We start from the raw sequence: 115,343 nt of genomic DNA on the forward strand, positions 1-115,343 counted from the left end.
TTCGGCACCATCTACGGCGGCGACGGACGCACCACGTTCGCCTTGCCGGACCTGCGCGGCCGCCTGCCGATCCATGCCGGCAGCGGTCCCGGCCTGTCGCCGCGCCAGATCGGCGCACGTGCAGGCGCCGAGCAGGTCACGCTGACGACCAACCAGCTGCCGTCCCATTCGCATACGTTGCAGGCCAGCCCGGACGCCGCCACCGACACGTCGCCGGCCGGGAAGACCTTCGCCCAGGTCGCCGGCGGCGACCTGTACGGGTCGATCAACCCGACCGCATCGTTCGATGCATCTGCCGTCGGCGCGGTGGGCGGCAGTCAGTCCCACACCAATCTGATGCCCTTCCTGTGCGTGAATTTCATCGTCGCGCTGGTCGGCATCTATCCGTCGCGCACCTGACCGAGGTCCGATCATGTCCGAACCCTTCATTGCCGAAATCCGGATCTTCGCCGGCAACTTCGCGCCGCGCAGCTGGGCGTTCTGCGACGGTCAACTGCTGCCGATTGCCCAGAACACCGCGCTGTTCTCGTTGATCGGAACGATCTACGGCGGCGACGGCCGCACGACCACGGCCCTGCCGAACCTCCAGGGCCGCGCACCGATGCACCCGGGGACCGGCCCCGGGCTCACGCCGCGCAGCATCGGCCAGAACGGCGGGGTCGAGCAGGTCACGATCACCGAGCAGCAGATGCCGAACCACCGGCACACGCTGACCGGATCGAATACCTTCGCCGGCGACGACGACCCGGCCGGACAGTATCCGAGCCGGCCGCGCGGCTTCGGCATCTACACCGCGCCGGGGGCCCCGGTGGCGATGGCGGCGACGGCGGCCACCGGCACCGGCGGCGGCCAGCCGCACAACAACATGCAGCCCTACCTGGCAATGAGCTTCATCATCGCCCTGCAGGGCCTGTACCCGTCCCGTTCGTGAGGAATTCGACGATGAACCGACGCCAGTTCGCTTCCCGACTCGCTGCCGGCGCTGCGCTCTGCGCGCTCGGACCCGTCACCGCCTCGGCGGCTACGCGCAGAACCGTCGGCGATTGCCGCGCGCCCGGCGGCTGGGCCTGCGCCGAGGACTGCGCCCGCGACCGGGGCATGCGCTTCACCGGCGACGGCCCGGTCGTCGCGTCGTTCGAACTGACCGAGGTGATCGACCGGGGACGAGCGGGGCACGGCGCCCAGTTCATCGCGCGCTTCGCCGGCCCGACCGACGCGCCCGAGGGCGTCTACCGGCTGACCGCCGCCGATCGCGACCTCGCGCTGCACCTCCTTCCGGCCGGCGACGGGCGGATGGACGCGGTGTTCAACCTGCTCGACTGATTCCGTGACCCGGGCCTGGATCGCGCGCCTGGCGCAGCCGGGCGTCGGCCTGAGCGCGCGCGAGATCGTCGACGGCGACCGCGAGTTCCTCCGCGACCTCTACGCCAGCACACGCGCCGAAGAACTGGCCCCCGTGCCGTGGCCGGAGGCCGAGAAGCAGCAGTTCCTGACCCGGCAGTTCGAGGCCCAGCACGCGCACTACCGGGAGAACCTGCCCGACGCGGACTACCTGCTGCTGGAGATCGCCGGGGAGCCGGCCGGCCGCATCTACCTCGACGAACGCCACGACGAGATCCGCCTGGTCGACATGGCGTTGCTGCCCGAGCACCGCGGCGCGGGCATCGGCAGCGGGCTCCTGCGAACGGTGATCGAGGCTGCGGTGGAGTCCGGCCGCACCGTGCGTCTGCACGTCGAACGGCACAACCCCGCCTGGCGGCTGTACGACCGGTTCGGCTTCGTCGAGCTGGAAGACCGCGGGGTCTACCGCTTCATGGAGTGGCGCCCCCGCCAGGCCGAGCGTTCGCCCTAGGTAAAGACCGCCTCGTAGGCGACGCCGCCATCGCGCGGCCCGACCGGCACGAGGAACAGCTGCAGTTCGCCGAGCGCTTCGTGCTCGAGGGTCAGCGTCTGTTGCGGCAGCGCGTCCCCCTCGGCGACGACCACCAGCGAGAACGGCTGGCGCTCCTGCCCGGGCTGCCGGTTCAGCGCGTCCACCTCGGCGATCCGTCCATCGCGGTGGACATCGCCGGCGACCAGGCGGACGCGATCGCCCGCGTGGCGGGCGAAGGTCTCGTAGTCCGGCAACGGATCATCGGGCGCGGTCATCTCAGAACAGTCCCAGGATGCCGCCGAGCACGACCAGGATGGCCAGCGGCGCGAACAAGCGGGTCAGCCACAGCCACAGCTGGAACGCCCAGGTCGGCATCTTGTCGTCCAGTTCCTCGCGGGTGATCGTGGTCGACAGCACCCAGCCTGCGAACAGGGCGATCAACAGGCCGCCGACGGGCAGCATGATGTCGGCGGCGACGAATTCGATCGCGGACATGATGTCGCGACCGCCGATCGTGTACTCGGACCAGACGTTCAGCGAGAACACCGAGGCCAGGCCCATCACCCAGGTCAGCAGCGCGACGAACAGCGCGATCTGCTTGCGCGAGAAGTTCGTCGCCTCGACGAAGTACGCCGTCGGCGGCTCGAGCAGCGAAATCGAGCTGGTCCAGGCCGCCACCGACAGCAGCAGGAAGAACGCCATGCCGTAGGCGATACCGTAGGGCATCTCGTTGAAGGCCAGCGGCAGCGAGGTGAAGATGAAGCCGGCGCCGCCGCCTTCGGGATCCAGACCGAAGGACAGCACGATCGGGAAGATCGCCAGGCCTGCGACGAGCGCGACCAGCGTATCGGCGAAGGCAACGGTGACGCCGGTCGCCGGCACGTTGACGTGCGACGGCAGGTAGGCGCCGTAGGTCATGATCGCGCACATCCCCAGGCTGAGCGTGAAGAAGGCCTGGCCCATGGCGGTCACGATCATCGAACCGTCGACGCGCGACCAGTCCGGCGAGAACAGGAAGCCCACGGCCTCCTGGAAGTGCCCGGTGCTCATGCCGTAGCCGAGCAGGATCAGCAGCAGCACGAACAGCATCGGCATCAGGATCGAGACGGCGCGCTCCAGGCCCTTCTCCACGCCCAGCGCGACCACGCCCATGGTCAGGATCATGAACACGCCGTGCCAGAAGATCAGCTTGCCGGGGCTGGCCAGCAGCCCGCCGAATTCCTCACCCGGATCGCTGATCGCCGGCGCACCGAGGAACAGCTGCTGCAGGTAGTCGAAGCCGTAGGACAGGGTCCAGCCGGCGACCACCGAGTAGAAGGACAGCACCAGGAAGCCGGCGAGGATGCCGACCCAGCCGATCAGGGACCAGGCCTTCGACGCGCCGGCTGCCGTGGCCAGTTCCTTCAGCGAGTTGACCGGGCTCATCCGGCCGCGCCGGCCGATCACGATCTCGGCGAACAGCACGGGCAGACCGATCAGCGCGATGCAGGCCAGGTAGACCAGGACGAACGCACCGCCGCCGTTCTCGGAGGTGATGTACGGAAAGCGCCAGATGTTGCCGAGACCGACCGCCGAGCCGGTCGCGGCCATGACGAACATGAGCCGGGACGACCACATGCCGTGGATGGACGTGGTTTTCATGATTCGCGGAACCCCGTTGGATTGTTGTTTTCGTATCCGGGGGATTGTCCGCGAACTCGACCGCCGGAGCAAATCGGAGCCCCTGCGCCCCGGGGCTCGACCCGAGGCCGGCGACTTCCGCGCGATCGTTCGGATCACCGGGCCCCGGCTCGCGGCCGGGATGAGAGGAAATGAGCGTACGCCTCCCCGGATCGTCACCGCGGTCCGCATCCGGCAACGCGTACACGGCGTCCAACGCCATCGGCGCTAGACTTTCCGATGTTCCGGGCTCGACGACCATTTCGAACAAGCATCACATGACCGACCCACTGCTCGAACTCGACGACGTGACCTACGCCTGGCCGGGCGACGACGCGCCGGTCCTGGCGTCCGTGTCGCTCGCGCTCGAAGCGGGCGAGCGCGTCTTCCTGGCCGGGGCGAGCGGTTCGGGAAAGTCGACCCTGCTGGCGCTGATCGGCGGCCTGGTGGCGCCGGCGAAGGGCGCCATCCGCTTCGGCGGCACGCGGGTCGACACGCTGAAGCGCGCCGACCGCGACCGGTTCCGGGCCGACCACCTCGGCGTCATCTTCCAGCAGTTCAACCTGCTCCCCTGGCTCGACGCGATCGACAACGTCCGCCTCGGCTGCCGCTTCTCGACCGCCCGCGCCCGCCGCACCTCGGTCGATGAACCCGGCCGCCTGCTCGGCGCGATGGGGCTGCCCGAAGCCGCCTGGTCGCGACGCGCCGACCGGCTCAGCGTCGGCCAGCAGCAGCGCGTGGCCGCGGCGCGCGCGCTGATCGGCCGCCCCGGGCTGATCCTCGCCGACGAACCGACCTCGGCGCTCGACGACGACCGCCGCGACGACTTCCTCGACCTGCTGTTCGACGAAGTGCGCAACGCTGGCTCGGCGCTGCTGTTCGTCAGCCACGATCGACGCCTCGCCGATCGCTTCGATCGCGCGCTGTCGATGGACTCGCTCGCCTCGGACGCGGGGAGGACGACATGCTGATGCGCCTGGCCCGCGGATCGCTGGCCAACCGTCGCTTCGCGGTCGGCCTGACGATCTTCACGATCGCGATCTCGATCGCGCTGCTGGTGCTGGTCGAACAGATGCGCGGCCAGGTGCGCGAGAACTTCCAGCGTTCCGTGTCGGGCGTGGACCTGATCGTCGGCGCGCCGACCGCGCCCGTCCAGCTGCTGCTGGTCTCGGTCTTCGGCCTCGGCGACCCCACCGCGAACGTGTCCTGGTCGACCTACGAGGAACTGGCCGAGGCCGAAGTCGTCGACTGGGCCGTGCCGATCGCCCTCGGCGACAGCTACGAGGGCTTTCGCGTGGTCGGTACCACGCCGGAGTTCTTCGAACGCTTCCGCTACGCCGGCAGCACGGCGCTGGTCATCGAGCGCGGTACCGCCTGGCGCGATCGCTTCGACGCCGTCGTCGGCGCACGGGTCGCGCGTGCGGTCGACCTCGAGGTCGGCGACACGATCGAGCTCGGACACGGCGGCGGCAACGTCACGCTGGTGACCCATGCCGCCCATCCGTTCCGGATCAGCGGCGTGCTCGCCCCGACCGGCACGCCGGTCGACCAGTCGGTCTACGTCGACCTGGCCGCGCACCACGTCGTGCACGAGGAGTTCATGGCCGGCCGGCCGCTCTCGGGGTTCCGGCCGCCGCCGGGCGAGGGTCCGGCGTCGAGCGCGCCGCAGCACGGCACGGCCGGCGTTGCACCCGATCACGGCCATGCCCACCACGGCGGCCCGAACCAGGGCCACGCACACGACGAGGGCGCGCACGAAGACGGAACACACGATGATGGAACACACGATTCGGACCCGCACGGCGACGTGGACGACACGGTCACGCCCGACAGCGTCAGCGCGATCTTCCTCGGCCTGAAGGCGCGCGCCGCGGCCTTCGGCCTGCAGCGCCGGGTCAACGAGTATCCGGACGAAGCCCTGCTGGCCATCCTGCCCGGCATCGCGCTGCAGCAACTGTGGCGGATCACCGGCACCGTCGAACAGGTGCTGCGCGTGGTCGCGGGCCTGGTCGTGCTGGCCGGCCTGCTCGGCATGCTGACCGCGATGCTGACCACGCTGAACGAGCGGCGCCGGGAAATGGCCATCCTGCGCGCCTGCGGCGCCCGGCCGTGGCAGGTCGCCGGCCTGCTGGTGCTCGAGGCCGCCGTGATCGTGATGGCAGGCGTCGTGCTCGGCGTGCTGCTGGCCTGGGGCCTGCAGGTGCTGCTCGCCCCGTGGTTGCTGGCCCGCTTCGGCATCGCGATCGCACCCGCCCTGCCGGCCGCGGAACTGGTCGGAGTCCTCGCCGGGATCGGCGCGGCCGGTGTGCTGATCGCGCTCGTCCCCGCCCTGCTGGCCTATCGCCGAACGCTCGCCGACGGCATGCAGGTCCGCCAATGACCCCCCGCAGATCGAACTTGCGCGCCGAATGCGGTCCAAGCCTGTTCCGGAGCCCGTCCGGACTTCGAACCCACGATTCCGACTGCCCGATGACCATGACGAACCTGTTCTCCCGACTGCTGCTTGCCGCGGCCCTGATGCTGCCCGCCCTGGCCGTTGCCGAGGCGCGCACGCTGGAGTGGCTGGAGCTGATGCCCGAAGACGAGGCGCAGGCCTGGATCGACGACCAGACCAACATCGACCATTCCGGCTTCGACGCGCCTGAAGAGCCCTTCCAGTCGTTCCGCACCGTCGGCGAGCTCGACGGCCAGCACGTGCGCCTGCCCGGCTTCGTCGTGCCCATCGAGACGAACGAGGACGGCGACCTGGTCGAGTTCTTCCTGGTCCCCTACTTCGGCGCCTGCATCCACCTGCCGCCTCCGCCGGCCAACCAGATCGTCTACGGTCGCCTCGACGAGCCGGTGGAAATGATCGACATCTGGGACGCGTTCTGGATGGAAGGCACGCTGAACATCGAGGACGTCAGCAACGAGACCGCCGCCTCGGCCTACACCATGGACGTGGAGTCGCTGACGCTGTACGAGTGACGGCACCCGTCATTTGGCTGGAAGGTCCTGCTCCGCCCGCCCGAGAGAGAAACCCGTCGCCCGCGAGCGGCCTCCACCAGGAATGCCGGCGATCGAAGGCTTCTGCCTGTTGGACGGCGCTTGCGCGCGAGCCCCACGCGCGGCCCTGACGTTCGCGAGCGAGGCTCGCTCCTACAGGCGATGGGCCTGCCGTTCGACGCTTGATCGCAGCCCTCGCCCATCCCCGGAGACCTGTAGGAGCCTGCCTGCAGGCGCAGGGTTAGCGGCCGAATCGAGCGGACGGATTCACAGCCCGCATCCGCCGGTCAGCGTTCGACCGATCGAACGCCCTCGAGGAGATCCTCCGCGCACGCATCGCCGTGCAGCACGGAAATGTCGCCGGTGGTCTCGAGTACCGCGGCGCGCACCTCGGTGAGGTCCAGCACGTTCGATTCGCGCAGCTTGGCGACCAGGTCGCCCTTCGATACGCGCGTTTCGGCCAGCGCGCGCTCGAAGATCACCCCGTCGCGCATCAGCAGAACGGGCCGGTTCTGGACCAGGTCCCGGAATCGGCCGGAGCGGAACCGGAAACGCGCGACGACGTGCTGGAAGACGAACAGGGCGAGCATCGCCAGCAGCGGCTGCAGGAACCCGGCCACCTCGGTGGCCTGACCGGCACCGGCCAGCAGCGAGCCGATCGCCACGGTCATCACGAAATCGAAGCTGGTCATCTTCGAAAACGACCGCAGCCCGTTGATGCGGACCAGGATCACCACCCAGGTGATCGCGGCCGAGGCCAGGATCAGGCCCCGAAGAACGGCGTCGAACAAGGGGTCGGATACGAACATGGGTGCTCCTCGGTGGCGGGCGCCTAGGGGTCTCGCAAGACGTTGTGAAACCAAGGGTGGTCCGAACGCCATCCGGAAGTCAATGCACCCTTCCGGGGCCGGACCGCCGGGCCTTCGCTCGCAAGCTCACTCCCACAGGCGCCAGCCGATCGGGCGACGCCCGGCTTCTGTGGACCTGTGGACCTGTGGACCTGTGGACCTGTGGACCTGTGGACCTGTGGACCTGTGGACCTGTGGACCTGTGGATCTGTGGATCTGTGGATCTGTGGATCTGTGGATCTGTGGATCTGTGGATCTGTGGATCTGTGGATCTGTGGATCTGGGGGTCTGGGGGTCTGGGGGTCTGGGGGTCTGGGGGTCTGGGGGTCTGGGGGTCTGGGGGTCTGGGGGTCTGGGGGTCTGGGTGTCTGGGGGTCTGGGGGTCTGGGTGCCTGTGGGAGTGAGCTTGCGAGCGAAGGGTCTGGTAAGTCATCGAGCGGCAGGACTTCGGCCTTTTGCGCCCGGACCATGCCGAACCCGTATCATCCGTGGACCCCAATCCCCCGAGAAGCAAGCCATGGCTCCAACCAAGATTCTGCTGCTCTGCGTCCTGACGCTGACGCTCGTCGTTCCTGCCTTCGCCCAGGAAGAAACCGACGCCGAACGCACGCGCCTGACCGCCGAGGTGCTGTGGACGATGGATCGCGTGGGCGCGCCGGTGATTTCGCCCGACGGGTCGCAGGTGGTGGTGCCGGTGACGTCCTGGGACGTCGAAACCGATGAATCCGAGACCCGCCTGTACCTGCTGTCGGCGGAAGGTGGCGTCCAGCGACCGCTGACCGCCGAGGGGTCGAGTGCCGGCAGCCCGGTCTTCTCCCCCGACGGCTCGCGACTGGCCTTCACGGCCAAACGCGGCGAGGACGAGGCCGCCCAGATCCACGTGCTGCCGATGGACGCGCCCGGCGAAGCGATCCGGGTCGGCGACGTGCCGACCGGCGCCTCCGGCCTGAAGTGGGTCGGCGAGCACATCTATTTCGTGTCTACGGTCTGGCCGGAGAAGTCCTTCGACGAGATGGCCGAGCAGCTCGAGGCCGACAAGGACGACCACGTCTCGGCGCACGAATGGACCTCGATGCCCTACTCCTACTTCGACCGCTACCTCGACGAGGCGCGCGAGACCCATGTGTACCGGATTCCCGCCGACGGCGGCGAGATCGATGCGCTGACCGTCGCCACGGGGCTGGAACTGCCGCGCGGCTCGGGCGGCGGATCGGACTACGACGTCTCGCCGAACGGTTCCCTGCTGGCCTTCGTCGCCGATGCCGCCACCGAAGGCGTGGTCGAGAACAACGACGTGTTCCTGCTCGAGATCGGCAGCGACCGGCCCCGCAACCTGACGCAGGGTAATGCGGCCGCCGACTTCAATCCGATGTTCTCGCCCGACGGCGCGATGCTGGCCTACAACCGGCAGCACATCGTCGGGTTCTACGGCGACACCCGCTCGCTGATGATCCACGAGCTGGCCAACGACCGCACCCGGGTCATCCACGCCGACTGGGACCGCTCCGCCGACGGCCTGGTCTGGGCGCCGGACTCGGCCGGCCTGTTCGGTGCGATCGACGACGCCGGCACCCGGCGCGTGTATTTCCTGCCGCTGTCGGGCTCGGCCCCGGTGGCGCTGACCGACGCCACCGACTACGGCGACCTTGACATCGCCGCCGACGGCACACTGGTCGGCACCAACGTGAGCTTCCTCTACCCGCCGCGGGTGGTCCGCATCGACCTGGACGCCGACGAGATCGTCCGCCTCGATTCCTTCAACGACGAGATCCTGGCCGACGTCGACCTCGGCACCTACGAGTCCGTGACCTACGAGGGCGCCGACGGTGCCGAGATCCAGATGTGGGTCCACTACCCGCCCGGCTTCGACCCTTCGCAGCAGTACCCGCTGTTCCTGCTGATCCACGGCGGGCCGCACGGCGCGATCACCGACACCTTCCACTTCCGCTGGAACGCCCAGACCTTCGCGTCCTGGGGCTACGTCACCGCGTGGCACAACTTCCACGGCTCGAGCGGCTTCGGCCAGGACTTCACCGACGCGATCAACCCCGACTGGATCAGCAAGCCCTACGAGGACACGATCGCCGCGGCCGAGTGGTTCATGGACAAGGACTGGATCGACACGGACCGCATGGTCGCCGGCGGCGGCAGCTACGGCGGCTACCTGTCGTCGATCCTGCTCGGGAAGGAGCACCCGTTCAACGCGCTGGTGATCCACGCCGCGGTCTACGACCTCTACGCCCAGACCTCGGCGGACTTCGCGGTGCATTCCGATCGCTTCGGACCCTATTGGGAAAACCCGGAGATGTACTCGATCCTCTCCCCGCACATGTACGCCGACCGCTTCGACACGCCCAGCCTGGTCATCCACGGCCAGAACGACCTGCGCGTGCCGGTCGGCCAGGGTTTCTCGCTGTTCCGGGCGCTGCAGACCCGGGGGGTGGAATCGAAGCTGATCTACTACCCCGACGAGAACCACTGGATCCTCAAGCCGAACAACTCGCTGCACTGGTACGAGGCGGTGCGCGACTGGGTGACGCGCTTCGCCGCGCCCGGCCCGCGGCCGGCCGCCCGGCGGGATGCGGAGGCGAACGACTCGACACAGGACTGAGCCCGGTCCCGGGCGTCGGATCGCAGGGAGGCCGCCGGACCCTTCCGGCGGCCGCAAGGACCGGCGGATCAGACCAGCGCGACTTCGGGGTCCAGGGCCTCTTCGGCCGCCGGGATCGGCGCTGCGCGACCGCGGATCAGGTCCGAGGCCTTCTCGGCGATCATGATGGTCGGCGCGTTGGTGTTGCCGCCGATCAGGGTGGGCATGATCGAGGCGTCGACCACGCGCAGCCCCTCCACGCCCTTGACCCGGAGCTCGGCATCGACGACGGCCCCGTCGTCCGCTCCCATCCGGCAGGTGCCGACCGGGTGGTAGATCGACTCGGCCTTGTTGCGGACGAACTCCAGCAGGCCGGAGCGCGTGTCGACATCCCCGCCGGGATGGATCTCGTGAGCGCGGAACGGCCGGAACGCGGGCTGGGCCAGGATTTCTCTCGAGACGCGGACGCACTCCAGCATCATCTCCACGTCCTCGGGCTCGGACAGGTAGTTGGCGTGGATGACGATCGCCGCGCGGGGATCGTCGGATTTCAGGGCCAGGTGCCCGCGGCTTTCCGGCCGCAGGTTGCACGCGTGCAGCGTGTAGCCGTCGCCCGGCAGGCGGTTGCGGCCGTGGTCGTCGAGCAGCGCCGGCACGAAGTGCATCTGGATATCCGGACGGGGCCGGTCGCCGCGGCCGCTGGCCAGGAAGCCGCCGGCCTCGGCGATGTTCGAGGTGCCGATGCCTTCGCGGTAGAGGAAATAGCGCAGGCCGACCATCAGCTCGTTCAGGTGGTCGTAGGTGACCGGCTGCGAGCAGCGGGTCAGGGTCATCACGTCGAGGTGGTCCTGCAGGTTGCGGCCGACCTCCGAGCGGTCGAGTTCGACCCCGACGCCGGCACGCTCGAGCATGGCCGCCGGACCGATGCCGGACAGCATCAGCAGCTGCGGCGAGTTGATCGCGCCGCCGCATAGCAGCACTTCGCGCTCGGCGCGGGCCGACCGCGTCCTGCCGAGCTTGCTGTAGACCACGCCGTCGGCGCGGCCGCCGTCAATCCGCACGCGATGGGTCAGCGCGCCGGTGCGCACGGTCAGGTTCGGGCGCGATCTCACCGGCCGCAGGTAACCGCGGGCGGTCGAGCAGCGGCGCCCGTCGCGCTGGGTGACCTGGTACAGGCCGAAGCCGCGCTGGACCGGTCCGTTGAAATCGACGTTGCGGAAGTACTCGGCCTGTTCGGCGGCCTGGATGAACACCGGACTCAGGTCGTTGACGTGGCTGAGGTCGGACACGCCCAGGGGGCCGCCGACGCCGTGGAACTCGCTGGCGCCGCGCTGCTGGTCCTCGCTTCGGCGGAAGTACGGCAGCACGTCGGTGAAGCCCCAGCCCGGGTTGCCGAGGTCGCGCCAGTCGTCGTAGTCGGTCCGGTGACCGCGCACGTAGCACATGGCGTTGATCGAGCTGGACCCGCCGAGCACCTTGCCGCGCGGCCAGTACAGGCGCCGGTTGTTCAGGTTCGGCTCGGGCTCGGTCTCGTAGCCCCAGTTCACGGACTTGAAGCGAACCAGCTGGGCCAGCCCGGCCGGCATGTGGATGAACGGATTCCAGTCGCGCGGACCGGCCTCGAGCAGCAGCACCCGGCAGTCGGGGTCTTCGGTCAGCCGATTGGCCAGCACGCAACCGGCCGACCCGGCGCCGACGATGATGTAGTCGTAGCGTTCGGACATCTTCAGGTTTCTCCGGCACGACGGGACTTCGAGTCCTGTCGCGCGGTCGAATCGGGCCCGGCTTCCGTTGCTTGTGATTATGTCCGGAAGGCCGGGAGCGGCGTCTACCCCGAAGCACCGATATGCAAAGATACCGCAGACCGCGCCACGGCGGGCGCCGGACGCCCGGTGACTTTCGGCACTCCTTCACATTCGTGATGTCCAATATGCTGGCTGATCGGGCGCGCCGTGCTTGCCCGGCGCTGCCTGCCCCGTGTACATGCGTTCCAGGAGAATCCCGTGCCGCTGACCCGCCTTGGCCTGAGCAACCCGGTCGCCGTCGCCGTCGGCTGCATCCTGCTGGTCATCTTCGGCCTGATCAGCCTGGACCGCCTGCCGGTGCAGATGACGCCGAGCATCGACCGGCCCAGCATCTCGGTCAACACGGGCTGGCGCGCGGCCGCGCCGGAAGAGGTCGAGTCGGAGATCGTGGAGCCGCAGGAAGAGCAGCTGCGCGACGTTCCGGGCCTGGTGCGCATGAGCTCCGAGGCGTCCCAGGGCCGTGGCCGGGTCAGCCTGGAGTTCGGCGTCGGCGCGGACATGAACCGGGCGCTGATCGACGTGATCAACCGCCTGAACCAGGTCCAGCGCTACCCGACCGATGTCTCCGAGCCGACCGTGAACGTCGGCACGTCGCAGTACGAGGAGGCCGTGGCCTGGTTCGCGATCCTGCCGGTCGAGGGCAATACGCGCCCGATCGTCGAGTACCAGGACTTCGTCGCCGACGTGATCCAGGAACGGATCGAGCGCATTCCCGGCGTGTCCTCCGCCGCGCCGGTCGGCGGCCGGGCGTTCGAGATCCGGATCACCTTCGACCCCTACCGGGCAGCGGCGATCGGCGTCGATCTGACCCGGATCGGCCAGCAACTGGGCCAGAACAGCGACGTTTCCGGTGGCTTCGAGGAAATCGGCCGACGCCAGTACACGGTGCGCTTCGCCGGCCAGTACGAGGTCGCCGACCTGCAGAACCTGGTGCTCGAATGGCGCGACGGGCGTCCCGTGTATCTCGGCGACGTCGCCACCGTCGAGCGCACGATGACCGACTTCCGCGGCGGCGTGACCCAGAACGCCAGCCCGTCGATCGCGATGAACGTGGCCGCCGAGCCGGGCGCCAACGTGGTGCGCGTGCTCAACGACGTCAAGCAGGTGGTCGCGGAGCTTCAGCGCAGCCACCTGACCCCGGCCGGCCTGAACATGGTCCAGGTCTCCGACGACACGGTCTACATCAACCAATCGGTGCGGATGGTGGTGACCAACCTGCTGCTCGGCATGCTGCTGGCCACGAGCGTGCTGTGGTGGTTCTTCCGCAGGGTCCGGGCGACCCTGATGGTCGCGGTCGCCATCCCCCTGTGCCTGTGCTTCGCCTTTCTGGTGCTCGACGTGGCCGGGCGCTCGCTGAACGTGATCTCGCTGGCCGGCCTGGCCTTCGCGACCGGCATGGTGCTCGACGCCGCGATCGTCGTCCTCGAGAACATCGTGCGCCAGCGCGAGCAGGGCCGGGAGGCCAGGGAAGCCTCCGACCGCGGCGCGACCCAGGTCTGGGGCGCGCTGCTGGCCTCGACGGCCACCACCGTCGCCATCTTTCTCCCCGTGCTCTGGCTGCAGGACGAGGCCGGCCAGCTGTTCGCCGACCTCGCGGTGGTGATCTCGGCGGCGGTGATCGCGTCGCTGGTGGTCGCCGTGGTGGTCATCCCCGCGGCCAGCTACCGGCTGCTCGGCGACCGGGAGATGAAGGACCGGCACCTCTCCTGGTGGCGCAACGCGGCCGACTTCGTGATGAGGCTGACCGACACGCCGCGCCGGCGCTGGTCGTGGATCGCCGGCCTGACCCTGGTGCCGCTGCTGATCGGCGCGCTGCTGATCCCGCCGGCCGACTACCTGCCCGAAGGCAACCAGAATTCGCTGTTCGGCTTCGTCCAGTCGCCGCCCGGCATGGGGCCGGAAACGGTCCAGTCCGAGATCATCGATCCGATCAACGACCGGGTCCGGCCGTACCTTACCGGCGAGAAGGAACCCGCGATCTCCGACATCTTCGTCGGCCAGTTCGGCAGCGGCGTGTTCATGGGCCTGAGCGCGGCCGACCCCGATGACATCGACGAAGTGCTCGAGGTCGTCAACCGCGAGATCCTGGCCGGCTTCCCCGACACCTTCGGCCGCGCGGGCCGCCGCGCGATCTTCGGCGGCCGCGGCGGACGCAACATCGAGGTGGACCTCCAGGCCGGCGACTTCAGCGACCTGATCGAGGCCGGCCAGATCGGCTTCGGCGTGATCTCGCAGGCCCTGCCGGGCGCGAACATCCGCCCAGACCCGGGCCTCGAGCTGGCCGAGCCGGAGCTCCGCCTGATTCCCGACGACCGGCGGATCGCCGAGCTGGGCTTCACGCGCGGCGACGTCGCCACGATCATCCGGGCCTTCGGCAGCGGCGCGTTCCTCGGCGAATACTTCGACGGCGATCAGCGACTCAACGTCATCCTGCGCGGCGAACGCTGGGCGACCCCGGAGGAACTGATGTCGATGCCGATCGCCACACCGTCCGGTCGCCTGGCGACGCTGGGCGAGCTGGCCCGCCTGGAGCGCACCGCCGGGCCGAACCAGATTCGCCGCGTCGACCGCAAGCGAACCCTGACGCTGCGGGTGACGCCGCCGAGCGGCATGCCGATGGAAACCGCGCTGGAGGTGCTCCGCACCGAGGCGGAACCGGCGATCCGCGCCGCCCTGCCCCCGGACGGCGTGATCACCTATCGCGGTACCGCCGAGGCGCTCGGCGAGACCCTGCGCAACCTGGCCGGCAGCTTCCTCCTGGCCGTGGTGATCCTGTACCTGCTGATCACCGCGCTGTTCCGCTCCTTCAAGGATTCGCTGCTGGTGCTGATGACCATTCCGATGGCCACGATCGGCGGGATCGTCGCGCTGCGCCTGGTCGACCTGGTGTTCGGCCAGGCGATGGACATGCTGACGATGATCGGCTTCGTGATCCTGCTCGGACTGGTGGTCAACAACGCGATCCTGCTGGTCTACCGGGCCCGCGACGGTGAACGCGAGGGCCTGGACCGGCGCGAGGCGGTGCGCCAGGCGGTCGGCCTGCGCCTGCGGCCGATCCTGATGTCGACGTTCACCAGCCTGTTCGGCATGCTCCCCCTGCTGCTGCTGCCCGGCGCCGGCACCGAGCTGTATCGCGGCCTGGCCGCGGTCATCGTTGGCGGACTGGCGGTCAGCACCCTGTTCACGCTGGTGCTCCTGCCCAGCCTGCTTCGAATCAACGAGGAGCCCGCGTCGCGCCCGATCGGCACGCGCGAGCCCGTTACCGCATGAGGTTTTCCGTGATGTCCCGATCCCCGATCACGCTGCTGATCGTACTGCTGCTGGCGGCCCAGGCCGGATCGGCCCTGGCCCAGTTCGGCGGCCCCGCCCTGGTCCAGGTCGACAGCGCCCGCATCGTCACCATGGCCCCGACCATGCAGGTCGCCGGCACCGTGATCTCGCGCTCCGACGCCGTGCTGTCGGCCGAGGTCCAGGGCCGCTTGATCGAAGTCGCGGAAGTCGGCACCCGGGTCGAGGCCGGCGACGCGATCGCCCGCATCGAGGACACGGCACTGGAACTCCGCGCCCGCGAGCTCCGCGCCGAGATCTCGCGCGTCGAGGCTCGCCTGTCGTTCCTGGACGCGGAACTGGCGCGCATCCAGAGACTGGCCGAGAGCAACCTGGCCGCGGTCACCCAGATCGAGCAGACCCGCTCGGATCGCGACGTGGCCTCCAGCGACCTGGAAATCGCACGCGCCCGCCTGGCCCAGGTCCAGGACGAGCTCGACCGCACCCGCGTCACCGCGCCGTTTCCCGGCGTGGTCGTCGAGCGGCGTGTCCAGGCCGGCGAACGGGTTTCTCCGGGCACTGCCGTCGTTCGCCTGGTCGATCCGGATCGGCTCGAAGTCGTGGCCCGGGCTCCGCTGGCCTACTACCGCTACGTGCAACCCGGCGACGAGCTGGCGATCGTGCTCGGCGAGGACGAGACCCTGCCCGCCCCGGTGCGCACCGTGGTCAGCATCGGCGACGAGTTCAATCACGTGTTCGAGATGCGGCTGGACGTGAACGAGCCGCTGCCGATCGGCCAGACCGTGCGCGTGACGATCCCCACGGCCGACGTGCGGGAAGTGCTGGCGGTGCCGCGCGACGCGCTGGTCCTGCGTGGCGACGGCACCTCCGTGTTCGTCGTGGATGCTGGCAACAAGGCCCGTCGCATCCGCGTCGTCACCGGCATCGGCTCCGGCGACCTGATCGAGGTCCGTGGACCCGTCAGCGACGGCGACCGCGTGGTGATCCGCGGCAACGAGCGCCTTCGTGCCGACCAGGACGTGCGGATCATGGACGAGGGCGGCGGCACCCCGACCGGGGCGCCGACCTAGGTCCGGCGCCGGCTCGCGCAGGGCCCTCCCCGCACTCCGGGCGCTTGCCCGGAATCGAGCAGACCGGCACGTGCGATCTCGCGGTCCTCCGGCATTGTCTCGGAGGAACCCACCCCGAGCTTCGCAGATGACCGCTTCCGTAGCGACGGCAACGAACATCGATCGACCGGTCCCCGCCAACCGGTCCTCGCTGGAGGACTACCGAACGCTCTGGGCGTGGATGCTCGTCCCGATGGTCCTGATGCAGGCGGGCATCTTTCTGGACTACTGGGGCGACTTCCGAGACAACGACTGGTCGATCCACGTCCACTACTGGACCGCCACCCTCTGGTATCTGTACCTGATCCTTCAGCCGTACTGGGCCACCCACGGGCGGATGGACCTGCACCGCACCAACGGCATCCTCGGTATGTTCCTGGCCGGCGGCGTCGGCATCACGTCACTGAGCATGCTCGGCCGGGACCTGCGACTGGTCCGGCTGGCCACCGAGAACCCCGAGCGCTTCGGCCCGTTCACGCCCGAGTTCTTCTACGGGGTCGCCGCCGTCGAACTGCCGATGGTGCTGATCTTCTGCCTGGCCGTGGTGATGGCGATCCTGCGCAGGAAGTCGCTCGAAGACCACGCCTGGTGGCTGGTGTCGACCGTGTTCGTCATCATGATGCCCGCAGTGGGGCGCGGCATGCAGGCCCTCTATCTGATCGCCCAGGCCGACCGGTGGCCGAACGTCGACGGGGTCACTCCGATCATCCTCGGACAGGTCTTCGTTGTCGCGCTGACGCTTGCCGCGGCGTGGAAGTACGGCAAGCTGAAGCATCCTGCGACCTGGTGGGCGCTCGGCATCAACGTGTACGCGGGGTTCGCCTGGGAGATCGGCCAGGTCGGCTGGGTCCAGCGCCTGCTCGACACGCTGATCCACGTGTCCTGAGGATTCGGGGACGGATCGGTCGGCGCCGGGCTCAGGAATCGGACAGCCTGCGTGCCTTGTCCGTATCGGGATGATCGCCGCCCAATGCCGCTTCGTGGCGGCGCACCAGCCGTTCGATGGCATCGGGCTCGATTCGCTCGGGCGCGACGTCCTGCAGCGTGGCCAACCGGTGGCGCTCGACAAGCAGCGCGAAGGGATGCTCGCTTCCGAGCTGTTCGGCCAGCAGCGCCAGCGCCCGGTCGTGCAGTTCGAGGGCTTCTTCCCCGCGGTCGAGGCCGGCCAGCGCCACCGCGAGGTTGTCCATGGTCAGCAGCGTCAGCGGGTGGCTCTCGCCGAAGGCTGACTGCTTGGTGGCCAGTGTCCGCTCCGCCAGGGCGCGGGCCTCGTCGTGGCGGCCCTGCTGGCTGAGCAGTTCGGCCAGGTTGTACTCCAGCGTGACGACGTGCTGATGCGATGCCCCCCAGAGCCCCACAGCCTGCCGGTGCGCCTGCCGCATGATGGCCTCCGCGCGCTCGGATCGATCGGTTGCGTTGAAGACGTTGGCCAGGTTCATCTGCACCACCAGCTTCTGCTCGTCCGGCACGAGATCCGGCTCGGCCTCGATCAGCGCCAGTGCCTGCTGCAGGATCTCGCCGGACGCATCGACATCCCCGGACTCCCGCTTCAGGGCGGCCAGGTTGATCAGGGTTGCGACGTAGTCTGCCGAACTACGGCCGAACATCCGTTCCTCGAGCGGGAGCAACGCCTCGAGGACCTCGATCGCACGGTCGGTCCGGTTGATCCGGCCCAGGCTCAGGGCGAGATTGGTCATGGCGCTGCTGCGGTTGATCGGGCGGGCCAGCGGATAGCGCTCCAACCAGTCCAACGCGCGCTCGGCCGTTTCCGCGGCAGCCTCGTACTGGCCAAGGCCGGCCTGCAGGTTGGCCCGGGACTGGAGGATCTCGTAGCCGAAATGGTCCTCGGCGGTCTCGGGGTCCGGAATGTCGGTGAAGTGCGTATCCATCAGAACCCGCGCTTCCTCGTACTCGCTCAGGGCGAATCGATTCGTGACCTGGTACATCCGGGCCCAGCGGATGTCCTGGTGTTCATCGCCGAGCGCGTCCAGGTGTTCGGTAATGAACGCATCGGCCAGGGCAATGCTGTCTTCGTGGCGGTCTTCGATTTCCAGCGCCCGCATCGACTGCAGGGCCAGTCCGCGCTCGATCGCAGGCATCGACAGTCCTGCGTCGGCGATCACCTTCCGAGCGATCTCGATCTGGTCCCGGGCTTGCGCCGGCAGCCGAAGCGTGTTGAAGGACTCGGCCAGGACGCGGTGGACGACCGCGCGCGCCGCCGCCTGCTCCAGCAACGCCGGACCGACGTCCGCGGCGGCCTGCAGCAGCATCTGCTCGACGGTCATGTCACGCACCCGACCGGTGGTCGACGGCGTCGCCAGCACACGCTGCAGGAAACGATTGACGCCGGCCGTGTTCCGCTGCTCGAGCTCTGCCGCCTCGCGCGCCCGGTCGGCCCGATAGAACCCGATGCTGGTTGCAACCAGTCCGACCACCAGGACCGCGGCAATGCCGCCCAGCGCGAGCCGGCGAAAGCGCTTGTGGGGCGCTTCGCGAATGGCCTGCACCTCGGCCAGCACATCGGCTGGACCCGGCCGCTGATCGGGATCGAACGCCATCAAGCGGTCGATCAGTCGCCCGATCCGTCCGCCGGCGTCGCGGGACACGCGGGCGGGCCGTGGGCGACGGCCCTGTTGATGGAGGCTCCGCAGATCGGCCCATTCCTTGACGTCGAAGGGTGGCGCACCGTCCAGCACGCGATACAGCGTGGCCCCGACGGAGTAGAGGTCGGCCCGCTGATCGGGCGCATTGCCGAGCACGACCTCGGGCGCCATGTACAGCGGCGTTCCCGAGGTCAGCGACGGACCTTCGCCGCCGCTTCGCGCCGCCCGGCTGGCACCGAAGTCCATCAGCACCCAGTCGCCGTCCGCGTCGCGCATCAGGTTCGACGGCTTGATGTCGCCATGGACCAGGCCGGCGTTGTGGACCGCCTGCACCGCCCGCGCCAGCGATTCGACCAGGTCGAGCACCTCTGCGGGATCGGAGAACAAGGGCTGGAGCGACGCGTCCTGCGCCGTCGCACCGTCGATCAGGTCGGTCCAGAGCCCGGGCCGTCCCGCGTGGACGGCGGCACCGTGCACGGCCAGCACGTGACGATGGCGCACCATCGCGAGCTGGCGTGCTTCGTGCAGGAACAGCTGCGACTGGAACGGCCGGGCCTGGTCGGTCTTCAGCAGCTTCAGGGCCACGTCGCGGTCCAGCGTCCGGTCGTAGGCGCGAAACACTTCGCCGAAGCTGCCCTGGCCCAGCGATTCGAGCGCCTGGAGATGGCCCCACTCGAACAGGACCTCGTCCTTCGACGGCCCGAGGGCGCGGTCCCGCTCACCGCCGTGCATCAGGAACAGGCGCTCGATATCGGCGAGGTGCTCGACGAGTTCGGACGCTTCGAGGTCCGCGCCTGCAGACGACAGCGATTCGTCGAGCGAGCGACTCGACCCGGTCAGCCGCTCCAGGATGCGCCGTGCCCGGCCCTGCGAGCGATCCCGGTCGCGCTCGCTCACTTCATCGCCTCGGCCAGTTGCACCAGGGAGCGGGACACCAGCATGCGCGCGCTGTTGGCCGACGGCGTATCGGTCGCCATCGCGATCTCGGGAAAGGAATAGCCGAATTCGACTCTGAGCATCACGGCCTCGCGTGCCTTGTCCGTCAGGGTCATCAATGCCGCTTCGTAGCGTTCCAGCACATCGACGCCGATCACCTCGCTGACGATCGACGCCTCGGGGTCGGTCGGCTCGAGCTCGGAATCGGCGAAGCCGTGCGCGTTGCGGCGCGTTACCCGGCGGATTTCCATCCGGATGTTGTTCAACAGGATCTTGCGCAGGTAGGCCAGGAAGGCCCCTTCGCGGAGGGCGTCGAAGTCGTCGACCTTGTCCAGCGCACTGATCAGCGCGGCCTGGACCAGGTCCTGGGTCTCGGACAGGTCGCGCGCGTAGTGCGGGAGCCGGCCGTGCGCCCAGCGCGTCAGGATCGGCAGGAAATGGCTGCAGAGCCGCTCGCGCGCCTGCGCATCACCCTCCGAGACCTGCCGAAGCAGGGATGCCGTCGACTCCAGGGGCTGGCCCATGACCATCCGTCCGCGCGAAACGCCAGGAGCCGAGTATAGAGGTCGGCCGAAACCGGGGCAAAGCCCGCCCCGGCGGGCGATCAGAAGCGCTGCGTGTAGCGCAGGTAGCCCAGCCGACCGTAGCCATCGTAGAGGGCAAAGTTGAAGCCACCCGGCTCGCCGCGGTCGAGCACCGGGTCGCGATCGGCCAGGTTGTCGACGCCGACCGCGACGTCTGCATTCCATGGTGCCGACCAGCGCAGCTGGACGTCATGCGTCGTCCAGCTCGGCAGCGGGCCGGAACCATCGAGGGCGTCGTCCTGGTCAGCGATGTGGTTGACGATCCAGGTCAGCGCGAAGTCATGCCAATCCAGGACCGTCCGCCATTGGCCGCGCCAGTCGGGACGTCCATTGTCATCGGCGAGGTTCGTCCCCCCATCCACGCGATATCGATCGACCCAGGTGGCATCGATCGTGCTGTTCAGCCCGAATTCGCCGAATCGCCAACGACCGGACAGGCGAACGTCGATGCCGCGGGTCTCGATCCGCCCGATCGACGCGAAACCGGTCTGGATATACAGGATCCGACCCTCGGCGTCACGGGCCACGCCGAGTCCGCCAGTTTCATCGGGCGGCAGATCGACGGGGTCCAGTTGCCGAAGTCCGCCCGGACAGTTGTTCGAAATGCCCTCGACACAATTCGCGATCTGTTGCGCCCCGATCAGCGTCGTGCGCTCCTTTATCCGCAGATCGAAAGCATTGAGCATGACTTCGATCGACTCGACCGGGGCGTAGCGGAACCCGAGATCGACCTGATCCGCGACTTCGGGGTCCAGCGCGGGATTGCGCACTCGATAGAGCGGAAAGGCGGGCCGTCCGCCTGGAAAGGTGCCGAAGCACCCCGGCGGCCCGCTCGGATCGATGCACCGCGGGTCGATGAAACCGGACGTGAAGGCGGGAACCGACGAGTCCGGCTGCCGTAAAGGCTCGGCGCTCAGGCTGCGGCTCCAGCCTGCGTGAAGGTGGAGCCGATCGAGGGGATGCCAGTGCAGCGCCAACCGTCCAGACGCACCTGCGACGGCGAAGTCGTAGTCGTCCCAGCGCACCGCCGCAATCGCGTCGAGCCGCCCGGTGATCGGCAACGCGAGTTCACCGAACGCCGCCCATAGCTCGCGGTTTCCGCTCCCGCCAACGACGCGGGATCCGGTGACCCGCTCCGCGGCGCGCAACGCGTCCGGTCGGTCCTCGAACGTCTCGTCGCGAAGCTCGACGCCGAGCAGCAGGCGAGCCGATCCACCGGGGAGGTCGAAGATATCGGTGGCCACTATGCCCCGCAACGAACGAAGAAGGAAGTTCGCGTCGCGCGAGCCGGTCGTCTCGAAAGCCTCAAGCACGTCCGAGGGCGAGCCGAACGGATCGTAGAGGTTGTAGGCGCCGGAGTCGATCGCCGGCTGCGCGAGCTGCGGGAGCACGAAGTTGTCGATGATTTCGTCATGTTGAATTTCGGCGCGCTGCGCGGCCAGCGAGACATCGAAGCGTCCGATGCGACCCTGTAGATCGAGCGCCACGTTGTAGCTGACCGCTTCGGTATCGCTCCGAAGCGGACCGTTGGCCGCGAATCGATGGACGTTGAGCAGCAGGTCGTCGCGAACGCCTGAATAGTTTTCCCAGAGCGGGTTCAGCCCTCCTTCGGACGGCGGAGTTGCCGGATGATTCGGTGTGCCGGGCTCCAGCCGGATCGTGCCGAAGCCGCCGACCAACCAGGGCACCGATGCGACCGGCGCGCCGGGCCGAAACGTCATCGATCGACCCACACGGGCATCGACGCTCAGAGACCAGTCTTCGTCGATTCGATAACGAGCATTCGCGAACAGTGATTCGTTCCGGGTGGAGACTTCTTCGGCGGACAGCAGGGCCGCATCGTATCGGCAAAGATCATCGTCGATCGTAAAGCCCGGACCCCGGCAGCCTGCTAGGTTGGCGGCACCGTCGTCCAGGAAGGAGAAGCCCGACGTGAGGAAGTTGTTGGCGAAGACCGAAGAATCATCCCGCGACCAGCGCCGATTGCGCGCGAACACGATGTCGCGCTCGTCATAGCTGGCCCCGACCACGATCGAGCCCCGCTCGTCGCCGATTCCCGCCAGCACCGAGGCGCCCTCGACCTCCCCGCCGGCCCGCTCGGTCCACGAGGTTCCGACGCTGGCCTCCACGCCGCGGAAGTCGTCCCGCGTGATGATGTTGATCACCCCGCCGATTGCGTTCATTCCGTGGATCGCACCGGCACCCGACGGCAGGATCTCGATCCGCTCGACCATGGCCAATGGAATGAAATTCAGGTTGCTGCCGGTTGCGGTCGCGGGATCGATGGCTTCGCGACGGCCGTTCACCAGGACCAGCGTGCGCTCCGTATCCAGCCCGCGCAGGTTCGCGCCCGCGTAGGCCTGGGAGTCGAAGCCGGGTCCCGGCCTCGGCGAGCCCGCGCTGTTCAACGGCAGGTCGCGAAGCACCTCGGCCAGCGAGTACTTGCCCGAGCGCTCGATCATCTCGCGGTCGATGATCTGCAGCGTGGTCGTCGCGGCCGGGCTGTCGAGGCGCGACGCGGTGTCGGCGGCGTGGACGGGCAAGAGAACGAGGGCAGCAAGACCGGCTGCCGCGAGATTGCAGAATTGTTTCATTCGAACGATGCTCCCCGGATTCGATTCGAAACGGGAGCGCCCCGCGACCCGGCCAACGCGATTTCGAGCCTACCCGACAGAACCCTGCTTGCCAAGCGCGAACGAGGGTCCGCAAGGCCCCGATCCGCTTCATCACGGACCATCTGCGACACTCGGGAAATGGAACTCTGGATTGCAGCCAGCGCCTGCGCGCTGACGATGTTCGCCCTCTGGCTCTGGCAGCGCGGATCGGGGCGCGCCGACTGGGTCGACGTGGCCTGGGCGGCGCTGATCGGTGTGCAGGTGCTGTTCTTCGCGATCGTCGGCGACGGGTCCGTGGAAAAGCGGATCCTCGTGGTGCTGATCGCCTGCAGCTGGTCGTTCCGGCTGACGTACCACCTGTCGGTGCGGCTGGCCGGGCACGACGAGGAGGACGGCCGCTATCAGTCGATGCGAGAGGCGTTCAACGAAAAGGCGAATTTCGGCTTCCTGCTGTTCTACGCCGCCCAGGCGCTGGTGGCCTGGCTGTTCGCCCTGCCGGGCTGGGTGGTGGCCAACGATCCGGCGAGCGACTGGACGGTCCTGGTGTTCGCCGGAATCGCGTTCTGGGTCGTGTCGCTGGTCGGCGAATCGATCGCCGATCGTCAGCTCGCCGCCTTCAAGGCCGACCCGGACAACAAGGGCGAGGTCTGCGACGTCGGCTTGTGGAAGTACTCGCGCCACCCGAACTACTTCTTCGAGTGGCTGCACTGGTTCGCCTACCCGCTGATCGCCTGGGGCGCGCCGAACCACTGGGTCGCCTGGCTGGGTCCGATCGTGATGCTGCTGTTCCTGTACCGTGTCAGCGGCATCCCCTACACCGAGAAGCAGTCGATCAAGTCCAGGGGCGACGCCTATCGCGAGTACCAGGAGCGTGTCTCGGCCTTCTTTCCCTGGCCGCCGAAGTCGTCCGACACGACCTCGTCGAACTGAATTTCCCTCGGGTCAGCGCTCACCCACGACCCGCTGGACGGCCCGCACCAGGGATTCGCGCACCTGCACCGCGTCCGGCCCGGACGCGAAGCGCTGATTGAGTTCGATCTCCAGCGTGGTCAGGCGACCGTCGTCGAACCGCTTGCGGTGCCAGGAGCCGAGTCCGTCGCTGGTGCCCTTGTACGGGCGGTTGCGGTGCACCGCCAGCTCGGGCAGTTCGGCCCGGATCGCCTTCTGGAGCCGCTTGCAGAATGCATCTTCCTTCAGCCGCGACGGATCGTGCAGCAGGCCGATGTCGGTCGGCCGCGTCGTGCCGTCGAGAACCGGCGTGAAACTGTGACAGGCCAGGTGGATGACCCGCCCGGGCGCGTTGCACACGAACTCCGCGTAGGCCGCCCAGTGCGGCCGCCAGATCGATTCGGTCAATTCGGCGCGCTCGTCAGGGCTCAGCCCTCGCGAGAACTCGGAGAAGCGCCGCGGGTGGTGTTCCGATCGGTTCAGGTCGACCAGCAGGCGCGACCACTTCCCCTTCATCAGGGGGGCTGCCAGCCGTCCGGCCAGGGCGCGCGCCAGCGCCAGGCTGCCCGGGTCCCAGGCCCGGTGCGTGTCCAGCACGTCGAGGTCCTCGTCGAACAGGCCAAGCCAGCGCGACGGAATCGCGTTGGACGCGTGCTCGGCGGTGATCAGGAGCGAAACGGGCGGTTCTCGGCCAGGCATGCACACAGCTCCCGACAGCATTCGACGAGCGCATCTTCGCTCGGGCGCTCGCCGAGCCGGCGGACCAGGCGCGCGGCCAGCGGACCGTGCTCGAGCAGACCCGCCACGTGACCGGACGGGTCGGCGCCCAGCCAGCCGCGATCCAGTAGCGTCGACAGGGTGGCACCGACCGACGTGCCCGGATCGACGCCGAACAGCGCCGCGATGCCCGCATCGTCGATCGAGGCCACCGCGCCGCGCTCGGCGACCGCGAACAGCTGATCGGCGAGCGCCGCGGTGGCGACTTCCTGCTGGGTCGCGAAGTCCACGGCGCCGTCGTACAGCGTGCGGACCAGCGCGACGACGCCCTCGGCGATCGCCAGGTCGACGGTCGGGCATTCCTGCAGGTCGATGATGCGGATCTCGATGGTCTGGCGCTCGAAGCGCGCGATCGCGCCCCGGGAGTTCAACCAGTCGTCGTTCAGCACGCCGTCGGGATCCTTCGGCTTCACCGCGTCGTACATCGGCTGGAGGACGGTCGCGTGGTAGTCGTCGATCGAGGTCACCGCCTCGGGCACCACGAGGCCCGAGATCTCCGGCACCGCCTTCTGGTTGTCGCGGTAATAGCGCAGCCGGTTGTCCAGCCAGCCGCCGTAGCGGCCGTCGAGGTAGGGCGACGCCGCCGACAGCGCCGGGATCAGCGGCAGGACCACGCGGATCGCCGCGTGCAGGCGGGTGAACTCCTCGTCGTTCGCGAACGGCAGGTTGATGTGCATCGACTGCAGGTTCGACCAGCCGTGCCCCCGGCAGTCGAAGATCCGGTTGTAGGCGGCGTAGATCTCGTTCTGCCCGAACGGCCACAACGAGGTCTCGCGGTCCGGGTCGAAGAGCGGGTGCGCCGCGCCCGGAAGCAGGCAGGCGCCGTGCGCTTCGAGCATGCGGTTGATCTGCACCAGGTCGCGGTGGAAGCGCTCGCCCAGGCCGTCCAGCGTGGCCGCCGGGCCGTTGGTCTTCAGCTCGACCACGTGCCGGACCAGCTCGTTCGACCACGCGATGTCGCCGTGGCCGACCTCGTTGACGACCTCGCCGGCCTCGTCGTGCAGCAGCTCGTCGGCGATCGGCCGCACGCGCATCGTCTCGCGGTCGACGATCATGTACTCGAGTTCGATGCCGTAACCGTCGAAGGCGTGCAGGAACTCGATCGGGTACGGGGGATCCAGGGTCGGCATGTCAGTCTCCGGTGCGTGGCGCGACGACACCGCGCTTGCGGGCTTCGATCCGTCGCAGCATGGTGCCGAGGATCTCGCGGTACAGGGCGCCCTTCAGCACCGCGTCCTCGCAGCCGGCGTCGATCGACGGGTTGTCGTTGACTTCGATCACCAGCACCCGACCGTCGACTTCCTTCAGGTCGACGCCGTACAGCCCGTCGCCGATCAGCGACGCGGCTTTCAGGGCGGTACGAACCACGCGCTCCGGCGCCTCGCCGACCGCCATCGTATCGGCCCGCCCTTCGTCCATGCCGGCGGTTTCGTCGTGCTTGATGATCTGCCAGTGCCCGCGGGCCATGTGGTAGCGGCAGACGTAGAGCGGTCGACCGTCGAGGACGCCGACCCGCCAGTCGAAGTCGGTCGGCAGGTACTCCTGGGCGACCACCAGCTCGGAGTGCTTCAGCAGCTTGCGGACCGTGGCCTTGAGATCGGCGGAATCGCGCACCTTCACGACGCCGGCGGAAAACGCGCTGTCGGGCTGCTTGAGGACCACCGGCAGGCCCAGGGTGGACTCGATGGCGTCGATGTTGTCGCGGTGGACCAGCAGCGTCCGGGGCGCGGCCACCTGGTGGCGGGCCAGCAGCTCGGCCAGGTAGACCTTGTTGGTGCACTTGAGGATCGAGTCGGGGTCGTCGATCACCACGAGGCCCTCGGCCGCCGCCTTGCGCGCGAAGCGGAACGTGTGGTGGTTGACCGCGGTGGTCTCGCGGATGAACAGCGCATCGAACTCGGCGAGGCGACCGATATCGTCGGGCCCGATGCGCTCGACCGCCAGGCCGAGCTCGGCACCGGCCTTCTCGAAGCGCACCAGCGCCTTCTCGTCGGACGGCGGATGCGCTTCTTCCGGGTTGACCAGCATCGCCAGATCGAAGCGGGTCGGCTTGCTCCGCGTGGCCCGCGGCCGCTCGCCGGCAAAGTAGCGACGCGCGGCCTCCTGGAGGAACGCGCGATGGCTTTCCGGCACGTCGGCGAAATCCAGCGGCGCCAGCCGCCGCAACAGCCATTCGTCGTTGATCCGGGCGAACTCGGCGCGTAGCAGGGGCGCCGGGAACAACTTGAACAGGGCGCGGCTCAGCGCATCGTGGCGCTCGGCCAGGTTGCGCCCGAAGTAGATCGACAGCACGAAGCGATCCGACTGCAGGGCCTTGAGGCTTCGCTGGGTCGCCGCTTGCAGCTCGGACGACACCAGGCGGACGACGGCCGGGCTCTTCAGGTCCTGGAGCGTGCCGACCGACGGCAGCGGCCGGTGCCCTCGCGCCGCGGCCAGCAGCGACACGTAGTACCCGGTGGCCTGGTAGCGCAGGCTGCGACAGAGGTTGTAGACCCGCACGCCGCGCTCGCTGGACCAGGCGGGGTCGGCGAGGTAATCGCGCGCCGAGACGAACTCGACGCCGGGCAGTTCCTTCAGCCAGGGCTCGATGGCCTCGGCCACGACCAGGTGTTTCATGGGGCGCGTCCTTCGTGTTCGTGGCCGGGCCGAAGCACGACCAGGTTGGCGTCGTAGGTCAGGGACCCGAGCAGGATCGCGCCGATCACGCGGTCGATGTGCACCCGGTAGCGCTGCGCACCGTGCGGGTTCTCGGCCATCGGATCGGCGATCCCCACTTCGAGCGTCGACCGGTCATAGTCGGTCAGCAGCACGAAATGGCCGACCGGCAGGCCGCGGATGTCATCGTCCGCATCGTCCGGACCCCATTCGCGCATGCTCCGATAGAGGTAGGTGGCGCTGAGGCCGGTCAGCACCGGGTGGCCGTCGCGCAGCAGGCGCCGGATCAGCGTTCGGGTCAGGTCGGCGAAGCGCAGCCGTCCGCCGGCGGCGAGGAACTCGAGATAGCCCGCGGTGGCGATCGAGAGCTTGTCGTCGTCCTTGGCCGCCTCCTGGGCTTCGAGCTTCGCGGCCAGGTCCACCTTGCCCTCGAACCAGGTCGGATCGAAGACGCCGAGGTTGTAGGTGTAGATCTCCGCGCTGTAGCCGCGACCCAGCGCGTGGTTGGCCAGGAACACGTCGAGCGTACCGCCGTGGTCGAGTCGCCGGATCGTGTCGATGACCTCGTCCAGGTCGACGTCCTCGCCGAAGTGCCGATACAGCGCGTGCAGGCAGGTCGGTCCGCAGGTCGTCGTGTCGGGCTGGGCCTCGATGCGCGTGCCCTCGTCCTCGACGGAGCGCGTCATGTCGAGGCCTTGCCTGTCGATGCCTCGACGGCCCGAGCGAGGTCCGTGTAGAGGTCGTCGGAGTCCTCGATGCCGACCGACAGGCGCATCAGGCGGTCATCGATGCCCAGGCGCTCGCGCACGCGGCTCGAAACGCGAGCGTGGCTGGTCCGGGACGGCTGGCAGATCGTCGTCTCGACGCCGCCGAGGCTGACCGCCGGCGCCACCAGCGAGAGTGCGGCGAGAAACCGGCCGGGGTGGCGGTCCGCGTCCAGCCGGAACGCCATCATCCCGCCGTAGGCGTCCATCTGGCGCTTGGCCAGGTCGTGGTCGGGACTCTCGTCGAGGCCGGGGTAGTGAACGGCCTCGATCCCGTCGTGGGACGACAGCCGCTCGGCCAGGCGGAGGGCATTGGCGCTCTGGCGCTCGACACGAAGCGCCAGGGTCTTCAGCGAGCGGTCCAGCAGCGCGAGGTCCTGGCCATTGAGGCTGGACCCGAGCCGGATCGCGGCCGGACGGATCCGGTCGATCAATTCCGCCGACCCGGCCAGCGCGCCGCACAACAGGTCCGAATGACCGCCGAGGTACTTGGTCGCCGAGTGCATGACCAGGTCGAAGCCGAATTCCAGCGGCCGCTGCAGGACGGGCGTGGCGAAGGTGTTGTCGATCGCCGCCAGCACGTCGTGGTCCTTCAGGATGGAGGCGGTCGCCTTCAGGTCGACGACCTTGAGCAGCGGATTGGTCGGCGACTCGACCCAGGCCAGGCGCGTGCGATCCTCGATCAACCCGGCCAGCGATTCGCGCCGGCCGTCCCAGGTCGAGTGCCGGAGCCCCCAGGGCTGCAGCAGGCCGTCGACCAGGTCCGACGTCCCGCCGTAGACCCCGTCGAGCACGATGACATGGTCGCCGGGCTCGAGCAACCCGAACAGCAGGGCGCTGATCGCGCCGAGTCCGGAGGCGGTGACCAGCGCGGCCTCGGCCGATTCCAGCGACGCGATGCGGTCGGCAACGACGCCGTGGTTGGGCGTGTTGAGGTAGCGCGGATAGCGCACACCTTCGCCATCGGTATAGTCGTAGGCCGTCGAGGTGACGATCGGCGTGTTCAGGCCAAGCTCGGCCGGCCCGCGTCGGGCGCCGGCATGCACGCAGCGGGTGGACAATCGTGGGCGGTCGGGCATTCCGGCCTCCTGGCAACTTCACGGTGGTCATAGGATGCGCCATCGGCGCGCTGCACACGCGGTTTTCGCGCGCTTCGGGCAACATTTCGGCAGAAAACTATACTCCTGTCCAACGCCGCCGGATGCCCGTGCCATGTCGCGCGAACTCACGCTCAAGCAGCTTCGTTACTTTTCGGCGCTGGCCGACTGCGGCAACTACCGCAAGGCCGCGGAACAGTGCGGCATCAGTCAGCCGTCGCTCAGCGCGCAGATCGATGCGCTGGAAGCCCGACTGGGCGTGCAGCTCGCCGAGCGTGGGCGCCGGGGCGCCCAGCTCACGCCGGTGGGCCGCGAAGTCCTGGACCGCTCGCGAAAAGTGCTGCGGGAGATCCGGATCCTCGAGGACTTCGCCTCCGACGCGATGAAGACCTTGAGCGGCACGCTGCAGTTCGGGGTCAAGACCAGCGTGGGTCCGTACCTGATGCCCCCGGTGGTGCGACGCCTGCACCGCGACTACCCGCAGCTGCGCCTCGCGATCCGGGAGGACTTCTCGGACCCGCTGGCCGACCAGCTGCTGGCCGGCACCCACGACCTGATCCTGACCGAGATGCCGACCGGCAGGGGCGACCTGGACAGCCGGCCGCTGTTCGAGGAACCGCTGATGCTGGTCTGCGCCACCGATCATCCGCTGGCCGGCGCGGATGCGGTCGATCCGGCTGCACTCCGCGGCGTCGACGCCCTGTCGTTCAGCGCCCGGTCGCAGTACCACCGGCAGATCGGCGAGTTCTGCGCGCACCACGGTGCGGAGGTCCACGAGCGCTACGATTCGGCCAGCCTCGACGCGCTGCGCCTGATGGCGGGCATGGGCTCCGGCGTGTGCTTCCTGCCCTATCTCTACGTGGCCTCCGAAATCGACGGCCGGGACGACGTGGTCGCTCGGCCGCTGGCCGGCGAGCCGCTGAAGCGCACGATCGGCCTGGCCTGGCGGAAACGTTCCGGGGTGCAGACCGCGATCCGCCGGATCGGTGAGGCGATCCTGCGCGAGCTCGAGCAGCATCACGGCGAGCTGGTCCGCTTCGACCGCCGCGACTCCGCCTGAACGCACCGCGGTATCCTCGAGGCGGACCCTCCGGGAGATCCCAGATGACCGATTTCACCCGCCTGGTTCGCGACGTCCCCGACTGGCCGACGCCGGGCATCGTGTACAAGGACATCACGCCGCTGCTGGCCAGTCCCGAAGGCTTGGCCTGGGCGGTCGACCGGATGTACGAGCCGTTCGTCGGCCAGCACGTCGACCGCGTGGTCGGTATCGAGTCGCGCGGCTTCATCTTCGGCAGCGCGATCGCCCGCGCCCTGGGCGCGGGGTTCGTGCCGGTGCGAAAGCCCGGCAAGCTGCCGCGCGCCACCCGGCGCTGCGACTACCGGCTGGAGTACGGGACCGACGCGCTGGAGATGCATGTCGACGCGCTGGTCGAGGGCGAGCGGGTGCTGGTCGTCGACGACGTTCTGGCCACCGGCGGAACGATGGCCGCGGCGTGTGGCCTGGTCGCCGAGCTGGGGGCCGAAGCGATCGGCGCAACCGTGCTCATCCGCCTCGCCGCGCTCGACGGTGCGGAGCGAGTGCCGGTCGCCGTCCACGCCGTGCTCGACGCCTGACGATTCAGGCTGTCGCAAGCGTCCCGGGCTCGGTTCCAACGATTCTCATTCCGGGAACCCCGGCCGGATTGGGGTATCCTGACGGGCGAATTCACCACGCGAGTCGATCGGACATGAAGGGCGACGCCACCGTCATCGAGTTCCTCAACAAGGTGCTCAAGAACGAACTCACCGCGATCAACCAGTACTTCCTGCATGCCCGCATGCTGGACAACTGGGGCCTCGAAATTCTCGGCAAGAAGGAGTACCACGAGTCGATCGAGGAGATGGAGCATGCCGACGACCTGATCAACCGCATCCTGTTCCTCGACGGCTTGCCGAACCTCCAGGACCTCGGCAAGCTCCGGATCGGCGAGACCGTGCGCGAGCTGCTCGAATGCGACCTGAAGCTGGAGCACCAGGCGATTCCGGACCTGCGCGACGCCATCGAGTACTGCGAAAAGGTCCGCGACTACGTATCGCGCGAGCTGTTCGAGAAGATCCTGAGCGACGAGGAAGAGCACGTCGACTGGCTGGAAACGCAGCTCGAACTGATCGAGAAGATGGGCGAGAAGAACTACATCCAGTCGCAGATGAAGCCGGCCAGCGACGACTGACACCCGGACCCGTACCCGTCGGCCGGGCACGCCGCCCGGCCCCCACCCTCGAGACACGACCCATGACCCCGAACCGACTCCTGATCGGCGGGCTTCTGGCCCTCTGCGCCGCCTGCTCGCCCGCTCCCGACGTCACGCCCGCGCCGATCCCGACCGGGCCGGACCCGCACAGCTTCGCCAACCACGACCGGATCGTCATCGACCACCTGGTGCTGGACCTCGAGGTCGACCTCCGACGTCGCGTGCTCGACGGCCACGTCGTGCTCGACCTGGCCCCGGCCGACGGGGCCGCGGAGGGCGGTGTCCCGGCCGAACGCATCGTGCTCGATACGCGGCAGATCGACATTCGGGACGTCAACCGCGTCGACGAGGACGGCACGCTGGAACCGCTTTCCTGGCGCCTCGATGAAGGCGACCCGGACCAGCCCTGGCTCGGCCGGCCGCTGGCCATCGCCCTGCCGTCGGGGGTCGACCGGGTCCGGATCGACTACACGACCTCGCCCGACGCCTACGGCCTGCAGTGGCTCGACGGCCAGCAGACGCTGTCGGGCCAGCCGTTCCTGTTCTCGCAGTCGCAGCCGATCTTCGCCCGCACCTGGGTGCCGCTGCAGGACACGCCCGGCGTTCGCTACACCTTCGACGCCACGATCCGCGTGCCGCGCGGGCTGATGGCGGTGATGGGCGCCGGCGGCAACCCCACCGGGCCGTCGGCCGACGGCACCTACGAATTCTCCATGCCGCAGCCGATCCCGTCGTACCTGATGGCGATTGCCGTGGGCGAGCTCGAGTTCGAGGCCACCGGCCCGCGCTCGGGCGTCTATGCGGAACCCTCGCTGCTGGATGCCGCGGTCGCGGAGTTCGGTGAACTCGAAGCGATGATCGACGTCGGCGAAGCGCTCTACGGCGACTACCGCTGGGACCGCTACGACCTGCTGATCCTGCCGCCGAGCTTCCCCTTCGGCGGCATGGAGAATCCGCGCCTGTCGTTCATCACGCCGACGGTGATCGCCGGCGACCGATCGCTGACCGCGCTGATCGCCCACGAACTGGCCCACTCCTGGTCCGGCAACCTGGTCACCAACGCGGCGTGGCGGGACCTGTGGCTGAACGAAGGATTCACGACCTACTTCGAGTCGCGCATCGTCGAGAACCTCTACAGCGAGCGCCGGAAGAACATGGAAGGCACGCTGGACTACCGGAACCTGGAGGCGGAGCTGGCCGAGCTGTCGGACGCAGAACAGGTCCTGGCGCGCGACCTGGTCGGCCAGGACCCGGAGGCCTCGTTCACCGGCATCCCCTATGACAAGGGCCGGTTGTTCCTGCAGTGGCTCGAGGCGCGGGTCGGCCGGGAGGCCTTCGACGCCTTCCTGCGCGACTACTTCGACCACTTCGCATTCGAGTCGATCACCACCGAGGACTTCCTGGCCTACCTCGAACGGACCCTGCTGGCCAAACACGGCGACGCGGTTTCGATGGAAGAGATCGAGGCCTGGATCTATGAACCCGGCCTGCCGAGCGACGCCGTCATCCCGGAATCGGATGCCTTCGAGATCGTCGACGACTACCGCCGGCAGTGGCTGGCCGGGGACATCGACCTGGCCGGGATTCCGACCGAGGACTGGACCGTCAGCGAGTGGCGCCAGTTCCTGCTCGGCCTCGGCGACCGCCTGGACCGCGAGCAGATGGCCGAGCTGGACGCGGCCTTCGACCTGACCGGCACCGGCAACGTCGAGATTCTCTACCTCTGGCTGGTCCGCGCGATCGAGACCCGCTACGAGCCCGGCATCGAGCGCCTGGAGGACTTCCTCATCGAGGTCGGCCGCAACAAGTTCACCCGGCCGCTCTACGAGGAACTGGCCGCCACCGACTGGGGCCGCGACTGGGCCATCGAGGTCTACGAACGCGCCCGCCCCGGCTACCACCCCATGACCCGCGCCGCCGCCGAACGCGCGCTGGGGCTGGACGAGCCGCCGAGCGACTGAGTCCCAGGCCTTCGCGCACTTTGCGGCTTGCTCCTGAGGAGATGGGCGCAAAGGCGCGAAGGGGCAAAGAAACGCAAAGAGAAGCATGTTTTCTGTGGCGGGCGGCTCGGGTTTCCGGGCCTTGCCACGATGGGACAGCTTCTCCTTCCGGGGCGCCGCTCCCTAGATGACGGGCGCGAAGTGAAATGCAAGAACCATCTTGGAAAAACGCGCACTCCGCTGCGTGGTCTCGCTCAGCAATTCGATTCGTCACGCCTTTGACTTTCTTCCAGCTTAGTTCGCTTTTTCATCGCGCCTTCGCGTCTTCGCGTCTTCGCGTCTTCGCGCCCATCTTCTAAAGGCCGAAGCCTCGATCTGCGGACGCTCGCCAACTCGAGCTCGGGCACGCACCAGGGCAGGAGTTTCTTCCCCAAAGAGAATCTCTTCGCGTTTCTTCGCTCCTTCGCGCCTTTGCGTCCATCCTCTAGAGAACCGCCCCGAACACCAGACGAATCCCGGGAACGCAACGCCGAGGGCCGAATGCGTACAATATTGGTCCTGAATCGAATTCCGAGTCTCGACGATGTTCTCGCAGTCCTATGCCCCGGTGAAGTTCGAACGCGATGCCGACGTGGTGCTGATCCCCGACGGGCAGGTCCTCGAGCTGCCGGCCGGCACCACGGGCTACCTGACCCAGTCGCTGGGCGGCAGCTTCACGATCTACGTCGACGGTCGGCTGTTCCGGCTCGGCGGCGACGATGCCGACGCGATCGGCCGCGAGCCGCCGCCGCGGCCGGACCTGCCGGAAGGCGCGTCCGACGAGGATTTCGAGGCACTGGTCGTCAAGCAGCTCAAGACCTGCTACGACCCCGAGATCCCGATCAACATCGTCGACCTGGGCCTGGTCTACGAGGTCGACATCCAGCGCAATGCGGCCGGCAATCGCGAAATCTCCATCGCGATGACACTGACCGCCCCTGGCTGCGGCATGGGCGACTTCCTGGTCGATGACGTCCGCTCACGGCTGCTGATCATCCCGACCGTGGACAAGGTCGACGTCGAACTGACCTTCGACCCGCCGTGGAACCAGGAGATGATGAGCGAGTCGGCCCGGCTCGACACCGGCATGTTCTGACCGGCGTGGTCCGCACCCCCCGCCCCCGCCCCCGCCCCCGCCCAGAATCCACTTCCGATCGCCTGCGGGTCGTCGACGCCTTCCAGTTCCTCGGCTCGCCGGAGGGTATCCGTTGGGTTGCCGGCTTCTGGTTCGCCATCGTGTTCATCGAGGCGCTGGACCACGCGCCGATTCCGCTCGGCAGCCTCGCTGCCTTCCTGCTGCAGTTCGTCACCTGGTTCGTGCTGTACCGGGTCGCCAGCGAGGTCCTGCTCGACGCCGCGGCGGATACGCCGGGCCTGACCCGCAGCACCTTCGAGGGGGCCGACGGCCTGGCGTTCAAGCACGTTGCCCTCTGGCTGCTGGGTACGCTGGCGGTGGTCGCACTGATCCTGCGCTTCGGCACCGCCGGCGCCGTGCTCGGCGCCGCTGCGATGACCCTGATCCTGCCGGCCGCGACCATCCTGCTCACGCTGGGCCGCCAGCTGCTGATGGCGCTCTGGCCACCGGCCTGGCTACGATTGATCGACCGGATCGGCGTCCGCGACTACGCCCTGCTGTGCGGCGTCCTGGTCGGCACCGGCGCGCTCTACGCGGCCGTCAGTACGCTCGCGCAATCGATCCAGCCGGACGGCTGGCTGGTGCCGATCGCCCAGTTCACCGTCTGGAGCTCCGGCGTGCTGGGCTGGTTCCACCTGGCCGGACGGGCCGTTGCGCTTCACCGCCACGAGCTCAACCTGGTCGAACCGGACGACGAACCCATTCCCCGGCCGGAGGCCTTCACCCGCGACCCCGAAGTCCTGTGGGACGAAATCCGGAATCGCGGCGGCTCGCGCGCGATGCACGCCGAGCTGGCCCGGCACCTTGCGCGCGACCCGGATCCATCGGCCGTGCGCGACCGCCGCATCGCGCATGGGCGGATGCATGTCGAGGCCCTGCTGCTGGCGTTCGAGGATCCGGTCGAAGCGGTCGACCGCGCGGCGGCGATGCTCGAGGTCGACCCGGGCTTCTGCCTGTCCGACGCGCCGAACCAGTTCGCGCTGTTCGAGGCGGCGTGCGAGCAACGGGTCAAGGGACCGGCGCTCCGCCTGGCCGAGAACTTTCTTGCGCGCTTTCCGAACTCGCCCCGCGCGCCGAAGGTCAAGCTGCGGGCCTGCGAGCTGATGGCCGACGACGAGTCCTCGCGGCGCGCGATCGCCGAGGCCTGGTACCGCGAACTCATGGTCGCCGACCTCGCCGAACCCGAAGCCGAACGCCTCCGGGCGCTCAAGAGTGCCTACTGACAGGAGGCTTCGTCAGGATTCGGCGCCCGACTCTCCAGATGAACAGCGCGCAGACGCGAAGGCGCGAAGAGAAAGCCAATCTGTTCGAGGAAAACCGGGAACGTAATCGAAAGGCGGGGCTCGTCCGGACATCCCGACGATGCTCAGGGTGTTTCAAACCGCTTCTGCTTTTCCCTTCGCGCCTTTGCGTCTTCGCGCCCATCTTCCAAGGACCGGCGCCTGGGACGGTCACTCGTCCTCGCCGTCAGCAGAGCCCAGGTTCTTGAACCGCCCGCCACCGAAAAACGCTTCTCTTTGCGTTTCTTTGCTCCGCTGCGCCTTTGCGCCCATCATCTATAGGTCGCTGCCCCGAAAGGCCGATCGAAGCTCTATCGGCCGAACAGTCTGCCGGCCATGCCGAGGGCGCCGGAGAGCCCGCCGATGGCGTCGAGGCTGCCGCCGCTGGAGGCCTGGTCGACCATCTTCGGCACGGCGTGCTGCAGGCCCGACAGCGCGGTCCCCTCGTCCAGGCCGAGCTTGCCGGCGAAGCTGCGGATCGAATTCCGGCCGAACACCTCGACCAGCTGATCGGCATCGATGCCGTCGTTATCGCCATCGCCGAGCCAGGTCGTTGCCATCGCGGCAAGGCCGCTGCCCTTCATGCGCTCCAGCAGTGCGCCCAGGTCCACGTTGCGTCCCTCGCCCGGCAGCAGGCCGGCCAGGGCATCCATGATCGTGTCCAGCGACAGCGAACTGGTCACGCTGTCGGCGATGCCGGATTGAAACGCCTTGGCTCCCACCTTCAACAGTTCTTCGACATTCATCGGTCGTCCCTCGTTGGGTGCGTACCGTCAGCCGGCACGACTTCATTCTACGGCGAGCGGGTCTCCGCCGTGATGGCCTCGGTGGCGTGCACGCGACCCTCCGCGTCGACCACCAACGCGCGCTCCAGCGACATCGAATCGGCGACCATGCGCCATGCGCCGATCCCGGCGACGACCAGCGCCGTCGCACCCGCGTCGGCGCGAAGGGGATCGGCGTGGATCACCGTGGCCTGGATGACCTCATCGACCGGCCGGCCGGTGAAGGGATCGAGGATGTGCGCGTACCGCTCGCCGTCGAACTCGCCGTAGCGGTAGTCGTTGCCCGACGTGAACACCGCCACCGGCTCACGCACCTCCAGCGTGGTCAGCACGCCGCCGGCGGGGTTGCGGACACCGACGCGCCAGGGTCGGTCGGTCGCGCCGCAGACCATCACGTCGCCCCCGGCATCGATCAGCGCGTCGGTGATCTCGACGCTCGCCAGCAGTTCGCAGGCGCGCTTGACCGCCAGCCCCTTGGCAATGCCGCTGAAATCCAGGCGCACGCCCCGCTTGAGCGAGCGAACACTGCGCCCGTCGACGGCCAGGGAGCGCATGCCGGGCTGCCAGGCCAGCGCGTCGGCGATCGCCTCATCGGAGGGCGGCGGCTCGGTCAGCGGATACTCGGAGGTGTGGAAGCCCCACAGGCGGACCAGCTCGCCGATGGCCGGGTTGAACCGGCCCATCGATTCGGCTTCCAGCTGCACGCTGACCCGGACCAGCTCGGCCAGGTCGGGGGTGGTGACCTTTCGGCCGCCGCGCAGCAGGGCGTCGTTGAGTTCCGCCAGCGCGCCCGGCTCCCAGGGGTGCCATTCGCGGTGCATGCGCTGGAACTCGGGGCCGAGAAGCCGGAAGGCGCTGGCCGCATGCTCGTCGCTGACGCCCCGCACCTGGACCCGGACCTCGGTGCCGAACACGAAGTAGGTCGCATCGTGGTCACCGATCGGCGCGCAGCCCGCAAGCAGCACGCCGACCAGCGTCAGCAGCCGCGGCAGCGCCCCGGGCCGGCCGGACGACCCGGCCCGCCGGGTTCCCGGCACCGTCTCAACGGCGCCAGGCGAGCGCGACGAACACGCGCCGATCCGGCGCGTTGAAGCCGAGCAGCGGCTCGTAGTCTTCGTCGGCCAGGTTGTCAATTCGCACCTCCGCGCGCCAGTCGGTTCCGAGCGCGATCGATCCGCGCAGGTTGACCAGCGTATACGAATCGAGCGTCACGCCGCCGACGTCGAGCCGCTCACCCACGTGGACCAGTTCGGCGCCGAGCCGGTGGCCGGTCGCCGACCGCCAGCCACCGGACCAGGCGTACTTGCTTTCCGCCCGGCGCAGCAGATCGCGGCCGGCATCGAGGTCTTCCGGGTCCTGCCAGGTGGCGCTGGCTTCGCTCCAGAACCGGTCGCCGCTGAATCGATGGGTCAGCTCGACGCCCCGGATTCGGGCTTCCTTGATGTTGATCGCGCGGAAATCCTCGCCGGAGAAATCGATCAGGTCGTCGATGCGGTTCCGATACGCGCTCAGGGTGACGAGCTGGCGCGCGGTCGGGCGCCAGTCGGCTCCGGCTTCGACGGACCAGGATCGCTCCGGATCGAGATCCGGGTTGCCGGCGAACAGGCCGCCGAAACCCGGCGAATAGAGCTGGCTGAAGGTCGGCGCCCGGAAGCCGCGTCCGGTCGAGGCGAACACTCGCCAGGCGTCGGAAACCCGCCAATCGACGGCCGCATTGCCGGTCAGCTCGGTGCCGAACTCGCTGTCGTGGTCGGCGCGCAGCGCCGCTTCCCAGCCCAGGCGTGCGCCGCCTTCGATGCCCGTGAACAGGCCGACGTTGGTGCGCGTCTCTTCCCATTGCCCGCCGGACTCGCCGTCCTCGCGCCAGGCATCGGCACCGACGCGCCACGTCGCGGCGCCGATCGCGCGCTCGCCGCGGGCATCGAACTGGACCCGATCGGTCGCGACCTCGCTGCCGCCGAACGGGTTCTCGGTATCCAGGTCGTCGCTCAGCGCGCCGGCACCGATCCGCGCCGTCCAGTCGCCGAGCGCCAGCTCGCGGACGTCCAGCCGCAGAGATGCATTCGTGAATTCGCTCACGCCCTGGTCGAACTCGACCTCGCCGTCGGCGACCCGGCCCCGCCATTCCACCCGGCTCGCGCCCAGGGCGTGGCGTCCGCCCAGCGCGGCCGATCGATTCTCGAAGCCGTCGTCGTCGGGATCGAAGCCGAAGCCGTTCTCGTTCTGGGCGGAAAAGCCGTCGACGTCCCGCCACGACGCGGTCAGATCGAAGGCGTTGCGCGCATCTCCGACGCCGAGCGCCACGCTGGCGGAACGATCGTCGTCGCTGCCGTAGACGACCCGGGCAGACGGTCCGTCCGGCCGCCGCGTAAAGATCTGGATCACCCCGCCGATCGCGTCGGAGCCCCACTGTGCCGCCCGCGGGCCACGGACGATCTCGATCCGCTCGATCAGGGCGGGATCCAGGATCTCCCAGGTGAACGCGCCGGTCCCGCTGGCCGCGACGCGCACGCCATCGATCAGCACCAGCACGTGATTCGAATTCGCACCGCGCAGGAACACGCTGGTCTGGCCGCCCGCGCCGCCGTTACGAGCCAGGTCGATCCCTGCTTCGAGGCGCAGCAGCTCGACCAGGTCCGGGGCCTGGGCGGCCTCGATGCGCTCGCGCGTGATGACGCTGACCCGGGCCGGCACGTCGGTCGTGCGCTGCTCGGTGCGGTTGGCCGTCACGACCACGGGATCGATCTCGATCGCGGTCTCGGCAACCGACGAGAAGGGTGCCGCGATGGAGGCGGCCGTGAGGAACAGGGCCGCGCGGGCCCGGCAAGGGGTTCTCGGATTCATGCGTTGGTCTCCTGGCGCACGCCCGCGCCGATCGGGCCGCGGCAGCGCTGGGAGACCTCGGGTGCCGCCCGGTCGATCGATCACCGGCCGGCGCACCTGCGTCCCCCGGCCACCCTCCGCGGCGGGTCCACAATCGTTCCGAGGCCGGTCTCCTGGCTTCCAGCGGGCCTTGCGGCCGCGGCTCGACCCCTTCCCGGCGTCGGACGCCAGTGGTTTGCCGATCGACTCGCCCGCGCGATCCGAAGATCGTGCGGCGCCGGTTCACAGTTGCGGGGGCAGCGCCGGACTTGCACCGGCTTCCCGTTTCACCCCACGGGGTCTGGACGACCCCGCGGGACACCTGGAACCTACGATTGCCCTGATTCCCTCCAGGACGGCGACGAGTATAGCGCCGCGATCCGGGCCTCGCTCGATTTCGGGGCCGGTTCCGTAGAGGATGGACGCAAAGGCGCCAAGGAGCGAAGGAACGCCAAGAGAAACTTCATAAGAAGACCAACGGTCGAAGGCCGTGCCCGAGTTCGCTGCTGCTCGCGTCCGGAGTTCGAGGCCCCGGCCTTGAGATGATTGGCGCGAAGACGCCAAGAGGCCAAGAGGCCAAGAGGCCAAGAGGCCAAGAGGCCAAGAGAAAGGCTAAAGCAGAACGATGAATGGAAAAGAAGTCTCGGCTCCTGAATTCAGCAAGCGAGTTTCAATGCTGGAAATTCTTTTCCCAAAGCAGCCTTTTCTCTTTGCGCCTTCGCGTCTTCGCGCCCGTCTTCTGGTGAACGGCTTGAACAGCGCTTCGGCCTTTAGAGGATGGACGCAATGGCGCGAAGGGGCGAAGGAACGCCAAGAGAAACTGAAGAAAAACCAACGGCCAAACGCCGTGCCCGAGTTCGCTGCTGCTTGCGCCCGGAGTTCGAGGCCTCGGCCCTTAGATGATTTGCGCGAAGACGCGAAGGCGCGAAGAGAAAAGCGGTTTGAAGGAAAGAAGGAACCTGGGCAGGGCTCCAAGCTGGTCCTTGCAACTCAAGAGCCGAGGCACGCTTTTTCTGTTCTCCTTTCGATTCTGTTTTTCTCTTTGCGCCTTCGCGTCTTCGCGCCAATCATCTAGGGGCCGCACCCCAAGCCATCTGTCAGACCAAAATCAAACGGCAGGCCGGACAACCCGACCTGCCGTTTCTTTCCAACCGCCTTCTTCGCGTTTCTTCGCCCCTTCGCGCCATTGCGTCCATCCTCTAAGGACGTCAGCGAGGCACAAGAACGAAGCCTATGCCGCGTCGCGGACCGCTTCGCCCTTGTCGGACAACCCCGCCTGCAGCTCGCGGATATCGAAGTCGTCGACCGCGATGATCTCGAGCACGCGCTCGCGCACGTCGAGCAGGAACTTCTTCTCATCGGCGGTCAGGACCTTGGCCTCGACCGCGGAATCGACCTGCTCTTCGAAGGTCAGGCCCGCGATCTTGCCGGCGCGCAGGGCCTTGAGCATGCGACGCTCGAGCGGCTCGGCGGTGATCACGTCGGGCAGCAGCGCTTCCATGTTGCCGATGACGTAGCCTGGCCGGTCCTTGTTGTAGCAGCCGCGGGTCAGCCGGTCGCGGGTCTCGGAGGGCGAAAGCATCAGCGCGGCGACCTTGTGACCGAGACGGTCGTTCGGCCGGATTTCGTTCGCACCGAGCGGGAACACGATGCGCCGGAGAATCGGCCGGGCGAAGGCGATGGGGTAGTTGTCGATCACGCCCTTCAGCGCTTCCTGGATGCGGTAGATCGCATCGTGGAACGCCCAGGCCATGATCGGCTGGTCGGCGGCCGGGCGGCCTTCGTGTTCGAAGCGACGCAGCATCGACGCGCTGATGTACAGCCAGCTCAACGCATCGCCGAGGCGGCCGGAAATCTTCTCCTTCATCTTCAGCTTGCCGCCGTAGGTCAGCATGGCGACGTCGGCCATCAGCGCGAAGGACGCGGCATAGCGGCTGAGCTTGCGGTAGTACTTCTTCGTCTGGCGATCGCCGGGCACCGCCGCGAAGCGGGCCAGGCTCAAGCCCAGCACGAAGGAACGCGAGGCGCAGGACATGCTGTGACCGATGTGCCGGAATAGAAGCTTGTCGAACTCCACCAGCTGCTTTTCCTCGTCCTCGATCGACAAGGCCTCGAGCTCCTTGAGAACGAAGGGATGACAGCGGATCGCGCCCTGGCCGAAGATCATCATCGAGCGGGTCAGGATGTTCGCACCCTCGACCGTGATCCAGATCGGCGCGCCCTGCCAGCCGCGGCCGAGGTAGTTGCGCGGACCGAGAATGATGCCCTTTCCGCCGTGGATGTCCATGGCGTCCTTGAGCACCTCGCGCGACAGCTCGGTGGCGTGGTACTTGGCGATCGCACCGGGTACCGCAGGCTTCTCCCCGGCGTCGACCGCCGAGGCGGTCTGGCGGGACAGCGCGCTGATCGCATAGGTGTAGGAGCCGATCCGGGCCAGCGCTTCCTCGACGCCCTCGAAGCGGCCGATCGGCAGGTTGAACTGCTTGCGAATCCGCGCATAGGCGCCGGTGGCCAGGCAGGCCAGCTTCGCGCCGCCGGTGGTCGACGACGGCAGCGAGATCGCCCGACCCACGGACAAGGACTCGACCAGCATCTTCCAGCCCTTGCCGGCGTACTCCTGGCCGCCGAGCAGGAAGTCCAGCGGCACGAACACGTCCTTGCCGCGCACGGGCCCGTTCGGAAACGGATTGTTCAGCGGGAAGTGGCGACGGCCAATGTCCAGGCCGGGCGTCGAACGCGGCAGGAGGGCGACCGAGATACCGATATCCTCCGTGTCGCCGATCAGCCCGTCGGGGTCGTAGAGCCGGAAGGCCAGACCGACGACGGTCGCGACCGGTGCCAGCGTGATGTAGCGCTTCTCGAAATTCAGCTTGATGCCAAGCGTCTTCTTGCCTTCCCACTCGCCTTCGCAGATCACGCCGTGGTCGGCGATCGACGTTGCATCGGAACCGGCGGTGGTCGAGGTCAGAGCGAAGCAGGGAATGTCCTCGCCCCTGGCCAGTCGAGGCAGGTAGTGGTTCTTCTGCTCGTCGGTGCCGTAGTGCAGGAGCAGCTCGGCCGGGCCGAGGGAGTTCGGAACGGCAACCACGGAGCCGACCGTCGAACTCATGCCGCCGACCTTTTCGAGCACGGCGCGGTGCGCGATCGCGGAGAAGCCGAGGCCGCCGTAGTCCTTCGGAATGATCATGCCGAAGAACTTGTGCTTCTTGAGGTGCTCCCAGACTTCCGGCGACAGATCGGCCCGGTAGTGGGTGAATTCCCACTCGTCGATCATGTCGCAGAGCTCTTCGCAGGGCCCGTCGATGAAGGCCTGCTCTTCCATGCTCAACTCGGGCAGCGGCCGGTCGATCAGTTTTCGCCAGTCCGGTCGGCCCGTGAACAGTTCACCCTCGAAACCCACCGTGCCGGCGTCGAGCGCGGCCTGTTCGGTTTCCGAGATCTGCGGGACCATGTTGCGGAACGACTTGAGGATCGGAAGCGTGATGAACGTGCGCCGCCAGGGCAGGTAGTTCAACAACGCCGCGACCGGCGCGAAGACCAGCCAGGTCAGGGTCAGGGCGATCCAGCCCGGCTCACCGGCCAGCGTGAACGCCAGCAGGGTCGCGCCGAACGCAGCGGTTCCAACAGCCAGCGAAGTCTTGAGGAAACTGCACGCCATGGTCACGGCGGCCAGCGCCAGCAGGAACAGCAGCAACATGATCATTTCGACTCTCCTTCGACGGTGTGCTTCCTCAGGAACGGCACGGTGGCCTGCAGGAAGCGATCGTTGACGTCCCCGGCGACCATGTGCGAGGCGTCGGGCACCTCGACATGCTCGGCGTCCGGCGCCAGCTTCAGGAACTCCTGGACATGCTCTTCGGAGATCAGCTCACTCTTGCCGCCCGACACGAGCAGGGTCGGTTTCTTCAGCTTGCGGGCCGCGGATTTCAGCCGGCTCTGGAGATTCCGGCTCTTCTCGGCGAGCGCCAGCATCGCCGGATCCCAGTGCCAGTACCAGCGTCCGTCCTCGCCCTCCCGCAGGTTGCGGCGCAGGCCCTCGGCGGTCGCGCCGGAGCGGCGGTGGGGAAGGAAATTGCGAACCGCTTCGCGCGCGTCATCGAGCGACTCGAAGCCCTTCGGATGCTGGCGCATGAACGCCAGCATCGCCTCGACGCCCTTGTCGTCCCAGCGCGGCGCGATATCGACCAGCACCAGCGCCCGGAGGTCGGCGATCGGCTTCTCCGAATGGGCCAACAGCGCGGTCAGGCCGCCCATCGACGCACCGATCAGCAGCGGCGGATGCGGCAGGGACGAGCACACGCGCCGGAAATCCTCGACGAACTGCTCGAAGTCATAGCGATTGTGCGGTGCGCGGTCGGAGTTGCCGTGGCCGCGGGCATCGTAGCTGACCGCCTGCCAGCCGCTTGCGGCGAGGTAGCGTGCGGTGGTTTCCCAGGCGTGCTGGGTCTGGCCGAATCCGTGGGCCAGCAGCACGCACGGCGCGCGATCGTGGCCGAGATAGCGGACGTCCAGGCGCACGCCGTCGTCGGTCCAGATCTGGCGCCGGCGAATTTCGTGCGTATTGAGGCTTCTGATTGCTTCCATACGGTACAGTATGGGGGCTTGAATCCCCCGCGTCAATGCGGCCTCCGGGCGGTTTCTACCCGTTTTCGAGGTTGCCCGAAGGCGGTGAATCAGGCGTCCAGATCGGGGATCAGTTTCGACTCCCAGTAGGTGATCTGGTCTTTGAGTCGCAGCTTCCTCTTCTTCAAGCGGGTCAGCTGCAGCTGGTCCGGCGCGGGTGAGTCGGCCAGGCGATGGATCGCGTCGTCCAGGTCCCGGTGCTGGAGCTGGAGTTCGGCGATGATTTCGGCGATGTCGGACGGGCTTTCGGTCATGATCGGGTCCGGGTCCGGCCGACCCTCCCAGGGGCCGCCCAGTGTAGCGCAGGGCCCACGCACCGGAAAGCCCAACGGGTATCCTGTCCCCCTTGATCGAAACCGGCCGGAGACCGCCAGATGAAGGTCCACACCCACGTCCAGAGCCCCCAGGACCGGGCGCAGAAATTCAATGGCGACAAGCTGTTCAAGCGGCTGCGCAAGAACGTCGGCAAGGCGATCGGCGACTACGGGATGATCCGGGACGGCGACCGGGTGATGGTCTGCCTGTCCGGCGGCAAGGACAGCTATGCGATGCTGGACCTGCTGCTGAGCCTCCAGCGCCGCGCGCCGGTCGACTTCGAGCTGTTCGCGGTCAATCTCGACCAGAAGCAACCCGGCTTCCCCGAGCACGTGCTGCCCGAGTACCTCGACTCGATCGGGGTCGACTACCACGTGATCGAGCGGGACACCTACTCGGTGGTCAAGGAGATCGTCCCCGAAGGAAAGACGACTTGCGGCCTGTGCTCGAGACTGCGGCGCGGCAACCTGTACACCTATGCGAAGGACAACGGGTTCACGAAGATCGCCCTCGGCCACCACCTCGACGACATCGTCGAGACCTTCTTCCTGAACCTGCTGTACGGCGGAACGCTCAAGGCCATGCCGCCCAAGCTGAAGAGCGACGACGGGGAAAACATCGTGATCCGGCCGCTGGCCTACTGCCGGGAAGCCGACCTGGAGAAGCTGGCGGCCGTCCGCGATTACCCGATCATTCCCTGCAACCTGTGCGGCTCCCAGCCCAATCTCCAGCGCCAGGTCATCAAGGCGATGCTGGGCGAGTGGGACCGGCGTCAGCCGGGCCGCACGGAAACCATCTTCCGCGCGCTAGGCAACGTCGCACCGTCGCAACTCTGCGACGCCGCCCTGTTCGACTTTCGTGCGCTCGACGCCGGCGGGCCGGAATCCCTGGACTGGTTGATGCCCGGCCGCGCGGCGAACAACGACTGACGATCAGCGCAGGCCGGCATGACCTCTGGCGGTGGCGGCGAGGGGTCGGCTGAGCGAAAATCGGGAGCCTATCCAGGCACCGGGAGTTAAGGATGAAATACGTAACGGCACTGCTCGCAGCCCTGACGCTGGCGAGCTGCATTTCGATCAATAGCGACGTCGTGGTCCCCGACGGGGAGACGGTCAACAGCATTTCCTCGGTCAACGGCTCTGTCGATGTCGGCGTGGGGTCCACCGTGAACGGCGACATCAGTACCGTCAACGGCTCGATCTCGATGGACGAGCGCAGCCAGGCGGACGACGTCGAGACGGTCAACGGCAAGATCGAACTCGGACCGGGAGCGGTGGCCGGCTCGCTGGGCACCGTCAACGGTTCGATCGAGGTCGGTGAAAACGCGTCGGTCAGCGGGTCCGTCGAGTCCGTGAACGGACGCGTGACCGTCGGCGCAGGGTCCATCGTCGCAGGCGAGGTCGGGGCGGTGAACGGTCAGCTCCTCATCCGTGGCGCCGAGGTAGGCAGCCTCGTCAACGTCAACGGTGGGATGGTGCTCGAGTCCGGAACCGTCGTGAACGGCGAACTGCGGGTTCGCAAGCCGCGCGGAAGCGATGACGACCCGGTGACCGTGGAGATTCACGCGAACGTTCGCGTCGCCGGACCCCTGGTGTTCGAGCGGGAAGTGACGCTCCGGGTTCACGAGAGCGCGGAGCTCGGGGAAATCCGGGGTGCAGAACCGGAATACTTCAGCGACTGATCGGGGCTCCGGGCCTTGCGGGCTGGAAGCCGGAACGGCCGCCGCTCGACGCGGCGGCCTCTTCTGCCGGCTCAGGCGATCGGACGCCTCCGGCGAGGCGCGCCAATCCAAGGCGCCGGATCAGTCGTAGCGCTGCCCGTCGTGCTCGACCCAGCCTCCGCTTCCCGGCTGGGACTCGTCGTTGTAGGTTCGTGAAATGAACCCGCCGCGGGCTTCCCACTCGTAATAGCCCTGGAACCGAACCTCGTCGCCACGCTCGACCGGAATCCGCTCGGCGTTTTCGAGCGAGTGCCGAATCTGGATCTGGATCTGGTCGTTCGGCTTGACGATGAAACGCTGCGTCCGACCACCGATGTTCTCGTCGCCGAGTATCTGCGTGACTTCCCCGTGACCGCTGACCCAGATTCCGGTCCTGCCGGACTCGAAGGTCTCGACCAGTCGGTCGTTCGTGATTGGTGCTTCCCCACTGCCACAACCCCCAAGCACAAAGCAGAACAGAACGATCAAAGCCTGCGAAACAATCCGCATGGTGTGTCACCCCGTTACTTTGTCTTTTGTGGCGCTAGGTTAGCAGATTCCGCATCAACCGGACATGAACCGAAGGGCCTGCGCGGGTGCCGGAAATCGGCGAATCGTGGAAGAATTCGAGGGGGACGGAACGTCCGATTCCAGGCCGCCGGGGCAGCCTGGAATCGCGCGTGCCGAAGGTCAGTGCTTGAGGTTGCGGCGCAGGCGCTCGAGCGCCGCCAGCTGCGCGACGGCCTCGGCCAGCCTGGCCTGGGCTTCGGCCATTTCCATGTCGGCCGAGCGATCGGCCAGGGCGCGTTCTGCATCTTCCTTGGCACGCAGCGCTGCGGCTTCGTCCAGGTCGTCGGCACGGGCCGCGGTGTCGGCCAGCACGGTGACCACGTGCGGCTGGACCTCGAGCAGGCCGCCGGACACGTAGTAGAACTCCTCGCCGCCCTCGGGCAGCATCACCCGGACCTGGCCGGGCTTGATGCGCGTCAGCAGCGGCGCGTGCCGGGGCGCGATGCCCAGCTCGCCTTCCTCGCCGGTAACCACGACCATCGTCGCCTCACCGGAATGGATTTCCGCCTCGGCGCTGACGATATCGACATGAATCGTTGAAGCCATCTTCATTTTCTCCGATGCAGCTCGGCGCCCTTTCCTACGGGGAGAGGGCGTGATTCGCGGAGGCTGACAAGGCTTGAGGCGACGGCGGACGCGGAGCGTACATCAGTACGTGAGCAGTCCGACGGTGCCGAAAACGCAGTCAGCGTTCGCGAAGCGCGTCCTCTCAGGCGGCCTTCTGGGCCATCTTCTCACCCTTCTCGACGGCCTCTTCGATCGTCCCGACCATGTAGAACGCCTGCTCCGGCAGGTGGTCGTACTCGCCCTCGACGATGCCCTTGAAGCCGCGGATCGTGTCCTTCAGCGACACGTAGACGCCCGGCGAGCCGGTGAAGACTTCGGCGACGAAGAACGGCTGGGAGAAGAAGCGCTCGACCTTGCGCGCACGCGCCACGGTCTGCTTGTCTTCCTCGGACAGTTCGTCCATACCGAGAATCGCGATGATGTCCTTGAGTTCCTTGTAGCGCTGCAGCGTACCCTGGACCTTTCGGGCGACGTCGTAGTGCTCCTGGCCGACGACCAGCGGATCCAGCTGGCGAGAGGTCGAGTCCAGCGGGTCGACGGCCGGGTAGATGCCCAGCTCGGCGATCTGACGCGAGAGGACGACCGTGGCGTCGAGGTGAGCGAAGGTCGTTGCCGGCGAGGGGTCGGTGAGGTCGTCGGCCGGGACGTAAACCGCCTGGATCGACGTGATCGAGCCGGTCTTGGTCGAGGTGATGCGCTCCTGCAGTGCGCCCATTTCCGCCGCCAGCGTCGGCTGGTAGCCCACGGCGGACGGCATACGGCCGAGGAGTGCGGACACTTCGGTCCCGGCCAGCGTGTAGCGGTAGATGTTGTCGATGAACATCAGGACGTCGCGGCCTTCGTCGCGGAACTTCTCGGCGATGGTCAGGCCGGTCAGGGCGACACGCAGACGGTTGCCCGGCGGCTCGTTCATCTGACCGTAGACCAGCGAGACCTTGTCGAGGACGTTCGAGTCCTTCATCTCATGGTAGAAGTCGTTGCCCTCGCGGGTCCGCTCGCCGACGCCGGCGAACACCGAGTAGCCCTCGTGCTCGATGGCGATGTTGCGGATGAGCTCCATCATGTTCACGGTCTTGCCCACACCGGCGCCGCCGAACAGGCCGACCTTGCCGCCCTTCGCGAACGGGCAGACCAGGTCGATGACCTTGATGCCGGTTTCCAGCAGTTCGTTGCTCGAGGCCTGCTCTTCGAAGCTCGGCGCCTTGCGGTGGATCGGCATGCGCTCCTGCTCGCCGATCGGGCCGGCCTCGTCGATCGGGTTGCCCATGACGTCCATGATCCGACCCAGCGTTTCCTTGCCGACCGGCACGGAAATCGGCTCACCGGTGTTCTTCACCTCGTAGCCGCGCTTCAGTCCATCGGTGGAGCCGAGTGCGATGGTCCGGACCACGCCGTCGCCCAGCTGCTGCTGGACCTCGAGCATGACCTCACCCTCCTCGATGATCAGCGCATCGTAGACGCGCGGGACCTCGTCGCGGTCGAACTCGACGTCGACGACGGCACCAATGATCTGGACAATTTTCCCGTTGCTCATCACTCAAACCTCGTTTCTGGTTCGTGGGCCGGCGTCCGCTGAATTCCGTCGCCGTCCGATTTTCAATCCGTTCGTTCGGCGAACCGCCGCCGATCCGCCATGTCGATCAGACCGCGGCTGCGCCGCTGACGATCTCCGAAATTTCCTGCGTGATCGCCGCCTGGCGCGCCTTGTTGTAGGCCAGGTTCAGGTCGTCGATCAGGTTGGTCGCGTTGTCCGACGCGCTCTTCATCGCGACCATGCGCGCCGCGTGCTCGCTGGCAAGGTTCTCCAGCGTGGCGTGATAGATCAGCGACTCGATGTAGCGGACCAGGAGATCGTCGAGCAGCGACTCGGGGTCGGGCTCGTACAGGTAGTCCCAGTACTGCAGCATCGGCTCGTCTTCCGTGGCCGGCAGCGGCAGCACCTGCTCGACGGTGATCTGCTGCGTCATCGTGTTGATGAACTGGTTGTAGCAGACGTGCAGTTCATCCAGCGTGCCTTCGCGATACCCGTCGAGCATGATCTTGATCGCGCCGATCAGGTCTTCCAGGCGCGGCTGCTCGCCGAGGTCCTGGGTGGCAGCGGCGATCTCGACCTTGATCCGCTTGAAGAACTGGGCGGCCTTGCGCCCGATCAACACCAGGCTGACCTCCTGGCCGGCTTCCTGGTGCTCCCGGAAGCGGACCAGCAGCTTGCGGAACAGGTTGTTGTTCAACCCGCCGCACAGGCCGCGGTCGCTGGACACGATGATGTAGCCGACGCGCTTGACCTCGTCGTGGGCCTGCGTGAACGGGTGCTTGTACTCGGGATTGGCGTGGGCCAGGTGACCGACCGCCTGCCGGATCATCCGCGCATACGGCCGCGAGGCCTGCATGCGGTCCTGCGCCTTGCGAATCTTCGAGGCCGAGACCATCTCGAGCGCGCGCGTGACCTTGCGCGTGTTCTTTACGCTCTTGATCTGACCAACGATTTCCTTCGATCCACTCATACCGTATTCCGTTTCAGGTCCAGTTCCGCTTCGACTTGGCTTGCTCGACGCTCAGAGGCGTGATGCATCGCAGCCGCTGACAGGGCTTGAGGTGAATTCGAGCGCGGAGCGCACTGGGGGTGCGTGAGCACTCGAATTCGCCGAAAACGCAGTCAGCGGTCGCGAGGCGCGCGCCCTCACCAGGAGCCCGTTGCCTTGAAGTCGTCGACCGCTTTCTTCATCTCCGCCTTGATCTCGTCGTTCCAGTCGCCCGACGCGTTGATCTTGTCGAGCAGATCACCGTGCGAGTTCTTCATGAAGTCCAGCAGGGCGCGTTCGAAGGGCGTGACCTGATTCAGCGGCAGGTCGTCGAGGTAGCCCTCGTTGCCGGCGAACAGGGACACGGCCATCTCGGCGACCGACATCGGCGAGTACTGCTTCTGCTTCATCAGTTCGGTGATGCGCTGGCCGCGCTCGAGCTGCTTGCGGGTGGCTTCGTCGAGGTCGGAGGCGAACTGCGAGAACGCCGCCAGTTCGCGGTACTGGGCCAGCGCCAGGCGGACACCGCCGCCGAGCTTCTTGACGACCTTGGTCTGGGCCGCACCGCCGACTCGCGAGACCGACAGACCGGCGTTGATGGCCGGACGGATGCCCGCGTTGAACAGGTCGGTCTCGAGGAAGATCTGACCGTCGGTGATCGAGATCACGTTGGTCGGAACGAAGGCCGAAACGTCGCCGGCCTGGGTCTCGATGATCGGCAGGGCGGTCAGGGAGCCGGTCTTGCCCTTCACCTCGCCGTTGGTCTTCTTCTCGACGTAGTCTGCGTTGACGCGGGCCGCGCGTTCGAGCAGGCGCGAGTGCAGGTAGAAGACGTCGCCCGGGTAGGCTTCGCGGCCCGGCGGACGCTTCAGCAGCAGCGAAACCTGGCGGTAGGCCCACGCCTGCTTGGTCAGGTCGTCGTAGACGATCAGCGCGTCTTCGCCGCGATCGCGGAAGTACTCGCCCATGGCGCAGCCGGCGTACGGCGCGATGTACTGCATGGCCGCGGAGTCGGACGCGTTGGCGGCCACCACGATCGTGTGCTCCATGGCGCCGTGCTCTTCGAGCTTGGCGACCACGTTGGCCACCGACGAGGCCTTCTGGCCGACGGCCACGTAGATGCACTTGATGCCGGTACCCTTCTGGTTGATGATCGCGTCGATCGCGACCGCGGTCTTGCCGGTCTGGCGGTCGCCGATGATCAGTTCGCGCTGGCCCCGGCCGACCGGAACCATGGCGTCGATGGACTTCAGCCCGGTCTGGACGGGCTGGTCGACCGACTGACGGGTGATCACGCCCGGCGCGATCTTCTCGATCGGCTCGGAGCCGGCGGCCTCGACCGGACCCGCGCCGTCGATCGGGTTGCCGAGCGCGTCGACGACCCGTCCGAGCAGGCCTTCGCCGACCGGGACCTGGAGAATCTTGCCGGTGCAGCGTGCCGTGTCGCCTTCGCGCAGGTGCTCGTAGTCACCGATGACCACGACGCCCACCGAATCGCGCTCGAGGTTCAGCGCCAGTCCGTAGGTGTCGCCGGGGAACTCGATCATTTCGCCCTGCATGGCGTCGGCCAGGCCGTGGATCCGGCAGATGCCGTCGGACACGCTGACGATGGTGCCCTCGTTCCGGGCCTCGCTGACCACGTCGAACTGTTCGACGCGCTTGCGGATCAGTTCGCTGATTTCGGTCGGGTTGAGAGTCTGCTGCATAGCTTGGTTACTCGTTCAGATTCGGTGAATTACCGCAGGTTGTCGGGGCGCCGGCTCAGCGTACGAGCTGCCGGCCGAGCTGCTGCAGGCGGCCGCGGACGCTGGCATCGATGACCTTGTCGCCGGCGCGAACGATCAGGCCGCCGATCAGGTCGGAGTCGACCTCCGTTTCCATGTCGATGTCGCTGCCGAGGCGCTGCTTGAGCCGGGCGGCGAGCTTCTCGCGCTGCTCGTCGTCCATCTCGACCGCCGAGGTCACGCGGACCTTGATCCGGTCTTCGCTGGCCCGGCGCAGCATTTCGAACTGCGTCGCGATCTCGGGCAGCAGCGGCAACCGGCGGTAGTGCATCAACACATTCAGGAAGCCGCGAACGGCCTTGTCCATCCGCTCGCCGAGCACGTCGCCGAACAGGCCCAGCAGCCGCTCGCCGTCGACGCGAGGATTGCCGATCAGCGCTGCAGCGTCCGCGTCGGCCGCGACGTTCGCGGCCAGGCCCAGGGCCCGGCTCCAGTGATCGACCGTGCCGGCCTTGTCGGCCAGTTCAAAGGCCGCGCGAGCGTACGGTCGGGCAAGCGTGGTTTCAGCGAGCATGACGGATCAGAGCTCCTCGGCCAGTTTGTCGAGCATGTCCTTGTGCCGCGACGCATCGAGCTCCTGCTGGAGCACGCGCTGGGCACCGGCCACGGTCAGCTCGGCGAGCTTCTCACGAAGCGCCTCGCGGGCCTGGTTGGTCGCCAGCTTGATCTCGGCTTCGGCCGCGGCGACCTGTCGATCGCGTTCGGCGATCGCATCCTGCTTGGCCTGCTCGACGATCTCGTTGCCGCGCTTGCCGGCCTGGTCGATGATCTCGCTGGACTTCGACCGCGCCGCGCGGATGATCTGCTCGGCTTCGGCCTCGGCCTTCTCGAGCGCCTTTTCGGCTTCGTCGGACTGGGCCAGGCCCTCGGCGATCTTCTGCCGACGTTCTTCCATGGCCTGGGTCAGCGGCGGCCAGACGTACTTCATCGTGACCAGGATCAGCACCAGGAAGGTGGTGGCCTGGCCGATCAGGGTGCCTAGAGAGACATCCATAGTGGTCCCCTGCGGTGGTTACTGAAGTTCGGGTTCGTTCTACGGGTCGCGAGCGCGATCAGGCGCCCAGCGCGGCCAGCAGCGGGTTGGCGAACAGCAGCAGGGCAGCGAACGCTACGCCGATGATCGACAGCGCGTCGAGCAGGCCGGCGATGATGAACATGCGGACCTGCAGCATGCCGGCCAGTTCCGGCTGGCGGCTCGCACCTTCGAGGAACTTGCCACCCAGCAGGCCGAAGCCGATACCGGTGCCCAGTGCAGCGAAGGCGAAGATGAGGCCGACGGCGACGGCGGTGCTGGCCTGGATTTGAGCGATCATTGCTTCCACGGTGTTTCTCCTGATGAATAACGGGTTGGACTGGTTACAAGTTGGTACGGAATCGATCAGTGCTCTTCATACGCCAGCGACAGGTAAACGATCGTCAGCGTCATGAAAATGAAGGCCTGCAGCGGGATGACCAGGATGTGGAAGACCGCCCAGGCACCGCCGGGGAGGAACTGGATCCACCACGGCAGCATCGCGATGAGAATGAAGATCAACTCGGCCGCGTACAGGTTGCCGAACAGTCGCAGCGCCAGGGAAACCGGCTTGGCGATCAGTTCGACCACGTTGAGCAGGATGTTCGGAATCCACAGCGCAGGGTTCCTGCCGAACGGATGGAACAGCATTTCCTTGCCGAACCCGCCCAGGCCCTTGCCCTTGATGCTGTAGATGATGATCAGGGCGAGCACCGTCAGCGACATGGCGAACGGAGCGTTGATGTCTGCCGACGGCACCACGCGCATGTATTCGAGCCCCAGCACGTGGTAGGCGAACAGCGGGATGTAGTCGACCGGGATCAGGTCCATGATGTTCCAGAGGAACACCCAGACGAAGATCGTCAGCGCCAGCGGCGCGACGAACTGCCGGGGGCCGTGGAAGGAATCGCGAACGCTGTTGTCGACGAATTCGACCAGGACCTCGACGAAGTTCTGCAGCTTGCCGGGCACGCCGGAGGTGGCGCGGCGCGCGGCCAGCCAGAACACGAACACCATCAGCAGTCCGAGGACGACCGAGAAGAACAGCGTGTCCAGGTGAAAGGTCCACAGACCCTCTCCGACCTTCAGGTGCTCGAGATGGTGCGAGACATACTCGGTGGGCGATGACCCGGCTGCAGCGACTGCAAAACGCACGATTTCGACGTCCTCGAGTTCTTGAAATCCGATTCTTCAACCATTCCGCGCCGGCGGGGCCTTCCGACCCATGCGCAGCAGCGCGACCCAATAGGCCGCCAGGGTGGCGACGTAGCCGATCAGCACCGGCCCGAACCACGGGGCGAACCAACGGGCGACGACCGTGAACAGTACGACCGCCACCACCAGCTTCATTGCCATCGCGCGGTAGAACGCGGCGACCATCCGGGCCGGTTCTCCGCTGGCGGCCGCCGCGCCGGCTCGCAGCGCGGCCAGCGCCGTCAGCACCAGGCCGATGCCGCCGCCGGCCATGCCGGCGAGGGCCGCGTCGCGACCGTAGACCACCGCCAGCACGACTGCGACGACGACGGAGAGCACCGCCTGGAGGCGGAGCAGCCAGACCGCGGTTCGGGCAAACTCTGCCCCATCGCCTGTCGCGATTCGACTGTCGGTCCGGCGGTCATGCTGATTGTCGTTCGACGAATCCGTCGACAAGGCGGTCCGGTCGTCCCCGACCACGATGTTCCCGAGCGAGTCGCAGCAGCAGGCAGCGGCGGCGATCGGTCGGAGACCAGCGCGGTCTCAAAAGCGATCAACAAAGCCGGTGAAGTATAGCAGTTTCGAAATCACGATGGGGCGACGACCCCGGTCGAAAACCGGTACCGGGAACGACCCCGCGCGAGGCGGGGTCCCATCCGCGCCTTCTACCGGAACGGCGGGGCCGGCCGGTCGGCGGTCAGTCGCTGCCGGACGGCCTTCGAGACCGTCGGCCTCGAAGAGCACTCCACCCGGTCCGGTGACCCTGGCCAGGTACGGCCCCGCCTGGACTCCAAGCCCGGACGCCCGCCCCGCCCGATCCCGCGGGCGGTCGCGGGAACGCCTCGGCTTCAGGCGCGCAACGCATCCACGATCGGCATCCGCGCGGCGCGCAGCGCCGGCCCCAGGCCGCCGACCAGGCCGATGACCAGCGCCAGCACCAGACCCTGCACCAGCAGGGCCGGCGTGACCGCGAAGGCGAACACCACCTGGGTGAAGCTCGAGAAATTCAGCGTCGAGACCGTCATGCCGTTGAACAGCAGCCAGGCCAGGGCCGCGCCGAGCAGGCCGCCGGCCAATGCCAGCAGCAGCGCCTCCACGATCACCGAGACCACGACCGCGAACGGCGCGAAGCCCAGCGCGCGAAGTGTTCCGATCTCGCGCGACCGCTCCGAGACCGCCGTGTACATGGTGTTGAGGGCCCCGAAGATGGCCCCGAGCGCCATCAGCACGGCCACGCCGTAGCCGACCACGGAAATGAAGGTCGATAGCGCCTCGGTCTGGCCGGCGCGATAGTCGGCCTCGCGCTGGACCAGGACCGACAGGCGCGGGTCGCTGGTCAGGTCGTCGCGAAAGGCTTCGAAGGCCGCCGGGTCGACCAGTTCGGCGAAGACCACCGAGTAGTTGTTGCCGCGGCGGTAGGCGGCCTGCATGACCGCTGCATCGGTCCAGAGCTCGGATCCGGCACCCCCGCCGGCCCGGAAGCGGCCGACGATGTCCCAGCGCTCGGAGCCGAGTTCGAGCACACCGCCGACGGCCAGGCCTTCGAAGGTCTCGGCCGCACCGGCGCCGACGATGATTTCGCGCCGACCGGGCTCGAACATCCGCCCCTCGAGCAGCTCGAAGTCGCCGCGCAGCTCGTCGGCGTCTTCGCTGACGCCGCGGAAAGGAACGTTGGCCGAGGTGCCGGTGCTCTTCTTGAGCAGGTCGACCATGAAGTAGACCTCCGCCGACGCGCGCGCCAGCTGGGGCGCCTGGCGGATCAGCCGCACCTGGTCGCCGCCGAGCCCCGAGTCGAGCTCCGAGCTCGAGCCGGAGCGCAGCACCACCACGTTCTCCTCGGCAGCTCCGCTGGCCAGCGTCTGCTCGAAGCCGCGCGCCATCGAAAGGACGGCGACCAGCACGGCGACCACGCCGGCCACCCCGACGACCGCGACCAGCGATGCACCCAGGCGATCCGGCAGGGAGCGCAGGTTGGCCCGTGTGATTTCGAGAATCTGGCGCATCGTCTATCTCCTTCCCATGGCGTCGGCGACCCGGAGCCGCGCAGCCTGCCAGGCCGGCAGCGCGCCGGTGACCAGGCCGAGCAGGACGGCCAGGACCAGACCCCAGGCCAGGGTACCGGTGCTGGCGGTCAGGCCCGGAAAGAACTGGGCCAGCGCCGTGCCGGCGCCGGCGACCGCCATGGCGCCGAGGGTCAGCCCGATCGCGCCCCCCAGCACGGCGACCGTCAGGCTTTCCGCCAGCACCATGGCGAGCACGCGTCGATCGCTGAAGCCGATCGTCTTGAGTACGGCCAGTTCGCCGGTCCGCTCCCGGACCGCCTGGGCCATCGTGTTGCCGGTGATCAACAGCAGGGTGAAGAACACGCAGCCCATGATCATCTGGACGATCAGGCCGATGTTTCCGAACTGGTTCGCGAAGCCCGCCGCCCAGCCGGCCTCGGTCGACGTCTTGGTCTCGGTCGGCGAGTTGGCGAAGCGCGCGTCGATCGCCGACGCCACGTCCTCGGCGCGGTCCGGATCGGCCACTTTCGTCACGATCCAGCCGATGAGATCGGTTCCGAAGGCCCGGGACTCGTTGAAATAGTCGTAGTGCATGAAGGCCTGCATCTCGTCGGCCTCGTTGCCGGAGCCGGTAAAGACGGCCTCGAGCGTGAATTCCCAGGCGTACTCGCCGCCCTGCTGCGGGTAGATGCTCGAGAAGAGCGGCACCGTGTCGCCGACCTCCCAGCCATACAGCTCGGCCATCGCGCGACCGACCATCAGGCCCGTGCGATTCGCCAGCAGCGCCTCGCGCTGGTCCTCGGGCATTTCGTATTCGGGATAGATCGCCGCCATCCGCTCCAGCTCGGTGGGGAACAGCCCGAACTGGGCCTTCGGGTCCTGGAAGTAGGCGCCGAACCAGGTGTAATGCGTGGCGTCGTCGACGCCCTCGAGACCGCGCACGCGCTGCACGTAGGCGACCGGCATCAGCTGGATGAACGACACCTTGTGCATGGTCACCAGGCGATCGGCGCCGGCCAGCTCGACCCCGACATTGAAGGCCCGGTTCAGCCCACCGAGCAGCGCGAACAGGACGAACGCGATGATCACCGAGGCGAGCGTGAACAGGGTGCGCAATTTCTTGCGCTTCAGGTTGCTCCAGACCAGTCGCAGCATGCCCATCACGCGGTCTCCAGCAGGCGGCCCTTGTCCATCTGCACGCGACGTCCGGCCCGTTCCGCGGCGGCCGGATCGTGCGTGACCATCAGGATCGTCTTGCCGTGCCGCTCGTTCAGGGTGTTCAGGAGGTCGAGGATCTCCTCGGCGGTGGCGCGGTCGAGGTCGCCGGTCGGCTCATCGGCCAACAGGACGTCCGGGTCCGACACGATGGCGCGGGCGATCGCCACGCGCTGCTCCTGGCCTCCGGACAGCTCGCGCGGCAGGTGCCTGGCACGCTCGGACAGGCCGACGATGTCCAGCGCGGTGCGGGCCCGCTCGTGGCGCTCGCTTGCCGACATCTTCTTCAGCAACAGGGGCAGCTCGACGTTGCGCTGCGCGTTGAGCATCGGCATCAGGTTGTAGAACTGGAAGATGAACCCGACGTGGCCGGCGCGCCAGCGGGCCAGGGCACGCGAGCCGAGCCGGTCGATCCTCTGGCCGTTGACCTCGACGGTGCCCGAGGTCGGCTGATCCAGGCCGCCGATCAGGTTCAGCAGGGTGGTCTTGCCCGAGCCCGAGGGCCCCATCAGCGCGCAGAACTCGCCCGGGGCGATCTCGAGGCTCAGTTCGTGCAGCACCTCGACGCGCTCACGCCCCTTGCGGTAGTTCTTGACCACGTCGGTCAGTCGTACGATGGCTTCGGTCATGTCAAACGGCTCCGTGGTTGGGTCCGGGCATCGCCGCCGGGCGACTCCGGGGCGATCGTGTCCTTTCGCTGCGGGCGAAGGGGAGAAACGCGCAGGCGGATGGTCACCGGCGCAGCTCGACGCGGGCGCCGTCGGCGAGGCCTTCGGTCGAGGCGTCGGCAACGATCCGGTCGCTGGCCGCCAGACCGCCGAGAACGATCACGCGATCGTCCAGGGTCGCCCCGGTCCGCACCGCGCGACGCTCGACCGCGTCGCCGTCGATCCGCCAGACATAGCGACGGTCGCCGGCCTCGAACACCGCCGAGGCCGGCAGCGACCAGGACGAGATCGGTCGACCCGGAACGGCGAGGCCGTCACCGCCGCCCGCCTCCGCTTCCTCCGGCTGCAGGAAGCGCACGCTGATGCCCATGTCCGGCAGGATTCTCGGGTCGCGCTCGAGGAAACCGATGCGGACCCGAACGGTCGCCTTCTGGCGATCGGCGGCAGGCACTACCGTTGTGACTTCGGCCGGGATCTCGAGGTCCGGATAGGCATCCAGGCGAGCCGTCACCGGCTGGCCGGCGCGCACCCGGTCGATGTAGCTCTCGTTGACGTCGACTTCGATTTCCAGCGAGTCCATGTCGACGATGGTGCAGATTCCGGTGCGCGTGAACCCGCCGCCGGCCGAGATCGGCGACACCATCTCGCCGGCCTGCGCGGCGCGCGCGATCACGATGCCGCCGAACGGGGCGCGCACGGTCAACTCGTCGATCCGCTGCTCCTGGACCGCGACTTCCCGGCGCGCGACCCGAACCTGTTCGCGTCCACTGGAGAGGCGGGCTTCGAGACTGCGCAGTTCCGTTTCGGCCCGGTCCAGGTCGGCCTGGCTGGCCAGGTTGCGGTCGTTGAGCTCCCGCTGGCGGCCCAGCGTGCGGCGGGCGTCGTCGCGCAGGACCTCGAGTTCGGTCAGGGCGGCTTCGGCGGCGCGCAATCGCGCCCGCGACAGCGCCAACTGGGCCTGTTCCGTGGCATCGTCGAGGCGGGCGAGCACCTGGCCGGCCTCGACCCGCATGCCCTCCTCGACGTCGACTTCGACCAGCTTGCCGGTGACCTCCGCGGCCACGGTCGCCTGGCGGCGTGCGACGACGTAGCCCGACGCGTCCAGCACGCTCGCGCGCACCGCGCCGTCGGCCGCTTCGATCGGCTCCGGGCGGACGACGTCGACCGGCACCGGACCCGGCCGCAGCCACCACCAGGCCGCCACCGCGATCAGGACGACGACGACGAGCGCGACAAGCCAGTGTCCCCAGCGCCGATCTTCCTGCACGGCACGCTGCCCATCGTCGATCCGCAGGCGGTCGATCTTCTCGTCGATCTGTCGTTCGGCGTCGGCCACGCGCTGCGCTCCCTGCAGGTGATCGTTACTCGGATGGCCACCGACTATAGCCGTCGGGCCGGGCGGGCACCAGTGACGGTTGTCATGGCCCGGCGCCCCGTTCCGCAGTCAGCGTGCAGTGTAAAGTCAACTTGACATTTTGTAAAGCTGGCTTTACATTGGTTTCAAGCCTTCGACACCCACTACAGGAGAGCGACCATGCACGACCTGTCCTTCAACGAGAAAAGCGCCTGGGGCACCCTGATCGCATTGCTGGTGCTCGGCGCGCTGTACTTTTCCTCGGTCATCAACCTGTGGCGGGCCGACTCGCTCGACCTGCCCGCCGTGTTCGGGCTCGGCGTCGGCTTCACGATCCTGCTGACCGCCACGCTGATCGCCTACCACGTGCTGGTCGCGATCCTCTCCAAGCCCGAAGACGACGACGAACGCGACCGCGTCATCGGCTGGCGAGCGGGCAACATCGGCGGCCTGGTGCTCGGCATCAGCGTCATGATCGTGGTCCTGCACATCGTGATCGGCGGGGTGATCGGGCGCGGCTTCATGCACGAGTTCTCGTCGTCGCCGGCGCTGATCTCGGTCGCGCTGATCGCCGCCCTGTGGCTTTCGACCGTGATCGAACTCGCCCTGACGGCCCAGTACTATCGCCAGGGCCTCTGATGGGCAATCTCATCGTCAACCGGGTCCGTGAACTGCGGACGTCGGCCGGGATGACCCAGCAGGCGCTGGCCGACGCGGTCGGCGTCTCGCGTCAGACGATCAACGCGATCGAGACCGGTCGCTACATGCCGTCGCTGGAGGTCGCATTGAAGATCGCCGGGACCTTCGAGGCGCCGACCGACGAGGTCTTCCGCCTGCGCGTCGACTGAGCCGCCGAGCCCGTCCGGCGCATCGCACCCCCGGTGTCGCTCGCTTATAGTCCGATCTGGTTTCCTTCCCGGAGTTCGACCATGTCCGAGACCTTCCACGGCGTGACCGTCGTGGTCACCGGCGCATCGATGGGCGTCGGCGCGGCCACCGCCCGGGCGTTCGCGGAGCGCGGCGCCAACCTGGTCCTGATCGCCCGCGGCGAGGAGAAGCTGCGTGCCCTGGACGGCGAGCTGGGAATCGGCGACCGGGTCCTGGTCGCGCCGATGGACGTCACGGACCTGGACGCTTTCGCCCGGCTGCTCGCCGAGACCGAACGGCGCTTCGGCTCGGTCGACGTGCTGATCAACAATGCCGGCTATCACGCGCGCGGCCCCGTCGACACGGTCGAGGCGGAGGAGCTCGGCAGGATGGTCGACGTCAACCTCAAGGCGCCGATCATGGCGACCCGGCTGGCGCTGCCCTATCTCCGACGCGCACGACGACCCGCGGTGATCAACGTCGCTTCGCTGGCCGGCCGAACTCCGGTGCCGGGCTCGGCGACCTACTCGGCGACCAAGTTCGGCCTGCGCGCCTTCGGCCTGGCGCTGTTCGAGGAGCTGCGCGGCCGGGACGACGACGATGGGCGCGGCCATCGCATCAAGATCGCCAGCGTGTCGCCGGGCCCGATCGACACCGGGTTCATCATGGACGACATCGACCGCGTCACCGACCTGACCTTTTCGCAGCCGATCGTCACCGCCGACCAGGTCGCCGAGGAAATCGTCGCCCTGGTCGACAACGCGACCCTGGACCGTCCGATGCCGCGCGTCAGCGGCTACCTGACGACCGTCTCCTACCTGTTCCCGCGGATCGGCCGTGCACTGCGCCCGCTCCTGGAGCGCAAGGGCCGACGGACCAAGCAGCGGCTGAAACGAGAACGCGGCGAGCGCTGACCGAGCCGCTCGCCGCTTGCCTCCGGGGCCAGGCCGGCCCCGGAGCTTTCAGTCGCGGTCTTTCTGCTTGACCTTGACCACGTAGTCGACCGCCCGGTCCTGCGGCGAGCTCAGGCGGAGTTCGTATTCACCGGCGGGCAGCCCCTCGACGACCAGGCGCCGGAGATTCGACGTTTCCGCGATATCGATGAATTGCCCATCGGCGTCGTAGAGATCGATGTCGATCGTCTGGTTGCCCGGGTGGTAGGTCAGTTGCGCGGCGAAGTCGCTGCACTCCTGGTCGAACGGGATCGACGCCGTCTGGCCGGGTTCGAGCATGCCGGCCCAGCGCTCGCGAATGCCCTTGTTGCCGCACACGGCCGGGGTGCCTCCGGTCGAGCCGCCGCCGGACCCGTCACCGCCGTCACCGCCGTCACCGCCGTCACCGCCGTCACCGCCGTCACCGCCGTCACCGCCATCACCGCCATCACCGCCATCGCCGACCGTGAAATCACGGCCCGATGCGGAATCGGCGTTCAGCAGGAGGCCGCCGGTCAGGCTGCTGCCGATCAGGATCTGCGACCGCGCCTGGGTCTTGGTGCCGGTCGTGCCGAACACGTCGAAGCCGACAGCGTCGTTCACCTGCGCCAGTCCGAGCTCGACCACGATGCGGTTGCCTTCGATGCGCCCGGCATCGGCCGGCCCCAGGTTGGTCTGGGTGTTGACCCCGGTATCCGGGTCCGGCGCGATCGTGCCGTAGCTGTACTCGACCGCCCCGGTCTCGGTCACGTTCGTGGACACGAACAGCTCCAAGCCGCCGAACACGGCACTCTGGTTCCAGCGCGAATTCGGGGCCCGCTCCGAGAGGTCGGCGACTTCGAGTTCGAAGATCAGCCGATCGCTGGCTTCATCGAACGCGAACTCTCCCGTCAGGATGTCCTGGGCCTGAGTGCCGAGCTGGTCGTTGCGCGAGTCGACGATCATCGGGGTATCCGGGCCCGGAATCAGGTTCGCGGGCGGCGCCACGGCCGCAAGTCCCATCGCGGCGCGCACCGCATTGTGCGCGTCGACATAGCCGGCGCCGACCACCCGCTCCTCGAACGGCATCGGCATCGCCGTACCGCGGAGGATCTCCATGATGTCCTGCGGGGTCAGCATCGGGTTGGCCTCGAGCATCAGCGCGGCCACGCCGGCCACATGCGGTGCGGCGAAGGAAGTGCCCTGCGACGTGGTGTAGAACGGCAGGAAGCCCGGCGGGATGTCGTTGTCCTGCAGCAGGGCGGTTCCGGCGGTATTGGTCACGCCGGCACCCTTCGACCGGGTGCTCTTGATGTTCGCGCCGGGCGCGGTGATGTCGGGGCGCAGGTTCGGCGCCTGGAACGGATCGGCCGGGTGCGGGGCGGAGTCGACGCCGCTGCCGTTGTCCTCGCCGCGCGACGAGAACCCGGCGGGCGTACCGAGACCTTCCTTCTCCCCGGCGGCCACCGAGATCACCCACGGCGCCACGGCAAGGCGGTTGATCGCGCCCGGCACGTCGCCGCTGTTCCCGGCGGCGAACACCACCGTGATGAAGCGGTCATGCATTTCCCGGGATCCGACGTTGATCGGATCGAAGGGATCGTAGTTCTCTGCGCTGCCGATGTCGCTGCCGAAGGAGTTGTTCACGACCCGGATGTTGTAGCGGAACTGGTTGACCAGGATCCAGTCGAAGGCGGTCACGATCGCGAAGGTGGAGAGTCCGGCGTCGTTGCCGGCCACGAGGCCGATCAGGTCCGCGCCCGGTGCCACGCCACCGTAGAACCCGCCGGACGCCGCGCCGGTCGCGCCGATATTGCCGGCAACGAAGGTGCCGTGTCCGCCTTCGATATCGGTCATCGGCTGGTCTTCGATCGCGACCGGCGGGACCAGCCCGGCCGGCGGGCTGGCGGGCACGTCGCCGAGCGGAAAGTAGACGTTCTGGACGACGTTCTGGCCCAGCGTCAGATCCGGATGGGTGGCGTCCAGGCCCGTATCGACCACGGCGACACCGATTCCGGCGCCGCTGACCGGCAGTCCCCCGTTCTCCGCAGTCACATCGCGGTCGCGCATCAGCGCCTGCTGGCCGATGAACTCCCGGCTGGCGTTGTCGTAGGGCTGGTAGACGCGATTGGCGTACAGCGAGACCACGTCGGAGCGGCTCTGCAACCATTCGAACTGGCTAGCGGTGACGTAGGTGAGCACCATCGGCAGCTCCTGGAGTACGTAGCCGTCGACGATGCCGTTGAGCTGCAGTTCGGCCAGGGTCGATGCACCGGGCCTTCCCTCGAAGGTCACCACGACCGCCCGCGGTACCAGCGGCGACTCGGCGAATGCCGCTTCCAGTTCGGGGTCGACCGACATCGCGACGGAAGCCTTCGCGCCGAACGCGGCGACAGCGGCAAGTACGACGATCAGCAGGGCACGTTTCATGGGGGACCTCGTTGGGGAGTCGTTTTCGATTCCCTCCTAGGAGACCCGAACACACGGCGCCGCTCCATCGTGCGGTTCCCTCAGCCAGGCGGGGGGAAATCCCTCATCCGCGGGCACGAAAAAGGCCGGTCTCCCGAGAGAGACCGGCCGGAAACCGGGCAAGGGAGAGCCCGGCACTGCAGCGGAACGCTGCGATCAGTCGGCCTGGCGGTACCGATCGAGGAAGTTGACCTTGGCGAACGCGTAGCCGGCGCGGCTGACCGCGTCGACCGGCGCGAAGCGCGCCTTGATCGTCGGCTGCAGGTCGAAGGGACCCTGCTCCAGCGAGAAGCGCGCGGCCATGAGCTGCAGGTCCAGCGCCAGCTGCACGTGACCCCGGAAGCCGTCCGGCACCGCGCCGTCGTCTTCCAGCGCGATCCGCTCGCCGCCGAACTCGACCGTGATCGGATCGTTGCCCAGGCTCGCCTCGACGGCCGCCGCCTCGGCCTGCAGGCCCAGCGACTGGACCAGCGCATAGGCCAGCTCGGCGCGCAGCACCTGGCCGGACGGATCGAACACACCGTTGTCGTCGGTCAGCACGATCGGGTCCTGCACCTGCGTGGTGTCCTTCAGGCCACCGCCGCGAACGGCGCCGGCCTCGGCCGCGGCCAGGTCCAGGCCCAGCACGTCGACGAAGCTGTCGCTGCCGTCGGTCGGACGGAACTGGCGCAGGCCCGCACCCATGGTCAGGTACTCGGCCAGCTCGGCACGGGTGATCGACTGATCGGGTTCGAACGTGCCGCCGGCGCGGCTGTCGGCCAGCCGGTTCGCCACGGCGAACTCGATGAAGCCCTGCGCCGGATGACCGGCCACGTCGGTCAGGCCGGTGAAGCCGTCGACGCGCATGAAGTCCACGTCGGCCTCGACCGTGCCCGGCAGCGCGGTGCCGTTGGTCACGCCCAGCGGATCCAGCGCCACGCCGGACACGGAGCCGATGCCCCGCACCGTGATGGTCCAGTCGCCCGGCACCGCCGGCGCCGTGACCGCGATCGACGGCCCGAGCAGCGGCAGCGAGATCGACGAACCGTAGCGGTTGCCGTTCGGGTCGGTCAGCACCAGGGCGACCGTGTTGTCCGAGACGTTCGCGCTGGCGATCACCGTCGACAGGCCCGGCTCGACCGTGAAGGTCTCCGTGTCCGGCTCCAGGATCGGGTCGAAGAACAGCGAGAAGTCCGGACCTTCGATCCGGCTCTGCTGGACGTTGGCGTTGAACGCGCGGTCCAGGTTGACCGTCAGGCCGTAGTCGGCGCGTGCACCGGCGGCCATCGCCACGGCGGCGTAGGCGTTGACCATGCCCGCACCCACTTCCCAGCCCTCGCGGCCCGGGATGTTGGTCGCGGTGGCCTCGAGGATCTCGATGACCTCCGACCAGTGCAGGCTCGGGTTCGCCTCGAGCATCAGCGCCACCACGCCGGCCACGTGCGGCGCCGCCATCGACGTGCCGCTCAGGCTGGTGTAGCCGAGCATGCCGTCGGCGGTGCCGGTGGGATCGGTCTTGGCCTGGGTGGAGACGATGTCCACGCCCGGCGCGGTCACGGTCGGGCGATCGAACCAGGTGAAGGTCTCGCCATCGATCTCGACGGTGCCGCCGCCGTCGCGCTGGCCGCGCGAGGAGAAGTCCGCGAGCGTGCCGTTCTTGTTCGCGGCCGCGACGCGAACGATCCAGGGGGCCTTCTTGAAGTTGCCGGTGATGGTGTTCTCGCCGGAACCGGAGTTACCGGCCGAGAAGACCACGACCACGTTGCGGTCGGCCAGCATCTTGGTCGCGATGTTGGTCGGATGCGCAGGATCGAAGTCGGTCCCGGTGTCGCTGGGGCTGCCGAAGGAATTCGTGACCACGCGGATGTTGTAGCGGAACTGGTTGACCAGCGCGTAATCGAAGCCGCCCAGGGTGTCGAGGATGAACAGCCCGGCCCCCGATCCGTAGCCGATGATGTCGGCACCGACGGCGACGCCCGCATGGTCGCCGCCCGAGAATGCACCGGTGCCGCCGACCGTGCCGGCCACGTGGGTGCCGTGGCCGCCGGCGATGTCGCTGTCCGGCACGTTCTCGACGTAGGTGATCGGAAGCATGCCGTCGACCGAGTTGAGGTTGGTCTGGGCCGCGACGTTCTGGACGACCTTTTCGCCGAACTGCAGGTCCGGGTGGTTGGCGTCGATGCCCGAGTCGTTGACGACGACGCCGATGCCCTTGCCGGAGTACGGCAGGCCCATCGCGTTGCGCAGTTCGGGATCGGACTGCATCCGATCGACCCCGGTCAGTGCGCGCGCGTCGCCGTTGTCGTATTCCAGCGCCTCGTTGAGCCAGACCGACTCGACGCCGTCGAGGTCGGCGATGGCCAGCGCCTGGCTCGGCGTGGCGACCACACCGGCCATCGGCAAGGCCTGGAAGGCCAGCCCTTCGACGCCGAGCGGCGCGAGCGCGTTGACGATCGCCTGGGGATCGCCGGCGTAGGACTCGTCGAAGCTGACGACGACTTCGACCGACTGACCGACGGGGCCGTCGGCGATCCGATCCAGCAGGCTCTCGCCGATCACGGCCGCCGACAGCGGCGAGGACGCGATCGCAAGGGCGAGCAGCGCGAACAGCAGTGAAGACTTGAATCTCCGTAGCGGATTCATGGTGATTCTCCTGAAGCAGGGGGATGACGCGATCAGGCTAGGTCGATCGGGCCCGGTTCTCGATCCGGGAAGTCCCCCAGGGCGACCGGGGAAAACCCCCACGGGTGGTTCGGCCGTACAAAAAAAAGGCCGGCCCCCGGGGGAGGCCGGCCACGTTCCGGGCAAGAGAGAGAACCCGGAGCCCTACTGTCGATGCGCGATCAGTCGGCCTGGCGGTACCGATCGAGGAAGTTGACCTTGGCGAACGCGTAGCCGGCGCGGCTGACCGCGTCGACCGGCGCGAAGCGCGCCTTGATCGTCGGCTGCAGGTCGAAGGGACCCTGCTCCAGCGAGAAGCGCGCGGCCATGAGCTGCAGGTCCAGCGCCAGCTGCACGTGACCCCGGAAGCCGTCCGGCACCGCGCCGTCGTCTTCCAGCGCGATCCGCTCGCCGCCGAACTCGACCGTGATCGGATCGTTGCCCAGGCTCGCCTCGACGGCCGCCGCCTCGGCCTGCAGGCCCAGCGACTGGACCAGCGCATAGGCCAGCTCGGCGCGCAGCACCTGGCCGGACGGATCGAACACACCGTTGTCGTCGGTCAGCACGATCGGGTCCTGCACCTGCGTGGTGTCCTTCAGGCCACCGCCGCGAACGGCGCCGGCCTCGGCCGCGGCCAGGTCCAGGCCCAGCACGTCGACGAAGCTGTCGCTGCCGTCGGTCGGACGGAACTGGCGCAGGCCCGCACCCATGGTCAGGTACTCGGCCAGCTCGGCACGGGTGATCGACTGATCGGGTTCGAACGTGCCGCCGGCGCGGCTGTCGGCCAGCCGGTTCGCCACGGCGAACTCGATGAAGCCCTGCGCCGGATGACCGGCCACGTCGGTCAGGCCGGTGAAGCCGTCGACGCGCATGAAGTCCACGTCGGCCTCGACCGTGCCCGGCAGCGCGGTGCCGTTGGTCACGCCCAGCGGATCCAGCGCCACGCCGGACACGGAGCCGATGCCCCGCACCGTGATGGTCCAGTCGCCCGGCACCGCCGGCGCCGTGACCGCGATCGACGGCCCGAGCAGCGGCAGCGAGATCGACGAACCGTAGCGGTTGCCGTTCGGGTCGGTCAGCACCAGGGCGACCGTGTTGTCCGAGACGTTCGCGCTGGCGATCACCGTCGACAGGCCCGGCTCGACCGTGAAGGTCTCCGTGTCCGGCTCCAGGATCGGGTCGAAGAACAGCGAGAAGTCCGGACCTTCGATCCGGCTCTGCTGGACGTTGGCGTTGAACGCGCGGTCCAGGTTGACCGTCAGGCCGTAGTCGGCGCGTGCACCGGCGGCCATCGCCACGGCGGCGTAGGCGTTGACCATGCCCGCACCCACTTCCCAGCCCTCGCGGCCCGGGATGTTGGTCGCGGTGGCCTCGAGGATCTCGATGACCTCCGACCAGTGCAGGCTCGGGTTCGCCTCGAGCATCAGCGCCACCACGCCGGCCACGTGCGGCGCCGCCATCGACGTGCCGCTCATCAGGCCGTAGTCCAGGGTGACCGGATCGGCCAGCGCGTTCGTGTTGGACATCGTGGAGAGGATGTCCACGCCCGGCGCGGTCACGGTCGGGCGATCGGACCAGGTGAAGGTCTCGCCATCGACCTCGACGGTCCCGCCGCCGCCGCGGATGCCGCGGGAGGAGAAGTCGACCAGCGTGCCGTTCTTGTTGGCGGCGCCGACGGAGACGACCCACGGTGCCTTGATGAAGTTGCCGCCGATCGTGCCCTCGCCGGAACCGGAGTTTCCAGCGGCGAAAACGACCACGAAATTGCGGTCGGCCAGCATCTTGGTCGCGATGTTGGTCGGGTCGTCCGGGTCGAAGGGCGTCCCGGTGTCACCGGGGCTGCCCCAGGAATTGTTGATCACCCGGAGGTCGTAGCGGAACTGGTTGACCAGGGCGTAATCGAATGCGCCGAGCGTGTCGAGCAGCAGCAGCACGGCGCCCGATCCGTAGCCGACCAGGTGGGCACCCGGCGCGACCCCGGCATGATCGCCGCCCGAAGCGGCTCCGGTGCCCGCGGTGGTGCCGGCCACGTGGGTTCCATGCCCACTGCCGATATCGGTGTCCGGAACGTTCTCGACCCAGGTGATCGGCAGCATCCCGTCGACCGCGTTCAGGTTGGTCGTGCCGAACACGTTCTGGACGGTCTTCTCGCCGAGCATCAGGTCCGGATGGGTCGCATCGATGCCCGAGTCGTTGATCATCACGCCCACGCCCTTGCCCGAGTACGGGAAGCCCATGGCGGTGCGGAGGTTTGCGTCGCTCCGCATGCGGTCGACGCCGGTCAGGCCGCGAGCGTCCTGGTTGGTCAGTTCGAGGCGCTCGTTGAGCCAGATCGATCGAACGCCTTCGGTGTCGTCCAGCGCGTCGATCTGCGCCGGCGTGGCCACCACGCCGGCCATCGGCAGGGCCTGGAAGTAGACACCGTCGAGGTCGAGGTCGGTCAGGATCGAGACCTGGTCCGCGCTCAGCGGCCCCTGGCCGTCGAAGCTCACGACGACTTCGAGGCGATCGCCTGCGGCCGCCTCGGCCAGCGCGTCCTCGAGGCTGTCGCCGATCGTTGCGGCAAGGGCCTGCGGTGCAACCGCGATCGCGAGCAGCGATGCGGCCGCGAGCAGGCCGGACCGCACCGAGCGGATCGGTTCCTGGATGGTTCTGTTCATCGGGATTCTCCGTGGGGAAGGGGTCCCATCAGGAGAACGGATCGGGGCCGTGAATCGAACCCGGCAAATCCCTCGGCCACCGCGAGGGAAATCCCTCAGGCGCGCGACGTCGCGCCCGCACTAGCGGGAGGAACGAACGCCTTTCGACTCAGTCGATCAGGCCGCGGCGCGCCGCATACCGGACCAGTTCGGCGGTATTCCGCACGTCCAGCTTCTGCAACACCCGGCTGCGATGGTTCTCGGCGGTCTTGACACCGATCCCGAGGGTCCGGGCGACTTCCTTGGTGCTGCTGCCCTCGCAGACCAGCTGCATGACCTCGCGTTCGCGCGCGGTCAGGGTCTCGTAGGGGTCGTCGACTTCGCGGTCGTTCGGGTCACGCTGGGCGCGCGCGAGCGCAGCCGCAGCCTGCGGACCGAACAGGCTGCCGCCGCCGGCGATGCACTCGACTGCCTTGCGCAGTTCCGCACCCGGCGTGTCCTTGACCAGGTAGCCGCGCGCACCGGCCCGCACCAGCGGAAGCACATATTCCGGCTCGTGGTGGTGGGTGAGCATCAGGATCGGCAGGTGCGGCATCGTGTCCGCCAGCCGGCGCACGACTTCGAGGCCGCTCAGGCGCGGCATGCTGAGATCGACGATGGCCAGGTCCAGCGGCGTCTCTCCGGCACGCTCGATCGCTTCTGCGCCGTCGGCCGCCTCGGCCACGACGGTGCACAGGTCGTCGGCTTCGAGAATGGCCTTAAGGCCGTCGCGGACAATGGCGTGATCGTCGGCCAGCAGGACACGGATGGGCTTCACGGGGTGGGATCCTCGAGGTTCGGCGAAGGTTGGAGACGGACCGACGCGGTGATCGACGTGCCCTTCCCGGGCGCGCTGACGATCGTCAGATCGCCGCCGAACAGTCCGACCCGGTCGGTCATGCCGGTCAGGCCGATTCCGCGCTCGCCGTCGGCGTCGAGCCGATCGGGCGCGAACCCCACGCCGTCGTCGCGAATCCGAAGTTCGACGCGATCGCCGGATCGGCTCAGGGCGATTCGCACGCGTTCGGCGCGCGCGTGCTTGACGACGTTGTTCAGAGCTTCCTGGGCGATCCGGAACAGCAGCGACTCGAGGTCGGGATCGTCCACGCCCGCGGATAGCGATTCGATCGACACGTCCACCTCGATGCCCGCCGTTTCCCCGGCGCGGCGCGCAAGCCATTCGAGCGCGGGACCCAGGCCGAGGTCGTCGAGGACCTGCGGCCGCAGGATCCGCGACAGCTCTCGCGTGTCCTCCAGCGCCTGGCGAGCCAGTTCGGCACAGGCCGGCCGGTCGGCGTCGGGCCGCTCGAGGCGGTGAACCAGCGCGGTCAGCATCTGGCCGAGGTGATCGTGCAGCTCCGACGCCAGGTGGCGGCGCTCGTCTTCCTGCACCTTCCAGCTGCTCCGCGCGAGCCGCGAGAACTCCTGCTGCACGGCGCCCAGTTCGGCGAACAAGCGCTCGTTCTCCCGGACCAGCGCATCGACGCGCTCCTCCACGGAGCGCCGATGGCGGCGCTGGGCGAAGAAATTCCGGAGCGGGGCCATGCGTCGATCATAAGTCATGCATCGCGCGGAAGGACCTGGCCAGCGCCGGCGGCATCCGCCCTGCCAGGGCCGCGAGCAGTTCCCGCGAACGCGCCGGACCGTCGATGGCCCCCGGGGAGCCGTCGGCGACCCGCTCCAGGACCTGGTGCAACTGCCAGTTCCCCGACCAGGCCTCGAGCGCGAGCGGCGGACGAAGCCCGCGCGACGCCGTCTGCCCGGCGGCATCGTACCGGCCGGCGTCGGCAAGGCGGGCCGCGTGCAGGGCCAGCGCCTGGAGTTGCATGGGGGCATGGCCGAGCCGGTCGGCGCTCTGGACCAGCTGCTGGTAGTCGCTGGGCGAGCCGCCGAGCCGGTCCAGCCGGCTGATCCGGACCCCGAGTGCGGTCGGCTCGCTGCCGCTGGCGCGCGCGAGCTGCAGGGCCTCGTCGTACATGCCCGGCGCGTCGTCATCGCCTGTCGCCGCCGCGAGGGCGGCCTGCATGCGCACCAGCCGGGCGCGCTGCGACAGGTTGGCCTGATCGGCAAAGACCTGCTGGGCACGCTGCCAGCGAGCCCGGGCCCCCTCCAGGAGGTCGAGCGAATCGAGCATCTCCGCCGAGCGCAGGTGGTATTCCGCCAGGCCGCGCCGATCGCCCAGGGGCTCGAGCAGCGCGATCGCCTCGTCGTAGGCCTGCTCGGCGGCCGCGACCCGGCCCTGGTAGCCGGCCAGCAGGCCGATCGACCCGTGAACGGTGGCCTCGCCGAACGGGTTGCCCACCTCGCGGGCGATCTCCAGCGCCCTCAGCAGTCGGGCTTCCGCGTCGGCCCAGGCCCCGCGCACGATGGCGAGTTCGCCGGCGATCTGCAGGCTGGACATCAGGCCCTGCGAGTCCCCGGCGGTCTCCTGCTGCTCGATCGCCCGCTCGACGAACACGCCGGCGGTTTCGTATTCGCCGAGCAACAGGTGGATGAAGGCCAGGCTGGTGCGCAGGCCCGCCGCCGCCAGCGCGTTTCCGAGCTGCTCGTGGAGGCGCAGGGAATCCCGGTAGTGGCCGCGTGCGGCGTCGTAGTCGCCGACTTCTTCCTCCAGCGCACCGAAGGCGTTGTAGGTCCTCGCCATCCCGGCGAGGTCGCCGATCTCCTCGCGAATGCGCAATGCCTGCTCGATCGACTCCCGGGCCAGCTCGTAGCGGCCCCGGATCATGTTCAGGCGAGCGATGTTCGAGAGGCTGGCCGAATGCCCCCGCCGGTCGCCGGCCTGGGCGCGGAGTTCGGCCGCCTCCCGGTAATAGTCGACGGCAACGTCGAGTTCTCCGAGACGCTCGTGGGCGATGCCCAAGCCGTTGAGTACTTCCGCCCGGCCCTCGGCGTCGCCGATGCGATTCTGGATGACCAGCGCCTTGACGAAATACTCGTCGGCGGCGCGTCTAACGTCGCCGGCCATCACGGCGAACTTGCCGAGCAGGAACCACGCCCGGGGATGGTTCGCGTCGGCGACCGTGACCTGCTCGGCCCACCGCGCGGCATCGGCGATCCGGCCGTCGTCGGCCAGCAGCTCGGCCAGGGCCAGCTGCGCGTCGGCATCGCCCGGATAGGCATCAACCAACCGCTGGAATCGCTCGATCGCCGATTCGGTCCGTCCGGCCAGGGCCAGGTAGCGAGCCTCGGCCCAGGCCTCCGCGCGTCCGCCGCGGCCGGCGAGCAGCTCCGCCGCCGTTCCGGCGGCCGCGACCGCCTCGTCGTAGAGCCCCGCGGCTGCAGCCGCCTCGGCCAGGCGCACCCAGGCCCGGCCGAAGCCGGGGTCGACCTCGACGGCGCGGCGAAGCGCTTCCAGCGCGCGCTGGTGGTTGCCGCCGGCGAGCGCATCGATGCCCGAATCGAACGCCGCGAGGGCTCCCGGATCACTTGACACCTGCGGCAGCGGGGCGTCCCGCTCGACCGGGACGCGCAGGTGATCGACGAAGCGCCGGGCCGCCCGATCCGCAGCGGAGAGAATCTCGTCCGGCACCGTGTCCAGCTGCAGGTCGGTCGAATTCGCTCCGGCCGGATCGAAGATCGCGACCTGCAGGCGGAGCCGGGCCGGGCTTCCGAGCAGCAGCGACTGGATCACCCAGTCGGCGCCGAGCAGTTCGGCGACCCGCCCCAGTCGCTCGCGATCGATGTCCTCGACCGGCAAGCGAAGGTCCGCCAGCGTCCGCCGGACCCGGAGCGGTTCGACCAGCGACAGCTTGGGATTCTCGGCGAGGCGACCGGCGATCGCCTCGGACAGCCCGCTACGCGCCCAGTCGAAGGCTTCACTGCCGGTCCCGTTGGCGACCGGCAGCACCACCACCCGGGGCGCGGCCTCGGCCTCGGGCGTCGCCGGCCGCATCCAGTCCGGCAGGACCAGCACCGCGGCGACCACCGCACCCACGAAAAGTCCGATCGCGGCGGTCCGCCGCAGGGACCGGCGCCAGTTCATCCTCGATCGACCTCTTTCCAGGTCCTCGACGAAGGACTCGGCAGTGGCCGGTCGATCGTCCGGTCGCGGCGCCAGCACGCGGCGCAGCAGGCGCCGGACGCCGCGCGGAACCGCGTCGTCGCCACCCAGTGAGTTCGGCAGCGTCGGCCGCAGGCGCCCGGCCACGGTCTCGTCCCGGGTCTCCCCCTTCAAGGGGACCCGCCCGGTGATCATTTCCCAGACCAGGAGACCCAGCGCGTAGAGGTCCGCCCGTCCGTCGACCGCTTCGCCACGCACCTGCTCCGGCGCCATGTAGGCCACGGTTCCGATCGCCGTTCCGGCCTCGGTGAGCTGCTCCTGGTCGAGCGCGCGTGCGATCCCGAAGTCGGTCAGCCAGGCCCGGCCGCTGTCGTCGATCAGGACATTGGAAGGCTTCAGGTCGCGGTGGACGATCTCGTGGCGATGCGCCTCGGCGAGCGCGCCGGCGAGCTGGATCGCGATCGCGATCGCCCGATCGGCCGGGAGGGGGCCCTCGGCCAGGCGATCGACCAGGGTGCGCCCCGGCACCAGGTCCATGGTCATGAAGACCAGGTCGCCGTCGGTGCCGAGGTCGTGGATACGCACCACGTTCGGATGCGTGATCTGACGCGCGAGCCGGATCTCGCGACGGAATCGCTCGAGTGCGACGGGCTCCTCCGCCAGGCGGTCGGCCAGGACCTTCAGCGCGACGTCCGTCTCCAGGGCCTGGTCCCGGGCGCGATAGACCACACCCATGCCTCCGGCGCCGAGCACATCGAGGATTCGATAGCGTCCCGCGATCACGGTGCCCTTCGGCAGCATCCGGCGGGCGCCGGTCATCGTCCGGGTATCGATCTGTCGCGCGTCGTCCTCGTCCGCCATCGAGCGAATTCTCCAGTCACCGCGCTACCAATCGGGCCAACGATCTCACGGTACTGTCAAAGGCATCGACCGATCAAGCGGCAGGACGCCGCGACGCCGGTCAGAGATCGCGGCGGAGCGAATCGATCGTGGCCCGAATCCGGCTGGAGTCCACGACCAGCGCCAGCTGCCGGGCGGCGGCTTCGAGCAGCGCTGCATCGTGTTCGGTGAAGAGCTTTCCGGGCGCAAGACTGTCTGCATAGACCACGGCGATGACCGACGCGTCGCGGACGACCGGAATCGCCACGAGTGCGCGAATACCGCTTCGGGCGATGCTCCCGCTGGAGGCCAGCGCGCGCGCGCCGTCGGTGTCGGAGCAGTATTCGCAGGCACCGCGTTCGAAGGCGTTGCGGATCGCGGTCAGGCTCGGCGGCGGATCGAAGACCGTTGTTCCGGACGCCAGCCGGGGCTCACCGGAGGCGTCGGCCAGCCACAGGCCCGCGCGCTCGCAGCCCGACAGGCGGACGACCTCCGACAGGGAACGGTCCAGCGTGTCGTCGCGCGACGGACCCGCCGGGGGATCGGTACGGTGCTCCGCTGCCGCGTCCCGGCCGGCCAGCGGCGGGTCTGCGGGCGCGGTGGAAAAATCACAGAGAACCGGAACGCCACCGACTTCGAGCCAGGCAGTGGAGGAGAGCAGCGCCCGGTCGATCGGCCGGCCGTCGAGACGGGTTCCGTTCTTGCTGACCTGATCGGTCACCTGCCAGCCGGAGGCCACCGGCTCGATGACCAGGTGGACCCGCGATACGCCGGCGTGATCCAGCGTGAGGTCGGCGCCGGGCGACCGGCCCAGGGTGTACGAACGGTCACGCTCCAGCCGGAGCGATCGGCCGGGTCGGCCCGGGAGGAACGCGGTGAGCGTGATTCCGGACCCGCCGGCCCGGGTCGAACTATCCTGCAAGACCGAGGCTGTAGCGAAGCGTCTCGGACCGGGCGCGCAGCAGTCCGTCGTGGTTGTCGAGATCGCGCGCCGAGCGCCAGACGTTCGGCACGAGGCCGTCGTCGGCCGCCGCGCGAACCGCGTTCTCGAACCCGACGAGGTCCTGGATGGCCCGCGAAACATCGTCGGCCAGCCACGCGGCATAGGCGTCGTCGAGCCGGTCCTGGAGCGCGTCGAAGGTCGATGTGTCGAGATCGCCGGACGCGGCGGACAGCGCGGACTGGAGCTCGGCGAACTTGCCGTCGACGGTCTGGTCCACGCTGCGCGTGTCGGCGACGATCAGGAAGTCGGACCACTCCCCGCCGTTCCCGCGCACCCGGTAGCTGCCGGCGCTGGTCTCGGCGGTGATGTCGCGGAAGGTCGCGCCGTTCGAGCTCTTGAACAGGCGCAGCGGCGTGTTCGGTGTGTAGTGCAGTGCCGTGGTGTAGAGCTCGACCTCGGCCATGCCCTCGAAGCTGAGGCCACCGGTCGAGGGGGGATGGATCGTGATCATCAGCGGGAAGGCCGCGGGGAGGCTCAGCGACGAACCTGCGGGCAGCCGGTCCAGAAGGCTGAGGGAAAGCGGGTCGATCTGCGTGACCGAGATCCCGAGATTCTCTTCGCTGAGCCCGACGGCGTCTTCGAAACGAAGCGTCAGTTCGGCCGAAGCGATTCCTGCCAACTCGATCTCCGCGAAGGCCTCGTTGCCTTCGATCGCGAGGTCGACGGTCTGGGCCTTCACCGGCCCGCAAAGGGCGACAAGCGCTAGAAGAAGCGTGGCGGTAGGGAAGGATCGGCGCATGGTTCGAAACTCTCGAGCGGAATCCGCCGGTACGAAGTTCTCTTAACCTAGCAAGTCTCACGACCCGGCGCAAACCGGGGAAATCCCTCAGGCGAGGCCGGGGAATCCCTTGCCCGACCCGCCGGATCGGCCTCCGGATCGGCCCGCCGGGCGTGGCGTTGGGGTAGGCTGCGAAGGCGCGCGGATCGCCTTCCATGTGGCCGGTTGCGTACGCGCGAAACCCACCAGGAACGACCGGACATGCCAGCGAGCCTTCCGCAGGAACCCGATTCACCGATTCGAGCGCTGGCCTCGGCCGCGGGCCAACCGCTGCTGCTGCTCGGCACGCTGGCGCTGTGGCTCGCCCTCGGGGCCGACGAGGCGGCCATCGGCCTGTCCTGGCTGGCGCTGGTCGGGGTGGTCGGCGCGCTCGAACACATCGTGCCCCTGCGACCTGCCGAGCGTCCGACCCTGTCCCGTCGAGCCATCGCCGTACTGACCGGGCTCGTGCTCGCCGCGGCACTCGGCGTGCTCGGTGCGGTCTACGAGCAGGCGCTGCGCCCGGCGTTCGCGCCGATCGCCGGAAGCGGGCCGGGGGCGCTGTGGCCGGACGCGCTGCACTGGAGCGTCCAGGCCGTCCTTCTCTACCTGCTCGCCGACGGCCTGAATTACGGGTTGCACCGTGCCTGCCACCGCTGGAACGGGCTGTGGCGGATCAGCGGTCACGGCGTGCACCATTCCTTCCACGCGCTCAATTCCTACCACGCGGTGCTGACCCACCCGCTGGAGCTGTTCTTCCTCGCCGTTCCGATGGCCGTGGCGGCGGCGCTGTTCGGCGTCGACGGCCAGGTCGTTGCCGCAAGCACCGTGCTGATCGCCTCGATCGCGCTTCTGGCGCACGCCAACCTCGACCTGCACACGCCGGGGCTGGAGTGGATCGTGACCCAGCCCGGCCACCATCGGCTCCATCACTCGATCGACGCCGGCGAGCGCGAGAGCAACTACGCGTGCACCGCCATCCTCTGGGACCGGCTGTTCGGCACCTATGACGGCCGCGCCGCCGAACGCACCGGCCTCGATCCCGAGCCGCCGACCCTGTTGGATCACGTGCTTCGGCCGTTCCGGCGGGCGCGCGACTGAGAGCAGGACCGGGCGACCCGCTCCGACCCGAGTGTCCGATTTCGGGACGGCCCGTCCCGCAAGCGGACGATCGGGCGGGTATCGGGGCCGCTTCGGCGCCGACCGCCGCTCCTTAATTCGTCGGCACATCAGCCACTTGATCCCGGCCAAGGCGGATTGGCACGCGAATTGGATATCCGGGGCATGGACATCGCACGCCCCGAACTCGCACGACGCAAGCGCATCAAGCGCATCGCCTGGATCAGCGTGGCCGTCGTCGCCGTGCTGGTCGCCGTGGTCGCGCTGGCCCGGCTCGAGCCGGCCGCTCCGGCCGTCGACCGCGCCACGGTCTGGACCGATACGGTCAAGCGCGGCGAAATGCTGCGCCAGGTCCGCGGACCGGGCGTGCTGGCGCCGCGCGAGATCCGGTGGATCGCCGCGACGACCGAGGCCCGCGTCGACCGGGTCCTGGTCAAGCCGGGTGCGGCCGTCGAACCCGATACCGTGCTGGTCGAGATGAGCAACCCGACCCTGGCCCAGCAGGTCCTCGAGGCCCGCTCGGAGGTGGTCGCCGCCGAGGCCGACTACGCCGCGCTGCAGGTCCGGCTGCAGGGCCAGGTGCTGGACCAGCGCTCGACGCTGGCGCAGATTCGCGCCGAGTCGGAAAGCGCCCGCCTGCAGGTCGAGGCCGAGGCGCAGTTGCTCGAGAAGAACATCCTGCCGCGCATCCAGTACCAGCGCAGCGTGCTGACCGCCAACCAGCTCGAAGAGCGTCTGGCGATCGAGCAGGAGCGCGTCGCGCAGTTCCAGGACTCGGTCGACGCGCAGCTGCGGGCGGCTCGCGCGCGGATCGAGCAACTCGAGACGCTGGCGGACTATCGCGAAGCCCAACTGGCCTCGCTGGACGTGACCGCCGGGATCGCTGGCGTGCTGCAGGAGCTCAGGGTGGAAGCCGGCCAGCGGCTGGCACCGGGCGAGAACATCGCGCGGGTCGCCCGGCCCGATACGCTGCTGGCCGAGCTGCGGATTCCCGAGACCCAGGCCAAGGACATCCAGCTGGGCCAGGCGGTCGAGGTCGACACGCGCAATGGCGTCATTGCCGGCGAGGTCGTCCGGATCGATCCGCGCGTCGCCAACGGCACCGTGCAGGTCGACGTGGACCTGACCGGCGACCTGCCGGCCGGCGCGCGGCCCGACCTCTCGGTCGACGGCACGATCCTGATCGAGCGCCTCGACGACGTCCTCTACGTCGGGCGCCCGGCCTACGGTCAGCCCGAGTCCACCGTGCGCCTGTTCCGCATCGACGCGGACGACGAGACCGCGGTCCGGGTGCCGGTCGAGCTCGGCCGCAGTTCCGTCAACGTGATCGAGATCCGCCAGGGCCTGGACCTCGGCGACCGCATCATCCTGTCCGACACCTCGGCGTGGGACGACCACGACCGCATCCGGCTGCAGTGAGCGACCGATGTTGCTCGAACTCTTTCAACTGCTCGACACCCTGGTCTGCCTGGCCTGCCGCCACGCCGCCTGGGCCGTCTTCCTGCCCGGCGTCGCGATCCTGCGCTGGATCGGGAAGTGATGAGAAAGGGAAAAGGGGAAAGGGGCGAGTGCCTCACCGATCCGGACGACCAGCCCTTGGTCACTAGTCCCTTACCCCTAGTCCCTGAACCCTTGTCCACCCCACTGAAACCGTATCAACGACCAACCCGGAGCCAACCATGACTGACTCATCCAACGCCCTGATCCACCTCGAGGACATCACCAAGGTGTTCCTGACCGACGAGGTCGAGACGCACGCGCTCGGCGGCATCCACCTCGATGTCCGCGAAGGCGAGTACGTGTCGATCTCCGGACCGTCGGGCTGCGGCAAGTCGACTTTGCTGTCGATCCTCGGCCTCCTCGATACCGCGACCAACGGCGAGTACACGCTCAACGGCACGCCGGTCCAGTCGCTCAGCGCGGCGGATCGCGCGCGGGTTCGCAACCGCGAGATCGGCTTCATCTTCCAGGCCTTCAACCTGATCGGCGACCTGACCGTCTACGAGAACGTCGAACTGCCGCTGACCTACCGCGACGGCATCGCCAAGGCCGAACGCCGGGAGCGCGTGGTCGAGGCGCTGGAACGGGTCGGCATGGCCCATCGCCTGCAGCACTATCCGGCCCAGCTGTCCGGCGGTCAGCAGCAGCGCGTCGCGGTCGCCCGTGCCCTGGTCGGAAAGCCGGCCATCCTGCTCGCCGACGAACCGACCGGCAACCTCGACTCGCGCAACGGCGAGGCGGTGATGGCGCTGCTCGACGAACTGCATCGCGCCGGCTCGACGATCTGCATGGTCACCCACGATCCGCGCTATGCCGAATTCGCCCAGCGCAAGATCCACCTGTTCGACGGTCGCGTGGTCGACGAGGAAACGCTGGATCGCCTGCGCCGCGAAGAGGAACAGCGCATCGAGCAGCAGATCGCTTCCCGCAGGCCGGCCGCCGCGGCGCCCGACGCCTGATCGCAGCGCCCCGACCCGTCGCCCGATCCGAACGCCACCGGAGCCCGACCATGCCGTTCCTGACCGACTTCACCCGCGCCCTTCGCCAGCTGTCCAAGCGCCCGGCCTTCTCGCTGGCCGTGATCGTCACGCTGGCCCTGGGCATCGGTGCCAACGCCGCGATCTTCTCTCTGTTCCACCAGATGCTGATCGCACCGATCGAAGTGCCGGCGCCGGAACGCCTGGTCAACCTCTCGTCGCCGGGGCCGAAGAGCGGGTCGCTCTCGTCGTCGACGCCCGGGGGCAGCGAGTACACGTTCAGCTACCCGATGATGCGCGACCTCCAGCAAGTCGACGGCGTACTGACCGGGCTGGCCGGGCATCGCGGTTTCGGCGCCAACTTCTCCTTCGATGGAACGACCACCAGTGGCTTCGGTCTGCAGGTGACCGGCAGCTACTTTCCGACGCTGGGTATCCAGCCGTTGATGGGGAGATTGCTGAACGAGGCCGACGACCGGGCCCTGGGCGAGCACCGCGTGGTGGTGCTGGGCCACCGCTATTGGCTCAACGAGCTGGGCGGCAACCCGGACATCGTCGGCCAGACGCTGATCGTCAACGGCCAGAGCCTCGAGGTCGTCGGCGTCGCACCGATCGGATTCCGTGGAACCACGCTGGGCAATGCGCCCGACGTCTACGTGCCGATCACCCTCCGCTGGCTGCTGCAGCCGCGGCTGCCCCCGGACCACGACGACCGACGCAGCTACTGGGTCTACCTGTTCGGCCGCTTGGCGCCGGACGTGTCGGTCGAGCGCGCGGCAGAAGTGCTGCAGACCCGCTACCGCTCGATTCTGGACGAGGTCGAAGGCCCGCTGCAGGAGATGCGCCCGGAAACGCTCGAACGGTTCGTGTCGCGCCCGCTGCTGCTCGAAGACGGCAAGCTCGGCCAGAGCGACGTGCGCCGGAACAGCCTGGCGCCGCTGATCATGCTGCTGACGGTGTCCGGTTTCGTGCTGCTGATCGCCTGTGTCAACGTGGCCAACCTGATGCTGCTGCGCGGCGCGTTACGCTCCGGCGAATTGGCCGTCCGGTCGTCGATCGGCGCCAGTCGCGGCCGGCTGATCCTGCAGCTGCTGACCGAAGCGGTGGTGCTGGCCGTGCTGGGTGGGCTGGCCGGCCTGCTGGTCGCCGGTGTGACACTGGCCCTGATCGGCAGCCTGCTGCCGCCGTTCGCCCTGGCCACCGTCGAGTTGTCGATTTCTCCGGCGGTGATCGGCGGCGCGTTGGCCTGCACGATGATCGCCGTGCTGCTGTTCGGCCTGATTCCGGCGCTGCACGCGGCGCGGGTGCAGCCTGCCACGGTGCTGCGCGGACAGGCGGGCCAGCCGGGCGGCGGTCGTGCGCTGGCGCGCTTCCGCAGTTCGCTCGTGCTGGTCCAGATCGCGCTGGGCATGGCCCTGCTCATCACCTCGGGCCTGTTCATCAAGAGCCTGCACAAGCTGCAGAACGCCGACCTCGGCATGCAGGTCGAGTCGATGGTGTCCTTCGGCATCGGCCCCCTTCGCAACGGGTATTCGATGGAGCGCGCCCGCCAGCTGTACGAGCGCGTCGAGGAGGAGCTCGGTGCCCTGCCCGGAGTACTGAGCGCGACCTCGTCGATGGTCCCGCTGCTTTCGGACAGCAACTGGACCACCAACGTCTCGGTCGAGGGCTTCGAAGACGGCCCGGATGTGAACACCAACGTCGCGATGAACGATATCGGGCTGGACTACTTTCCGACCTTCGGAATTCCCTTGCTGGACGGCCGCACCTTCGACTCCTCCGACCGGGACGATGCGCCTCCCGTCGCCATCGTCAACCGCGCCTTTGCCGAACAGTTCGGACTCGGCAACGCGGCGGTCGGCAAGCGCATGGCCATCGGACAGACCGAAGAGCTCGACATCGAGATCGTCGGCCTGGTCGGCGACAGCCGATACGCCAACGTGCGCGACGGCATGACGCCGATCCTCTACCAGCCGAACCGGATGAACAACGGCATCTCGTTCATGAACTTCTACGCCCGCACGGCGCTGCCGCCGGAGCAGGTCATGCCGTCGATCCGTGACCTGATTGCGCGACTCGACCCCAACCTGCCGGTCGACAACCTGAGTTCGATGGAGACCGTGGTCCGCGACAACGTGTTCCTCGAGCGCTTCGTCGGCATGCTGTCGTCCGGCTTCGCGCTGCTGGCCACCGTGCTGGCCGCGATCGGCCTGTACGGCGTGCTTTCCTATTCCGTCACCCAGCGAACGCGCGAGCTCGGCCTGCGCATGGCGCTCGGCGCGGCCCCGGGCGGACTGGCCCGCAGCGTGCTGGCGCAGGTCGCCCGGCTCGGCGCGATCGGTGCGGTCATCGGCATCGTCGCGGCGCTGGCCCTCGGCCGGCTCGCGACCTCCCTGCTCTACGAGCTTTCGCCCTACGACCCGGCCGTCCTGGTGTCCGCGGTGTTCGTGCTGGCGCTGGTGGCCTTCGTTGCCGGCTACCTCCCGGCGCGCCGCGCCGCCCGCATCCACCCCAACGAAGCCCTGCGCTACGAATGACCCGTACGAACAACCCGGGAGAATCGAGATGAACGTACTCCACGACCTTCGCTACGCCGTCCGCCAGCTGCTTCGCCGCCCGGGCTTCCTGATCGCCGTGGTGCTGACCCTGGCGCTGGGCATCGGCGCCAACGCGGCGATCTTCAGCATGATCAACGGACTGATGCTGAAACCGCTGCCGTATCCGGACGGGGACCGGCTGGTCGCGGTCTACAACACCTACCCGAAAATGGGGCTGCCGAATGCCGGGGTGTCGATCCCCGACTACCTGGACCGGCGCGACCGGGCCGAGGCCTTCGAAGCGGTCGCGATGTACACCTGGGATGCCTCCAACCTCACCGGCCAGGGTCGGCCGGAACGCCTTCTCGCGCTGCGCACCACGCCCAGCCTGTTCGACGTGCTCCGGGTGTCGCCGGCGATCGGCCGCGCGCTCGGGGAGGAGCACGCCGAGCCCGGCAACGATCGGGTCGCCGTGCTCAGTCACGGCCTCTGGCAGCAGCTGTTCGGCGGTCGTGAGGACGTCGTCGGCCGCGACCTCGTTCTGGACGGGGAGACCTTCGAGGTGATCGGCGTGATGCCGCCGGGCTTCGTCTTTCCGAACCAGCAGGTCCGGCTGTGGATTCCGTTCGCGTTCACGCCCGAGCAGATGAGCGACGACGAGCGGGGCACCGAGTACTCCAACATGATCGGACGCCTCGCTCCCGGCGCGACGGTCGACCAGGCCCAGCAACAGGTCGACCGCATTCACGAACTCAACAAGGAGCGAGCGCCGGCCGGAGTGGCCGAATTCTGGACCAATGCCGGTTTCGGCGGGCGCGTGGTCGACTACCGCAGCGAACTGATCGGCGAGTTGCGCGGCCCGCTGATGCTGCTGCAGGTCGCCGTCGCGCTGGTCCTCCTGATCGCCTGCGCAAACGTGGCCAACCTGATGCTGGCCCGGGTGACCGCGCGCCGCCGCGAACTCTCGGTGCGCACGGCGCTCGGTGCCGGCAAGCGACGCATCACCCGCCAGCTGCTGGTCGAGAGCCTGTTGCTCGCGCTGCTCGGCGGCCTGGCCGGTCTTGCGGTGGCGCATTTCGGCCTGCAGCTGCTGCTCTGGGCCGGCCTCGGCTCGACCAACACGCTGTTCGACATCGACCTGGACGGCTCGGTGCTGCTGTTCGCGCTGGCCTCGGCGGTGCTCACGGGGATCCTGTTCGGCATTGCACCGGCGCTCACGGCCGCGCGAACATCGACCGCGGAGGTCCTCAAGGAAGGCGGCCGCAGCGCGTCGGGGGGCACCAGCTCGCAGCGCATTCGCGCCCTGCTGGTGGTGGCCCAGGTCGCGGTGGCGGCCATGCTGCTGGTCGGCGCGGGCCTGCTGATCCGGAGCTTCCTCGCGGTCCAGTCGGAATCGCCCGGCTTCACCCAGCAGGGCGTGCTGACCGCCCAGCTCTCGCTTCCCGACGATCCGTACGGCGAACCGGCCGCGGTGCGCAACCTGCGCCGCGACCTGGTCGAGCGGGCCGAGGGGCTGCCCGGCATCGAACACGCCGGCATGATCAGCACCACCCCGTTCTCCGGCGGCAACTCGCAGGCCAGCTACACGATCGAGGGCTACGAACCGGCGCCCGGCGAAAGCCAGCCGCACGGTCAGGTCCGGATGGCCGACGGCGGCTACTTCCGGGCCATGGAGATTCCCGTGCTCGAAGGCCGGGTCTTCGACGCGTCCGACGATCCGGAAGCCCGCATCGCCGTGGTCGACGAGATCTTCGCGGAGCGCTACTTTCCGGACTCGACAGCGGTGGGACAGCGCATCGGCCTCGGCGGCGACGAGGACCCGATGTGGCACACGGTCATCGGCGTCGTCGGCACGGTCCGCCACGGCGGGCTCGACGAGCAACCGACCAAGGAAACCTACTACCTGCCCTTCGGTACCCGGAGCTTCAGCGGCCCGTCGCTGGTGCTGCGCACGTCGATGGCGCCGTCGGCCGCGATCGAACCCCTGCGCGCCGCGATCGCCGAGATCGACCCGAATCTCCCCCTGACCCGCGTTCGCACGATGGAGGAGCTGATCGATCTCTCGCTGCAGACGCGGCGCGCGCCGATGCTGCTCCTGGTGGTGTTCGCCGCCGTCGCACTGGTGCTCTCGGCGGTCGGCATCTACGGCGTGCTGGCCTACTCGGTCAGCCAACGCACCGGCGAGCTCGGCGTGCGCATGGCGCTGGGCGCCCGGGTCGGCGACGTCCTTCGCCTGGTCCTTCGCCAGGGCGGCACGCTGGTCGCCATCGGGCTGGCCGCAGGGATCGCACTGGCGCTGGCACTGTCGGGGCTGATCGGCGCCCAGCTGCACGGCGTCTCGCGTTTCGATCCGCTGGTCGTGGTCGGCGTGGTCGCGTTCCTCGGCGCGGTCGCCGCCGTGGCCTGCCTGCTGCCGGCCTGGCGGGCCGCTCGGGTCGACCCGATCGAAGCCCTGCGCGAGGAATGACGCGGTGCTTCCACCGTCCGGGCCGATCCCCGGGGCATAATGCGTCCGGCATGCGCGCTGCGAGCAGGGACAACACGTCATGAGCCGGTCGACATGAGTTCGGTAAGCGCCCCGTCTGGTCGGCTGCTGGTCGTCGACGATCAGCGCGATGTGCTCGAAGCGCTGCGCCTGTTGTTCAAGGCCGAGGGATTCCGCGTCGACCCGGTCCAGTCACCGGCCGCCGCGCTGGAAGCCCTGGAGAACGCCGATTACGACGCGGTGCTGTGCGATCTCAACTACACGCGCGACACGACCTCCGGCGAAGAAGGCCTCGAACTGGTGCGGCGGATCCACACGCTGGACGCCGACCTCCCGGTGGTCGTGATGACGGCCTGGGCGTCGGTCGAGGTGGCCGTCGAGGCGATGCGTGGCGGCGCGCGGGACTTCGTCGAGAAGCCCTGGGACAATCGCCGCCTGCTCAGCATCGTTCGCAACCAGGTCGAGCTCGGCCGCGCGCTGCATCGTTCGCGTCGCCTGGCGGCCGAGAACGATCTCCTGAAGGTCGACGACCCGGATTTCATCGCCGATTCCCCTTCCATGCGCGAGGTGGTCGATCGCGTGCTGCGCGTCGCCCCGGCCGACGTGGCCGTGCTGATCACCGGCGAGGCGGGCACCGGAAAGGGCATGGTGGCCCGACTGCTGCATCGGCATTCCGCGCGGGCCGACCAGCCGATGATCAGCGTCAACATGGGCAGCGTTGCCGAGGCGGTCTACGAAAGCGAGATGTTCGGTCACGTCAAGGGCGCGTTCACCGACGCCAGCGTCGATCGCGCGGGACGCTTCGAGCTGGCCGATCGCGGCACGCTGTTCCTGGACGAGATCGGCAACGTGCCGGTCGGCCAGCAGGGCAAGCTGCTGCGCGTGCTCGAGACCGGCGAATACGAACCGGTCGGCTCGTCGCGCACGCGCACCGCCGACGTCCGCCTGGTCAGCGCGACCAACGCCGATCTCGACGCCATGTGCCGAACCGGCGAGTTCCGCAAGGACCTGCTGTTCCGGATCAATACGGTCGAGATCGCCCTGCCGCCGCTGCGCGCGCGGCGCGAAGACATCCTGCCCCTGGCCCGCCAGGCGCTGAGCCGCCTTTCGCAGCGTTATCGCGATGCGCCGGCCGAGTTATCGAGCGAGGCCCTGGAGTCGCTGCAGACCTACCCCTGGCCGGGCAACGTCCGCGAACTGATGCACGTCATCGAGCGCGCCGTGTTGCTTGCGCGCGGCGAGCGCATCGAAGCGGCCGACCTTCAACTGGCGCCCTCGTCGGGTCGCCGTGGACCGTCGGACAGCCGCGAGCTGGACGGGATGACGCTGGACGATGCCGAGCGCATCCTGATCCGCAACGCCCTCGAACGAAGCGGCGGCAACGTCAACCAGGCCGCCGCGGCCCTGGGGCTGAGTCGCAGCGCGCTGTATCGCAGGATCGAAAAGCACGGCCTCGGTGACTGAGCGGACCAGGACTGGAAAGCGGACCATGACTGAAAAACGGAAGATGACCGGAACGCGATGAGCCCGTCGAACGGCACGCGCAGGATGGCGTTCGAGACCCGCCTGCTGCTGCTCTGCCTGGCCGGGGGCCTGCCGGCGCTGGTCCTTGTGCTGTTCCTGCTCTACGGGACCGATCTCGACGGCGCGCTGATCGCTCTGCTGGTCACGCTGCTCACCACCAGCTGGCTCGGCTTCGGCTTCGCGGCCCGCCGCCACGTGGTCTACCACCTCCAGACGCTCAGCAACCTGATGGAAGCACTCCGCGAGGGCGATTATTCCCTGCGCGGCCGGCGGGCGCGGTTCCGGGACTCGCTCGGCGAGGTCGTCCGCGAGGTCAACCAGCTGGCCGAGAACCTGCGCATCGAACGGCTCGGCGCGCGCGAAGCCTCCGCGCTGCTCGGCAAGGTCATCGACGTGATCGACATCGCCGTGTTCGCCTTCGACGCCGCCGGCCGGGTGCGGCTGGTCAACCCGGCCGGCGAGCGCCTGCTGGGCCGCACGGCCGAATCGCTGCGCGGCGTGCCGGCCGGGCCGCTCGGCCTGGCCGGGTTTCTCGACGGTCCGGACCGCCAGACCGTGCGGCACCGCTTCCCGATCGGCCACGGCCAGTGGGAAATCCGGCGCGCACGATTCCGCGAGGAGGGCATCGCCCACGAACTGCTGGTGATCACCGACCTGAGCTGGGCCCTGCGTGAAGAGGAGCGCCGCGCATGGCAGCGACTGATCCGCGTGATCGGGCACGAGCTGAACAACTCGCTGGCGCCGATCCGCTCGATGTCGACCACCCTGGCCAACCTGCTGGCGCGCGACCCGCTGCCCGACGACTGGCGCGAGGATGCCTCGAGCGCGCTCGACGTGATCGGCAACCGCGCCGAAGCGCTGGGCCGCTTCATGGCCGCCTACGCGATGCTCGCGCGGCTGCCCGCACCGGACAAGCGCCAGGTCGCGCTGCGCCCGCTGATCGAGCGCGCCGCGGCCCTCGACGACCGGCGGACCGTGGCAATCCACGGCGACGGCCTGACCGCCGAGATCGACGCGGACCAGATCGAGCAGCTGTTGATCAACCTGCTGAAGAACGCCCATGACGCGGCCGACCAGACCGACGGCACGGTCGAGGTGCGCCTCGGCAGGGATGCGGACGCGATCGTGATCGACGTGCTCGATACCGGCCCGGGCATCGCCAACCCGGACAACCTGTTCGTCCCCTTCTTCACCACCAAGCCCGGCGGCACCGGTGTCGGCCTGGTCCTGTGTCGGCAGATCGCCGAGGGGCACGGGGGCTCGTTGTCGCTCGAGAACCGTACCGACGCGACCGGCTGCGTCGCCCGGCTTCGTCTACCGGCCTGATTCGAACCCGTCCGCGAACAGGCGATCGATGCCGTTGGTCTCGACCGCACCGAGATCGGGCTGGCCGCCGCGGGGACGGCCGAGGATGTCCTCCGGGCTCGACAGCAGCGGGTCGCCGGCGTCGATGGCCTCGCTGCCGGCCGCTGGCGTACCGTAGTTCTCGATCAACCGCTGGAACACCTCGCGGATCGTGGTCGAGCCGTCGGCGAACTGGGCGCCGTTCCAGGTCGGCGGGGTCAGCGCGCTGTTGTCCGGCAGCAGCGGATCGCCAACCACCGGGCTGGCGTCGTCGGCGAATCGGAGCGCCTGGCCGGCATCGGTCGGAATCGGATTGCCGCCATTGAAATAGAGGTTCGCCTCGAGCAGCGCCGACGCGGTCTGGCCGGCCGGCGCATCGAACAGGTCGACCCCGTTGAAGGCCTCGCCGCCCATCGTGCCGGTCGGATCCGACCAGAGATTCTGGGTCAGGACGAGGTTCGCGTTCGGCGGATTCGGACCGAGCGCGATCAGGCGGCCGGCAAAGCTGCTCGACGGAAGGTTGCCGACCACCGTGTTGTTTCTCACCACGATGTCGTTCGAGCCCTGGATCGTCAGCGAGGTCCGCATCCGGTCCGCCGAATTGCCGAGCATCAGGTTGTTCTCGACCACCGCGCCGTCGGTCTCGAAGAACGCCGTGCTGTCCTCGCCGAAGCGGACGAAGGACTGGCCGGTGTTGCCGTTCCAGTTCAGGAACACGTTGCGGCGGATGGTCACGTCCTGCACCCCCTGCACCGTGTCGCTGGTCCCGTTGCTGTCCTTGACCACGATGAAGGAGCTGGTATCGGGCCGGGCCGCGGTGTTGAAGAACACGTTGTCCTCGACCGTCACGCCGATCACGCTGTTGATGTCGATGTGCTCGTCGCTGCCGGACTGGTCGTAGAACAGGTTGCCCTGGACGAGGACATCCTCGGCGCCGTTGTTGATCTTCAGCAGGTCGTTGTTCGTGCTGGTGTGGATGATGTTGTCACGGAACACGATGCCGGAGACCACCGGATCGGTGCCGCCGTTGCTGCCGTTGAAGGCGCCGAGCAGGTCCTGGACCTGGACCACCAGCGCCCCGGTATTGTTCGGCGCGTGGGTGATCTCGAAGCCTTCCACGATGATGTTGCGACCGGTGAAGACGACGATCGCCGCGCCACCGTCGTGCTGAAGTCGTGCCTGGTAGCGGGGTTCGGCAAGAATGGTGACCGGCGGATCGAACTCGCGGTCCAGGCGGGAGCGCCCGTTGTAGGTGCCGGGGCCGACCAGGATTCGATCGCCGGAGGCCGCCTGGTCGATCGCGTAATCGATCGTGGCCCAGGGGTTGCCGGGGCTGCCGTCGCCGCCGGCGTTGCTGCCGTCGATCGCGACGTGGAAATCGGCCGCCTGGACCGCTGCCGCAAGCAGGGCTGCCGGAATCGCCCCCCATCGCCCGAGGCGACGGGCACGGGTCATTTGCGAAACCGCTCCAGCAGCCCGTCGAGTTCGTCGAGGCTCGTGTACTTGATCGTCACCTGGCCCTTGCCCGAGGACGAATGGCGGACCGCGACCGGCGCGCACAGCGTCTCGGTCAGCTCCCGCTCCAGGCGCTGGATGTCCGGATCGGGCCTGGGCTTCGGCTTCTTCGCGCCGCCGCCGTCCTTCATCCGCTTGACCAGTGCCTCGGTCTCGCGCACCGACAAGCCGAGGTTGGCGACCCGCCGGGCGGCTTCGACCTGCACGCTGCCCGACAGCGCGAGCAGCGCCCGGGCATGGCCCATGTCGATCTTCTTCGCGTCGACCATCTCGCGGACCTTCGGCTCGAGGTCCAGGAGTCGCAGGAGGTTGCTGACCGACGCCCGCGAGCGCCCGACGTTGGCCGCGGCCTGTTCGTGGGTCAGCTCGAACTCCTCGATCAGGCGACCGAGTGCCGTGGCCTCCTCGATCGGGTTGAGGTTCTCGCGCTGGATGTTCTCGATCAGCGCCATGGCCAGCGTGACTTCGTCCGGCACGTCGCGGATGACCGCCGGAATCTCCAGCAGGCCGGCCTTCTGGGAGGCGCGCCAGCGTCGCTCGCCGGCGATCAGTTCGTAGCCCTTGCCGGCGCCGAGCGAACGCACCACGACCGGCTGGACCACGCCCTGGGCGCGGATCGAATCGGCCAGCTCCTCGAGCCGGTCCGGGTCCATGCCGGTGCGCGGCTGATACTCGCCGGGCCGGATCTGCTCGATCGGCAGCTTCTTCAGCTCGCCGTCGGCGTGGACGTCGGTCGTGGTGCCCTTGCCGGCGGCATGGGCGCTGCGGGACTTGCCCAGCAGCGCGTTCAGGTTCTTGCCCAGGGGGGCTTTCTTGCGGGTGGCCATGCAGTCAGACTCCCATGCGACGGACGTACTCTCCGGCCAGTCCGCGGTAGGCCAGGGCGCCGCGCGACTCCGGGTCGTAGGTCAGCACCGACTCGCCGTAGCTCGGCGACTCGGCGACGCGGACGTTGCGCGGAACGATGGTGTTGTAGAGCTTGTCGCCGAAATTCTCGGCCAGCTGCCGGCCGACCGCGGCCGACAGGTTGTTGCGGATGTCGTACATGGTCCGGACCAGTCCCTCGATCTCGAGGTCCGGGTTCACCGAGGCCTGGATCTGTTCGATCGTGTCGACCAGGGCGCTCAGGCCCTCCAGCGCGTAGTACTCGCACTGCATCGGGATCATCACCCGGTCGGCCGCGGTCAGCGCGTTGAGGGTCAGCACGTTCAGGGCCGGCGGGCAGTCGATGATCACGTCGTGATAGCGGCTGGTGGCGTCGGCGAGCGCAGCGGCCAGCGCGCCGGCGCGATCGTCGCGCTCCATCAGCTCGACCTCGGCGGCGGTCAGGTCGCCGCTGGCCGGGACCAGGTCCAGGGCCACGCTCTGCGGCCGCACGATGGCGTCGCCGAGGGTGCAGGCGCCGGTCAGCACGTCGCCGACGGTCGGCTGGTCGTCGGCCAGGTCCACCCCGAGGCCGGTGGTGCAGTTGCCCTGGGGGTCGAGGTCGATGAGCAGCACCCTGCGTTTCAGGGCGCTCAGTCCGGCCGCCAGGTTCAGCGCGGTCGTGGTCTTGCCGACCCCGCCCTTCTGGTTGGCGATCGCGAGAATGCGCGTCGATGTGGTCACGTCGGTGGTTCTCCTGGCCGGTCCGGCCCCGCCCGCTGCGGGCCGCTCATTGTAAGCACGGCGGTGCCGCGGTTTCACGGGCTTGCGGCGTCCACGTGCCCGGCCTTGCGGTCACTGTCGCGAACGGCGCCGGACCACGGCCAGCGTGCGCGCCGCCGACTGCCCCGGCCAGGCCAGCGGGCGGAGCTCCAGCGAGTACCCGTCGGGCAGTCCGTCGCGTTCGGCCGGGTCGAGGTCGGCCTTCATCGCCTTCAGCGGCGCGCCGGCGTCGATCCACGGCGCGAGCCATTCGACCAGCCGCGGCAGCGGCGCCAGGGCGCGCGCGGTCAGTTCATCGGGCGGCGGGTCGAGGTCGAGCGCCTCGAGCCGGCCGTGCACGGCTTCGACGTTGGTCAGGCCCAGCGAACGCTGCACGTGGCGTAGGAAACGCACCTTCTTGCCGTTGCTGTCGACCAGCACGAATCGCCGGTCGGGCTCGGCGATCGCCAGCACCAGGCCGGGAAGCCCGGCGCCCGTGCCGGCGTCGAGGATGCGGCTGCCCTCCAGATGGGGGCGCAGGCTCAGGCTGTCGACCAGGTGGCGGTCCACCATCTCGAGCGGGTCCTTGAGTGCCGTCAGGTTGTAGGCCGCGTTCCAGCGCACCAGTTCGGCCAGGTAGGCGACCAGGCGGTCGCGGATCGGATCCGGGATCGTCTGGCCCAGTGCAGAGGCTCCCCGTTGCAGACGGTCGAGGATGGCGTCGGCGTCGAACGCGGCGGCGGTCCGGTCAGGCATGCATCAGGCGTCGAGGGGAACTGCGCGGAGTGTAAACCGCCACGCCGGCGGAGCGTCGCGCTCAGTCCATCGCGGCGAAGGCCGTCAACAGCCCGATCACGGCCAGAAGGTTGTGCAGCGCGTGGCAGCCGATCGTCAGCAGGATCGAGCCCGACCGGTGGCGGATCCAGAACAGGCCGAGGCCGATCACGAACACGGTCGGCAGATAGGCCCAGGTCCACGCGACCTGCGGATTGAACGCGTGCAGCAGCATGAAGCACCAGGTCGAACCGACCGCGACCCACAGGATCGGCAGCCGATCCACGGTGCGGCGGTAGGCCCAATGTCGGAAGAGGGCCTCCTCGAGAACCGGCGCGGCGATCACGAAGGAGATCAGGATCATCGGCGGAAACAGCGCGGACACGGCCTCGGGCGCGACGGGCCGGCCTTCGGGCAGCGCTGCGGAGAAGAGCGGCAGCGAGACGAAGGCCAGCAAGGGAGTCAGCAACGGCACCCATGGCCGTCGGCGGAGGAACGCAGCGGCGCGTGACGCATCCTCGCGCCAGGACGGGCCGCGCAGAAGCAGCAGCCCCACCGCCAGCGGCATCAACAGGGAGATCGCGGCCGGCAGGGACGCCGGCGCGAAGGTGTCGGGAAACTCCATGGTCAGGTGATAGCCGCGCAGTTCAAGGCCGTCCGGCAGCGCGTCTCGCAACGGGGCGATGTCCTCGGGCCCGGGGAAGCGGCAATCGACGATCCAGTCGGCGGGCTCGTCGGGACCGGGGCGCTGCACGGCGCAGTGAGACTCCGCGGACGCCCAGCCCGCGACCGCCCGGAGTTCCGGCTGCACATCGCGCACAGCAACGGCCCGCTCGTCGTCAAGCAGAACGCGGTAGTGCTCCGCAAACGGAGTGGTCAAGACCAGCAGCGCACCGGACGCGAGCATCGTCAGCAACCCGATCAGCAGCGCCTGGCCGAAGGGCGCGCTCGCCTTCAGCCGATCGAACGGCCCCCTTCGTCCATCGGGCCGGGCAGCGATGCCGGCGCGAACTGCGCGATCCGTCGAGCAACTCATCCCCCAAGCCTGGCGTGCTCATCGCGAAAGTACCATCGGCAGATTACCCGGCCGGTAGTAGGAAATCGGACGAGGGCTGTAGGAAAACTTCCGATCCGGGCCGACAGGAGCGGAGCGTGATGCACGCGGTCTGCCGGAGCGCCCTCGCGGGCCCGCCGTCGGGCGCGGCCCAGGTCGAGCTTCGAAGTCCCGCGAATCGAGTACAGATCGACATCCCTTCGCGACCGCTGCCTGCGACGCCGTGTCCGCGTAGACTGGATTCACCTCTCGCCTGCGCGCCAGCCATGCCCCGATCCCCGACACCGCCCCGCCGACGTCGACCACTGAGGAGCGCCCTGGTGGTGCTCATCGGACTGATCGTGCTGTTCCTGCTGCTCGCCCCCGGGCTGCTCGGCCTGGTCGCGCACCGGCAGATCGACGGCTGGCTGGACGAGAACTGGCCGGACGCTTCCGTGCGCTGGCAGCGGGGCTGGATGTCCAGCCGGGTCGAGGCCGCGGACGCCGACCGGCAGGTCGCCCTGGACCTGCACCACCCGCCGCTGGACGGCCGCGGGCTCCTCCGGGCCGCCGGTCCGGTGCGCCTGGACGACCCCGACACGCAAAGCGAGCTCGACCTCGGCGTCGACGCGGTGATCGACTGGGCACTGGACCTGCACGTCGACGTCCGCAGCGACGCCGTCGAGCGCCGCGACACGGTCTCGGTCGACGCCGCGCCGGCACAGCTGGCCTTCACCCGGACCCGGGACGGCGCGGTCGACCTGCGCCTGGCCGGCGACCGTCTCGAGCTGCACCGGACCGGTGCGGCATTGGCGCTGCGCGAGGTCGAACTGCACCTCGGCACGGACGGCCAGGACCCGGGCCGGGCCACCCTGGACCTCCGCACCCGGCGCGAAGGGACGACGACCGCCAGCCGCCTGAACCTGGAGATCGAAGGCATCGCCGCCGAGCGCGCTGCCGCGTGGACCGAAGCCCTGTTCGCGGCGCTGGACGCGCCCCCGGGCTCGACCTCGGCCTCGCTGGCCTGGGTCGGCGTGGCCAGCGCCTGGGAGCAGCTGGCGCGCGCGGGCCTGTCGATTCGCTTGATGCCGCTCGCCCTGGACGGCAGAGCGGAACTGACCGGCCAATGGCACCCGGCCGACAAGGACCTGGTCCTCGACGGCGGCGGCGAGGTGTCCGCGGTGCGCGCCTGGCTCGTGCCGATCTTCGCCCTGGCCACGGGCGAGTCCGTCGTTGCCCTGCGCGAGGAGTTCGCGCTGCAGGTCGACGCGCTCGACGCGCAGCCCGGTGTCGAGGTCGACGGCACCCGCTTCCGCGTTCGGTGGCCGCCCGCGGACGCGCGCTGACCCGCGCTTCGAATCCGGCCGACGCCCCGCGTACAATTCCCGGCCAGACGGTCCTGCACCGGTCACAGGAGTCCTGCGATCGAGTCGGCGCCGGCGCCAACCCCACCCGGAGTTCCCCGATGATCGTGCGTGTTTCCGCCCTGCTCCTGCTGCTTGTCGCCAGCGCGACTCCGCTTGCCGACGTCGAACCGGCCCCGGACCGACGCGTCGGCGAAGGGCCCTACGACACGCTGATCCTCCGCGGCGGCATCGTGGTCGACGGCACCGGCGCGCCGCCGATCGGCCCGGTCGACATCGTGATCGAGAACGGCCGCATCGCGCGCATCGTCGGCCTGGGCCCGCCGGGCCTCCCGGTCGACGACGGCGATCGCCCGGAACTGGCCGACGGCGGCCGCGAGATCGACGTGACCGGCCACTATGTCCTGCCCGGCCTGGTCGACCTGCACGGCCACATCGGCGGCGAAGCCCAGGGCACGCCCGCCGAGTACGTCTACAAGCTCTGGCTGGGCCACGGCATCACCACGGTGCGCGAGCCGGGGTCCTTCAACGGCCTCGACTGGACCCTGTCGGAATCGGCACGCAGCGAGGCCGGCGAGATCGCGGCGCCGCGCATCGTGCCCTACGTCGGCTTCGGCATGGGCCGCGACGAGCCGATCACCACGCCGGAGCAGGCCCGCGAGTGGGTGCGGGACGTCGCCGACAAGGGCGCGAAGGGCGTGAAGTTCTTCGGCGCACGGCCGGAGGTGCTGCTGGCGGCGATCGACGAATGCCGCGAGCAGGGCATCGGCAGCGCCATGCACCATGCCCAGATGGACGTGGCCCGCGCCGACGTGCTCGACACCGCGCGGGCCGGCCTGACCACCATGGAACACTGGTACGGCCTGCCCGAGGCGCTGTTCCACGACCGGACCGTCCAGCATTACCCGGTCGACTACAACTACGCCGACGAGCAGCATCGATTCACGGAAGCCGGCCGGCTCTGGGCCCAGGCTGCCGGCCCCGACGACCCGCGCTGGCAGGCGGTGCGCGACGAGCTGATCGAACTCGGCTTCGTGCTCAACCCGACGATGACCATCTACGAGGCCAACCGCGACTTCATGGCCGCGCGCACCGCCGAGTGGCACGCCGACTACACGCTGCCCTCGCTGTGGGACTTCTTCGCACCGGACCGCAACGCTCACGGTTCGTACTGGTTCGCGTGGACCGCCGCCGACGAGATCGCGTGGCGCGACAACTTCCGCCGCTGGATGGCGTTCCTGAACGACTACAAGAACCACGGCGGCCGGGTCACGGTCGGCTCGGATTCCGGCTACATCTACAAGCTGTTCGGCTTCGGCACCGTCGAGGAACTGATGCTGCTGCAGGAAGCCGGCTTCCACCCGCTGGAGGTCCTGCGCGCGGCGACTCTGCACGGCGCCGAGACGCTGGGGCTGGACGAGGAGATCGGGTCGATCGAGGTCGGCAAGCGCGCCGACCTGCTGGTCGTCGACGCCAATCCGCTGGCCGACTGGAAGGTCTTGTTCGGCACCGGCGCGATCCGGGTCACGGAAGACAACGAAGTGGTGCGCACCGGCGGCGTCCGGTGGACCGTCCGCGACGGCATCGTCTACGACGCGCCGGCCCTGCGCGCCGAGGTGCGGGCGATGGTCGAAAGCGCGTGGCAGGACGCGGGCCGGATCCTGACCCAGCCGGGATCGGCCGCCGACTGACCGAACCTCGGCAGGTGGCCGACCGGAGAACGGGGGCCTATACTGGATTCAGCCCCGGGCATTGCAAGGAGAGCCGCCATGCACACGATCGACCAGATCCTCGACCGCAAGGGCCGCGACACGCACTGGGTCGCGCCGGACAGCAGCGTGTTCGACGCCATCCGCCGGATGGCCGAGCTCGGGATCGGGGCGTTGCTGGTCATGGACAACGGCAAGCCCGTCGGCATGCTGTCGGAGCGCGACTACGCGCGCAAGGTCATTCTCGAAGGCAGGAGCTCGCGTGAGACTCGGGTGGCCGACATCATGTCCGCGCCGCTGGTTACCATCGAGGGCCGCGCCACGGCCGACGCCGGCCTGGCCCTGATGACCAAGAAACGCATCCGTCACCTGCCCGTGCTCGACGAGGGGGAGCTCAAGGGCGTCGTCTCCATCGGTGACCTGGTCAATGCCGTGATCGACGACCAGAGCCTGCTGATCGAGCAGCTGGAGCGCTACGTCACCGGCTGATGCCGGCCGGGTGTTTCGACCGGGTCCTCGACCGGCTGGCCGACGCCCTCGGTCGTTCACCGGGCCGTGCGCGAGAGCGCTTCGACCTCGAACCCCGCTCGAACGGCCCGTTCCATCGCACCTTCCGGCTCCGGATCGATTCGGAGCGCTTCTTCGTCAAGCAGGCAGCCGGTGCGGCCGCCGACTCCCTCGCCGCCGAAGCCGACGGCCTCACGCGCCTGGCCGCGGTTGGCGCGGTTTCCGTGCCGGCGGTGCACGCGATCATCGGCGCCGACGACGACCTGGAGACCGCCTTGCTCGTGCTCGAGTGGCTGGACCTGGGTCCCCTCCACGGCGCGGCGGCGGCGCAACTCGGCGAGCACCTGGCCGCTCTTCATCGCGACGGCATCGGCGAGCGCCACGGTCTCGATCGCGACAACTGGATCGGCGCTACGCCGCAGGTCAATGCCCCGACCGCGGACTGGACGACGTTCCTGTTCGAGTGCCGGATCGGTCCGATGGTCGATCGCCTGGCCGACGCCGGCAAGCGATTCGGGTCGGACACCCTGCCGCGTCTGCGAAACACCTGGAGCGCCGCGTTCGCCGACTATCGCCCCCTGCCGTCGCTGCTCCACGGCGACCTCTGGGCCGGCAACGCGGGTCAGGGGGCCGACGGTACGCCGGTGATCTTCGATCCGGCCGTCCATTACGGCGACCGTGAATGCGACCTGGCCATGGCGTCGCTGTTCGGCGGCTTCGACGCCTCGTTCTTCGAAAGCTACGAAGCGGCCTGGCCGCTCGACGCCGGCTGGGAATTCCGGCGCGGGTTCTACCAGCTCTACCACGTACTGAACCACGCCCTGCTGTTCGGCGGAGGCTACGTCGAGGAGGCCCGCCAGCGTATCGCCCACCTGCTCCGCGGCCGCTCCTGAACGCGCGAAGAGCCGACCGCCTGCGCATGTAGGTGCCGGGTGGGATTCGCCTTCGCTCGAAGCGCTCGATTCGGCGTCTGGCGTGGCGTGGAGGGAACTGTTTGCGTGCTGCGGTATCCTAGAGTCATGGTCCTGCACGCCCTTCGTCGCCGCTCGTCCCGCGTCAGCCGCGTTCTGGCGATGCTGTTCGTGGTGCTGTGGGCCGCTATCGTGGCCACGCCGTGCGTGATGGCGATGCAGGCCGAACCCGAGCCGCACGCGGCGCACGACTGCCCGCACTGCCCGCCGACGCCGTGCCACGAACCGGCCGCGCCGGCCGACTGCGACGAGACCGATCCCGCCGATCGGCTGCGCAGCGCCGATACCTCCCCGTTCGCGGTCGCCCTGCCGGGCGACGCCCCGGCCACGCCTCCGGCGGGGTTCGCTGCTCGCTTGGCCCCGGCCGGCGCACACGCGCTGAGCCGGGACGGTCCGCGACCCCACCTGCTGCACGTCCGCTTCGACGAATAACCGGTCTCCGCTAAACCCTGGATTGCCCGAGCGTGCGCACCGGGCGCGTTCCCGTTCTTTCGGAGATCACCATGCGAACACTATCGATCCTGCTGCTGGTGCTGGCCGCCGAGGCCGCCCCCGCCCTTGATCTTACCGACGCCGAGCGCCTCGCGATCGACGCCGACCCCGAAGTCCAGGCCCTGGCCGCGCATGCGCGCGCCGCCGGCCTGGACGCCATCGCCGATGCCCAGTTGCCCGACCCGATGCTGGCCCTCGGAGCCACGGCGGTACCGCTGCCCGAACTCGACGTGATCGACGAGCCGATGTCGCAGTTCCAGCTCGGGATCGAGCAGCGCGTGCCGCCGCGCTCGATGCGCAGCGCGAAAGCCCGGCGCGCCGAAAGCGAGGCCGACGCGCTGGCCCTGCAGGCCGAGCGACGCGCGCTGGAGGTCCGGACCGCGGTCCGCCGGAGCTGGACCGAGACCGTTCGTCTCCAGCAACTGATCGACCTCACGGAGCAGCGCGCCGAACTGCTGGATCGCTATGCCGAAGCGCTCGACGCCGGCCTGCAATCGGGGCGCGTCAGCCAGCAGGACCTGCTCGAAGGCCGCAGCCGGGCGATCCGGGTCCAGCGGCTGCTGGCCGACCTCCGTGCCCGGAAGGCCGAGCAGCGCGCCGCGCTCGCCGAACGGCTTCCCGGCACCGCGCTGCCGGCGCGATTGCCGCACGGCGAACTGCCGGTCCGCTTACCGGGCGAGGGCACGGCGCGGCCGGACCTGTCCGGCCATCCCGCCGTCCGCGCCGCGAACGCGCAACTGCTGACCGCCGAGGCCGGCATCGACCTGGCCGAAGCGGCCTTCGATCCGGGCTGGTCCTGGAACGTCGGCGTCGGGCGGAGGATCGGCGACACGCCGATGGGCGCGCCGAGCGAGACGATGCTGAACGCCCGCATCGCGATCGACCTCCCGCTGTTCACCGAACGCCGCCAATCGAAGCGCCTCGAAGCCGCGCACGAGCGCTATCGCGCCGCTGCGGCAGGACCGGTCGAGGTTCGCCGGACCCTCGACGCGCGCCTGGCGTCGGCGCTTGCCACGGCGGAGGAGTACGCCGCCCTGGTCGACGTGTACGGCGACGAAGTGCTGCCGCCGGTGCGGGCCGCCGCCGAAGCGGCCCGGGACAAGTATCGGAACGGATCGATCCCGCTGGAAGCCGTCCTCGCCGCCGAGATCGAGGTGCTGGACGTTCGCAACGAACGGATCCAGGCCGAGCGCGAGCTCGATCGGGCCCGGATCGAACTCGCCTACCTGGGAGGCCTGTGATGGAACGCAAAACGACCCTGTTTGCACGCACCCTGCTCTGGGCGGCCCTGGCCGCGCTCGCTCCAGCGACCGCGCTTGCCCAGTCCACCGATGCCGACCCGGCGCCGCGCACCGCATCGGATCACGACGACATGCGCCACGCCGGAATGGATCATGGCGAAATGGACCACGCCGGAATGAACCATGGCGAAATGAGCCACGCCGGAATGGACCACTCGCAGATGGACCACTCGCAGATGGACCACTCGCAGATGGACCACTCGCAGATGGACCACTCGCAGATGGACCACTCGCAGATGGACCACTCGCAGATGGACCACTCGCAGATGGACCACTCGCGCGCGGAGCGCTCGAGCGCTCCGGACGGCGAACGCGAGATCGCCTACTGGGTCGCACCGATGGACCCCTCCTATCGCCGCGATCGGCCGGGCAAGTCGCCGATGGGCATGGACCTGGTGCCGGTCTATGCCGACGAGCTCGAGCCGGCCGGGACGGTCCGGGTCGAACCCGGCGTCCAGCAGCAGATGAACCTGCGCACCGCCGAAGTGCGCGAGGGCCGGCTCTGGCGGCGCATCGACACGGTCGGCCGCGTGACCTGGGACGCGGAGCGGCTGTCGCACGTCCACTCGCGGGTCGCCGGCTGGATCGGCGAGATCGGTGTCGAGGCGGCCGGTGAGCCGGTGGAAGCGGGCCAGCTCCTGTACACCCTGTATTCTCCGGAACTGGCGAACGCGCAGGACGAGCTGCTCCGCGCCCGCAACGGCGGCGCCGGCCTGGTCCGGAGTGCCCGCGCACGGCTGCGCACGCTCGGCGTCCAGCCAGCGGTCATCGAGCGGATCGAGCAGGCCGGCCGGACGATCGAGTACCTGCCCTGGTACGCCGAGCGCTCGGGCGTGGTCAGCGCGCTGGGCGCCCGCGACGGCATGCGCGTGACGCCGGACCTCGAGCTGATGGAGATCGCGGCCGAGACGCCGGTCTGGGTGATCGCCGACGTGGCCGGTCGCCAGGTCGACTGGCTGGCCGACGACCAGGTCGCGGAGATCACGACCGCGTACCGGCCCGGCGAGACCTTCCGCAGCCGGATCGACTACCTGTACCCCGAGCTCGACCCCGCCACCCGGACCCAGCGCGTGCGCCTGCCGGTCGCGATCGACTCGCCGCGGCTGAAGCCCGGCATGTGGGTCGACGTGCGAATCTTCGCCGGACCCGTCGACGGAAACGTCTTCATCCCCCGCGAGGCGTTGATCCGTACCGGAACGCAGGAGCGGGTGATCGTCCGCAGCGGCGACGAGACCTTCGAAGTCCGCGAGGTGACCTCCGGCATGGAAAGCGGCGAGTTCGTCGCGATCCTGGCCGGGCTCCGGCCCGGCGAGACCGTCGTCACCTCGGGCCAGTTCCTGCTCGATTCCGAGGCCAACGTCGCCGCGGACGGCGCACGCATGGAGGGCAGCGGCCATGCCCACCACTGATCGAACGCGAACGAACGGAGGCCGGTCATGATCGACGCCGTGATCCGCGCCTCGATCGCGAACCGGGGCCTCGTCGTGCTGCTCGCGCTGCTGCTGTTCGGCGCCGGCCTGTACGCCCTGCGCGCCACGCCGATCGACGCGATCCCCGACCTGTCCGATCCGCAGGTGATCGTCCGCGCACCGTATCCCGGCCAGGCACCCCAGGTGGTCGAGAACCAGGTCACCTATCCGCTGACCACCGCGCTGATGGCCGTCCCGGGGGCGCACACGGTGCGCGGTTTCTCGATGTTCGGCGACGCGTTCATCACCATCCTGTTCGAGGAAGGCACCGATCCCTACTGGGCGCGGGCCCGGGTACTCGAGTACCTCAGCCAGGTCTCGGGCCGCCTGCCGGACGGGGTGCGCGCCGCCCTCGGCCCCGACGCGACCGGCGTCGGCTGGGTCTACAAGTACGTGCTGGTCGACCGCTCCGGCACCAACGACCTGGCCCGGCTGCGCGCACTGCAGGACTGGTTCCTGAAGTTCGAACTGCAGGCCGTGCCGGGGGTGTCCGAAGTCGCGACCATGGGCGGCCAGGTCCGCGGCTATCAGGTCGTGCCGGACCCGCATCGGATGCGCGCCCTCGGCCTCGATCTGGGCCGGCTGAGGCAGGCTATCCAGGCCAACAACGCCGAGACCGGCGGCTCGCTGCTGGAGCTCGCCGAGGCCGAATACATGGTCCGCGCCGACGGCTACCTTCAGTCGCTCGACGACCTGCGGGCCGTACCGACCGGGCTCGTCGCCGACGGCACGCCGGTGCTGCTCGGCGACGTCGCCGAGATCCGGCGCGGGCCGGTCGCGCGGCGCGGCGTGATCGATCTCGACGGCGAAGGGGAAGTCGTCGGAGGCATCGTCGTGATGCGCCAGGGCGAGAACGCCCGCGCGGTGATCGACGCGGTCAAGGCCCGGCTGGCCGAATTGCAGGGCAGCCTGCCGGAGGGGGTCGAGATCGTCGAGACCTACGATCGCTCCGGTCTGATCGATGCGGCGGTCGCCACCCTGTGGTCGAAGCTGATCGGCGAGTTCGTCGTCGTGGTGCTGATCATCGGCCTGTTCCTGTGGCACTTCCGCTCGTCGCTGGTGGTGCTGGTCTCGCTGCCGCTCGGCGTGCTGGCGGCCTTCGTGGTCATGCACCTGCAGGGCATCAACGCCAACATCATGTCCCTCGGCGGCATCGCGATCTCGATCGGCGTGATGGTCGACGCGGCGATCGTGCTGATCGAGAACGTCCACCGGCACTTCGAGCGGGCCGGCCAGGATCTGCGAGGCGAGGACCGCTGGCGCGTGGTCGAGCGCGCGACGCTCGAGGTCGGTCGGCCGATCTTCTTCACGCTGCTGCTGGTCGCGCTGTCGTTCCTGCCGGTCTTCGCCTTGCAGGCGCAGGAAGGGCGGCTCTTCGCGCCGCTGGCCTTCACCAAGACCTATGCCATGGCCGCGGCTGCCGGGCTGGCGATCACGCTGGTTCCGGTGCTGGCCGGCTATTTCATCCGCGGCCGGCTGCGGGGCCGCGACGGCAACCCGGTCGCGCGCGGCCTGAAGGCCCTGTATCGACCGATCGTCCGCTTCTCGGTCCGCCACCCGGTGGCGGTCGTGGTTGCCGGCCTGCTGCTCGGCCTGTCCGCGCTGTTCCCGTATTCGCGCATCGGCAACGAGTTCATGCCGACGCTCGACGAAGGCAGCCTGATGTACATGCCGACCACGCTGCCGGGCCTGAGCCCCGGCGAGGCCCGCGAACTGCTCCAGCAGACCGATCGCATCATCGCCTCGCACCCCGAGGTGGCGCGCGTGATGGGCAAGATCGGCCGCGCCGATACCGCGACCGACCCGGCGCCGCTGACGATGGTCGAGACCTTCATCACGCTGAAGCCCCGCGACCAGTGGCGGCCCGGCGTGACCACCGCCGACATCCGTCGCGAGCTCGACGAAATGGTCGACTTCCCCGGCCTGACCAACGCCTTCGTGTTCCCGATCCAGACCCGGATCGACATGCTGCAGACCGGCATCCAGACCGACGTCGGCATCCTGGTCACCGGCGAGGATCTCGGCACGATCCAGCAGCTGACGACCCGGATCGCCGAGGTCGTCGAACCGCTGCCCGGCACGGCCAGCGCCTTCGCCGAGCGGCCGGCGGGCGGGCGCTACGTGACGCTCTCGCTCGACCGGACCGCAATCGCCCGCTACGGGCTGACGGTCGCCGAGGTCCACGACGTCGTCCGCTTCGGCATCGGCGGCGCCTCCGTCACCGAGACGGTCGAAGGGCTCGAACGCTTCCCGGTCACGCTGCGGCTGCCGGCCGACTGGCGCGATTCACCGCAGCGGCTGGTCGACCTGCCGCTGCAGACGCCGGTCGGCGCAACGGTGACGCTGGGCCAGGTCGCGCGGGTCACGATCGACGACGGTCCGCCGCGGATCCGGACCGAGAACACGCGGCCGGCCGGACTGGTGCTGATCGAGGTCGCGGGCGTCGATCTCGGCAGTTGGGTCGAGCGCGCACGCGAGGTGCTGACGAGCGAAGTCGAGTTCCCGCCCGGCTATGCCTTCGCGATCCGCGGCCAGTACGAGTACCTGGAGCGGGCGTCGGAACGGCTGGCACTGATGGTGCCGGTCACGCTGGCGATCATCGTCATCCTGCTGATGCTGACCTTCAGTCGCTTCGCCGACGTCGCGCTGGTGCTCCTGGTCGCGCCGCTGTCCCTGGCCGGCGGCCTGTGGCTGATGTGGCTGCTCGGCTACAACCTGTCGGTCGGCGTGGCGGTCGGCTTCATCGCCCTGGCGGGCCTGGCCGCCGAGGTCTGCGTGCTGATGGTCGTCTATCTGAACCAGGCCGTGGACGCCAGCGACATGGACCACGTTCAAGGCGCAACGCTCGACGACGCGATCGTCGAAGGCGCGGTTCGCCGCGTCCGTCCGATCACGATGACCCAGGCCACCGTTTTCCTGGGCCTGTTGCCGGTGATGCTGACCAGCGGCATCGGCTCGGAGGTCATGCAGCGGATCGCTGCACCGATGATCGGCGGCGTGTTCGCCGTCTGGCTGTCGGCGCTGGTCGTCCTGCCGGCGGCCTATCGACTGTGGCACGGTAGACACCGACACGCCCACGACGCTTCATCCACGGGAGAAGGAGGAACGCAACGATGAACACTCGAACCGAACACCACGGGAACGAGGGAATGAACCCCTATCTGCGCTTCGCGCTGATGATCGCCAGCTCGATGCTGGTGATGTTCGGGCTGATGTACCTGCACACCTACGCACTCGATCACGTCCGCTGGAGCGAAACCCGGTTCTTCATGACCCTGATCATGGGCGGCGGCATGGTCCTGGTCATGTTCGCGTTCATGCGGCAGATGTACCGGAATGCCACGGCCAACCTCGTGCTGGTCGCCGTGGGCATCGTGATGATCGCAGGCGCCACCTGGCTGGTCCGCAGCCAGAACACGGTCGACGACGTGGCCTACATGCGGGGCATGATTCCGCACCACTCGATCGCCATCCTGACCAGTGAACGTGCGCAGATCGAGGATCTCCGGGTCCGCGAACTGGCCAACGGCATCATCCGCGCCCAACGCAAGGAGATCGAGGAGATGGACTGGTTGATCGAGGACATCCGCGAGAACGGTCCGGCAACCACAGCGGCCGAGGTCGACCGACGACCGCTGCCCGAGTTCGAGGGCCGCCTGTAGATCAACGGGACCACGTACATGACCGCCGGCCCGAAGCCCGGGTCGGCGGCCGAATTCGCTCAGAACGGGAGAGAACCGATGACGAACAAGGCAGTGTTGTATCGCATGGTAATGGACGATCACCTGTGCCCCTACGGCCTGAAATCCAAGGACCTGCTCGAGCGCGAAGGCTACGAGGTCGAGGACCACCACCTGACCCGCCGCGACGAAGTGGACGCGTTCAAGGCGGAGCACGGCGTGGAGACCACGCCGCAGACCTTCATCGACGGCCGGCGCATCGGCGGCTACGACGACCTGAGGGCGTACTTCGACAAGCGTGTGCAGGATGAAGACGACACCAGCTACCAGCCGGTGATCGCGATCTTCTCGGTCGCCGCGCTGATGGCGCTTTCGATCAGCTGGGCGGCCATCGGCGACCTGCTGACGCTGCGCGCCTTCGAGTGGTTCGTCGCCATTTCCATGTGCTTCCTGGCCGTGCAGAAGCTGCAGGACCTCGAGAGCTTCTCGACCATGTTCCTGAACTACGACCTGCTGGCCCGTCGCTGGGTGCCCTACGGCAAGGTCTACCCCTTCGGCGAGGCAGCGGCCGGCATCCTCATGCTGTCGGGCAGCCTGGTCTGGCTATCGGCCCCGATCGCGCTGTTCATCGGCACCGTCGGTGCGGTATCGGTCTTCAAGGCGGTCTACGTCGACAAGCGGGAGCTCAAGTGCGCCTGCGTCGGCGGCAACAGCAACGTGCCGCTCGGGTTCGTGTCGCTGACCGAGAACCTGATGATGATGGCCATGGGAATCTGGATGCCAATACGACAATTCGTGCTCTGACCAGTTACCCGAGAGAAGGCCGGATAGCTCGCATCGACACACGGGGCGCGGGTCAACCACCTCGACGGACGGACTCCTTGTGGGCTAGAGCGATTTTCGACGCATCGTGAGCGTACGGTTAGTGAACTGCAACCTGAAGGAGTCAAGCATGCAAGATATCGACCGAATGCGCGAGATGCCCTTGAGAGAGCGCGTGCTCTCGATCGGACACGCGCTTTCTTTGTTTCTTCTTCTGAATTATCTCCTCTGCGTCGGCTTCGGCCTGCTGGCACCGGAGTCCTTGCGCATGTTCGAGGCCTGGGCTCCACTCCTGCCTGGATTCGAGTGGTTGACCCCTCTGGGATTCACCGCCGGAGCCATCGGTGCCTATGGGTACGGCTGGTATATCGCCGCCCTCTTCGTTCCACTCAAGGCCTGGGCCGAGAACCGACGCCGGCCTTGATGGACACTCACTCCAGTCGACTGGACCTTCAGCAAGAGAGAAACGCATGAAAACCACCGCAATCGTGATCAAGACGCTGGCCGTTTCGGCCATTCTGGCCACCCTGGGGGCGCTCGCCTTCGCCTGGAGCGGGCTGTACCCCGTTGCTGCCGGCTCCGGACATACCGGACCCGTGGCGTGGTGGCTCGAAACCGTCCGCGAACGATCGGTCGCAGTCCGATCCGCCGATCTGATCGTTCCGGATGATCTCGACTCACCAGAACGAATTGCCGCCGGCGCCGGTCACTACAAGAGCATGTGTGCAAGCTGTCACGGAGCGCCAGGGGGGCAACCCGCCGACGCGTGGGACCCCGCCCCTCCGGCGATCTTCAGGGAGCGTGTCGATCCCGCGGAAGCGTTCTGGACCATCAAGCATGGGCTGAAAATGACTGCCATGCCCAGTCACCTCGATCACAGCGATGCGGAGAACTGGGACACGGTCGCCTTCGTTCTCGCCCTGCCCGACATGGACGCTGCCGAGTACAGCGCCTTGACGGCAAATGCCTCGCATGACCATGGGGACGGCGGTGGGCACGACCATGGAGGCGGCGGCGGGCACGATCATGGCTCTGGCGCACATCATGGGCATGACATGCCGCGCGAGAGTCCAGATATGCACCCGGCGTCCGGCGGCAATGGCTCGCACAGCAGCGGACACCATCACGCCATGGATGCATCGAGCCCGGAAACCGTGTTGGACGGCTTCCAACACGCATTGACCGAAGGCCGCGCGGAAGAAGCTCTCGCCTATCTGCATCCCGACGCAACCGTCGTCGAAGGTGGCCACGTGCAATCCGTGGACGACTACCGTGGCGGACACCTGGGCAGCGACATGGCGTTTCTTGCCCGGGTCGGCATCGAACGACTGGCTCGGTCCATCCATTCGGGCGGCGGACAAGCGACGGTCGAGACGCGCTCTCGATTCACAGGAGAGATCGACGGCGAGACACTCGATCTCGAAAGCACCGAGTTCGCCACGCTGGTCGAAACCGAAGACGGTTGGCGGATCAGCCAGATTGCCTGGACTACGCGGCCCTACGGCGAAGCGCAGAGCGATGAGCCGGTTCACGAACATGCCCCTGGAGACGATGACCATGACCATTAGAAGCGCGTTATCGGCTGGACTGCTGCTCGCAGCGACTGCCCTGACTGCCGCCTGCCAGGTCCAATCGACCGATCAACCTGCACCGGTCGAGACCGAGCTCTCTCGGCAAGTGATGACCGTCTACCACGACCCCACCTGCGGTTGCTGCGGCCTCTGGGTCGATCACATGCGGGAAAACGGCTTCGTCGTGGACATCGTGCCGACCCGCGACATGAACGCCGTCAAGCTCGATCTCGGCGTGCCTCGCGATCTGTCCTCCTGCCACACGGCCGTGGTCGGCGACTACGTCATCGAGGGCCATGTCCCGGCCGAAGATGTCAGTCGCCTCCTTGCAGAGCAGCCCGAGGCATTCGGTCTCGCCGTACCCGGCATGCCGCTCGGATCGCCCGGCATGGAAAGCAACGGACGGCGGATGCCCTATGACGTGATCCTTTTCGGCGCAGACGGCACTCGGTCCGAGTTCAATCACTATGGGGCGATCGATCCGAAATGAGATGTACTCACGGTCTCGCAATTGAGCCGACACCCAGCTTGCCCCTGTCAGGGCTTGTGGCAAGGCGCCGGTGTAGCCAGCCTACTTCAAGCATCGGGAACGGCGCCATAAGCCCTGACAGTCAAGCCCGAAGGGAGCGACGGACGCGTTCGCTCGCTGCATTGCGCTCCCTTGGCATAGGCCCACTCTGCCTGCACTTGCGCGCCTTGCCGACAAATGCGTCCGTCGCTCTGGGTGTCGGCTCAATAATGGGACCGTTGGTAACCTTAGAACCCGTGCGGGCAATCCCTGATCGATGCGCCCCAGCCCGCTCTGATCGAGGCATGCAAGGAAATGGGGCATACCCCGGCAATTGATTCCTCGAGCCTGAAGCCGCGATGACCATGGTGATGGCGCTACATCAATGAGCGGGCTTCGCGGAAACACAATCCGCAAGCGAGGCAGCGCCATGGACATGGGCCCTCTTCTCCACGTCGCTGTTTATCTTTCCCTGACCAGGACTCACTCATGAACGACTTCTTGAAGCTCCTATTCTCTCTGGCCCTGCCGCTTGCTGCCCAGTCCGTCGGGGCCGACAACGACAAGGACGCGATTGTGGAAATCATCACAGCGGTCGAACATGGCTGGGAGAACGCGGACGGCACGCCCTTCCGCGAGCATTTCCTGGACACGCCGGGGGCCCGCTACTTCGAGAGCGGCGGTCAGAATGTCGGGCTCGACGACCTGGTCGAGAATCACGTCGAGCCGGAGGGCGACGCGTTGGCGGACTTCGAACTCGACTTCTTCGACCCGGAAATCCACGTCGAAGGTGACATGGCCTGGGCACTCTTCGACACGGAAATCCGCGCGACGGTCCGCGCAACCGACCGCGCCCTTCACAATCGCGGACGCGCGACCTTCATCTTCCGCCGCGTCGATGGCGCCTGGAAGGTCGTGCACACCCATTCGTCCTCGCGTCCGGTCGCGGCCGAGCCGACGGATGACAATGGACACGATCACGGAGGGAATCATTGAGTTCGAACTATGAGAAGAACAGTCTGACCCTCGGCGGCACCGTCGCCATGGGCACCGGCGTCATGATCGGCGCCGGAATCTTCGCGCTGACCGGCCAGATCGCCGAGCTGGCCGGCCCCCTCTTCCCGTTAGCCTTCCTGGTTGCAGCCGCCATCAGCGGATTCAGCGCCTACAGCTACATCCGGGTGTCGAGTCGCTACCCCTCGGCCGGCGGCATCGCCATGATTCTCGAGAAGGCCTACGGGCCCACGTTCGTCACCGGCGCAGCCTCCTTGCTGATGGGCTTTTCAATGATCATCAACGAAAGCCTGGTCGCCCGCACCTTCGGGTCCTACACGCTGCAGTTGTTCGACGGCGTCGACCGGGATCGCTGGGTACCGATCCTCGCCGTCGCCCTGATCGCCGCGGCCTTCCTGGTGAACATCGCCAACAATCGGATCATCGGGACCGTGTCCAAGATCACGGCGTTCCTCAAGGTCGGCGGCATTCTCCTGTTCGCCGGCGTGACGCTCTGGGCGGCCAACTTCGAGTTCCGGCCCGCCTCGAACCCGAGCGGCGAGCCGACCACGGCCCTCGGCTTCGTCGCTGCGGTGGCCCTCGGTATCCTCGCCTTCAAGGGCTTCACGACGATCACCAACAGCGGCGCGGAGGTCGTGGACCCCGAACGGAACGTCGGCCGCGCTATCGTGTATTCGCTGCTGATCTGCCTCGTGGTGTACATGAGCGTGTGCCTCGCGGTCGGCTCGACCTTGACCATCGAGCAGATCGTGGCCGCGAAAGACTACTCGCTCGCGGAGGCCTCTCGGCCGGCTGTCGGCCGCTACGGCGTCTGGTTCACCGTCGGAGTCGCGATCATCGCCACCGCCTCGGGCGTCCTCGCCAGCATCTTTGCGGTGTCCCGAATGCTGGCGATGCTGACCGACATGCGACTGATTCCGCATCGACATTTCGGAATGCCCGGATCCATCCAGAAGCACACGCTGGTCTACACCGTGGTGATCGCCGCGTTGCTGGCCGCGTTCTTCGATCTGAGCCGTATTGCATCAATGGGGGCGATTTTCTACCTTGTGATGGACATCATCGTCCACTTCGGCGTCTGGCGGCACCTACGGAACGAGGTGGGAGCACGTGGGTCGATCCTGATCACCGCGATGCTGCTCGATGCGATCGTGCTGGCGGTCTTCCTGACCATCAAGTGGCAGCAGGACGTCTTCATCGTCGCTGTCGCCGCGGCCGGCATCCTCGGCATCTTCGCATTCGAACGGCTGTACCTGCACCGGCGCCGATCCAGCGGCTGACCGGACATCATCCATCGTCCCGCATCCCCTGATGCTTGGGGACCACCGAAGAGAGCACTCGAATGAAGGACCACGAGCACAACCATCACGATCACGGTCACGAACTCGGTTCGTGCTGTCACGACGAGCACGCCGAGGCCGAGCCCGGGAAGAACTACGACAAGGTCCCCGAAGGCTTCGACGGCACGGTCTACACCTGCCCGATGCACCCGGAAGTCCGCGAGCCCGGTCCCGGGGATTGCCCGCTGTGCGGCATGGCGCTGGAGCCGGACACGGTATCGCTGGAACCGGAGGACACCTCCGAACTCGACGACATGACCCGGCGGATGTGGGTTGGCGTCGTGCTGTCGGTGCCGATCCTGTTCCTGGCCATGGGCGGCATGGTGCCGGGCGTCGACATGAATGCACTGGTTCCGCACGGCATCCGGGTCTGGATCGAGTTGGCGCTGGCCACGCCCGTGGTCCTGTGGTGCGGCTGGCCGTTCCTCGTCCGCGGGGTGAAATCGATCCGGCAGCGCTCGCCGAACATGTTCACGCTGATCGCGCTGGGGGTGTCCGTCGCCTACGTCTACAGCGTCGTCGCCGCCGCGGCCCCGGGGCTCTTTCCGGCCTCCTTCCGGGGCGAGTCCGGCCAGGTCGGCGTCTACTTCGAAGCCGCCGCGGTGATCGTCACGTTGGTGCTGCTCGGCCAGGTGATGGAGTTGCGGGCGCGCTCGACGACCAACGCCGCGATCCGCGGCCTGCTCGAGCTGGCGCCGAACACTGCGCGCCGGGTCGACGAACACGGCAACGAAGAGGACGTGCCGCTCGACCAGGTCGAGGTCGGCGACCGGCTGCGCGTGCGTCCCGGTGAGAAGGTGCCGGTCGACGGGACGGTGGTCGAGGGCCGCTCCTCGATCGACGAGTCGATGCTGACCGGCGAGTCGGTGCCGGTCGAGAAGTCAGCCGGCGACGAGGTGATTGGCGCGACGGTCAACGGCACCGGATCGCTGATCGTCGCGGCCGGAAGGGTCGGCCAGGACAGCATGCTGAACCAGATCGTGCAGCTGGTCGCCAAGGCCAGTCGCTCGCGCGCACCAATTCAGGGCGTGGCCGACCGGGTCGCCGCCTGGTTCGTGCCCGCCGTCGTGCTGGTCGCCGTGCTCGCGTTCATCGCCTGGGCGATCTGGGGGCCCGCGCCGTCGATGGCCTACGCACTGATCAACGCCGTCGCCGTGCTGATCATCGCCTGCCCCTGCGCGCTGGGGCTCGCCACGCCAATGTCGATCCTGGTGGCCAGCGGCAAGGGCGCCTCCATGGGCGTGCTGTTCCGCGACGCCGAGGCAATCCAGACGCTGCGCGAGGTCGATACGCTGATCGTCGACAAGACCGGGACCCTGACCGAGGGTCGGCCGAAGCTGACCGAGGTCGAGGCCGGCGACGGGTTCGACGAACAGACTGTCCTCCGGATCGCCGCCGCGCTGGAACGCGGCAGCGAGCACCCACTGGCCGAGGCCATTGTGGATGGCGCACGCGACCAGCATCTCGAGCCGCTTGACGTCGAGGACTTCGACTCGGTGACCGGCCAGGGCGTGACCGGCCGCGTCGACGGCAAGACCGTCGCGCTGGGCAACCGGGCGCTGATGGATGGATCCGGCATCGACGTCGAGGCGCTGGCCGAGCGTGCGGAATCGCTTCGGGGACTGGGCCGGACCGCCATGTTCCTCGCCGTCGACGGCCGGGCTGCCGGACTGGTCGCGGTCGCCGACCCGATCAAGAACACGACGCCGGAGGCCATCCGAGCGCTGCACGGCGACGGGCTCGCGATCGTGATGCTGACCGGCGACAGCGAGACCACGGCGCGGGCCGTGGCCGAGAAGCTCGGTATCGACCAGGTGTTCGCCGACGTCCGGCCCGAGCAGAAGGCCGAGCACGTCGAGCGGCTGCAGGCCGAGGGCCGCTTCGTGGCCATGGCCGGCGATGGCATCAACGATGCGCCGGCGCTGGCGCGCGCCCGGGTCGGCATCGCGATGGGCACCGGCACCGATATCGCGATGGAGTCGGCCGGCGTCACCCTGGTCAAGGGCGACCTGACCGGCATCGTCCGCGCCCGCCGACTCAGCGAGGCCACGATGAAGAACATCAAGCAGAACCTGTTCTTCGCCTTTGCCTACAACAGCCTCGGTGTACCGATCGCGGCCGGCGTACTGTACCCGTTCTTCGGCCTGCTGCTGTCGCCGATGATCGCCGCGGCAGCCATGGCGTTCAGTTCCGTTTCGGTCATCGGCAACGCATTGAGGCTTCGCCGAAGCGATCTCTGACCCGGAACCGCGTCAGCCCACGTGCTGGTCGACCAGCACCGGGTTGCCGTCCGGATCGACGACCACGAAGCTGGCCGGGCCCGAGCCGGATTCATCCGCCTCCTGCGCCGGTTCGAGGCCCGCCGCCTTCAGACGCCTCTGGATCTCGCGCACGTCGGTGAACGACTCCAGCGTTTCGCACTGCTGGGTCCAGCCGGGGTTGAAGGTCAGCATGTTGCGCTCGAACATCCCCTGGAACAAACCGATGGTGTGATCGCCGTTCCTGAGGATCAGCCAGTTCTGGTCCGCGTTGCCGCCGACCGCTTCGAAGCCCAGCGCCTCGTAGAACGCCCGCGACGCGGCCAGGTCGGCCACGGCGAGGCTGATCGAGAAGGCTCCAAGATCCATGGTCTCTCTCCGATGTACACCTCGGCACATCATCGCCCGCCCGCTGCGGCACTACAATGCCGCCATGGAGATCTTCAAGGAATTCCAGGTCGAGGCCGCCCACCGGCTGCCGAACCTGCCCGATACGCACAAGTGCTCGCGCCTGCACGGCCACTCGTTCAGGATCGCCGTCCACGTCTCGGGGGAACCCGGCGCGGACACCGGTTGGGTGATGGACTTCGCCGACATCAAGCGGGCGTTCCAGCCGCTGTTCGACCGCCTCGATCACCACTACCTGAACGAGATCGAGGGGCTGGAAAACCCGACCAGCGAGGTGCTGGCCCGGTGGGTATGGCACCGCCTGGCGCCGACCCTGCCCGGCCTGTCGAAGGTCGTGGTACGTGAGACCTGCACCGCAGGCTGCGTCTACGCCGGCGACTGAACGCCGAATCCACCGCGCCGTGAATTCGTTCCGGTTCTGGATGCTGTTCGCTCTGGCCCTGCCGGCCGCGATCCGGACGCGGCGTACGGCGGTCCGAGCCGAGGGGGCGGCCGGGCCGGTCATGGGCTCGATCGGGTCCGGACCGGTGTTCCGGCTGGTCGGGCTCGGCGATTCGATCATCGCCGGCGTCGGCGCCTCCACCCACGCGCGCGGCCTGGTCGGCCGGGCCGCCGAGCACCTGGCCGAGGCGCACCGACGCTGCGTGCGCTGGTCCGTGCACGGTCGAAGCGGCGCGACCAGCGCTTCGATTCGGCAGCAGCTGATGCCCGACGCAGACCTCGAGCAGGCCGACGCCGTCGTCGTCTCGGCCGGCGTCAACGACCTGACCCGACTGAGCAGTCCACGCCGGTATGGCCACGACCTGGGCGCCTTGCTCGATGCGATCGAGCGGCGAGCTCCCGATGCCCGCATCGCCGTGGCCGGCATGCCGCCACTGGAGCATTTTCCAGCGCTGCCGCCGTCACTTCAGCGGGCGTTCGGGATCCGCGGCCGCCAGTTCGATGATGTGATCCGGAACGTGGCGGCGTCCCGCAGCCGAACGGTCCACGTGCCCATCGTGGTCGATGACGAAACGGCCGCCCGGCGCGACGCCTTCTCCGCCGACGGCTTCCACCCCTCCGAGGCCAGCTACGTGCCCTTCGGCCGGGCCGCCGCCGATGCGCTGAGCGGATGCTTCGACTGATTCCGGCAATCCGGCTGTAACGTTACCGGCCCGCGGTACGTCTACTGGACAGGAGCCGACGCCGGAGGACCGATGCGCATTCGCAGGAAGGCCCGGAAATGGGTCGTCAATCTGTGGACCCTTGCGCTTGCCGTGCTCGGCGCTACCGGTCTGAACCCCTTCGAGGCCGTCGAGCCGGTGATGGAGCGATCCATGATCGTCCGCGACGTGCAGACCTGGAGCGACGCGCCGGCCGGCCTCGACGCGCAATGCGTGGTCCCCCGACCCGCCCCGGGGACCGGCTCCCCGATGCGGGCCGTCGACACCGGATGAGAACCCGGGGCCCGGGCCCGACGGCGCGGCGCGCCGGGGCCGAGCGGGTCAGGTGATTCCGGGTCGGTCCACGTTCGGCGTCAACCCGGCACGAACTCCGGCTCCAGGTCCATGGCCTTGCGGAACACGACCAGTGCGCCGCCGACCATCACGGTCAGGAAGACCACCAGGCCCGCGCCGAAGCCCATGAAACTGGACGTCCAGGCGCCTTCGAAATACTGCGCGGCGGCCGGTCCTTGTTCCACCGGCACCATGCGCATCCCCGCCATGGCCGTGTAGTGCATGCCGCAGACGGCAACCCCCATGAGCAAGGGGCTGAGCTGTCGCTTCACGCCATCCCAGTTCACGAAGATATGAAGCGCGACCGTGGAGGCGACGATCGCGATGGCAATCGACAACCAGTACGGGACCGGGTCGTGCGACATCTCGGCCGCCATGCGCATGGCGCCCATGCCGACGTAGTGCATGGCCGCGACACCGAGACCGAGCAGCACGCCGGAGGCCAGCCATGCGGCCCGATTGCCCTTCCATCGGAACACGGTCCAGAAGGCGGCGAAGGCCAGTGCGATCGGGAACAGGGCCGACGCCACGGTTCGCGTCACATCGTAGGTGACCGCCATATCGGTCCGGAAGGCGAGCATGCCGATGAAGTGCATCGCCCAGATGGCGCATCCGCCGAAGACGACCGCGGCCAGCGCGAGCCAACCGAAGTTCAGCGATCCGGTACGACGATCGACGATGTAGTCGGCCACGTACAGGCTGACGAACGCGCCGGTGACGGCGACAAGATAGGACACCCCGATCATGCCGAGGTCGTGCGATGCGATGAACGATTCCATGAAGCGATCCCCTTGGTGGATGAAGCGAACGGGCAGAACCTAATCGCGCGACATGAACGCGCGCATCGACACACGTCAACCGGAGGTCAACGCATCTCCTGGAGCCGCTCCGGTTGCGGGACGGGCCGCGACTCCACGCGCCCGCTTTCCAGGATCGCCAATGCCTGTTCCGCGTCGCGCCTCAACGGGTCGTCGGCGGGAAGGTGGGCGCGACGGATGCCCACCGCTTCGTCGATCGCGCGGCGGGCCTCCTCGGCGCGGCCGGCGGCCGCCAGCGCGCGGCCGAGCCCCAGCAGGCTCCAGGCCAGATGGGGATGTCCCTCGGGCAGGCCCGCTCGCTGGATCTGCAGCGCCCGGCGATGCTCACGCTCGGCAGCGACCGGGTCGCCCTGGCGGAGCCGGAGCGTACCGATCTCGTTGTGTGCCACGGCCACCTGGAGATGGTCGTTACCGAGGGCCGCCATCAGATCGTCTCGCGCTCCGATAAGGAGATCTGCGGCAGACGCATGATCGCCGGACTCCCGCGTCGCGATGCCGAGATTGAGCTCGGCCTGTGCGATCCGGAAGTGCCCCGGTTCCAACCCGGCTCGCCGAACGGCCAGTGCTTCGGCAAGGAGGGACCGGGCCTCCTCGATCCCGCCGTAGTCCTTGAGCATCAGGCCGAGGTTGCTGAGCGTCTGTGCGAGGTCGGGATGACCGGGGGGCAGCAGGCTCCTGCGCATCGCAAGCGCCTCGCGAAACAGCGGTTCGGCCCGCTCGGGCCGGCCCTGAAGGTAGTGCATCAAGGCCAGGTTGCTGACGAGTGTTGCGGTTCGAGGACTTCCAAGGGTGAAGCCGGCCTCGGCGTCGGTCCGACGGCGCAATGGAATGGCCTCTTCCAGGGACGCGATCGCTTCGTCGAAGCGGCCGAGGCGGTACAGCGCGGATCCGTAATCGTTCAGGCGGTCGGCCAGCAGCGCGGCATCCTCCGCGTCCCGCGACCGGGTCAGCGCCAGGCCCTCTTCCAATAGCGAAATGGCTTCGCCGGGGTGGCCGGACTGGGCCAGGGTGCGGCCGAGGCCGGACAGCGCACGCGCTCTTCGATCGCGACTCCCGGGGCGGATCCGCTCGAGGATCTCCAGGTACCCCGCCTCGGCCTTTGCGAACGCGCCCGACAAGCGGTCGGTCTCGGCGCGTTCGATCATCAGGTCCAGCCGCTGATCATCCGAAACCGTATCAGCGGTCAGCGCCCGGTCCAGCAGCTGTCCGGCCCCTTCATAGTCTCCCAGGCGCTGGTAGGTACGACCGAGAATCGAAAGGAAGCGAGCCTGCACCGATGGTTCAAGCGACTCGGTGGCCAGCCCCTCGCGTCCGCGGTCGAGCAACTCCTTTGCCGTGAGGGCCTGGCCGGGCGAGCGGTCGGGATCGGCGCTGATGAAGACCTGCTCGAGGAAGGCCGCAAGTTGTCGTGCACTGTCGCGCTCGCGTTCGAAGCGCTCGGCCTGGAAGCGGGACACGACGCCGAAGCCGAGGACCAGAACCGCGACGGCGCACAGACCGGCCGTTGCCCAGGGGTGCCGCTGGACCCGCTTCAGGAAGCGATAGGCGACGCCACCCCCACACGCTGACACCGGTTCCTTGCTGCGCCATCGCCGCAGGTCTTCGGCGAACGCGCCGGCGCTTTCATAGCGGTGATCCGGCGCACCGGCCGTGGCCCGCGCCGCGATCCGCTCCAGTTCCCGCGTCCCTCGCGTCCGGCCCGGCTCGGTCGATTCGATCAGGTTCTCGAGCATCCGGCCCAGCGCGAACACGTCGCTGGCCGGTCGCGGGCGCCGCCCGTCACGAAGCTCGGGAGCGGCATAGGCCTCGGTCATGTAGCGAGCGCCCGACACCGGATCGGACCCGTCCAGCATGCGTGCAACGCCGAAATCGAGCAGGCGAACGCGGTCCTGCCCATCGACCATCACGTTGCCGGGCTTCAGGTCGCCGTGCACGACGAGATTGCGATGAGCGAAGGCAACCGCCTCGGCCAGCACTCGGAGCTGATCGACGCAGGCCTCGCGGTCGGCGGCATGCGCGCGGCACCAGTCATCGAAG

At 68.4% G+C, this 115,343-nt stretch carries 98 protein-coding genes and 1 riboswitch (2 of these 99 only partly in view); of the genes, 50 read left to right on the forward strand and 48 right to left on the reverse strand.

Annotation, left to right across the window (positions count from 1 at the left end; genetic code table 11):
- The 4 genes in view from KUV67_05915 to KUV67_05930 are tightly spaced (at most 13 nt apart) and all read left to right on the forward strand, a layout consistent with a single transcriptional unit that may run on beyond the window.
- Positions 1 to 399 carry the 3' portion of a tail fiber protein gene (locus KUV67_05915; GenBank protein MBY6204407.1) on the forward strand. The gene continues 120 nt to the left of window position 1, outside the view, so the window shows 399 of its 519 coding nt (coding positions 121-519); its start codon lies beyond the left edge, outside the window; it ends in the stop codon at positions 397 to 399.
- A 13-nt stretch (positions 400 to 412) separates the two neighbouring features.
- Positions 413 to 931: a tail fiber protein gene (locus tag KUV67_05920; GenBank protein ID MBY6204408.1), complete on the forward strand. Its 519-nt coding sequence runs from the start codon at positions 413 to 415 to the stop codon at positions 929 to 931.
- Between the two features lie 11 nt (positions 932 to 942).
- Positions 943 to 1,323 (forward strand): hypothetical protein, encoded by a 381-nt coding sequence (locus tag KUV67_05925; protein ID MBY6204409.1) that lies wholly within the window; start codon positions 943 to 945, stop codon positions 1,321 to 1,323.
- A 4-nt stretch (positions 1,324 to 1,327) separates the two neighbouring features.
- The gene (locus KUV67_05930; GenBank protein ID MBY6204410.1) at positions 1,328 to 1,852 is read left to right on the forward strand and encodes a GNAT family N-acetyltransferase; all 525 of its coding nucleotides are present in this window, start codon (positions 1,328 to 1,330) and stop codon (positions 1,850 to 1,852) included.
- Here the strand turns inward: KUV67_05930 and KUV67_05935 are convergent.
- Together KUV67_05935 and KUV67_05940 are read right to left on the reverse strand one after the other, a co-directional pair.
- On the reverse strand, positions 1,849 to 2,148 hold the full coding sequence (locus tag KUV67_05935) for a hypothetical protein (protein ID MBY6204411.1): 300 nt from the start codon (positions 2,146 to 2,148) through the stop codon (positions 1,849 to 1,851). The two genes, KUV67_05930 and KUV67_05935, sit on opposite strands and share 4 nt — an antisense overlap.
- Position 2,149: 1 nt before the next feature.
- On the reverse strand, positions 2,150 to 3,517 hold the full coding sequence (locus KUV67_05940) for a sodium-dependent transporter (protein ID MBY6204412.1): 1,368 nt from the start codon (positions 3,515 to 3,517) through the stop codon (positions 2,150 to 2,152).
- Between the two features lie 293 nt (positions 3,518 to 3,810).
- Here KUV67_05940 and KUV67_05945 point away from each other — a divergent pair, with 293 nt between their 5' ends.
- The 3 genes from KUV67_05945 to KUV67_05955 all read left to right on the forward strand — a co-directional run bounded on the left by KUV67_05945 (position 3,811) and on the right by KUV67_05955 (position 6,499).
- Entirely contained in the window at positions 3,811 to 4,503 is a 693-nt protein-coding gene (locus tag KUV67_05945) for an ATP-binding cassette domain-containing protein (GenBank protein ID MBY6204413.1), read from the forward strand.
- Positions 4,497 to 5,912: an ABC transporter permease gene (locus KUV67_05950; GenBank protein MBY6204414.1), complete on the forward strand. Its 1,416-nt coding sequence runs from the start codon at positions 4,497 to 4,499 to the stop codon at positions 5,910 to 5,912. The genes KUV67_05945 and KUV67_05950 overlap by 7 nt, the downstream gene beginning before the upstream one ends.
- 89 nt (positions 5,913 to 6,001) lie before the next feature.
- The gene (locus KUV67_05955) at positions 6,002 to 6,499 is read left to right on the forward strand and encodes a DUF3299 domain-containing protein (GenBank protein ID MBY6204415.1); all 498 of its coding nucleotides are present in this window, start codon (positions 6,002 to 6,004) and stop codon (positions 6,497 to 6,499) included.
- 305 nt (positions 6,500 to 6,804) lie between these two features.
- Here KUV67_05955 and KUV67_05960 read toward each other — a convergent pair whose 3' ends face one another.
- Positions 6,805 to 7,326, reverse strand: coding sequence for a DUF421 domain-containing protein (locus KUV67_05960; protein MBY6204416.1), 522 nt, complete (start codon positions 7,324 to 7,326; stop codon positions 6,805 to 6,807).
- Between the two features lie 556 nt (positions 7,327 to 7,882).
- On the opposite strand from KUV67_05960, the gene KUV67_05965 reads away from it, so the two are divergent.
- Entirely contained in the window at positions 7,883 to 9,976 is a 2,094-nt protein-coding gene (locus KUV67_05965; protein ID MBY6204417.1) for a S9 family peptidase, read from the forward strand.
- Between the two features lie 68 nt (positions 9,977 to 10,044).
- Here KUV67_05965 and KUV67_05970 read toward each other — a convergent pair whose 3' ends face one another.
- Positions 10,045 to 11,679, reverse strand: a complete 1,635-nt coding sequence (locus tag KUV67_05970) for a choline dehydrogenase (GenBank protein MBY6204418.1) — start codon at positions 11,677 to 11,679, stop codon at positions 10,045 to 10,047.
- A gap of 279 nt (positions 11,680 to 11,958) precedes the next feature.
- Between KUV67_05970 and KUV67_05975 the strand changes: the two genes are divergently transcribed.
- From KUV67_05975 to KUV67_05985, 3 genes are all read left to right on the forward strand, one after another.
- Positions 11,959 to 15,030 carry an efflux RND transporter permease subunit gene (locus tag KUV67_05975; GenBank protein ID MBY6204419.1) on the forward strand — a complete coding sequence of 1,024 codons (3,072 nt, stop codon included), beginning with the start codon at positions 11,959 to 11,961 and terminating at the stop codon, positions 15,028 to 15,030.
- 11 nt (positions 15,031 to 15,041) lie between these two features.
- Positions 15,042 to 16,118: an efflux RND transporter periplasmic adaptor subunit gene (locus KUV67_05980; GenBank protein MBY6204420.1), complete on the forward strand. Its 1,077-nt coding sequence runs from the start codon at positions 15,042 to 15,044 to the stop codon at positions 16,116 to 16,118.
- A 127-nt stretch (positions 16,119 to 16,245) separates the two neighbouring features.
- Positions 16,246 to 17,043, forward strand: coding sequence for a hypothetical protein (locus KUV67_05985; GenBank protein MBY6204421.1), 798 nt, complete (start codon positions 16,246 to 16,248; stop codon positions 17,041 to 17,043).
- 31 nt (positions 17,044 to 17,074) lie between these two features.
- Here the strand turns inward: KUV67_05985 and KUV67_05990 are convergent, their stop codons facing one another.
- The 3 genes from KUV67_05990 to KUV67_06000 all read right to left on the reverse strand — a co-directional run bounded on the left by KUV67_05990 (position 17,075) and on the right by KUV67_06000 (position 22,874).
- Positions 17,075 to 19,657, reverse strand: a complete 2,583-nt coding sequence (locus KUV67_05990) for a serine/threonine-protein kinase (GenBank protein ID MBY6204422.1) — start codon at positions 19,655 to 19,657, stop codon at positions 17,075 to 17,077.
- Entirely contained in the window at positions 19,654 to 20,220 is a 567-nt protein-coding gene (locus KUV67_05995; protein ID MBY6204423.1) for an RNA polymerase sigma factor, read from the reverse strand. The genes KUV67_05990 and KUV67_05995 overlap by 4 nt, the downstream gene beginning before the upstream one ends.
- Positions 20,221 to 20,300: 80 nt before the next feature.
- Positions 20,301 to 22,874, reverse strand: coding sequence for a TonB-dependent receptor (locus tag KUV67_06000; protein ID MBY6204424.1), 2,574 nt, complete (start codon positions 22,872 to 22,874; stop codon positions 20,301 to 20,303).
- Positions 22,875 to 23,033: 159 nt separating this feature from the next.
- Here KUV67_06000 and KUV67_06005 point away from each other — a divergent pair, with 159 nt between their 5' ends.
- Complete coding sequence (locus tag KUV67_06005; protein MBY6204425.1) at positions 23,034 to 23,825, forward strand: DUF1295 domain-containing protein; 792 nt, start codon at positions 23,034 to 23,036, stop codon at positions 23,823 to 23,825.
- A gap of 12 nt (positions 23,826 to 23,837) precedes the next feature.
- Here KUV67_06005 and KUV67_06010 read toward each other — a convergent pair whose 3' ends face one another.
- From KUV67_06010 to KUV67_06030, 5 genes are read right to left on the reverse strand one after another with little or no spacing between them, the layout of a single operon-like run.
- Positions 23,838 to 24,542, reverse strand: a complete 705-nt coding sequence (locus KUV67_06010) for an N-formylglutamate amidohydrolase (GenBank protein ID MBY6204426.1) — start codon at positions 24,540 to 24,542, stop codon at positions 23,838 to 23,840.
- Positions 24,509 to 25,750 (reverse strand): hypothetical protein, encoded by a 1,242-nt coding sequence (locus KUV67_06015; GenBank protein ID MBY6204427.1) that lies wholly within the window; start codon positions 25,748 to 25,750, stop codon positions 24,509 to 24,511. The genes KUV67_06010 and KUV67_06015 overlap by 34 nt, the downstream gene beginning before the upstream one ends.
- Before the next feature lies 1 nt (position 25,751).
- Positions 25,752 to 27,236: a RimK family protein gene (locus KUV67_06020; GenBank protein MBY6204428.1), complete on the reverse strand. Its 1,485-nt coding sequence runs from the start codon at positions 27,234 to 27,236 to the stop codon at positions 25,752 to 25,754.
- The gene (locus KUV67_06025; protein MBY6204429.1) at positions 27,233 to 27,961 is read right to left on the reverse strand and encodes a C39 family peptidase; all 729 of its coding nucleotides are present in this window, start codon (positions 27,959 to 27,961) and stop codon (positions 27,233 to 27,235) included. The genes KUV67_06020 and KUV67_06025 overlap by 4 nt, the downstream gene beginning before the upstream one ends.
- Positions 27,958 to 29,118, reverse strand: coding sequence for a PLP-dependent aspartate aminotransferase family protein (locus tag KUV67_06030; GenBank protein MBY6204430.1), 1,161 nt, complete (start codon positions 29,116 to 29,118; stop codon positions 27,958 to 27,960). The genes KUV67_06025 and KUV67_06030 overlap by 4 nt, the downstream gene beginning before the upstream one ends.
- Positions 29,119 to 29,251: 133 nt before the next feature.
- Between KUV67_06030 and KUV67_06035 the strand changes: the two genes are divergently transcribed.
- From KUV67_06035 to KUV67_06060, 6 genes are all read left to right on the forward strand, one after another.
- Positions 29,252 to 30,196 carry a LysR family transcriptional regulator gene (locus tag KUV67_06035; GenBank protein MBY6204431.1) on the forward strand — a complete coding sequence of 315 codons (945 nt, stop codon included), beginning with the start codon at positions 29,252 to 29,254 and terminating at the stop codon, positions 30,194 to 30,196.
- Between the two features lie 44 nt (positions 30,197 to 30,240).
- Positions 30,241 to 30,753, forward strand: coding sequence for an adenine phosphoribosyltransferase (locus KUV67_06040; protein ID MBY6204432.1), 513 nt, complete (start codon positions 30,241 to 30,243; stop codon positions 30,751 to 30,753).
- Positions 30,754 to 30,866: 113 nt separating this feature from the next.
- Complete coding sequence (gene bfr, locus KUV67_06045; protein ID MBY6204433.1) at positions 30,867 to 31,349, forward strand: bacterioferritin; 483 nt, start codon at positions 30,867 to 30,869, stop codon at positions 31,347 to 31,349.
- A 62-nt stretch (positions 31,350 to 31,411) separates the two neighbouring features.
- Positions 31,412 to 33,331, forward strand: a complete 1,920-nt coding sequence (locus KUV67_06050) for a M1 family metallopeptidase (GenBank protein ID MBY6204434.1) — start codon at positions 31,412 to 31,414, stop codon at positions 33,329 to 33,331.
- Between the two features lie 562 nt (positions 33,332 to 33,893).
- Positions 33,894 to 34,445 (forward strand): putative Fe-S cluster assembly protein SufT, encoded by a 552-nt coding sequence (sufT, locus tag KUV67_06055; protein MBY6204435.1) that lies wholly within the window; start codon positions 33,894 to 33,896, stop codon positions 34,443 to 34,445.
- A gap of 5 nt (positions 34,446 to 34,450) precedes the next feature.
- Positions 34,451 to 35,707 (forward strand): hypothetical protein, encoded by a 1,257-nt coding sequence (locus KUV67_06060; GenBank protein MBY6204436.1) that lies wholly within the window; start codon positions 34,451 to 34,453, stop codon positions 35,705 to 35,707.
- 368 nt (positions 35,708 to 36,075) lie between these two features.
- On the opposite strand, the gene KUV67_06065 is transcribed toward KUV67_06060, so the two are convergent.
- The 3 genes from KUV67_06065 to KUV67_06075 are packed head-to-tail and all read right to left on the reverse strand — an operon-like array spanning position 36,076 to position 39,393.
- Positions 36,076 to 36,510 carry a DUF937 domain-containing protein gene (locus tag KUV67_06065; GenBank protein ID MBY6204437.1) on the reverse strand — a complete coding sequence of 145 codons (435 nt, stop codon included), beginning with the start codon at positions 36,508 to 36,510 and terminating at the stop codon, positions 36,076 to 36,078.
- Between the two features lie 47 nt (positions 36,511 to 36,557).
- Positions 36,558 to 37,586 (reverse strand): FAD:protein FMN transferase, encoded by a 1,029-nt coding sequence (locus KUV67_06070; protein MBY6204438.1) that lies wholly within the window; start codon positions 37,584 to 37,586, stop codon positions 36,558 to 36,560.
- A gap of 4 nt (positions 37,587 to 37,590) precedes the next feature.
- Entirely contained in the window at positions 37,591 to 39,393 is a 1,803-nt protein-coding gene (locus KUV67_06075) for a TonB-dependent receptor (GenBank protein MBY6204439.1), read from the reverse strand.
- A 124-nt stretch (positions 39,394 to 39,517) separates the two neighbouring features.
- A riboswitch (cobalamin riboswitch) is annotated at positions 39,518 to 39,752 on the reverse strand.
- Positions 39,753 to 40,036: 284 nt separating this feature from the next.
- Between KUV67_06075 and KUV67_06080 the strand changes: the two genes are divergently transcribed.
- On the forward strand, positions 40,037 to 40,486 hold the full coding sequence (locus tag KUV67_06080) for a hypothetical protein (protein MBY6204440.1): 450 nt from the start codon (positions 40,037 to 40,039) through the stop codon (positions 40,484 to 40,486).
- 156 nt (positions 40,487 to 40,642) lie between these two features.
- Here KUV67_06080 and KUV67_06085 read toward each other — a convergent pair whose 3' ends face one another.
- The 3 genes from KUV67_06085 to KUV67_06095 all read right to left on the reverse strand — a co-directional run bounded on the left by KUV67_06085 (position 40,643) and on the right by KUV67_06095 (position 44,288).
- Positions 40,643 to 43,114 (reverse strand): acyl-CoA dehydrogenase, encoded by a 2,472-nt coding sequence (locus KUV67_06085; GenBank protein MBY6204441.1) that lies wholly within the window; start codon positions 43,112 to 43,114, stop codon positions 40,643 to 40,645.
- The gene (locus tag KUV67_06090; GenBank protein MBY6204442.1) at positions 43,111 to 43,995 is read right to left on the reverse strand and encodes an alpha/beta hydrolase; all 885 of its coding nucleotides are present in this window, start codon (positions 43,993 to 43,995) and stop codon (positions 43,111 to 43,113) included. The genes KUV67_06085 and KUV67_06090 overlap by 4 nt, the downstream gene beginning before the upstream one ends.
- An 89-nt stretch (positions 43,996 to 44,084) precedes the next feature.
- Complete coding sequence (locus KUV67_06095; GenBank protein MBY6204443.1) at positions 44,085 to 44,288, reverse strand: DUF465 domain-containing protein; 204 nt, start codon at positions 44,286 to 44,288, stop codon at positions 44,085 to 44,087.
- Positions 44,289 to 44,408: 120 nt separating this feature from the next.
- Here KUV67_06095 and ttcA point away from each other — a divergent pair, with 120 nt between their 5' ends.
- A complete protein-coding gene (gene ttcA / locus KUV67_06100) occupies positions 44,409 to 45,278 on the forward strand; it encodes a tRNA 2-thiocytidine(32) synthetase TtcA (protein MBY6204444.1) in 870 nt (289 codons plus the stop codon).
- A gap of 92 nt (positions 45,279 to 45,370) precedes the next feature.
- On the forward strand, positions 45,371 to 46,030 hold the full coding sequence (locus KUV67_06105) for a hypothetical protein (GenBank protein MBY6204445.1): 660 nt from the start codon (positions 45,371 to 45,373) through the stop codon (positions 46,028 to 46,030).
- A 120-nt stretch (positions 46,031 to 46,150) separates the two neighbouring features.
- Here the strand turns inward: KUV67_06105 and KUV67_06110 are convergent, their stop codons facing one another.
- The 14 genes from KUV67_06110 to KUV67_06175 form a co-directional block, all read right to left on the reverse strand.
- Positions 46,151 to 46,558, reverse strand: a complete 408-nt coding sequence (locus KUV67_06110) for a DUF3465 domain-containing protein (protein MBY6204446.1) — start codon at positions 46,556 to 46,558, stop codon at positions 46,151 to 46,153.
- A gap of 180 nt (positions 46,559 to 46,738) precedes the next feature.
- Positions 46,739 to 47,164, reverse strand: coding sequence for a F0F1 ATP synthase subunit epsilon (locus KUV67_06115; GenBank protein MBY6204447.1), 426 nt, complete (start codon positions 47,162 to 47,164; stop codon positions 46,739 to 46,741).
- Between the two features lie 163 nt (positions 47,165 to 47,327).
- The gene (gene atpD, locus KUV67_06120) at positions 47,328 to 48,719 is read right to left on the reverse strand and encodes a F0F1 ATP synthase subunit beta (protein MBY6204448.1); all 1,392 of its coding nucleotides are present in this window, start codon (positions 48,717 to 48,719) and stop codon (positions 47,328 to 47,330) included.
- Positions 48,720 to 48,825: 106 nt separating this feature from the next.
- On the reverse strand, positions 48,826 to 49,689 hold the full coding sequence (atpG, locus tag KUV67_06125) for a F0F1 ATP synthase subunit gamma (protein ID MBY6204449.1): 864 nt from the start codon (positions 49,687 to 49,689) through the stop codon (positions 48,826 to 48,828).
- A 176-nt stretch (positions 49,690 to 49,865) separates the two neighbouring features.
- Complete coding sequence (gene atpA, locus KUV67_06130; protein MBY6204450.1) at positions 49,866 to 51,413, reverse strand: F0F1 ATP synthase subunit alpha; 1,548 nt, start codon at positions 51,411 to 51,413, stop codon at positions 49,866 to 49,868.
- 55 nt (positions 51,414 to 51,468) lie between these two features.
- On the reverse strand, positions 51,469 to 52,005 hold the full coding sequence (locus tag KUV67_06135) for a F0F1 ATP synthase subunit delta (protein ID MBY6204451.1): 537 nt from the start codon (positions 52,003 to 52,005) through the stop codon (positions 51,469 to 51,471).
- A gap of 6 nt (positions 52,006 to 52,011) precedes the next feature.
- Positions 52,012 to 52,485, reverse strand: a complete 474-nt coding sequence (locus KUV67_06140; protein ID MBY6204452.1) for a F0F1 ATP synthase subunit B — start codon at positions 52,483 to 52,485, stop codon at positions 52,012 to 52,014.
- A gap of 58 nt (positions 52,486 to 52,543) precedes the next feature.
- Positions 52,544 to 52,804, reverse strand: coding sequence for a F0F1 ATP synthase subunit C (atpE, locus tag KUV67_06145; protein MBY6204453.1), 261 nt, complete (start codon positions 52,802 to 52,804; stop codon positions 52,544 to 52,546).
- A 65-nt stretch (positions 52,805 to 52,869) separates the two neighbouring features.
- A complete protein-coding gene (gene atpB, locus KUV67_06150) occupies positions 52,870 to 53,658 on the reverse strand; it encodes a F0F1 ATP synthase subunit A (protein ID MBY6204454.1) in 789 nt (262 codons plus the stop codon).
- Positions 53,659 to 53,694: 36 nt separating this feature from the next.
- Positions 53,695 to 54,036: an ATP synthase subunit I gene (locus tag KUV67_06155; GenBank protein MBY6204455.1), complete on the reverse strand. Its 342-nt coding sequence runs from the start codon at positions 54,034 to 54,036 to the stop codon at positions 53,695 to 53,697.
- Between the two features lie 509 nt (positions 54,037 to 54,545).
- Positions 54,546 to 55,700, reverse strand: a complete 1,155-nt coding sequence (locus KUV67_06160) for an ABC transporter permease (protein ID MBY6204456.1) — start codon at positions 55,698 to 55,700, stop codon at positions 54,546 to 54,548.
- 3 nt (positions 55,701 to 55,703) lie between these two features.
- Positions 55,704 to 56,861, reverse strand: coding sequence for an FtsX-like permease family protein (locus KUV67_06165; GenBank protein MBY6204457.1), 1,158 nt, complete (start codon positions 56,859 to 56,861; stop codon positions 55,704 to 55,706).
- Positions 56,861 to 57,544 carry an ABC transporter ATP-binding protein gene (locus KUV67_06170; protein ID MBY6204458.1) on the reverse strand — a complete coding sequence of 228 codons (684 nt, stop codon included), beginning with the start codon at positions 57,542 to 57,544 and terminating at the stop codon, positions 56,861 to 56,863. The genes KUV67_06165 and KUV67_06170 overlap by 1 nt, the downstream gene beginning before the upstream one ends.
- Before the next feature lie 103 nt (positions 57,545 to 57,647).
- Entirely contained in the window at positions 57,648 to 58,919 is a 1,272-nt protein-coding gene (locus KUV67_06175; protein ID MBY6204459.1) for an efflux RND transporter periplasmic adaptor subunit, read from the reverse strand.
- 198 nt (positions 58,920 to 59,117) lie between these two features.
- Between KUV67_06175 and KUV67_06180 the strand changes: the two genes are divergently transcribed.
- The 3 genes from KUV67_06180 to KUV67_06190 all read left to right on the forward strand — a co-directional run bounded on the left by KUV67_06180 (position 59,118) and on the right by KUV67_06190 (position 60,718).
- Positions 59,118 to 59,576, forward strand: coding sequence for a hypothetical protein (locus KUV67_06180; GenBank protein MBY6204460.1), 459 nt, complete (start codon positions 59,118 to 59,120; stop codon positions 59,574 to 59,576).
- 11 nt (positions 59,577 to 59,587) lie between these two features.
- Positions 59,588 to 59,785: a helix-turn-helix transcriptional regulator gene (locus KUV67_06185; GenBank protein ID MBY6204461.1), complete on the forward strand. Its 198-nt coding sequence runs from the start codon at positions 59,588 to 59,590 to the stop codon at positions 59,783 to 59,785.
- 81 nt (positions 59,786 to 59,866) lie between these two features.
- Positions 59,867 to 60,718: an SDR family NAD(P)-dependent oxidoreductase gene (locus KUV67_06190; GenBank protein ID MBY6204462.1), complete on the forward strand. Its 852-nt coding sequence runs from the start codon at positions 59,867 to 59,869 to the stop codon at positions 60,716 to 60,718.
- Positions 60,719 to 60,766: 48 nt separating this feature from the next.
- Here KUV67_06190 and KUV67_06195 read toward each other — a convergent pair whose 3' ends face one another.
- The 8 genes from KUV67_06195 to KUV67_06230 form a co-directional block, all read right to left on the reverse strand.
- On the reverse strand, positions 60,767 to 63,145 hold the full coding sequence (locus KUV67_06195; protein MBY6204463.1) for a S8 family serine peptidase: 2,379 nt from the start codon (positions 63,143 to 63,145) through the stop codon (positions 60,767 to 60,769).
- 195 nt (positions 63,146 to 63,340) lie between these two features.
- Positions 63,341 to 65,806 (reverse strand): S8 family serine peptidase, encoded by a 2,466-nt coding sequence (locus KUV67_06200; protein ID MBY6204464.1) that lies wholly within the window; start codon positions 65,804 to 65,806, stop codon positions 63,341 to 63,343.
- Between the two features lie 200 nt (positions 65,807 to 66,006).
- On the reverse strand, positions 66,007 to 68,484 hold the full coding sequence (locus tag KUV67_06205; protein MBY6204465.1) for a S8 family serine peptidase: 2,478 nt from the start codon (positions 68,482 to 68,484) through the stop codon (positions 66,007 to 66,009).
- A gap of 148 nt (positions 68,485 to 68,632) precedes the next feature.
- Positions 68,633 to 69,271: a response regulator transcription factor gene (locus KUV67_06210; protein MBY6204466.1), complete on the reverse strand. Its 639-nt coding sequence runs from the start codon at positions 69,269 to 69,271 to the stop codon at positions 68,633 to 68,635.
- 5 nt (positions 69,272 to 69,276) lie between these two features.
- Entirely contained in the window at positions 69,277 to 70,065 is a 789-nt protein-coding gene (locus tag KUV67_06215) for a sensor histidine kinase (protein ID MBY6204467.1), read from the reverse strand.
- Complete coding sequence (locus KUV67_06220; GenBank protein MBY6204468.1) at positions 70,055 to 73,366, reverse strand: protein kinase; 3,312 nt, start codon at positions 73,364 to 73,366, stop codon at positions 70,055 to 70,057. The genes KUV67_06215 and KUV67_06220 overlap by 11 nt, the downstream gene beginning before the upstream one ends.
- A gap of 100 nt (positions 73,367 to 73,466) precedes the next feature.
- Positions 73,467 to 74,306 (reverse strand): GAF domain-containing protein, encoded by an 840-nt coding sequence (locus KUV67_06225; GenBank protein ID MBY6204469.1) that lies wholly within the window; start codon positions 74,304 to 74,306, stop codon positions 73,467 to 73,469.
- A complete protein-coding gene (locus KUV67_06230; GenBank protein ID MBY6204470.1) occupies positions 74,296 to 75,066 on the reverse strand; it encodes a hypothetical protein in 771 nt (256 codons plus the stop codon). The genes KUV67_06225 and KUV67_06230 overlap by 11 nt, the downstream gene beginning before the upstream one ends.
- A gap of 300 nt (positions 75,067 to 75,366) precedes the next feature.
- Between KUV67_06230 and KUV67_06235 the strand changes: the two genes are divergently transcribed.
- The 7 genes from KUV67_06235 (at position 75,367) to KUV67_06265 (ending at position 86,612) form a co-directional block, all read left to right on the forward strand.
- On the forward strand, positions 75,367 to 76,245 hold the full coding sequence (locus tag KUV67_06235) for a sterol desaturase family protein (GenBank protein ID MBY6204471.1): 879 nt from the start codon (positions 75,367 to 75,369) through the stop codon (positions 76,243 to 76,245).
- Between the two features lie 183 nt (positions 76,246 to 76,428).
- On the forward strand, positions 76,429 to 77,682 hold the full coding sequence (locus tag KUV67_06240) for an efflux RND transporter periplasmic adaptor subunit (GenBank protein MBY6204472.1): 1,254 nt from the start codon (positions 76,429 to 76,431) through the stop codon (positions 77,680 to 77,682).
- Positions 77,683 to 77,942: 260 nt separating this feature from the next.
- Positions 77,943 to 78,722, forward strand: a complete 780-nt coding sequence (locus KUV67_06245; protein ID MBY6204473.1) for an ABC transporter ATP-binding protein — start codon at positions 77,943 to 77,945, stop codon at positions 78,720 to 78,722.
- Positions 78,723 to 78,772: 50 nt separating this feature from the next.
- Entirely contained in the window at positions 78,773 to 81,277 is a 2,505-nt protein-coding gene (locus tag KUV67_06250) for an ABC transporter permease (protein ID MBY6204474.1), read from the forward strand.
- 28 nt (positions 81,278 to 81,305) lie between these two features.
- Positions 81,306 to 83,744, forward strand: a complete 2,439-nt coding sequence (locus tag KUV67_06255) for an ABC transporter permease (protein MBY6204475.1) — start codon at positions 81,306 to 81,308, stop codon at positions 83,742 to 83,744.
- Between the two features lie 93 nt (positions 83,745 to 83,837).
- Entirely contained in the window at positions 83,838 to 85,226 is a 1,389-nt protein-coding gene (locus tag KUV67_06260) for a sigma-54 dependent transcriptional regulator (GenBank protein MBY6204476.1), read from the forward strand.
- Between the two features lie 57 nt (positions 85,227 to 85,283).
- The gene (locus KUV67_06265) at positions 85,284 to 86,612 is read left to right on the forward strand and encodes a hypothetical protein (GenBank protein ID MBY6204477.1); all 1,329 of its coding nucleotides are present in this window, start codon (positions 85,284 to 85,286) and stop codon (positions 86,610 to 86,612) included.
- Here the strand turns inward: KUV67_06265 and KUV67_06270 are convergent.
- From KUV67_06270 to KUV67_06290, 5 genes are all read right to left on the reverse strand, one after another.
- Complete coding sequence (locus KUV67_06270) at positions 86,601 to 88,085, reverse strand: hypothetical protein (protein ID MBY6204478.1); 1,485 nt, start codon at positions 88,083 to 88,085, stop codon at positions 86,601 to 86,603. The genes KUV67_06265 and KUV67_06270 overlap by 12 nt on opposite strands.
- Positions 88,082 to 88,972, reverse strand: a complete 891-nt coding sequence (locus tag KUV67_06275) for a ParB/RepB/Spo0J family partition protein (GenBank protein MBY6204479.1) — start codon at positions 88,970 to 88,972, stop codon at positions 88,082 to 88,084. Before KUV67_06275 ends, KUV67_06270 begins: the two co-directional genes overlap by 4 nt.
- 4 nt (positions 88,973 to 88,976) lie before the next feature.
- Complete coding sequence (locus KUV67_06280; protein MBY6204480.1) at positions 88,977 to 89,753, reverse strand: ParA family protein; 777 nt, start codon at positions 89,751 to 89,753, stop codon at positions 88,977 to 88,979.
- A 111-nt stretch (positions 89,754 to 89,864) separates the two neighbouring features.
- Positions 89,865 to 90,527 (reverse strand): 16S rRNA (guanine(527)-N(7))-methyltransferase RsmG, encoded by a 663-nt coding sequence (gene rsmG / locus KUV67_06285; protein MBY6204481.1) that lies wholly within the window; start codon positions 90,525 to 90,527, stop codon positions 89,865 to 89,867.
- A 61-nt stretch (positions 90,528 to 90,588) separates the two neighbouring features.
- Positions 90,589 to 91,581, reverse strand: coding sequence for a CPBP family intramembrane metalloprotease (locus KUV67_06290; GenBank protein MBY6204482.1), 993 nt, complete (start codon positions 91,579 to 91,581; stop codon positions 90,589 to 90,591).
- A 338-nt stretch (positions 91,582 to 91,919) separates the two neighbouring features.
- On the opposite strand from KUV67_06290, the gene KUV67_06295 reads away from it, so the two are divergent.
- The 16 genes from KUV67_06295 (at position 91,920) to cadA (ending at position 110,566) form a co-directional block, all read left to right on the forward strand.
- The gene (locus KUV67_06295) at positions 91,920 to 92,924 is read left to right on the forward strand and encodes a hypothetical protein (GenBank protein ID MBY6204483.1); all 1,005 of its coding nucleotides are present in this window, start codon (positions 91,920 to 91,922) and stop codon (positions 92,922 to 92,924) included.
- A gap of 119 nt (positions 92,925 to 93,043) precedes the next feature.
- A complete protein-coding gene (locus KUV67_06300) occupies positions 93,044 to 94,633 on the forward strand; it encodes an amidohydrolase family protein (GenBank protein ID MBY6204484.1) in 1,590 nt (529 codons plus the stop codon).
- 78 nt (positions 94,634 to 94,711) lie between these two features.
- Entirely contained in the window at positions 94,712 to 95,140 is a 429-nt protein-coding gene (locus KUV67_06305) for a CBS domain-containing protein (protein MBY6204485.1), read from the forward strand.
- Positions 95,140 to 96,051, forward strand: coding sequence for a fructosamine kinase family protein (locus tag KUV67_06310; protein MBY6204486.1), 912 nt, complete (start codon positions 95,140 to 95,142; stop codon positions 96,049 to 96,051). The genes KUV67_06305 and KUV67_06310 overlap by 1 nt, the downstream gene beginning before the upstream one ends.
- A 126-nt stretch (positions 96,052 to 96,177) precedes the next feature.
- Positions 96,178 to 96,561 (forward strand): hypothetical protein, encoded by a 384-nt coding sequence (locus KUV67_06315; GenBank protein MBY6204487.1) that lies wholly within the window; start codon positions 96,178 to 96,180, stop codon positions 96,559 to 96,561.
- A 71-nt stretch (positions 96,562 to 96,632) separates the two neighbouring features.
- Positions 96,633 to 97,862, forward strand: a complete 1,230-nt coding sequence (locus KUV67_06320; GenBank protein ID MBY6204488.1) for a TolC family protein — start codon at positions 96,633 to 96,635, stop codon at positions 97,860 to 97,862.
- A complete protein-coding gene (locus KUV67_06325) occupies positions 97,862 to 99,331 on the forward strand; it encodes an efflux RND transporter periplasmic adaptor subunit (protein ID MBY6204489.1) in 1,470 nt (489 codons plus the stop codon). The genes KUV67_06320 and KUV67_06325 overlap by 1 nt, the downstream gene beginning before the upstream one ends.
- Before the next feature lie 27 nt (positions 99,332 to 99,358).
- Positions 99,359 to 102,508 carry a CusA/CzcA family heavy metal efflux RND transporter gene (locus KUV67_06330; protein MBY6204490.1) on the forward strand — a complete coding sequence of 1,050 codons (3,150 nt, stop codon included), beginning with the start codon at positions 99,359 to 99,361 and terminating at the stop codon, positions 102,506 to 102,508.
- A gap of 32 nt (positions 102,509 to 102,540) precedes the next feature.
- Complete coding sequence (locus KUV67_06335) at positions 102,541 to 103,053, forward strand: DUF305 domain-containing protein (GenBank protein MBY6204491.1); 513 nt, start codon at positions 102,541 to 102,543, stop codon at positions 103,051 to 103,053.
- Positions 103,054 to 103,131: 78 nt separating this feature from the next.
- Positions 103,132 to 103,875 (forward strand): glutaredoxin, encoded by a 744-nt coding sequence (locus KUV67_06340; GenBank protein MBY6204492.1) that lies wholly within the window; start codon positions 103,132 to 103,134, stop codon positions 103,873 to 103,875.
- Between the two features lie 166 nt (positions 103,876 to 104,041).
- Positions 104,042 to 104,317 (forward strand): hypothetical protein, encoded by a 276-nt coding sequence (locus tag KUV67_06345; protein ID MBY6204493.1) that lies wholly within the window; start codon positions 104,042 to 104,044, stop codon positions 104,315 to 104,317.
- A gap of 46 nt (positions 104,318 to 104,363) precedes the next feature.
- Positions 104,364 to 105,461, forward strand: coding sequence for a c-type cytochrome (locus KUV67_06350; protein ID MBY6204494.1), 1,098 nt, complete (start codon positions 104,364 to 104,366; stop codon positions 105,459 to 105,461).
- Positions 105,451 to 105,954, forward strand: a complete 504-nt coding sequence (locus tag KUV67_06355) for a DUF411 domain-containing protein (protein ID MBY6204495.1) — start codon at positions 105,451 to 105,453, stop codon at positions 105,952 to 105,954. The genes KUV67_06350 and KUV67_06355 overlap by 11 nt, the downstream gene beginning before the upstream one ends.
- A 507-nt stretch (positions 105,955 to 106,461) precedes the next feature.
- Positions 106,462 to 106,968 (forward strand): nuclear transport factor 2 family protein, encoded by a 507-nt coding sequence (locus KUV67_06360; protein ID MBY6204496.1) that lies wholly within the window; start codon positions 106,462 to 106,464, stop codon positions 106,966 to 106,968.
- A gap of 47 nt (positions 106,969 to 107,015) precedes the next feature.
- Positions 107,016 to 108,266: an APC family permease gene (locus tag KUV67_06365; protein MBY6204497.1), complete on the forward strand. Its 1,251-nt coding sequence runs from the start codon at positions 107,016 to 107,018 to the stop codon at positions 108,264 to 108,266.
- A gap of 203 nt (positions 108,267 to 108,469) precedes the next feature.
- On the forward strand, positions 108,470 to 110,566 hold the full coding sequence (gene cadA / locus KUV67_06370) for a cadmium-translocating P-type ATPase (protein MBY6204498.1): 2,097 nt from the start codon (positions 108,470 to 108,472) through the stop codon (positions 110,564 to 110,566).
- 12 nt (positions 110,567 to 110,578) lie between these two features.
- Here cadA and KUV67_06375 read toward each other — a convergent pair whose 3' ends face one another.
- On the reverse strand, positions 110,579 to 110,953 hold the full coding sequence (locus KUV67_06375) for a VOC family protein (protein ID MBY6204499.1): 375 nt from the start codon (positions 110,951 to 110,953) through the stop codon (positions 110,579 to 110,581).
- Between the two features lie 64 nt (positions 110,954 to 111,017).
- Between KUV67_06375 and queD the strand changes: the two genes are divergently transcribed.
- The 3 genes from queD to KUV67_06390 all read left to right on the forward strand — a co-directional run bounded on the left by queD (position 111,018) and on the right by KUV67_06390 (position 112,428).
- Positions 111,018 to 111,374 (forward strand): 6-carboxytetrahydropterin synthase QueD, encoded by a 357-nt coding sequence (gene queD, locus KUV67_06380; protein ID MBY6204500.1) that lies wholly within the window; start codon positions 111,018 to 111,020, stop codon positions 111,372 to 111,374.
- A gap of 19 nt (positions 111,375 to 111,393) precedes the next feature.
- The gene (locus tag KUV67_06385) at positions 111,394 to 112,116 is read left to right on the forward strand and encodes an SGNH/GDSL hydrolase family protein (protein MBY6204501.1); all 723 of its coding nucleotides are present in this window, start codon (positions 111,394 to 111,396) and stop codon (positions 112,114 to 112,116) included.
- A 72-nt stretch (positions 112,117 to 112,188) separates the two neighbouring features.
- Positions 112,189 to 112,428, forward strand: a complete 240-nt coding sequence (locus KUV67_06390) for a hypothetical protein (protein ID MBY6204502.1) — start codon at positions 112,189 to 112,191, stop codon at positions 112,426 to 112,428.
- Between the two features lie 80 nt (positions 112,429 to 112,508).
- Here KUV67_06390 and KUV67_06395 read toward each other — a convergent pair whose 3' ends face one another.
- Together KUV67_06395 and KUV67_06400 are read right to left on the reverse strand one after the other, a co-directional pair.
- Positions 112,509 to 113,267: a hypothetical protein gene (locus KUV67_06395; protein MBY6204503.1), complete on the reverse strand. Its 759-nt coding sequence runs from the start codon at positions 113,265 to 113,267 to the stop codon at positions 112,509 to 112,511.
- Positions 113,268 to 113,353: 86 nt separating this feature from the next.
- Positions 113,354 to 115,343, reverse strand: partial view of a serine/threonine-protein kinase gene (locus KUV67_06400; protein ID MBY6204504.1) — the 3' portion only. Its footprint extends 521 nt past the window's final position; 1,990 of the gene's 2,511 nt are visible here — the last part of the coding sequence; the start codon falls outside the window, past its right edge — the gene reads right to left on this strand; it ends in the stop codon at positions 113,354 to 113,356.

This window comes from Halomonas denitrificans (assembly GCA_019800895.1).
Lineage (GTDB): Bacteria > Pseudomonadota > Gammaproteobacteria > Xanthomonadales > Wenzhouxiangellaceae.

What these genes read in the sequence shown, in the direction of transcription:
- KUV67_05920 (MBY6204408.1), top strand. Translation starts at nt 413, where the DNA reads ATGTCCGAACCCTTCATTGCCGAAATCCGGATCTTCGCCGGCAACTTC.
- KUV67_05925 (MBY6204409.1), top strand. Translation starts at nt 943, where the DNA reads ATGAACCGACGCCAGTTCGCTTCCCGACTCGCTGCCGGCGCTGCGCTC.
- KUV67_05935 (MBY6204411.1), bottom strand. Translation starts at nt 2,148, where the DNA reads ATGACCGCGCCCGATGATCCGTTGCCGGACTACGAGACCTTCGCCCGC.
- KUV67_05945 (MBY6204413.1), top strand. Translation starts at nt 3,811, where the DNA reads ATGACCGACCCACTGCTCGAACTCGACGACGTGACCTACGCCTGGCCG.
- KUV67_05950 (MBY6204414.1), top strand. Translation starts at nt 4,497, where the DNA reads ATGCTGATGCGCCTGGCCCGCGGATCGCTGGCCAACCGTCGCTTCGCG.
- KUV67_05955 (MBY6204415.1), top strand. Translation starts at nt 6,002, where the DNA reads ATGACCATGACGAACCTGTTCTCCCGACTGCTGCTTGCCGCGGCCCTG.
- KUV67_05960 (MBY6204416.1), bottom strand. Translation starts at nt 7,326, where the DNA reads ATGTTCGTATCCGACCCCTTGTTCGACGCCGTTCTTCGGGGCCTGATC.
- KUV67_05965 (MBY6204417.1), top strand. Translation starts at nt 7,883, where the DNA reads ATGGCTCCAACCAAGATTCTGCTGCTCTGCGTCCTGACGCTGACGCTC.
- KUV67_05970 (MBY6204418.1), bottom strand. Translation starts at nt 11,679, where the DNA reads ATGTCCGAACGCTACGACTACATCATCGTCGGCGCCGGGTCGGCCGGT.
- KUV67_05980 (MBY6204420.1), top strand. Translation starts at nt 15,042, where the DNA reads ATGTCCCGATCCCCGATCACGCTGCTGATCGTACTGCTGCTGGCGGCC.
- KUV67_05985 (MBY6204421.1), top strand. Translation starts at nt 16,246, where the DNA reads ATGACCGCTTCCGTAGCGACGGCAACGAACATCGATCGACCGGTCCCC.
- KUV67_05995 (MBY6204423.1), bottom strand. Translation starts at nt 20,220, where the DNA reads ATGGGCCAGCCCCTGGAGTCGACGGCATCCCTGCTTCGGCAGGTCTCG.
- KUV67_06000 (MBY6204424.1), bottom strand. Translation starts at nt 22,874, where the DNA reads ATGAAACAATTCTGCAATCTCGCGGCAGCCGGTCTTGCTGCCCTCGTT.
- KUV67_06005 (MBY6204425.1), top strand. Translation starts at nt 23,034, where the DNA reads ATGGAACTCTGGATTGCAGCCAGCGCCTGCGCGCTGACGATGTTCGCC.
- KUV67_06010 (MBY6204426.1), bottom strand. Translation starts at nt 24,542, where the DNA reads ATGCCTGGCCGAGAACCGCCCGTTTCGCTCCTGATCACCGCCGAGCAC.
- KUV67_06015 (MBY6204427.1), bottom strand. Translation starts at nt 25,750, where the DNA reads ATGCCGACCCTGGATCCCCCGTACCCGATCGAGTTCCTGCACGCCTTC.
- KUV67_06020 (MBY6204428.1), bottom strand. Translation starts at nt 27,236, where the DNA reads ATGAAACACCTGGTCGTGGCCGAGGCCATCGAGCCCTGGCTGAAGGAA.
- KUV67_06025 (MBY6204429.1), bottom strand. Translation starts at nt 27,961, where the DNA reads ATGACGCGCTCCGTCGAGGACGAGGGCACGCGCATCGAGGCCCAGCCC.
- KUV67_06030 (MBY6204430.1), bottom strand. Translation starts at nt 29,118, where the DNA reads ATGCCCGACCGCCCACGATTGTCCACCCGCTGCGTGCATGCCGGCGCC.
- KUV67_06035 (MBY6204431.1), top strand. Translation starts at nt 29,252, where the DNA reads ATGTCGCGCGAACTCACGCTCAAGCAGCTTCGTTACTTTTCGGCGCTG.
- KUV67_06040 (MBY6204432.1), top strand. Translation starts at nt 30,241, where the DNA reads ATGACCGATTTCACCCGCCTGGTTCGCGACGTCCCCGACTGGCCGACG.
- bfr (MBY6204433.1), top strand. Translation starts at nt 30,867, where the DNA reads ATGAAGGGCGACGCCACCGTCATCGAGTTCCTCAACAAGGTGCTCAAG.
- KUV67_06050 (MBY6204434.1), top strand. Translation starts at nt 31,412, where the DNA reads ATGACCCCGAACCGACTCCTGATCGGCGGGCTTCTGGCCCTCTGCGCC.
- sufT (MBY6204435.1), top strand. Translation starts at nt 33,894, where the DNA reads ATGTTCTCGCAGTCCTATGCCCCGGTGAAGTTCGAACGCGATGCCGAC.
- KUV67_06065 (MBY6204437.1), bottom strand. Translation starts at nt 36,510, where the DNA reads ATGAATGTCGAAGAACTGTTGAAGGTGGGAGCCAAGGCGTTTCAATCC.
- KUV67_06075 (MBY6204439.1), bottom strand. Translation starts at nt 39,393, where the DNA reads ATGAATCCGAGAACCCCTTGCCGGGCCCGCGCGGCCCTGTTCCTCACG.
- KUV67_06080 (MBY6204440.1), top strand. Translation starts at nt 40,037, where the DNA reads ATGAATGGAAAAGAAGTCTCGGCTCCTGAATTCAGCAAGCGAGTTTCA.
- KUV67_06085 (MBY6204441.1), bottom strand. Translation starts at nt 43,114, where the DNA reads ATGATCATGTTGCTGCTGTTCCTGCTGGCGCTGGCCGCCGTGACCATG.
- KUV67_06090 (MBY6204442.1), bottom strand. Translation starts at nt 43,995, where the DNA reads ATGGAAGCAATCAGAAGCCTCAATACGCACGAAATTCGCCGGCGCCAG.
- KUV67_06095 (MBY6204443.1), bottom strand. Translation starts at nt 44,288, where the DNA reads ATGACCGAAAGCCCGTCCGACATCGCCGAAATCATCGCCGAACTCCAG.
- ttcA (MBY6204444.1), top strand. Translation starts at nt 44,409, where the DNA reads ATGAAGGTCCACACCCACGTCCAGAGCCCCCAGGACCGGGCGCAGAAA.
- KUV67_06105 (MBY6204445.1), top strand. Translation starts at nt 45,371, where the DNA reads ATGAAATACGTAACGGCACTGCTCGCAGCCCTGACGCTGGCGAGCTGC.
- KUV67_06110 (MBY6204446.1), bottom strand. Translation starts at nt 46,558, where the DNA reads ATGCGGATTGTTTCGCAGGCTTTGATCGTTCTGTTCTGCTTTGTGCTT.
- KUV67_06115 (MBY6204447.1), bottom strand. Translation starts at nt 47,164, where the DNA reads ATGGCTTCAACGATTCATGTCGATATCGTCAGCGCCGAGGCGGAAATC.
- atpD (MBY6204448.1), bottom strand. Translation starts at nt 48,719, where the DNA reads ATGAGCAACGGGAAAATTGTCCAGATCATTGGTGCCGTCGTCGACGTC.
- atpG (MBY6204449.1), bottom strand. Translation starts at nt 49,689, where the DNA reads ATGAGTGGATCGAAGGAAATCGTTGGTCAGATCAAGAGCGTAAAGAAC.
- atpA (MBY6204450.1), bottom strand. Translation starts at nt 51,413, where the DNA reads ATGCAGCAGACTCTCAACCCGACCGAAATCAGCGAACTGATCCGCAAG.
- KUV67_06135 (MBY6204451.1), bottom strand. Translation starts at nt 52,005, where the DNA reads ATGCTCGCTGAAACCACGCTTGCCCGACCGTACGCTCGCGCGGCCTTT.
- KUV67_06140 (MBY6204452.1), bottom strand. Translation starts at nt 52,485, where the DNA reads ATGGATGTCTCTCTAGGCACCCTGATCGGCCAGGCCACCACCTTCCTG.
- atpE (MBY6204453.1), bottom strand. Translation starts at nt 52,804, where the DNA reads ATGATCGCTCAAATCCAGGCCAGCACCGCCGTCGCCGTCGGCCTCATC.
- KUV67_06160 (MBY6204456.1), bottom strand. Translation starts at nt 55,700, where the DNA reads ATGCGCCAGATTCTCGAAATCACACGGGCCAACCTGCGCTCCCTGCCG.
- KUV67_06165 (MBY6204457.1), bottom strand. Translation starts at nt 56,861, where the DNA reads ATGGGCATGCTGCGACTGGTCTGGAGCAACCTGAAGCGCAAGAAATTG.
- KUV67_06170 (MBY6204458.1), bottom strand. Translation starts at nt 57,544, where the DNA reads ATGACCGAAGCCATCGTACGACTGACCGACGTGGTCAAGAACTACCGC.
- KUV67_06180 (MBY6204460.1), top strand. Translation starts at nt 59,118, where the DNA reads ATGCACGACCTGTCCTTCAACGAGAAAAGCGCCTGGGGCACCCTGATC.
- KUV67_06190 (MBY6204462.1), top strand. Translation starts at nt 59,867, where the DNA reads ATGTCCGAGACCTTCCACGGCGTGACCGTCGTGGTCACCGGCGCATCG.
- KUV67_06195 (MBY6204463.1), bottom strand. Translation starts at nt 63,145, where the DNA reads ATGAAACGTGCCCTGCTGATCGTCGTACTTGCCGCTGTCGCCGCGTTC.
- KUV67_06200 (MBY6204464.1), bottom strand. Translation starts at nt 65,806, where the DNA reads ATGAATCCGCTACGGAGATTCAAGTCTTCACTGCTGTTCGCGCTGCTC.
- KUV67_06205 (MBY6204465.1), bottom strand. Translation starts at nt 68,484, where the DNA reads ATGAACAGAACCATCCAGGAACCGATCCGCTCGGTGCGGTCCGGCCTG.
- KUV67_06215 (MBY6204467.1), bottom strand. Translation starts at nt 70,065, where the DNA reads ATGACTTATGATCGACGCATGGCCCCGCTCCGGAATTTCTTCGCCCAG.
- KUV67_06220 (MBY6204468.1), bottom strand. Translation starts at nt 73,366, where the DNA reads ATGGCGGACGAGGACGACGCGCGACAGATCGATACCCGGACGATGACC.
- KUV67_06235 (MBY6204471.1), top strand. Translation starts at nt 75,367, where the DNA reads ATGCCAGCGAGCCTTCCGCAGGAACCCGATTCACCGATTCGAGCGCTG.
- KUV67_06240 (MBY6204472.1), top strand. Translation starts at nt 76,429, where the DNA reads ATGGACATCGCACGCCCCGAACTCGCACGACGCAAGCGCATCAAGCGC.
- KUV67_06245 (MBY6204473.1), top strand. Translation starts at nt 77,943, where the DNA reads ATGACTGACTCATCCAACGCCCTGATCCACCTCGAGGACATCACCAAG.
- KUV67_06250 (MBY6204474.1), top strand. Translation starts at nt 78,773, where the DNA reads ATGCCGTTCCTGACCGACTTCACCCGCGCCCTTCGCCAGCTGTCCAAG.
- KUV67_06255 (MBY6204475.1), top strand. Translation starts at nt 81,306, where the DNA reads ATGAACGTACTCCACGACCTTCGCTACGCCGTCCGCCAGCTGCTTCGC.
- KUV67_06260 (MBY6204476.1), top strand. Translation starts at nt 83,838, where the DNA reads ATGAGTTCGGTAAGCGCCCCGTCTGGTCGGCTGCTGGTCGTCGACGAT.
- KUV67_06265 (MBY6204477.1), top strand. Translation starts at nt 85,284, where the DNA reads ATGAGCCCGTCGAACGGCACGCGCAGGATGGCGTTCGAGACCCGCCTG.
- KUV67_06270 (MBY6204478.1), bottom strand. Translation starts at nt 88,085, where the DNA reads ATGACCCGTGCCCGTCGCCTCGGGCGATGGGGGGCGATTCCGGCAGCC.
- KUV67_06275 (MBY6204479.1), bottom strand. Translation starts at nt 88,972, where the DNA reads ATGGCCACCCGCAAGAAAGCCCCCCTGGGCAAGAACCTGAACGCGCTG.
- rsmG (MBY6204481.1), bottom strand. Translation starts at nt 90,527, where the DNA reads ATGCCTGACCGGACCGCCGCCGCGTTCGACGCCGACGCCATCCTCGAC.
- KUV67_06290 (MBY6204482.1), bottom strand. Translation starts at nt 91,581, where the DNA reads ATGAGTTGCTCGACGGATCGCGCAGTTCGCGCCGGCATCGCTGCCCGG.
- KUV67_06300 (MBY6204484.1), top strand. Translation starts at nt 93,044, where the DNA reads ATGATCGTGCGTGTTTCCGCCCTGCTCCTGCTGCTTGTCGCCAGCGCG.
- KUV67_06305 (MBY6204485.1), top strand. Translation starts at nt 94,712, where the DNA reads ATGCACACGATCGACCAGATCCTCGACCGCAAGGGCCGCGACACGCAC.
- KUV67_06310 (MBY6204486.1), top strand. Translation starts at nt 95,140, where the DNA reads ATGCCGGCCGGGTGTTTCGACCGGGTCCTCGACCGGCTGGCCGACGCC.
- KUV67_06315 (MBY6204487.1), top strand. Translation starts at nt 96,178, where the DNA reads ATGGTCCTGCACGCCCTTCGTCGCCGCTCGTCCCGCGTCAGCCGCGTT.
- KUV67_06320 (MBY6204488.1), top strand. Translation starts at nt 96,633, where the DNA reads ATGCGAACACTATCGATCCTGCTGCTGGTGCTGGCCGCCGAGGCCGCC.
- KUV67_06325 (MBY6204489.1), top strand. Translation starts at nt 97,862, where the DNA reads ATGGAACGCAAAACGACCCTGTTTGCACGCACCCTGCTCTGGGCGGCC.
- KUV67_06330 (MBY6204490.1), top strand. Translation starts at nt 99,359, where the DNA reads ATGATCGACGCCGTGATCCGCGCCTCGATCGCGAACCGGGGCCTCGTC.
- KUV67_06335 (MBY6204491.1), top strand. Translation starts at nt 102,541, where the DNA reads ATGAACCCCTATCTGCGCTTCGCGCTGATGATCGCCAGCTCGATGCTG.
- KUV67_06340 (MBY6204492.1), top strand. Translation starts at nt 103,132, where the DNA reads ATGACGAACAAGGCAGTGTTGTATCGCATGGTAATGGACGATCACCTG.
- KUV67_06345 (MBY6204493.1), top strand. Translation starts at nt 104,042, where the DNA reads ATGCGCGAGATGCCCTTGAGAGAGCGCGTGCTCTCGATCGGACACGCG.
- KUV67_06350 (MBY6204494.1), top strand. Translation starts at nt 104,364, where the DNA reads ATGAAAACCACCGCAATCGTGATCAAGACGCTGGCCGTTTCGGCCATT.
- KUV67_06355 (MBY6204495.1), top strand. Translation starts at nt 105,451, where the DNA reads ATGACCATTAGAAGCGCGTTATCGGCTGGACTGCTGCTCGCAGCGACT.
- KUV67_06360 (MBY6204496.1), top strand. Translation starts at nt 106,462, where the DNA reads ATGAACGACTTCTTGAAGCTCCTATTCTCTCTGGCCCTGCCGCTTGCT.
- KUV67_06365 (MBY6204497.1), top strand. Translation starts at nt 107,016, where the DNA reads ATGGGCACCGGCGTCATGATCGGCGCCGGAATCTTCGCGCTGACCGGC.
- cadA (MBY6204498.1), top strand. Translation starts at nt 108,470, where the DNA reads ATGCACCCGGAAGTCCGCGAGCCCGGTCCCGGGGATTGCCCGCTGTGC.
- KUV67_06375 (MBY6204499.1), bottom strand. Translation starts at nt 110,953, where the DNA reads ATGGATCTTGGAGCCTTCTCGATCAGCCTCGCCGTGGCCGACCTGGCC.
- queD (MBY6204500.1), top strand. Translation starts at nt 111,018, where the DNA reads ATGGAGATCTTCAAGGAATTCCAGGTCGAGGCCGCCCACCGGCTGCCG.
- KUV67_06390 (MBY6204502.1), top strand. Translation starts at nt 112,189, where the DNA reads ATGCGCATTCGCAGGAAGGCCCGGAAATGGGTCGTCAATCTGTGGACC.
- KUV67_06395 (MBY6204503.1), bottom strand. Translation starts at nt 113,267, where the DNA reads ATGGAATCGTTCATCGCATCGCACGACCTCGGCATGATCGGGGTGTCC.